The following is a 105409-nucleotide window of genomic DNA, read 5'->3' on the forward strand; positions in this document are numbered from 1 at the left end:
GGGGGCCGGTCCGACCGAACGGACCGGCCCCCGCCGTGCGTTGTGCCCGCCGATCCACCGGCCACGGCGATATCGTCGCCGGGTGACGAGTCTTCCCGGAGGCAGCGACAAAGGCGGCTCCGCCCCGGAACCCCACCCCATCGTCTGCGCCCGCTGCGGCACCCAGGCCCGCGCTCCCCAGCCGACCTGGACCTGCTCCGTGGAAAACGGCAAGCGCCGCTACTTCTGCGAGGCCTGCTCTCGGGAGAACTTGAGGGCTATTGAGGGGCGACTGGATTCGGCGTGGTGGTGAGGCCGGCTTCTCCGGGGGCCTCCCCTCCCCCTCCCCCTCCCACCCCGCCCCGCCCCGCCGCCCCCCGAAAACCGGCAGCCCAGTAGCCCGGCTCACGCCTCGGCCGCCGCCGTGTCTCCCTCCTCCACAACCTCCTCCAGCACGAACCCGGGCAGCCACTCCTCCAGTTCCTCGCGCAGGCGGACCGTGGCGTTCAGTTGGCATAGGACGCCGATTGTGCTGAGGGTCACTCGGTGTATCAGGAGGTACGCCGGGGGGAGGTTGAGCTGCTTGCCGAGTTGGTATGCGGGGGAGCGGATGTCGGCCACGCGGGCCGCCTGGCTGCGCATCCAGCCGCGGGTGAAGGTGAACTCGTCGACTCGGGCCGGTTCGATGATCGGCAGGAGGTAGTCGAGGACTGCGTCGGGGTCGAGTTCGATGGACTCCTTGATGAAGCCTTCGGCGCAGAGCAAGTCGTAGACGGCCTGGGCTTCGCCGTCCAGCGTCATGCGCAGGGAGTCGCCGATGGGGGTCGGCAGGCCGCCCGGTAGGCGGTCGACCGTGCCGAAGTCCAGGACGCCCAGGCGCCAGTCGTCCTCCCCGGCCGGACCGCCGGGCAGGAGGCGGAAGTTGCCGGGGTGCGGGTCGGCGTGCAGCAGGCCCGTGCGGGCGGGGCCGGAGAAGAGGAAACGGGCGAGGAGCTGGCCGGCCCGGTCGCGCTGCTCCTGGGTGCCGTCCGCGATGATCTCCGACAGCGGGATGCCCTCGATCCACTCGGTGATCAGGACCTCGTCGCACTGGTGGACCACGGCGGGCACCACGACGTCCGGGTCGCCGGCGAACTCCTCGGCGTGCGCCTGCTGGGCCTGGGCCTCCAGGCCGTAGTCCAGCTCCTCCGAGACGCGGTCCTTCAGCTCCGCGATCAGCGGCTTGATGTCCATGCCGGGGATCAGCGGCCCCAACAGCCGTGCGAATCGGCTCAGTTGGTTGAGGTCGGACAGCAGGGCCTCGCCGGCTCCCGGGTACTGCACCTTGATCGCTACCTCGCGGCCGTCGTGCCACACCCCGCGGTGCACCTGGCCGATCGAGGCCGCCGCGGACGGCTTGTCCTCGAACTCCAGGAACAGCTCCCGCCAGTCCTCGCCGAGCCGCTCCGCGAGCACCCCGTGCACAGTGCGCGTCGGCATCGGCGGCGCCGCGTCCTGGAGCTTGGTCAGGGCCGCCCGATAGGGCCCGGCGATCTCCTCGGGCAGCGCCGATTCGAAGACGGACAGGGCCTGCCCGAACTTCATCGCGCCACCCTTGAGCTCGCCGAGCACCTTGAAGAGCTGCTCCGCGGTGCGCTGCTGCAACTCGCGGCCGACGAGCTCCGCGGACTCGCCGACGATCCGCTTGCCCAGGCCCCAGGTCGCCCGGCCGGCGAAGCCGAGCGGCAGCGCGGCGAGCTTGGCGGTCCGGGTGACCGCCTTGCGGGGAAGATCAGACATGCGCCCTCCAAGTCCCAGCCGGCCGCGCCGCGCCTGCCCGACGGCGTACGTCCGTTGACGACCGTTCCACCGCCATTGTCTCTTGTGCTTCCCCGTCCTTTGAGGCGCGTTCCCCCTTGGGTTTCTCCGTACCCTTCTCGGCGGCCCCGCACGGGCATGCCGGATGCGCCCAAACCGGTCGTGCGTGCCAGTGGAGGGCTGGGACGGAGATCTCCCAACGGGCTCCCGCGCTGGTGGGACGGCGGCCGTCGAGGAAGGCGAGGGCATGTGCGGCCGTCAGGCCGGCGACCGTGGTGGCCAAGGTCACGTCGCAGGGGCGGACGTGGCGCTGCCGGCCCGAGCGCCACTGGGCGATCAGGCGGGGCCAGGTCGGGTCCCGGTCTGTCCGGTGTTCGTGGAGGCAGCGGGCGCAGCCTGTCTCGCCCGGCAGGACGAAGGGGCCGACCACGCCGGTGCCCTCGACGACCCCGGCGTAAAGGTGGGGCGTGCCGGAGGCGATCATAGGCTCGGCGGTGTCCGGGGTGAGGGCGTGTACGGCGACGTCGTCGCGTGGGGTGAGGATCACCAGGGAGAAGCCCGGTTCGGCCGGTTCCGTCGGTGTGCGGTGGTCGCGGCGGGGCTGGCGGTCGGGTGCGGCCCTGCGGACGACGCGGCGGGCGGCCTCGTCGCGGCGTTCGCCGATGGACTCGGCGGGCAGCCCGCCCGGTGCCACGTCCCAGGGTTCGACGCAGCCGCCGTCGCGCACGTCCACCTCGCCGACGCCCGCGCTCGACAGCAGCGCGGCCACCGTGGCGCCCACGCGGCCGGCGCCCCGTACCTGCACCCGCAGGGAGCGGCGGGCGGCGAGGTGTCGGATCGCGTCGCCCGGTTCGGCGGTGGTCAGGGACAGCGTGGCCAGGTCCGGGCGCAGCCGGTCGAGGACGGCCTGTCTGCCGCGCAGGGCGTCGGCGGCGGGTCCGCCGCCCCTGGCGTCGTCGAGGAGTCCGGATCGGGCGAGCCGCCGGATCAGTTCGTCGACGTGGCCGTCGGGCAGGTCCATCCGCCGGCCCTCCTCGCGCAGGAGCGGCAGCCCGCGTGTGCCGTTGAGCAGTTCCAGGAAGCTGCCCGTCGCGGTGTCCATCGGACCCAGCGTCATCGCGTGAGCCGGCGTCATGCCGAACTGCACGGTGTTGAGGTCGCGCCAGCCGCGCCGCAGCGCGGGTTTCACCATCGGATGCATGACAGGCCCCCGTAGTCATGAATGTCCCTGAAAGTCACTGTTTGTCGGACGAGGTGGCCGGGCTGTTCCGGGCCGGCCGGGTCGTTGCCGACGAGTGCCAGCATGCCCGGACCGGCGGTGCGGCGCCGAAAGTTATCCACAGGTGGGGGATGTTTGTCGTACAAATCAAACGCATGGTGGGGGATCGGAATCGAACCGTCCCGGACTCGGGACTTCCCCCGTGTGCAGCGGGTAACGTCGGGGCGTGTCCGCCGACCCACTGCACCGCGCCGGAAAGCCGCACCGCAGCACGACGAGCCCGCCGCCGAGCGGTTCGAAGGCGAGCGTGATCGAGGTGCGCCGGAGTTCCCGTCGACGCCGGACGGTCTCCGCGTACCGTGAGGGCGATCGCACCGTCGTGCTCATTCCAGCCCGGATGTCCGAGGCGGAGGAGCAGCGCTGGGTGAGCGTCATGCTGGACAAGCTGGCCGCCCAGGAGAGCAAGCGTGTGCTGGGCGACTCCGAACTGACCGAGCGAGCCGAGCGGCTGTCCGCCCAGTACTTCGACGGCCGCGCGCGGCCCACGTCGGTGCGCTGGGTCACCAACCAGAACACACGCTGGGGTTCGTGTACCCCTTCGGAGGGCAGCATCCGCCTGTCGCACCGGCTGCAGGGCATGCCCGAGTACGTCGTCGACTACGTGCTCCTCCACGAGCTGGCGCATCTGCTGGTGCCCGGGCACGGGCCCCGCTTCTGGCGGCTGCTGGAGGCGTATCCGCGGACCGAGCGGGCCCGGGGCTACCTCGAAGGGGTGGTCGCCGCCGACCGGTTGCCGCATCTGCCCGCCGCGCGCGGGGAGTGATCCGCTCTCGCCGCACCTGCTTCGGGCGTGGCTGAGAACGAGGTTGTGTACCGGGTCTGTACCGACTTCGGCCGGTGTCCGAGTTTGCCGTTAGCCTGGCGCGACGCACTAGCACTTCGGGATGGGGGACGGTCGTTACGCATGGCCAGGGAATTCCAACGCGGCCACAAGGCCCGGATCAGTGACCTCACCGCGGGCACGGATCTGTACGTAGGTGTGCAGATTTCGGGCCCCGGACTGACCTTCGACATCAGCTGCTTCGGTCTGGACGCCGACGAACGGCTTTCGGACGACCGGTACTTCGTGTTCTTCAACCAGCCGAAGTCTCCCGAGGAGGCCGTCCAGCTCCTGGGTGCCCAGGCGGGCGACACCGAGTCCTTCCGGGTCACGCTCGACAAGATCCCGGCACAGATCCAGAAGCTGTCGTTCACGGCGACGATCGACGGCGCCGGGCAGATGTCGCAGATCAGTCCCGGCTACATCCGCATCGTCGCGGGCGGCGAGGAGGTGGCCCGGTACTCGTTCAACGGCTCGGAGTTCTCCACCGAACGGGCCGTGATGCTGGGCGACTTCTACCTGAAGGACGTGTGGCGGTTCGCGGCCGTCGGACAGGGTTTCGACGGTGGCCTGGACGCGCTGCTGAAGAACTTCGGCGGCGAGGTGCTCGAAGAGGAGACACCGGCCGAGCCGCAGCCGCAGACCGGTGGCGCTCCCGGTTTCGCGCCGCCCGGACAGGCCTCCGCGCCGCCCGCGTTCGGCGTCCCGACCGGACCGGCCCCGACACCCGCTCCGACACCGGCCCCTGCTCCGGCGCCCGCACCCGCTCCGGCGCCCGCGCCACAGCCCGCCGCGCAGGGCTTCGCGCCGCCCGCCGGAACCACCCCGCCCCCGGCACCCGCCCCGGCGCCCGCGCCCCAAGTGCACACCGCGCCCACCGTCGTCGCGCCCATGACCCCGCCCGGCGGCGCTCCCGTACCGCCGCCCGCCCCGGCGCCCGCGCCGCCCTACGGCGGCCAGCCGCAGCCCCCGTACGGGCAGCCGCCCCAACAGCAGCCCCCGTACGGCCAGGCCGCCCCGGGCCAGACCGCCCCGCTGCCCCCGGGGTACGCCCAGCCGCCCGCACCGCAGGCCCCCACGCCGCCCCCTGGCTACGGACAGCCCACCCCGCCCCCGGGCTACGGCCAACAGGCCCTCTACGGGTCGCCACAGGGCGCGCCCCAGGGCGCCCCTCAGGCACCCGGTGTCGCCGGTGCGCTCCAGAAGTTCAAGGAGACGCCCACCGGGCAGCGCTGGACGCAGCAGAACAAGAAGCTCGTCCGTGTGGACCTGGGCATCGGCGGCCAGCCCGTGCTGGCCCGGCAGGGCAGCATGGTGCTCTACCAGGGCAAGGTCGACTTCAGCTACAAGGGCGCCGGGTTCGCCGGCCGGATCGTCGGCAACGCGACCGGCCAGGAGATGCAGCTGATGCGCTGCACGGGCCAGGGGCAGGTGTTCCTCGCCGAGAACTCCACGATGCTGCACCCCATCGAACTCCAGGGTGACGGCATCTGCGTCTCCGCCGAAAACGTCCTCGCGTTCGACGAGAGCCTCCAGTACGAGGTCCGCCGCATCGAGGGACACGGCATCCCCGGCGGTGCGCTGTTCACCATGCAGTTCACCGGCACCGGCACCATCGTCGTCAAGACGCACGGCACGCCCGTGGTGCTGCCGGTCACGCCGACGACGTTCGCCGACTGCAACGCCGTGGTCGCCTGGTCGGCCGCCTCCCAGGTGGTCGTCTCCAGCCAGGTACGGATGCGCCGCAACGCGTACCCCGGCGACACCGGGGAGAGCGTCAACCTCCAGTTCCGGGGCGCGCCCGGCAACTTCATCGTCGTCCAGCCGTACGAGATCTAAAGGGAGAGCCCGTCATGAACCAGCCGCTCGCGGGCTACGCCCCCGCACCCGTCACCGCCCGCATGGAAAACCACGGCAACCACATGCTGAAGGTCGCCATGCAGACCGGAAACGACCTCCTCGCGCGCGTGGGGTCGATGGTCGCCTACGAGGGCTTCATCCAGTACGAGCCGAACCCGCCGGCCGTGCGCCAGGTCGCCCGCGACTGGATGACCGGCGAGGGCGCACCCCTGATGAAGTGCTCCGGTGACGGACTGCTCTATCTCGCCGACTACGGCGCCAACGTCGTCGTGATCAACCTCAACGGCGACGGCATCTCCGTCAACGCCACCAACCTGCTCGCCTTCGACGCGCATCTGACGTGGGGCGTCGAACGGGTGAAGGGCCTGGCGAAGTTCGCCGGGCAGGGGCTGTGGAACACCAAGATCTCCGGGCAGGGATGGGTCGCGCTGACCTCCCGGGGCAAGCCGATCGTCGTCGACTGCGGCGGTGGCGAGGACGAGACGTACGTCGACCCGGACGCGCTCGTCGCCTGGTCCCCGAACCTCAAGGTGAAGGGCAAGCGCAGCTTCAAGGCGCAGTCACTGATCGGCCGGGGCAGCGGCGAGGCCTACCAGATGGCCTTCTCCGGCCAGGGCATCGTCGTCGTCCAGCCCAGCGAGGACAGCACCGACCATCTCCGGGTCCGGGGCTGAGGGGGAGCACCACACCATGCAGAGTCCGCTTTTCGCCCACAACGACCAGCAGAGCCAGGAGCGCTGGAGCCTGCAGAACAAGCAGATGCTGCGCGTCACTCTGGAGGGTCACGACGACATCCTGGCCCGCAAGGGCACCATGGTCGCCTACCAGGGGCTCGTCGAGTTCGACGCCGAGTTCCAGAGCAACCGGCAGGCACGCGCGCGTGCCCGCACCGGTGAGGGCCTGGACCTGATGCGCTGCCACGGGCAGGGCACGGTCTACTTCGCCAACCTCGCCCAGCACATTCACGTCGTCGACGTGGACCAGGACGGACTCACCGTCGACAGCAGCTATGTGCTGGCGATGGACTCCGGGCTGCACCACGAGGTCATCGCCGTCGACAGCTTGTACGGCATCTCCGGGTCCGGGAAGTACCAGCTCAACATCACCGGCCGCGGCCGGGTCGCCCTGATGACCTCGGGCGCGCCGCTGATGATGCAGGTCACGCCGGACAAGTACGTCAACTGCGACGCCGACGCGATCGTCGCCTGGTCCACCGCGCTGCGTGTGCAGATGCAGGCCCAGACGCACTCCTCCGGGGTGTGGCGGCGCCGGGGCAACACCGGTGAGGGCTGGGAGCTCAGCTTCATGGGCACCGGCTACGTGCTGGTCCAGCCCAGCGAGCTGCTGCCGCCGCAGAACGCCCAGATCGGCTCGGGTCTCGCTGCGCAGTACGGCATGGGGCAGCAGGGGGCTCGGGGGCAGAACCAGGGCAACGTCTGGAGCTGACCGTCCGGAAAGCAAACGTAAGGGGCGCCTGCCTGTGCGGGCGCCCCTTACACGTTCAGAGCCTGGCGCGGGTCGCCTCCACCAGGCGCACGACCGAGTCGTCGGCGACGTCCGCGACCTCGTCGTAGGGGAACCAGCGCAGGTCGAGGGACTCGTCGCTGATCGCCTCCACGGCTCCGGCCGGAGCGAGCGCCGCGTACTGGACGTCGAGGTGCCAGGCGCACGGCGTGTGATGCCGGTCCAGGCGGACCGGACCGCCCGGCAGCAGCGTCAGACCTCCGATCCCCGACTCCTCGGTGCCCTCGCGTAGGGCGGCGGCCGCCAGGGAGACGTCCCCCGGCTCGCAGTGGCCGCCCATCTGCAGCCACATGCGCAGCTTCCGGTGCAGCGTCAGCAGCACCCGGCTGCGCTCCGGGTCGATCACCAGGGCGCTCGCCGTGATGTGGCCGTCCGCGAATGACTTCCACATGCCGTCCGAGTGGGCCGCCAGGTGATCGAGGTAGACGTCGCGCAACTCTTGCTGGTCCTCGTAGCTCTTGAGTACAAGGACCGCGTCGTCATACAGGCTCACTCGGCGTCGTCGCCCTTGTCGTCGCCCTCGTCCTTCTTCAGGTTCGGCTTACCGGCGGAGCCGTCCGCCGCCTCGCCGAGCATCTTGTCCAGCTCGGAGAAGTCCAGCTGCTCGCGGTGCACGAAGCCGTCCGGATCGTCCAGGTCGTTCGCGGTCGGCAGCATGTCCGGGTGGGCCCACAGGGCGTCCCGGCCGTCGACACCGCGCGCGTCCGTCAGGGACGCCCACAGGCGGGAGGCGTCGCGCAGCCGGCGCGGGCGCAGCTCCAGGCCGATCAGCGTGGCGAAGGTCTGCTCGGCCGGGCCGCCGGTCGCGCGACGGCGGCGCAGGGTCTCACGCAGCGCGTCGGCGGACGACAGGCGCGGCTTCGCGGCCGCGTGCACCACCGCGTCCACCCAGCCCTCGACGAGCGCGAGCGCCGTCTCCAGACGGGCCAGCGCCGCCTTCTGCTCCGGCGTGTCCTCCGGCTGGAACATGCCCTGCTGGAGCGCGTCCTGCAGCTGCTCGGGGTTCTGCGGGTCGAACTGGCCGACCACGTCCTCCAGCTTGGCCGTGTCGACCTTGATCCCGCGCGCGTACCCGTCGACCGCGCCGAACAGGTGCGAGCGCAGCCACGGCACGTGCGCGAACAGCCGCTGGTGGGCGGCCTCGCGCAGGGCGAGATACAGCCGCACCTCCTCCTTGGGCACGCCCAGGTCCTTGCCGAACGCCTCGATGTTCACCGGCAGCAGCGCGGCCTTGCCGGCCGGGCCGAGCGGCAGGCCGATGTCGGTCGAGCCGACGACCTCGCCCGCGAGCACGCCCACGGCCTGCCCGATCTGCGTACCGAACATCGCGCCGCCCATCGAGCGCATCATGCCGATCAGCGGGCCGGCCATGGCCTGCATCTCCTCCGGCAGGACGTCGCCCATGGCGGCGCCGACGCGCTCGGCGACCGGGTCGACGAGCTCCTGCCACGCGGGCAGGGTCGCCTCGACCCACTCCGCGCGGCTCCAGGCCACCGCGGAGGCGGCGCCGGACGGCAGGGACGTCGCGTCGTCCAGCCACAGGTCGGCCAGGCGGACGGCGTCCTGGACCGCGGTGCGCTCGGCGGGGCCGACGCTCGCGTCCTTCGTGCCGTCCGACGTGCCCTGGGAGACCGTCTGGCGGGCGATCTGCTTGGCCATGTCCCAGTTCACCGGGCCGCCCTCATAGGAGAGCATCTGGCCCAGCTGCTGGAACGCGGCGCCCAGGTCGGTGGGGTTCAGCGAACCGAACATGGCAGCGAGCGGATTGTCCGCGCCGGGGCCACCAAAGCCTCCGGCACCGGGCAGCCCGCCGAAACCGAACGGGTTGGCCGGTCCCTGACCACCACCGCTCTGCTGGTCCTTCTTCTTGCCCTCGTCGCCGTCTTCCGGCTCCTCCGGCGGAAGGCCGAATCCGAATGGGGTGTCACTCACGGGATTCCTCGGCTGTTAAGGCCGCCGGTCTTCCCCGACGGCACGACTGCCCGACAACACCACCCAGCCTAGACACCCCGGGCGGTTCGGGCCTCGGTGCTTCGCCGACTCGCGGCCTGCGGCAGGATGGATGCCACCTGGTACGTACGCCTCACTCGCGCTCGTATGTGAAGACAACCGCTGGAGACACCCGGTGAGTTCCCCAGATCCGCAGGTTCGCGCAGCGCGAAACCTGTCAACCACTCCCGCCCTGCGCGGGCCCGTCGTCGCGGTCACCGGCGCCGCGTCCGGCGTGGGCGCGCTGCTCACCGCGCGGCTGGCCGCGTCGGACGAGATCAAGCAGGTCATCGCCATCGACGAGCGGCGCGGCGAGTGCGCGGCGGCCCAGTGGCACATCCTCGACGTGCGGGATCCGGCGATCGCGGAGAAGCTGCGGGGCGCGGACGTGGTGGTGCACCTGGCGCTCGACCTGGACCTGGAGACGGACGCGGCCGCCCGTACGGCCTACAACGTGCGCGGGACACAGACCGTGCTGACCGCCGCCGCGGCGGCCGGGGTGCACCGAGTGGTGCTGTGCACGTCGGCGATGGTCTACGGGGCGTTGCCGGACAACGAGCTGCCGCTGTCGGAGGACGCCGAGCTGCGGGCGACGGCGGAGGCCACCGGGGTGGGGGACCTGCTGGAGATCGAGCGGCTGGCGCGGCGTGCGCCGCGGGCGCACCCGGGGCTCAATGTCACCGTGGTGCGGCCCGCTGTCCTGGTGGGAGGCACGGACACCGCGCTGACCAGGTACTTCGAGTCGCCCCGTCTGCTTGTCGTCGCCGGGTCGCGGCCGGCCTGGCAGTTCTGTCACGTCGAAGATCTGTGCAGTGCTCTGGAGTACGCCGTCCTGGAGAAGGTCGAGGGGGAGCTCGCCGTGGGGTGCGACGGGTGGCTGGAGCAGGAGGAGGTCGAGGAGCTGAGCGGGATCCGGCGGATGGAGCTGCCGTCGGCGGTGGCGCTGGGGGCGGCGGCGCGGCTGCACCGGATCGGGCTGACGCCGTCGCCGGCTGGGGACCTGGCGTACACGATGTACCCCTGGGTGGTCAGTGGGAGCCGGCTGCATGACGCCGGGTGGCGGGCCCGGTGGACCAATGAGGAGGTGCTCGCCGAGCTGCTGGAGGAGGTGTCTGGGCGGCATACGGTGGCCGGGCGGCGGCTGGGGCGGAAGGACGCGACGGCTGCGGGGGCCGCGGGGGCGACGGTGGCTCTGCTGGGTGCGGCGGCCGTGGTGCGCAGGGCTCGGAAGGCTCGGCGGCGACTCTGAGGGGCCGCGGGCTGCGGCGGACGTCGGGGTTTCTCGCCCCCGCCGCCCCTACCCGTCCCATCCCGGGGGCTGCGCCCCCAGACCCCCGCTTCGGCCTGAACGGCCTCGTCCTCAAGCGCCGGACGGGCTGAGAAGATGCAGCCCGCGCCGAAAAGCAGGCGTCTCCCTGTATGAGGCTCCAACGGCCACGCACGCGTGCCTGGTGAATGCGCCATTCCCGCGTGTCACGCGCGTGCGGCACGATGGACGCATGGCAGCCACCAATGATCACCCTGGCGAGCAGGGCGCACAGCAGCCCATCAAACTGATCGCCATCCGCGAGTCGGCCCTCTCCCTCGACGAGGTCTTCCGGGCCGTCGGGGACGACGCCGCCGGGGGCACCGCCCTGTTCGTCGGCACCGTGCGCAATCACGACGGGGGTGCCGACGTCGACGCGCTCGGGTACTCCTGTCATCCGAGCGCCGAGGCCGAGATGCGGCGGATCGCCGAGAAGGTCGTCGCCGAGTTCCCGGTGCGGGCGCTGGCCGCCGTACACCGTGTGGGGGATCTGAAGGTCGGGGATCTGGCCGTCGTGGTCGCCGTGTCCTGTCCGCACCGCGGGGAGGCCTTCGAGGCCTGCCGGAAGCTGATCGACGACCTCAAGCACGAGGTGCCGATCTGGAAGCACCAGAAGTTCTCCGACGGTACCGAGGAGTGGGTGGGGGCCTGCTGACCCTCCAGGCGGGCGACTCCGGTTGCGTAACCGCACCCCCGGCATGAGCGTTGTCAGTGCGGATGGTTAATCTGTTGATCATTCAGTTCGCGGACGCTCATGGGGTTGGAGGTCGGCATGGCGGCGCTCGCCTGGTTGCTGATTCCGCTTGGGGCTGCTGTCGGCGCGGGCCTGTGGGGCAGTTGGGCCAACAGAACCCGCAAGGCCCGCAGCGACGGCCCCGAGCTGGACGGCTACGCCCGCTTCCGCGCGGCCATGGAGAAGTCCCACACCGGCCCGTGACCCCGTCAGGCGGCCCTGACAGTGCGCTGACAGAGCCGTCCCGTAGTGTCGTGCCATGCCACGCCGCACCGCGACGATGCTCGCCTCCACCCTCATGCTGATCGCGCTCCTGTGCGCGGGAGTGCTCATCCCCGTGCCGTACTCGGAGATGTCCCCGGGGCCGACGGTGAACACGCTGGGGGACCACGACGGGGAGCCGGTGCTGCGGATCTCCGGACGCAAGACCTACCCGACGGACGGTCACCTCAACATGACCACCGTCCGCGTCACCAGCGCCGACTACCGGATGAACCTCGTCGAGGCGGTCTACGGCTGGCTGGCACACGACAACAAGGTCGTCCCGCACGACACCCTCTACCCGGACGGCAAGACAGAGGAGGAGTCCACACAGGAGAACGCCGAGGAGTTCAGCCAGTCCCAGGAGAGCGCCAAGGTCGCCGCCCTGAAGGAACTCGGCGTCAAGGTGGAGTCCTGGGTGATCGTCTCCACCGTCGTGAAGGACTCCCCGGCGGAGGGCAGGCTGCACGCCGGTGACGTGATCAAGGCCGTCGACGGTACGGCGGTGAAGGCGCCCGGCGACGTGGCCGAGCTGGTGACCAAGCACAAGCCGGGCGAGGACGTCGTCTTCACGATCGTGCCCGCCAAGGAGCAGGCCGCCGCCGAGAAGGAGAACCGCGAGCCGCTGAAGACGGAGAAGGTCACGATCACCACGACGACCTCCGACGACGCCGGTGAGAAGCGCGCCATCGTCGGGATCTCGGCCGGAACCGACCACACCTTCCCGTTCACCATCGACATCAAGCTCGCCGACGTCGGCGGCCCGAGCGCCGGCCTGATGTTCGCGCTCGGCATCTACGACAAGCTCACCCCGGGCTCGCTCACCGGCGGCTCGTTCGTCGCCGGCACCGGCACCATAGACGACGGCGGCAGGGTCGGCCCGATCGGCGGCGTCGAGATGAAGACCGTCGGCGCGCGCAGCATGGGCGCCCAGTACTTCCTGACGCCCGCCGACAACTGCGCGGCCGCCGCCAAGGACACCCCCAAGGGCCTCACCCTCGTCAAGGTCAACACCATCGACGACGCCCTCGGCGCCCTGAAGGACATCCGCGACGGCAACACCGCCGACCTGCCGAAGTGCACGGCCAAGGGTTGATCAGGAGGCGTATCGGTACGGCGCTGGGGGCGCCCCCATGATCGGAGGGCGCCCCCAGCGCCGTATACCGAGCACGCGCGCGCGTACCCGGCGTCGTACCGAAACCCCTCAGTCAGCGAACGTCGCCGCCAGCGCCTCCGCGAGGCCCGGAACCAGCTCGGAGCCGGTAAGGACCTCCGTCGGGGAGTCCTTCTCGCGCAGCCGCAGGGCCGACTCGCGTGCGCCGTCGCGCAGCACGGCGACCGTCATGCGGACCTCCTGGCGCTCGGGGTGCCGGGCGACCCACTTGGCGAGCGCGGCCTCGTCCAGATCGTCCGGGACCTGGGCCTCGGCGGACGGCGGCAGCATCAGCCGCTCCACCGTGAGCGCGCAGCCGACCACCGCCTCGGGCCAGGCGATGGTGCCGAGGAACTCGTCGAGCGGCTTGTCCGTTGGGATTTCGTCCTGCTCGATCGGGGTGAGACCGGCGGCGTCCGGCTCGTCACCCAGGCCGAGCTGCGCCGCCAGCGCGGGTTCCTGGGCCCGCAGCTGAGCGGTGTCTACGAGGGCGAAGAGGCGTGCGGGCTGGTCCCAGCCGAGGCCGGAGGCGTACTCGTCGATCTCGAGTACGGCCCGGGTGAGCGGGCTCGCCGCCATGGGTGTGTTGGACATGGTCACAATCCTGCCTCGTTCCCGCCCGGAATCGGGAACCGAGTAAAGCGTGAGTAAGTTGCATAGGTGAGGGCCTACGATCACGGGGCCCATCGACGGCCCGCGAAAACGGGGGCCTGACAGACCAACAGCGATTTTCGAGGTGCCACCTTGGCTTTCCAGATGCCGGACCGCGGCGGAGGCCCGACGGGGCCACGGATCAGAGTGGGCCGCCCGTCCCGGCGTGTCCGGACCCTGCTCATGACACTGGGCGTCCTTGCCGTGCTCGGCATGGCGTTCACCATGTTCGCGGGCTTCTGGACTGACTGGCTGTGGTACCGGTCGGTGGACTACTCGTCCGTCTTCACCACCACCCTGTGGACCAAGATCGGGCTCTTCGTCGTCTTCGGCCTGCTCATGGCCGTCGCCGTCGGGTTCAACATCTGGCTGGCCCACCGGCTGCGCCCGCCGCTGAGCGCGATGTCGATGGAGCAGCAGAGCCTCGACCGCTACCGGATGGGCATCGCGCCGTACAAGAAGTGGCTGCTGTTCGGGATCACCGCCCTGGTGGGCCTGATCGCCGGCGCGTCCGCGTCCGGGCAGTGGCGGACCTGGCTGATGTGGGTCAACGGCGTGCCGTTCGGGCAGAAGGACCCGCAGTTCCAGCTGGACGTCGCGTTCTACGCCTTCGACCTGCCCTGGTACCGGTTCCTGCTCGGCTTCGGCTTCGCCGCCGCGATCCTCTCCCTGATCGCCGCCGCGCTCACCCACTACCTGTACGGCGGGCTGCGCGTCACCAGCCCGGGCGCGCGCGCCACGGCCGCCGCGACCGGCCATCTGTCGGTGCTCATCGGCTTCTTCGTCGCGCTGAAGGCGGTCGCCTACTGGCTCGACCGGTACGGCCTGGCAGTCAAGTCCAGCGACTTCAAGGCGACGGACAACTGGACGGGCCTGAGGTACGTCGACGCCAACGCCTACCTGCCGGCCAAGACGATCCTGTTCTGCATCGCCGTCATCTGCGCCCTGCTGTTCTTCTCCACGATCTGGCGCCGCACCTGGCAGCTGCCGCTGATCGGCTTCGGCCTGATGGTGCTGTCGGCGATCCTGATCGGCGGGCTGTACCCGGCGATCGTGCAGAAGTTCCAGGTCCAGCCGAACGAGCAGGCCAAGGAAGCCCCGTACGTCAACAAGAACCTCAAGGCGACGCGTGAGGCGTACGGCATCGACGGCACGCAGGTCACCGAGTACTCGGGCACGGCCAACACCAAGGACGCCACCAAGCTGCGGGACGACGTCGACGCCACGGCGAGCATCCGCATCATGGACCCGAACATCGTCTCGCCGACCTTCCAGCAGCTCCAGCAGATGCGGAAGTACTACGCGTTCCCGACCAACCTGGACGTCGACCGCTACGGCTCGGCCGGCAAGGAGCAGGACACGGTCATCGGTCTGCGCGAGCTGAACTACGCGGGCATCGACAAGAAGAACTGGATCAACAACCACTTCCGCTACACCCACGGCTACGGCGTGGTCGCCGCGGAGGGCACCTCCGTGGACTCCGAGGGCCGTCCGGTCTTCACCGAGTCCGACCTGCCGTCCAAGGGCCAGCTCGGCACGTACGAGCAGCGGATCTACTACGGCGAGAAGACCAACACGTACTCGATCGTCGGCGGTCCCCAGAAGGAGATCGACTACTCCGACGACAGCGGTGAGAAGACCTACAGCTACGAGGGCAACAGCGGCATCAACCTCGAGAACCCGATAAACCGGGCCGCTTACGCGGTGGCGCTCAACGAGCCGCAGATCCTCTACTCCGGCGCCATCGGCGAGGGTTCGCGGATCCTGTACAACCGCACGCCCAAGGAGCGCGTCGAGGCGGTCGCCCCGTGGCTGACCATCGACGGCGACGCCTACCCGGCGGTCGTCAACCACCGGATCCAGTGGATCGTCGACGCGTACACGACCACGAACGGATACCCGTACGCCTCGCGTACGACCCTCGGCGACACCACCGCCGACTCGCTGACCGCGACCAACGACCAGCGCACGGTGGTGGCCCAGCAGAACCAGGTCAACTACATCCGCAACTCGGTGAAGGCGACCGTCGACGCCTACACCGGCGAGGTCAAGCTCTACCAGTGGGACACCCAGGACCCGGTCCTGAAGACCTGGATGAAGGCCTTCCCCGGCACGGTGGAGCCCAAGTCGAAGATCTCCGACGCGCTCATGGCTCATCTGCGCTACCCGCAGGACCTGTTCAAGGTCCAGCGCGAGCTGCTGACGCGCTACCACGTGAAGGACGCCGACACCTTCCTCAGCGGCAGCGAGGTGTGGCAGGTGCCGGACGACCCGACCAACAAGTCGGGCGACGCGGTGCCGCCGTACTACCTCAGCATGAAGATGCCCGACCAGAGGGAACAGGCGTTCTCGCTGACGACGACCTTCACTCCCAACGGCCGGGACAACCTCAGCGCGTTCATGGCGGTCGACGCCGAGGCGGGCAAGAGTGACTACGGCAAGATCAGAATCCTGAAACTGCCGACGAGTACGACGGTCAACGGACCCAAGCAGGTACAGAGCCAGTTCAACTCCGAACAGGACATCGCCGAATCCATCCGGCTGCTGAGAGGCGGCGACTCGGAGGTGGAGTACGGCAACCTGCTGACCGTGCCACTGGACGGCGGTCTGCTCTACGTCGAGCCGGTCTACGTACGCGGTGGTGGACTCCAGTACCCGTTGCTGCGCAAGGTGTTGGTGAGCTACGGCGGCAACACCGCGTTCGAGGACACCCTCGACGAGGCCCTCAACAAGGTGTTCGGGGTGGAGGGTTCAACCCCGCCGCCGGAGGAGGACACGGGCGAGGGCGAGACCACTACACCGCCGCCGACGAGCGACAACCCGACGGTCCAGGAGGCGCTCAACGACGCCCAGAAGGCCTTCACGGCCGGCCAGGAAGCGCTGAAGAAGGGCGACTGGGAGGCGTACGGACGGGCGCAGGACGACCTGGAGGCGGCGCTGCGGCGGGCCGAGGAGGCACAGTCGCGGGCCGCGGGCACCGGCGGTGCCACCAGCAGTCCGAATCCCACCGGGAGCCCGAATCCCACGGGGAGCCCGAGCCCTACCCCCAGTCCGCAGAGCGGCTGATCGAAAAGCTCCTCCCGCGTCGTGATACGGTTGCCAAACAACGACGCGGGGTGGAGCAGCTCGGTAGCTCGCTGGGCTCATAACCCAGAGGTCGCAGGTTCAAATCCTGTCCCCGCTACTGAAGTCGACGCGCTGTCGGCCCAGGCGAAGGCCCGGATCCTCCAAGGGATCCGGGCCTTCGTGGTGTGCGAACGCATGTGCCGACGCCCGGTATCGCCGTGCCGCCATGGGGAGTTGGGAGATCTGTGTTTGACTTGTCTCTCTGTGGGCATGTCGACAAAACGCTGAAGTGACCTCACTGGCTGCGGTATACCAGGTGTACCCAGGTTGCAGGTGGTGCGACGATGGACGTTATGGGGGACAAGGCAACTCTGTTCGAGACAGGGCGATTTGTGACGCCTTCCGGCCAGGAGGAGACCCGGGACGACGAGACCGGCGAGGCGGCCGAGGAGGCGCGTCAGCGGCTCGCCGCCGAGGCCGGTGACGTCGAGGCGATGAGCGTCCTCGGGGCCATGCTGCTGCGCCGTGGCGACCTCGACGGAGCCGAACCCCATCTGCGCGCCGCGACCGCCGAGGGCGACCGCGCCGCCGCGAACAACCTGGGCGTCCTGCTGCACCAGCGGGGATACGCCGACGAGGCCGCCGGATGGTGGCGGATCGCCGCCGTCGCCGGCAGCGCGGCCGCCGCGCACGCGCTCGGGCGGCACCACCGGGAGCGGGGCGACGAGCCGGCCGCCGAGTACTGGCTGCGGCAGTCCGCCGAGCAGGGGCACGTCCTGGGGGCCTACGCGCTGGCCGATCTGCTGGAGCACCGGGGGGACGACGCCGCCGAGCAGTGGATGCGGGTCGCCGCCGAGCGGGGGCACCGGGAGGCGGCGTACCGGCTGGCGCGGACGCTTGATCGCAGAGCGGCGCGCGAGGGCGGGGCCGGAGCTGACAACGGTGTCGGGGCCGCGGGCGATGCCGCTCCGGGTGCTTCTCCGCAGGAGGAGGCCGAGCAGTGGTACCGGCAGGCCGCCGCGCGCGGGCATCGGCGGGCCGCGCTGCATCTCGGGGCGATCCTGGAGAAGCGCGGGGAGCTGAAGGAGGCCGGGCGCTGGTATCTGACCTCCGCCAAGGACGGGGAGCCGCGGGCCGCCTGTGCGCTCGGGTTCCTGCTGCGGGACGCGGGGGACGAGGAGAGCGCCGCCGTGTGGTGGCTGCGCGCCGCGCAGGACGGCGACGGCAACGCGGCGAACGCGCTGGGCGCGCTGCACGCCGAGCGGGGGCAGACGCAGACCGCCGAGCGGTGGTACCGGGCGGCCATGGACGCCGGGGACATCAACGGGGCGTACAACCTCGGGCTGCTCTGCGCCGAGCAGGGGCGGATCGGGCAGGCCGAGCAGTGGTACCGGCGTGCGGCGTACGCCGGGCACCGGGAGGCGGCGAACGCGCTGGCGATTCTGCTGCTCCAGGGGGGCGACGAGACCGGGGCGGAGCCGTGGTTCTCCAAGGCCGCGGAGGCCGGGAGTGTTGATGCCGCCTTCAACCTGGGGATTCTGTACGCCAAGCGGGGCGAGGACGTGGCCGCCCTGCGCTGGTACGAGCGGGCGGCGGCCGCCGGGCATACCGAGGCGGCGTTGCAGGTCGGGATCGCGCGGCTGCGGGATGGGGACGAGTTGGCGGCGGAGCGGCATCTGCGGTGTGCGGCGGGGGGTGGCAGCGCGGAGGCGGCGTACCGGCTGGCGGCCGTGCTCGACGCGCGGCGGCCGCCGGTGTCGCCGCATGAGCTGGGGGAGCCGTCGCACGAGAAGTCCGAGTGCGAGGAGTGGTACGAGCGGGCGGCGATGCAGGGGCATCGGCGGGCGCAGGTGCGGGTGGGGATGCTCGCGGCCGCGCGGGGGGACGTGGTCGAGGCGGCTCGGTGGTACCGGGAGGCGGCCGAGGCGGGGTCGCGGAACGGTGCGTTCAATCTGGGACTGCTGCTGGCTCGGGAGGGCAGTGAGCCGGAGGCGGCGGTGTGGTGGACGCGGGCGGCCGATGCGGGGCATGGGCGGGCGGCGTTGCGGCTCGCCCTCGTCTACGCGCGTCGGGGGGAGCTGGCGGAGGGGCAGCGGTGGGCCGACCGGGCGGTGTCGCTGGGGCCGGGGGAGGTGGCTGAGCGGGCGGCGCGGTTGCGGGATGCGTTGCGGGAGGAGATGTCTGCGTGACGCGTTAGGGGCGGGCGACTGGCGCTCGGCGCTGGTGTGGGCGGGGTTGGCTGGTTACCGGGCGCTGGTGCTGGGGTGGAGTCGCTCACCCGCGCTGGCGGGGTGCCGCTGCGCCCACCCGTGCTGGCGGGGTGCCGCTGCGCCCACCCGTGCCGCCCCAGCGGCACGACTGCCCGCAGCTACGCGGGGCTACGCGGCTACACAGCTGCGCGGGGGTACCCAGCTACGCGGCTGCCGGGCTACGCGGCTTCGCGGCGCCACGGCCACGCGGCGCCATGGCCAAGCGGGGTTGCGCGGCTGCGTGGCGACGCGGCTGCACGCCCCCAGCGGCACGACTGCCCGCAGCTGCGCGCGGCTACGCGGCTACGCGGCTGCCGGGGCTATGCGGCTGCCGGGGCTATGCGGCTGTGCGGAGCCACGGCCACGCGGGGGCTACGCGGCTGCGCGGCGCGACAGCCACGCTGCGCCACAGCTGCTCGGCGACGCGGCTGCACAGCTATGCGGTTGCACAGCCACACGGCTACATAGCTACACCCCTACACATCCACGCGGCTAAACGGCCGCCCACGCTGCCGCGCCGCAGCCGCCGCGCCATTACGTGCCGCGTCGTTAGGCGCCTGAGCAGGGGTTCTTAAGTGATTTGCTTCTGTTGGCGTCCTTGACGTAACGTTGCATTCACCGACGCGGGGTGGAGCAGCTCGGTAGCTCGCTGGGCTCATAACCCAGAGGTCGCAGGTTCAAATCCTGTCCCCGCTACTAATGGCCGAGGGCCGGAATCCAGTCACTGGATTCCGGCCCTCGGTTTTTGTGCCCTGCCACCAAGGGCAGCCGCTGCTTACGCCGACGCGCAGTTCGGGCACAGGCCCCGGTACGTCACCTCGACGTCCGAGACCGTGAAGCCGAAGCGCTCCGAGTCGGGGAGGTCGGCCAGCGGATTGCCCGTGGGGTGGACGTCGCGGATCGCGCCGCACCGGGCGCACACCAGGTGGTGGTGCGGGCTGCGCGCGTTCGGGTCGTACCGCTTGGCGCGCTTGTCCGTGCTGACCTCGAGCACCTCGCCGAGGGAGACCAGCTCGCCCAGCGTGTTGTAGACGGTCGCCCGGGAGATCTCGGGCAGCTTGGCGACAGCCCGGGCGTGCACCTCGTCGGCCGTCAGGTGGACGTGTTCGCCGTCGAGGACCTCGGCCACGACGCGCCGCTGCGCGGTCATCCGCCATCCGCGTCCGCGCAGCCGTTCCAGAAGGTCACTCATGAGGACCAGCCTAGCAGCAGGAGGAACAATTCCCGAACAGGTGTGATTTTGGAGCTTGAATTGACTTAGACAAAGTCCATTGTAGGATCGAGTACGGCTCTGGTCGAGGGACAGGAAACCGGCCGAGGAGCAGGAACACGCAAGGCATGACACAGGAGGCGCACGTGACCCAGGGACCGCTCACGACGGAGGCCGGTGCTCCGGTCGCCGACAACCAGAACAGCGAGACCGCGGGCGTCGGCGGCCCGGTGCTCGTCCAGGACCAGCTCCTGCTGGAGAAGCTGGCCCACTTCAACCGTGAGCGCGTCCCGGAGCGTGTCGTGCACGCCCGTGGCGCCGGTGCCTACGGCACCTTCACGGTGACCGCCGATGTCACGCAGTACACGCGGGCCGCGTTCCTCTCCGAGGTCGGCAAGCAGACCGAGGTCTTCCTGCGCTTCTCGACGGTGGCCGGCAACCTCGGCGCGGCGGACGCCGTCCGTGACCCGCGTGGCTTCGCGCTGAAGTTCTACACCGAGGAGGGCAACTACGACCTCGTCGGCAACAACACCCCGGTGTTCTTCATCAAGGACGCCATCAAGTTCCCGGACTTCATCCACACCCAGAAGCGCGACCCGTACACCGGCTCGCAGGAGGCGGACAACGTCTGGGACTTCTGGAGCCTGTCTCCCGAGTCCACGCACCAGGTGACCTGGCTGTTCGGCGACCGCGGCATCCCGGCGTCGTACCGCCACATGAACGGCTACGGCTCGCACACCTTCCAGTGGAACAACGAGGCGGGAGAGGTCTTCTGGGTCAAGTACCACTTCAAGACCGACCAGGGGATCAAGAACCTCACCGCCGAGGAGGCCGAGATCCTCGCGGGCAAGGACCCCGACTCGCACCAGCGCGACCTGCGCGAGGCCATCGAGCGCGGCGAGTTCCCGACCTGGACCGTGCAGGTCCAGATCATGCCGGCGGCCGACGCGGCGACGTACCGCTTCAACCCCTTCGACCTCACCAAGGTGTGGCCGCACGAGGACTACCCGCCGATCGAGATCGGCAAGCTGGAGCTCAACCGCAACCCGCGGAGCGTCTTCGCCGAGGTCGAGCAGTCGATCTTCAGCCCCGCCCACTTCGTGCCGGGCATCGGCCCGTCCCCGGACAAGATGCTCCAGGGCCGCCTCTTCGCGTACGGCGACGCCCACCGCTACCGCGTCGGCATCAACGCCGACCAGCTGCCGGTGAACCGTCCGCACGCCACCGAGGCGCGCACCAACTCCCGTGACGGCTTCCTGTACGACGGCCGGCACGGCGGCGCGAAGAACTACGAGCCGAACAGCTTCGGGGGACCGGCGCAGACCGGCCGTGCGCTGTGGCAGCCGTTCGACGGCTTCACCGCCGGCACCGGCAACCACCCGGCGCCGGTGCACGCCGAGGACAACGACTTCGTCCAGGCGGGCAACCTCTACCGGCTGATGTCCGAGGACGAGCGGGAGCGCCTGATCAACAACCTTGCGGGCGCCCTCTCCCAGGTCTCGCGCGAGGAGATCGTCGAGCGCGCGATCGACAACTTCCGTCAGGCGGACGCCGACTTCGGCAAGCGGCTGGAGGCCGCGGTCCAGGCCCTGCGCGGCTGACACCACCAGCACTGGACCGCTTGCCGAGTGGACGGGCCGGATCTCCTGTACGAGGGGATCCGGCCCGTCCGTATGCCTACGAGCATGTCTGCTCAGGCCGGCACCTGCTGCCGTACCGGTGCCCAGCAGCGGATGATGTCGCGGACCGAGACGATCCCGGCGGGTTCGCCGCCGTCGAGCACGATGAGGTGCCGGAAGCCGCCGTGTGCCATCGCGCCGGCCGCCTCCTCCAGGGTCCACGACGGGGCCGCGAACACGACGTCGGTGGTGGTGTGGTCGTGGGCGTGTTCGGTGTCGGGGTTCTGGCCGAGGCCGACGGAGTTCAGGATGTCGCGCTCGGTGAGGATGCCGATGCCGCCGGCGTCGGGGTCGTGGACCACGGCCGCGCCGACCCGACGGGCGGACATCAGCGCGGCGGCCTGCCGCAGGGTGTGAGTGGGGCCGATGGTGAGGACGACTGTGCTCATGGCGTCACGTACGAGCATGGATGGAGCCACCTCCTGGAGTGTCCCCGCCCTGTGTTCCGTTTGTTCACCGTTTCACAAGTTCACAAGTGGGGGGACTTTCAGGGTGGCAGGTAAAGCGGGGGTCAACAAGTGGGCGTTCAGTAACGCTGGTTGAGGTACGCCAGCAGCTCGTCGTGCAACAGGCCGTTCGACGCCGCCGCGTTGCCGCTGTGCGGGCCGTGGCGGCCGTCGAGGCCGGTGAAGGTGCCGCCGGCCTCCGTGACGATGATGGCGTTCGCGGCCATGTCCCACAGCGACAGCTCGGGTTCGGCGCACATGTCGACCGAGCCCTCGGCGACCATCATGTACGGCCAGAAGTCGCCGTACGCGCGCGTGCGCCACACCTCGCGGGTCAGGTCCAGGAAGCCGTTCAGGCGGCCCTGCTCCTCCCAGCCGGAGAGGGAGGAGTATGCGAAGGAGGCGTCCGGCAGCTTGGAGACGCGCGAGACGTGCAGCCGGCTCGCGGAGGTGAGGCTGCGGCCGCTGAAGGCGCCGTGGCCCTTCGCCGCCCACCAGCGACGGCCGAGAGCGGGGGCGGAGACGACGCCGACGACGGGCTGATAGCCGCCCTCCGACGCCTCCATCAGAGAGATCAGGGTCGCCCAGACGGGGACGCCGCGTACGTAGTTCTTGGTGCCGTCGATGGGGTCGATGACCCAGCGGCGAGGGCCCGTGCCCTCGACGCCGTACTCCTCGCCGAGGATCGCGTCGCGCGGGCGGGCGCGCTGGAGGTGGTTGCGGATGAGTTCCTCGGCGGCCCGGTCGGCCTCGGAGACCGGCGTCATGTCGGGCTTGGTTTCGACCTTCAGGTCGAGGGCCTTGAAGCGGTCCGTCGTCGCGGCGTCGGCGGCGTCCGCGAGGACGTGGGCAAGACGCAGGTCGTCGAGATAGTCGGGCATGTGACGAACGGTATCTGTCGTGGTCGGTACGGGGCTACAGGGGGCGGTGGTGGGCGCGTTGCGCACCCGCCCCCTCAAATACCCTCAAGCTCCCACCTCCGACGATCTGCACGAACCCTTGACAGTGCCCCCACAGCCGTCAAATCTGGGCGCAAAGTCCGTCCCTCCAGGGAGGCGATGATGCCTGCTGCCCGGGAGTCCCTGCTGGACGCCGCCTATACGGCGCTCGCGCGGCGGCCGTGGGCCGCGGTGCGGATGGTGGACGTGGCCGCGGCGGCCGGGGTGTCCCGGCAGACGCTGTACAACGAGTTCGGAAGCAAGGAGGGGCTCGCCCGGGCGCTGGTGCGCAGGGAGGCCGACGGGTACCTCGTCGGTGTCGACCGGGCCCTCAGCACACACAGCGACCCGCGCGAGCGGCTCATGGCGGCCGCCGAGTGGACCATCGTGGCCGCCCGCCAGAACCAGCTCGTCCGCGCCATGCTCACCGGCTGCTGGAGCGAGCGGCTGCCCTCGCCGACCCTGGAAGCGGTGCCGTCCTCCTCCGCCGTCCCCGCGCAGCGCCGGGCCGACGGCCCGTTGCCCTCGCCCGGCGACTTCGTGGCGCTGGTCCGCGACCGGGCCGTCGCGGTGCTGGCCGGGCCCGGCGTGCCCAGGGCGGACACCGCCGACCTGGCGCGCTCCTGCGAACTGGTCGTCCGTCTCGCGCTGTCCTGCGTGGCCGCACCGCCCGGGGACGGCGGCGTCACGGACCTGATGCGCGGCGCCCTGCACCGGCAGCCGGTGTAAGCCCTTAGGTCTCAGCCCTTAGATCTCAGCCCTTAGATCTCAGTGCGCCGAGCCGGACAGCTGCAGCCCGATGATGCCGATGATGACCAGGCTGATCGAGACGATCTTCAGCGTGGAGACGATGTCGCCGAGGAAGATCATGCCGTAGATGGCGGTACCGGCCGCGCCGATGCCGGTCCACACCGCGTACGCGGGACCGACGTCGAGTTTCTTCAGGGAGAGTGTCAGCAGGCCGAAGCTGCCGATCGCGAAGACGCAGAACGCGATGGTCGGCCAGAGCCTGGTGAAGCCGTTCGACAACTTCAGACAGATCGCAAAGCCGGTTTCGAGCAACCCGGCCACGATGACCAGCAGCCACGCCATGTGCTGTCCTCCCCGTTTCTCCACGAACTGTGACCGCGTGTCAGGCGTTTGTCAGGGTTGGCATCCGGCTTTTGCGATTATGCCCTTACCGAACCCGCCGCAAGACAAACCCCGCGTGAAGAGAAACAACGCGACCCTCGGTCCCCTTCCTTCCGGTTCCTTCCGGCGGTCAGTCGCCTTCCTTCCGCTCGCGCGTGGCCAGCAGCCGCCGCAGCGAGTACAGCCGGGCGGGATCGGCGTGCCCCCCGGCCACCCACTCGTCCAGCGCGCAGTCCTGCTCGTCGTGACTGCACGCGCGCGGGCAGCCCTCCGTGCCCGGCTTCAGGTCGGGGAAGGCGTGGATGACCCGGGACGGATCGATGTGCGCGATTCCGAACGACCGTACGCCCGGCGTGTCGATCACCCAGCCGTCCGTGCCGGTCAGCGGCAGGGCGAGCGCCGACGTGGTGGTGTGCCGACCGCGTCCGGTCACCGCGTTCACCCGCCCCGTCAACCGCCGCCGCTCCTTCGGCACCAGCGCGTTGACCAGGGTCGTCTTGCCGACGCCCGAATGCCCGACGAACGCCGTGACCTTGCCCTCCAGCTGCTCGAACACCCGCTCCGCCGCATCGCCGCTGTCCAGCTCCTCGCGGCTGGTGACGACGTACGGGATGTCCAGGTCGCCGTACAGCTCCAGGAGCGTGTCGGGCGGGGCGAGGTCCGACTTGGTCAGCACCAGGAGCGGGTCCAGGCCGCCGTCGTACGCCGCCACCAGGCAGCGGTCGATCAGGCGCGGGCGTGGCTCGGGGTCGGCGAGGGCGGTGACAATGGCGAGCTGGTCGGCGTTGGCGACGACGACGCGCTCGTACGGGTCGTCGTCGTCCGCGGTGCGGCGCAGCACCGATGTGCGCTCCTCGATGCGCACGATCCGCGCGAGCGTGTCCTTCTTGCCGGACAGATCGCCGACGAGGGCGACCCGGTCGCCGACCACCGCCGCCTTGCGGCCCAGCTCGCGGGCCTTCATGGCCATGACCACGCGGTCCTCGACCAGACACGTCAGGCGGCCCCGGTCGACGGTGAGGACCATGCCCTCGGCCGCCTCCTCGTGCTTTGGGCGGATGTTCGTACGCGGCCGGGTGCCCTTGCGGTTGGGGCGGGAGCGGATGTCGTCCTCGTCGGTGTGCTTGCCGTAGCGGCGCATGGCGTGTCCCCTACGCCCCGAGCATCCCGGTCCACAGTTCGGGGAAGTCCGGCAGGGTCTTCGCCGTCGTCGCCACGTTCTCGATCTGTACGCCCTCCACCGCGAGGCCGATGATCGCGCCGGCGGTGGCCATGCGATGGTCCTCGTACGTGTGGAAGATCCCGCCGTGCAGGGGGCGCGGGCGGATGTGCAGACCGTCGGCGGTCTCGATGACGTCACCGCCGAGTTCGTTGATCTCCTTGGTGAGCGCGGCCAGGCGGTCGGTCTCGTGCAGCCGCAGATGCGCCACCCCGCGCAGTGTGGAGGGGGAGTCGGCGAGGGCGGCGACCGCCGCGATGCCGGGGGTCAGTTCGCCGACGTCGCCGAGGTCGACATCGATGCCGTGGATCGTGCCCGAGCCGGTGAACACCAGGCCGTAGTCGGTCAGTTCGCAGGAACCGCCCATTTCGGTGAAGATCTCGCGCAGCCGGTCGCCGGGCTGGGTGGTGCGGGACGGCCAGTCCGGGATCAGCACCTTGCCGCCGGTGACCAGGGCCGCCGCCAGGAACGGCTGGGCGTTCGACAGGTCCGGCTCGATCGTCAGGTCCCGGCCGAGCAGGGCACCGGGCGTGACCCGCCAGACGTTGCGCTCGCCGCCCGACTCGGGGGTGTCGACCTGGGCGCCGACCGCGCGCAGCATGTCGACGGTCATCCGGATGTGCGGCATGGACGGCAGCGTGGAGCCGATGTGGCGGACCTCCACGCCCTGGTTGAAGCGCGGGCCGGACAGCAGCAGGGCGCTGACGAACTGGGACGACGACGAGGCGTCGATCTCGACCGGACCGCCGTCCAGCGCGCCCCCGCCGTGCACGGTCAGCGGCAGCGCGCCACGGCCGTCGTCGTCGATCCGGGCACCGAGCACGCGCAGCGCGTCGATCACGCCGTTCAGGGGACGCTCGTACGACCTCGGGTCGCCGTCGAAGCGGATGGGACCGTCGGCGAGCGCGGCGACCGGCGGCAGGAAGCGCATCACCGTGCCGGCGTTGCCGACGTCGACCGTGGCCGGGCCGCGCAGCCCCGCGGGGAGCACGCGCCACGCCTCGCCGGTGCCGTCCGGGCCCACGCCCTCCTCGATACCGACGCCCATCTCCCGCAGGGCACCGGCCATCAGCAGCGTGTCGCGGGAGCGCAGCGGGCGGCGCAGCCAGCCCGGCTCCGAGGCGAGGGCGGCGAGCACCAGGGCACGGTTGGTCACCGACTTGGATCCGGGCACATGGACCGTCGCGTCGACGGCTCCGCTCGCGTGCGGGGCGGGCCAGAGGGCGGTGTCTGCGGGGTTCTGCGCCATGGGCCCCACTCTAGTAGGCGGCGGTGGTTCGGGTACGAGTGCGTTGTGGCTGGTCGGGCAGTCACCGGCGCGCCACCGCGAGCGGCTCACACCTCCAGGAGCCAGCGCCCGCCGCCGATCAGGGAGCTCAGCGACACCACGTGGAAGAGGAACAGCCACAGCCCCGCCGGTACGTTCGTCAGCCGCGACAACTGGTCCGCGTCCGAGTCGCCCGCGCCGCCCCGGCGCCGCTTCGACTGGAGTTCGAACGCCGGGCGCACCCCGCCGAGCAGCAGGAACCACACCACCACGTACGCGAACACCGCCTGCACCTGGGGCCCGGCAAGCCAGGAGACCAGGACGAACGCGCCGCCGGTCAGGAAGACGGTCAGGACGCCGTAGGCGTTGCGGATCATCACCAGCATCGCGAGCAGCAGGGCGGTCGCCACCCACAGCAGCAGGGTGATGTGCCCGGTGGCGAGCAGCGCGGCGCCGCCGAGGCCCAGCAGTGGGGGAGCGGTGTATCCGGCGGCCGCGGTGAGGATCATGCCGATGCCGTAGGGCTTGCCCCGGCTGACCGTGAGGCCGCTGGTGTCGGAGTGCAGGCGTATGCCGGTCAGGGTGCGGCCGGTGAGCAGCGCGATCAGGCCGTGGCCGCCTTCGTGGGCGATGGTGATGGCGTTGCGGGCGACGCGCCACAGCCCGTGCGGGACGATCACGGCGAGGGCGGCGGCCAGGGTGGCGAATACGACCCACAGGTCGGGGTCGGGCTGGGTGCCGACGAGCTCGTCCCAGAGGGAGGTGGCTGTAGTGCTGTCCATGTTCCGGCGGCGCTCCCTCTGATCGGCGGGGTCTGGCAGTGTGGCACGTACGTGCGGACGGTATCTGAGACGCCGACGTGGCAGCGATCGTTCCTGGCGGCAAACGTGCAGGTCACAGCGTTGGAGTCGGGGAGTGATCCGGGAGGCGGGTCATGCGGGACCGGTCCCGGCGCGGCGCCACTACCGTGCCGACATGCCGCGACTCGACCGTGATCAGCGTCCCCGGGGCGGGCGCTCCCGCCGCAAAGCCGGACTTGTGCTCGCCGCTGCCGTGAGCCTGCTCAGCGCCGGGTGTTCGAGCGAGCAGCCCGCGCCGCGGCAGTCGTCCCCCAGTCCAACACCCTCGTCCTCCGCCTCCGCCTCCGCCTCGGCCCCCACCTCCGCACCGGCGCAGCCGATCAAGTACACCCAGAAGCAGCTCGCGGCGCGGCCGTGCCTCGCCCTCGACGAGCGCGACCGCGCCGCCCTCGGAATCAGCGGCCCGGGGGAACAGTCGTCCGGCAAGCACGGGGCGCAGTGCGCGTGGAAGCTGGGCGGCCAGTACGTCAGCCTCGCACTGGATCTGCCGCTGTCCTACGCGAAGACCATGACCAAGAACGGACGCGTCTCGCAGGTGCCGGTGGGGCAGCACAAGGCCATCCAGTCCGAATTTCAACGGATCTGCTTCATCTTCGTCGCGGTGGACGATGTCAACCGCTTGATCGGCACCACGACCATTCCGGACCGCGGGGTGTCGCAGGACGGAACATGCCCCGCGGGCGCGTCGGTCGCCGCCGCTGCCCTGACCCACATCCGATGACGAGGTCTGCCACTCTTGGACGTGTGAGGCGGCATGATCCAGCGGTCTCGCAGGTTGGAGGGGCGGTCAGATATGTGCGGACGGTATGCGGCGAGTCGTAGGCCCGAGGATCTCGCAGGGATCTTCGAGATCGAGAAGTGGGAGCCGGAGGAGACCCTGGAGCCCGACTACAACGTCGCTCCCACCAAGGAGGTCTACGCCGTCCTCGACCGGCCTCTGAAAGACGTGGCCGACCCGCGCCCCGTTCGGCAGCTGCGCAAGCTCAAGTGGGGGCTCGTCCCGTCCTGGGCCAAGACGCCCGAGGGCGGCGCCCGGATGATCAACGCCCGCGCCGAGAGCGTCCACGAGAAGCCCGCCTTCCGCCGCGCCTTCGCCGCCCGGCGCTGCATCGTGCCCGCCGACGGCTACTACGAGTGGGTCACCGGCAAGCAGGAGCGGGACCTGGAGGTCGAGGGCAAGAAGAAGCGGCCGCGCAAGCAGCCGTACTTCGTGCTGCCCGCCGACGGGTCCGTCTTCGCGATGGCCGGGCTGTACGAGTTCTGGCGCGACCGGACCCTGCCCGACGACCACCCCCAGGCCTGGTGGGTCACCTGCTCGGTGATCACCACCGAGGCCGAGAGCAGCCCGCTGGCGGTGGCCCCCGCCGAGGGCCCGTACGCGCTCGCCGACATCCACCCCCGGATGCCGCTGATGCTCACCCCCGACCGCTGGGACGCCTGGCTCGACCCGTCCCGCACCGACCCCGACGATCTGCGCGAGCTGCTCGCCCCGCCCCCGCCCGGCCTGATGCGCGCCTACCCGGTGACCACCGCCGTCTCCAACGTCCGCAACAACGGCCCGGAGCTGCTGAAGGAGCTGGAGGGACCGGTGGAGGGCACACTCTTTTGATGTGAGCGAGATCATCGAGACCGAGGCCGGGGCCGCGCGCATCACCTGGCACCGGGCGAAGCGACCCAAGTTCGTCCTGGCCGTCAGTCATGGCGCGGGCGGCGGCATCGAGGCGCGGGACCTGACGGCGCTGGCCGAGGTGCTGCCCGGACATGGCGTGACCGTGGCGCGGGTCGAGCAGCCCTGGCGGGTGGCCGGCAAGAAGATGGCGCCCGCGCCGAAGACGCTGGACGTGGGCTGGCGCGGCATCTGGGCCGCGGTGTCCGAGCCGGGGCTGCCGGTGATCTCCGGCGGCCGCAGCGCGGGTGCCCGGGTGGCCTGCCGTACGGCGACGGAGCTCGGCGCCGCGGCCGTTCTCGCCCTGGCCTTCCCGCTCCACCCGCCCGGCAAGCCGGAGAAGTCACGTGCCGAGGAACTGCTCGGAGCGGGGGTGCCCACCCTCGTCGTGCAGGGCGGGAACGACCCCTGGGGAAAGCCCCAGGAGTTCCCCGCGGGGGAGTACGAGCTGGTCGAGGTGCCGTACGGCGATCATGGCTTCGCTGTGCCGAAACGGGCGGAGATCGGTCAGGATCAGGCTGTCGCGATCATCACGGACGCGGTGGTGAAGTGGACCGGGTCACTGGAGTAAAGATTCGGGAATGCTCCGGCCCCGACCACTGTTGAGGCGGACAGAAGTGCTGATGACCAGCACCGACGTCGTAGGAGAGGAAGTCCGCCGCATGGGTTCGACCTTCTGCCCGGCCCGCAGCAGCCGTACTGACCTGGACTGGACGGTGCTGCACGCGGCCAAGACCGCCCCTGTTCGGGCGGCGGCGGGTGCGGATCGTCGTCTATCCTCCGATTCTGGTGGGATCGGCTTCGGTCCTGCCCAGATCGCTGAGGAGGTGGGTCCGGTCACCGGTACCGACGCAGGGACCGACAACGGCCAGGCGGAGCTGCCCGAGGGCCAGGGCAACAGCGCGGAGACGACCGCGGAGCGCAGTGCGCGCTTCGAACGGGACGCGCTCGAATTCCTCGACCAGATGTACTCGGCCGCGCTGCGCATGACACGCAACCCGGCCGATGCCGAGGACCTGGTGCAGGAGACGTACGCCAAGGCGTACGCGTCCTTCCACCAGTTCCGCGAGGGCACAAACCTCAAGGCGTGGCTGTATCGGATCCTCACCAACACGTTCATCAACTCGTACCGCAAGAAGCAGCGCGAGCCCCAGCGCAGTGCGGCCGAGGAGATCGAGGACTGGCAGCTCGCCCGCGCCGAGTCGCACATGTCGACGGGCCTGCGCTCCGCCGAGTCGCAGGCGCTCGACCACCTGCCCGACTCGGACGTGAAGGAAGCGCTGCAGGCGATCCCCGAGGAATTCCGCATCGCCGTCTATCTCGCGGACGTAGAGGGCTTTGCGTACAAGGAGATCGCGGACATCATGGGGACACCCATCGGTACGGTGATGTCCCGGCTGCACCGGGGCCGCCGTCAGCTGCGCGGCATGCTCGAGGACTACGCCCGTGAGCGCGGGCTGGTCCCGGCCGGCGCCGGAGAGTCGAACGAAGCGAAAGGCTCGGGCTCATGAGCTGCGGAGAGCCGCACGAGACGGACTGCAGTGAGGTCCTCGACCACCTGTACGAGTTCCTCGACAGTGAGATGCCGGACGTCGATCGCGAGAAGTTCCAGCACCACTTCGAGGAATGCTCGCCGTGCCTGGAGAAGTACGGCCTGGAGCAGGCCGTGAAGAAGCTGGTCAAGCGGTGCTGCGGGCATGACGACGTGCCCACCGACCTGCGGGCCAAGGTGATGGGGCGGATCGACCTGATCCGCTCCGGGCAGGCCGTGCCCGAGCACGACGTGACGGCCACGGCGCAGGAGTCCTGACTCCGCGCACTTCAACGCACCCGGTGCCTGTCACCCGAATGCGTTAATCGGCCGTCCGTCGGCCCGCGTTCCCTCCGTACCGCCCTAGGCTCCGGAGCCTGAAACAGGCATGGACCGGGGGAGGGCGTCGTTCATGGAGGCGGTTCCGGCGATGACGCTGCTCGCCGTCCTGTACGCCGGCGGGGAGTGGCTCGCCCGCAGGAGGTTTCCCGGCACCTTCTACCCCGTCCTGCTCGCCGCGGTGTTCCTGCTGCCGGCGCCCGCCGCCGCGCTGGTCGCGCTGCCGGGTGCGCTGCTGTCGCCCGTCGAGCAGCGCCCCGCCTGGCTACGACGGGTCTGGCGGGCCGCCGAGCTGGTGGTGGCCGTGTGGGCGGCCGGGCGGGTGTTCCGGGCGCTGGGCGGGCGGGACGCCGTGGAGGCGTCCGACGTTCCGTACGCGCTCGGCCCGGCGGCGGGTGCGGTGCTGGCGTTCTGCGCGGTGCTGACGGTGCTCGACGGGGGGATTCTCGTCGTCGCCGAACGCGTGCCGGTACGGCGGGCCTGGCGAGGCCTGCTGCTGAGGTCGCTGGCGCCGGTCGGCGTGCACGGGCTCGCCGGACTGATGATGGCCGTACTGTGGCGCAGCCCGTACGGCCCCCTGGCCGCGCTGCTCGTGCTGCTGCCGATGGGCGTGTCCTGGTGGGCGTTCGCGCAGTACCACCGGGAGCGGGGCGCCCACCAGGCGACCATCCGGGCGCTGGTGCAGGCCGTCGACATCAAGGACGAGTACACCCGCGGGCACAGCGAACGGGTCGGGCAGGCATCGATGATGATCGCGCGCGAGCTGGGCATGGACGACGAGCGGGTCGAGGTACTGCGGTTCGCCGGGATCCTGCACGACGTGGGCAAGCTGGGCGTGCCCACACGGCTGCTGCGCAAGGACGGGCCGCTGACGCCCGAGGAGCGGCGGGTGATCGAGCTGCACCCGGAGTACGGGCACGAGATGGTGCGGGGCATCTCGTTTCTGGGCGAGGCCCGGGCCGCCGTACTGCATCATCACGAGCGGCTGGACGGGAGCGGGTATCCGTACGGGCTCGTCGGGAGTCAGATTCCCGAGTCCGCGCGGGTGGTCGCCGTTGCCGATGCGTTCGACGCGATGACGTCCACCCGGTCCTACAGCAGGGCTCGGCCTGTCGCTGTCGCGTTGGAGGAACTGGAGCGGTGTGCGGGGCGGCAGTTCGATCCGGTGATGGTGGCTGCGCTGGTGCGGGTGGTACGACGGTCCGGGTGGGACCCCGTTGTCACCGCTGACGGCGTGCCGTCCCGTCGCGTTCCCTCACCCGCACCTGTTTCCGGTCGGGCAGGAGCGCACCGTTGAAACGCGGTCGAGCTCTCCCTCTGATCCACGGCTCCGCCGCCCTCCTCGCCCTTTTCTCCCTCGGCGCCACCCTCTGGACCGGCGTCGAGCAACGCGGCATCGCGCTCGCCTTCGGTGCGCTCGTCGCCCTCGGTGAACTCACCCGCTGGCACGGACCGCAGGTCAGGGAGGCCGCGCCGCTCGGGGCCGCCGGGGCGTTGTCGTACGCCCTGCTCGGGGAGGACGCCGGGCGGGCCACCACCCACGGAGTCGCCCAGGTGATCAGCGTCGTGCTCGCCGCCTCGCTCGTCGGGTGTGTGCCGCACATCGCGCGGGGGCGTGGAGGCGTCTTCGACCATCTGGCGCGGCGGGTGCTCACCGTCGGGTTCGCCGCCGTGTGCTTTCAACCGCTGTACAACCACGGCACATTCGCGGACTGGAGCGGACCCGCCTACGCCCTGCTGCTCATCGCGCTGCTCGCCCTCACCGCGCTGTGCGACGCCGTGCTCGCCGCCGCGCTGGCGCACTCCCGCACCGGGTGGCCGTTCGGGCCGCTGCTGCGGGACGAGCTGCGGGGCATGCCGGGGATCGGGTCGGCCGTGGGTGCGACCGGGGCTGTGATGGCGCTGGGTGTCGCGGTCGTCGGGCTGTGGGCGCTGCCCGTGTTCTGTCTGCCGCTGCTGCTCACTCAGGTGTCCCTGCGCCGCTACGCCGCCGTGCGGACGACGTACCGGCAGACCATCGCCTCCCTGGCCCGGGCCACCGAGATCGCGGGGTACACCCCGGCCGGGCACGCTCGCCGGGTCGCCGCGCTGAGCCGGGCCGTCGGGCGGGACCTGGGGCTGAGCGAGCCGGAGCTCACCGTGCTGGAGTACGCGGCGCTGATGCACGACATCGGGCAGCTGAGCCTGGTCGACCCGGTGCCGGCCGGGGCCACGGCCGGGCTGCCCGGCGCCGAGCAGCGGCGGATCGCGCTGCTGGGCGGGGCGGTCGTACGGCAGACCGGGGTGGACGCCGAGGTCGCCGTGGTGGTGGAGCGGCAGGCCGATCCGTACCCCGAGCAGCCACCGGCCGCGCGGATCGTGCGGGCGGTGAACGCCTACGACGAGAAAGTGCGCGACGCGGGCCCCGGCGGGCCGCTGACCGCGCTGGAGGAGCTGCGGCTGGGGACCGCGGGGGACTACGCTCCCGAAGTCGTCGAGGCGCTGGCCCGGGTGCTGTCGAGGGAGGGTCTGACCCTGCCCTCGGCTGGGTAACCCATGGGTAATGAGCGCCCTTCCAGCCGCACGTGGTTGGATGCGAAGGAGAGGGTGTCCGGGGGCACAGGCCAGCCCACTGAACGGAACTGGCAGGCGGGAATCGTGAGGATCTTCGGCAAGGGACGGCACCGGCCCTCCGCCTCCTGGCGGCAGGCCACCGACCGGGCGTTCACGCTCATCGGGGACGGCCGGTACGAGGACGCGGGCGCGCTGCTGACGCGGGCCGCCGACCTGGAGCCCTGGCTGTCGGAGTCCTGGTTCAACCTCGCCCTGCTGCACAAGTTCCGGCACGACTGGGAGCAGGCCCGCGCGGCCGGTCTGCGGGCCGTCGCCCTGCTCGACCGGGAGACCGGCGCACCCGACTGGTGGAACGTCGGCATCGCCGCCACCGCCCTGCAGGACTGGCCGCTGGCCCGCCGCGCCTGGCAGGCCTACGGACTGCACGTGCCCGGCGGCGCCACGGACTCCGGCGAGCCCACCGGTATGGACCTGGGCAGCGCGGCCGTACGGCTGTCGCCCGAGGGTGAGGCCGAGGTCGTGTGGGGGCGGCGGCTGGATCCGGCGCGGATCGAGGTGCTGTCCATCCCGCTGCCGTCGTCGGGGCGGCGCTGGGGCGAGGTCGTCCTGCACGACGGGGTGCCGCACGGGGAGCGGACCACGGCTGCCGGGCACTCGTATCCCGTGTTCGACGAGATCGAGCTGTGGGCGCCCTCGCCCGTGCCCACCTGGGTGGTCCTCCTCGAGGCAGCCACCGAGGCCGACCGGGACGCGCTGGAGCAGCTCGCCGCCGACGCCGGGTTCGCCGCGGAGGACTGGTCGTCGTCCGTGCGGCTGCTGTGCCGGCTGTGCTCCGAGTCACGGATGCCGGCCGACGAGGGCGACGGGGAGCATCTGGACCCGCACGACCACAGCGAGCCCGGGCATCCGGGGCCGCTGGGGCATCGGACCGACGGGCAGCTGTGGGTGCCGGAGCGGGAGTGCGGGGTGGCTGCGCCGGCTTCACTGGTTCGGGGGTTGTTGGACGGGTGGGTCGCGGACTCACCCGATTCGAGGGACTGGCGGGATCTGGAAGAGGTCTGCTGACCGGCCGCCGTACCCTGTATCAGCATCACACCCCAGTTTTCCCAGGAAGGCGTACGTCGGTCATGGCGCAGCAGGACACCGATCAGCAGCACGCGGGCGTGCTCCCCGTGGACGACGATGGCTTCGTCATCGACACCGAGGAGTGCGAGGAGCGCGAGGCGGCCTGGCGTGAGCGGGGCACCTCGCGGCCGATCACCGTGGTCGGGAACCCGGTGCTGCACAAGGAGTGCAAGGACGTCACCGACTTCGGCGAGGAGTTCCAGCAGCTGGTCGCGGACATGTTCGCCAGCCAGCGCACCGCCGAGGGCGTGGGCCTGGCCGCCAACCAGATCGGCGTCGACCTGAAGGTGTTCGTCTACGACTGCCCGGACGACGAGGGCGTCCGGCACGTCGGCGTGGTCTGCAACCCCAAGCTCGTCGAACTGCCCGCCGAAAAGCGCCGGTTGGACGACAGCAACGAGGGCTGTCTGTCGGTGCCGACGGCGTACATGCCGCTGGCCCGCCCGGACTACGCGGAGGTGACCGGGCAGGACGAGCGGGGCAACCCGATCAAGGTGCGGGGCACCGGTTACTTCGCTCGGTGTTTGCAGCACGAGACCGACCACCTCTACGGCTACCTCTACATCGACCGGCTCTCCAAGCGGGAACGCAAGGACGCGCTGCGGCAGATGGCCGAGAACGAGCCCCGCTACCCCGTGGTCGCGAACGACTGACACCTCACCCGTCCCCCGCGTACGGCGTCTGATCAGGCTGCTCAGCCCGACCAGGCGCCGTTCGTCTGTCCGTCGCACGTTCGATCGGATGTGTGCCGCGAGTGATCCAGAACCAGTCATGAGGCGGGAGAATCTCGGCACTGTGGGGTAGTGAATGAAGCAAATCCGTTCCCAGAACGGTCAGTTGTGGTGCTGAATGGGATGTGCGGGATACGCAACGGCGCACGCCCGGCACAGCGGCAGGGTGTGCGCAACTGGCGGCTGAGAGGGGTTTGTTCGTGCCTGCTTTCCCACACAGCACCACAGCGACCGCAACCGCGGTCGCGATCCCACCTTCGCTGTCTCTCCCGGTGATCGAGGCGGCGTTTCCCAGGCAATTGCACCCGTATTGGCCCAGGCTCCAGGAGAAGACCCGTACATGGCTCCTGGAAAAGCGGCTCATGCCGGCGGACAAGGTTGAGGAATATGCCGACGGCCTGTGCTACACCGATCTCATGGCGGGGTACTACATTGGCGCCCCCGATGACGTCCTGCAGGCGATAGCGGACTACAGCGCGTGGTTCTTCGTCTGGGACGACCGGCACGACCGCGACATCGTCCACCACCGCCCCGTGGCCTGGCGCCGACTGCGGGCCCGGCTGCACGAGGCGCTCGATTCCCCCCAGGATCACCAGCACCACGCGGATCCGCTGGTCGCGGGGTTCGCGGACAGTGTGCTGCGGCTGTACTCGTTCCTGCCCCGTACCTGGAACGAGCGGTTCGCCCGGCATTTCCACGCGGTGATCGAGGCGTACGACAGGGAATTCCACAACCGTACCGAGGGAATTGTCCCGACGGTCGAGGAATACCTGGCGCTGCGCCGGCTCACGTTCGCGCACTGGATATGGACCGATCTGCTGGAGCCGAGCGCCGGGCAGGAACTCCCGGACGCCGTGCGAAAGCACCCGGTCTATCGGAAGGCGGCGCTGCTGAGTCAGGAATTCGCCGCCTGGTACAACGACCTCTGTTCCCTGCCCAAGGAAATCGCGGGCGAGGAGGTGCACAATCTCGGAATCAGTCTCATCACCCATGAGGGACTGACTCTCGAAGAGGCAGTCGTCGAAGTGCGGCGGCGCGTCGAGGAATGCATAGCGGAATTCCTCGTCGCCGAACGGGAGGGCTTACGCTTTGCGGACGCCCTCGACGACGGCACCGTTCGCGGAAAGGAACTGGGTGCTGCCGTACGCGCCTGCCTCGGGAATATGCGGAACTGGTTCAGTTCCGTCTACTGGTTCCACCACGAGTCCGGCCGCTACATGGTCGACAGCTGGGACGACCGGTCCACGCCCCCGTACGTCAACAACGAAACGGCAGGTGAGAAATGACCGTCGAGTCAGTCAAGCCCGAAGCCGAAGTGCGCCCGGCTGCGGAACTGCGTGAACCGCCCCTCGCGGGCGGTGGTGTCCCGCTCCTCGGCCACGGCTTAAAGCTGGCGCGCGATCCGCTGGCCTTCATGGCCCAGCTGCGCGACCACGGTGACGTGGTCCGGCTGCGGCTCGGCCCCAAGACGGTGTACGCCGTCACCACCCCGGCGCTCACCGGCGCCCTGGCGCTGAGCCCCGACTACAAGATCGACGGCCCGCTGTGGGAGTCCCTGGAGGGCCTGCTCGGCAAGGAGGGCGTGGCCACCGCCAACGGGCCCCGTCACCGGCGCCAACGCCGCACCATCCAGCCCGCGTTCCGGCTCGACGCGATCCCCGCCTACGGGCCGATCATGGAGGAGGAGGCGCACGGCCTCACCACCCGCTGGCAGCCCGGCGAGACCATCGACTGCACCTCCGAGTCCTTCCGGGTGGCCGTGCGCATCGCGGCCCGCTGTCTGCTGCGCGGCGAGTACATGGACGAGCGCGCCGAGCGGCTGTGCCTCGCCCTCGCCACCGTGTTCCGCGGTATGTACCAGCGGATGGTGATCCCGCTCGGGCCGCTGTACCGGCTGCCGCTGCCCGCCAACCGGGAATTCAACCGGGCGCTGGCCGATTTGCATCTCCTCGTCGACGAGATCGTGGCCGAGCGGAGGGCATCCGGTCAAAAGCCGGACGATTTGCTGACGGCATTGCTGTCCGCGAAGGACGAGAATGGCGAGCCCATCGGGGAACAGGAGATCCACGACCAGGTGGTCGCGATACTCACCCCGGGGAGCGAAACCGTGGCCTCCACGATCATGTGGCTGCTCCAGGTGCTCGCCGAGCATCCGGAACACGCGGACCGGATCCGGGACGAAGTTGAATCCGTGACCGGTGGCCGGCCCGTCGGATTCGCGGACGTCCGCAACCTCACGCACACGAACAATGTCGTCGTGGAGGCGATGCGTTTGCGCCCCGCCGTATGGATACTGACCCGGCGGGCGGTCACCGACACGGAACTCGGCGGCTATCGCATTCCGGCCGGGGCGGACATCATCTACAGTCCGTACGCGATACAGCGCGATCCGCGATCGTATGCGGACAACCTGGAGTTCGACCCCGACCGGTGGCTTCCGGAACGCGTCAAGGACGTGCCGAAATATGCCATGAGTCCGTTCAGCGTGGGTAATCGCAAGTGCCCGAGCGACCACTTCTCGATGGCCCAGCTGACGCTCATCACGGCGGCGGTGGCGACGAAGTACCGCTTCGAGCAGGTGCCCGGATCGAACGACGCGACCCGGGTGGGCATCACGCTGCGTCCGCACCGGCTGCTGCTCACGCCGGTGCCCCGGTGACGGTCAGGCGGCCTCCGGGCCCCTGAACGTGCGCCGGTAGGCGTTGGGGGTGGTCCCCAGCGCCCGCACGAACTGATGGCGCAGCGCGGCCGCGTTGCCGAACCCCGTTCGACCGGCGATCGCGTCCACCGTCTCGTCCGTCGCTTCCAGCAACCGCTGGGCCAGCAGCACGCGTTGGCGCAGGATCCAGCGGTACGGAGTGGTTCCCGTCTCCTGCTGGAAGCGGCGGGCGAAGGTGCGCGGGGACATCATGGCGCGGGCGGCGAGCTGCTCGACCGTCACCTCCTGGTCGAGGTTGCGTTCCATCCACACCAGCACCTCGGCGACCGTGTCGCACTCGGAGCGGGGCAGTGGCCGCTCGATGAACTGCGCCTGACCGCCGTCGCGGTGCGGGGGCACCACCATCCGCCGTGCGATCTTGTTGGCGACCTCCGGCCCCTGCTCCTTGCGCACGATGTGCAGGGCGGCGTCGATGCCCGCTGCCGTACCGGCCGACGTGATCACCGGGTCCTCGTCGACGTACAGCACGTCCGGCTCGACGACGGCCCGCGGATACTGCCGTCCCAGCTCCTCGGCGTGCCGCCAGTGGACCGCGCACCGCCGTCCGTCCAGCAGCCCCGCGGCGCCCAGCACGAAGACCCCGGAGCACACGCTGAGCACCCGCGCACCCCGCTCGACGCCCCGGCGCAGGGCGTCGAGCAGCTCGGGCGGAAACGTCCGCGAGTCGTAGGACGAGCCCGCCGGTACGGCGATCAGGTCGGCGCTCTCCAGGCGCTCCAGCCCGTGCTCGACCTGCATGGAGAAGCCGGCGTTCGACCGCAGCACCGGCCCTTCCGCCGAGGCGACCGCGAAGTCGTACACCGGCAGCCCGTCGTCGCTCCGGTCGATGCCGAAGACCTCACAGATCACACCCAGCTCAAAGGGGTTCACACCGTCGACGAGGACGGCCGCCACGTTCTGAAGCATGCCCCCAGTGTGCCTCGGCGGTGGCAGTAAATCGAGGGTCCACGACAGTCCTGCCACTGTTGGTAAGGAGCATCAAGCGCGACAGTGGTGTCCATGAACGCGAACCAGATCGAAGCACTCATCGGAATGCTGGCCGTCGCCGGACTCTTCGTGATCATGTTCCTCCCCGCACTGATCGGCATGGCGCACGAGCGCCGCGTCGACCGAGAGATCAGGGAGGCCCAGGACCACGCCAAGGAAAAGGAGGATCAGAAGTCCTCGTCCAGGTCGACCGTGCCCTCCACGGCGACCTGGTACGCCGAAGGACGCCGCTCGAAGAAGTTGGTCAGCTCCTGAACCCCCTGGAGCTCCATGAAGGAGAAGGGGTTCTCGGAGCCGTACACCGGGGCAAAGCCGAGGCGCGTCAGGCGCTGATCGGCGACACACTCCAGGTACTGCCGCATCGAGTCGGTGTTCATACCCGGGAGGCCGTCACCGCACAGGTCGCGCGCGAACTGCAGCTCGGCCTCGACGGCCTCCCTCAGCATGTCGGTGACCTGCTGCTGGAGCTGGTCGTCGAAGAGCTCCGGCTCCTCCTTGCGGACGGTGTCGACCACGTCGAACGCGAAGCTCATGTGCATGGTCTCGTCGCGGAACACCCAGTTGGTGCCGGTCGCGAGGCCGTGCAGCAGACCCCGGCTGCGGAACCAGTAGACGTACGCGAAGGCGCCGTAGAAGAACAGGCCCTCGATGCACGCGGCGAAGCAGATCAGGTTGAGCAGGAAGCGGCGCCGGTCGGCCTTGGTCTGCAGGCGCTCCAGCTTCTCCACCTCGTTGATCCACTTGAAGCAGAACTCGGCCTTCTCGCGGATGGAGGGGATGTTCTCGACGGCGTCGAAGGCCGCCGCCCGGTCGTCCGGGTCGGGGAGGTAGGTGTCCAGCAGGGTCAAGTAGAACTGGACGTGGACCGCCTCCTCGAAGAGCTGCCTGGAGAGATACAGCCGCGCCTCGGGGGAGTTGATGTGCTTGTACAGCGTCAGCACCAGGTTGTTCGCGACGATCGAGTCCCCCGTCGCGAAGAACGCGACCAGACGGCCGATCAGATGCTGCTCACCCGGCGTGAGCTTCGCGAGGTCGGCGACGTCCGAGTGGAGGTCGACCTCCTCGACGGTCCAGGTGTTCTTGATGGCGTCCCGGTAGCGCTCGTAGAAGTCGGGGTAGCGCATCGGGCGGAGGGTGAGCTCGAAGCCGGGGTCGAGAAGGTTCTGGTTGTTGCTGGGCATTACTGGCAGGCCTCGCAGGACTCGGGGTTCTCAAGGGAGCAGGCGACGGCGTCTTCAGGTGCCGTCTGCTGCACGGGGACAGTTGCTCGGGCGGCGCGGGCGATGCGGGTCGCCGGGCGGGAGCGCAGGTAGTACGTCGTCTTCAGGCCCGACTTCCAGGCATACGCGTACATCGAGGAGAGCTTGCCGATGGTCGGCGTCTCCAGGAAGAGATTCAGCGACTGGGCCTGGTCGAGGAACGGGGTCCGGGCGGCCGCCATGTCGATGAGGCCGCGCTGCGGGATCTCCCACGCCGTGCGGTACAGCCGTCGTACGTCCTCGGGGATCCAGGCGAAGTCCTGCACCGAACCGTTCGCCTCGCGCAGCGCCTCACGGGTGCGGGCGTCCCAGACGCCGAGCGCCTTCAGGTCCTGCACCAGGTAGGAGTTGACCTGGAGGAACTCGCCGGACAGGGTCTCGCGCTTGAAGAGGTTCGACACCTGCGGCTCGATGCACTCGTAGACACCGGCGATCGAGGCGATGGTCGCGGTGGGCGCGATCGCCAGCAGCAGCGAGTTGCGCATGCCGACGGAGGCGATCCGCTCGCGCAGCGCCGCCCAGCGCTCCGGCCAGGTCAGCTCGACGTCGAAATGGTCCGGGTGCAACACGCCCCGCGCGGTACGGGTCTTGTCCCACGCGGGCAACGGCCCGTTGCGCTCGGCGAGGTCGGCGGACGCCTCGTACGCGGCGAGCATGATGCGCTCGGCGATGCGGGTGGAGAGCTTGTGAGCCTCGGGCGAGTCGAAGGGCAGCCGCAGATTGAAGAAGACGTCCTGCAGACCCATCGCGCCGAGGCCGACGGGGCGCCAGCGGGCGTTGGAGCGGCCCGCCTGCTCGGTCGGGTAGAAGTTGATGTCGACCACGCGGTCGAGGAAGGTGACGGCGGTGCGGACGGTGGCGTCCAGGCGCTCCCAGTCGATGCTCTGAGTCGCCGTATCGACAAAGGCACCCAGGTTCACCGACCCCAGGTTGCAGACCGCCGTCTCCCCGTCGCTCGTGACCTCCAGGATCTCCGTGCAGAGGTTCGAGGAGTGGATCACCTGGCCCGGCTCGGCGGTCTGGTTGGCGGTCCGGTTGGCGGCGTCCTTGAAGGTCATCCAGCCGTTGCCGGTCTGCGCGAGGGTGCGCATCATCCGGCCGTACAGCTCGCGGGCGGGGAGGGTCTTCTTGGCGAGGCCTTTTCGTTCGGCCGCCCGGTACGCCGCGTCGAACTCCTCGCCCCACAGGTCGACCAGCTCGGGCACGTCCGAAGGCGAGAACAGCGACCACCGCGCGTCCGCGTTCACCCGGCGCATGAACTCGTCCGGGATCCAGTGCGCCAGGTTGAGGTTGTGCGTACGGCGGGCGTCCTCACCGGTGTTGTCCCGCAGCTCCAGGAACTCCTCGATGTCGGAGTGCCAGGTCTCCAGGTAGACCGCCGCCGCGCCCTTGCGCCGGCCGCCCTGGTTCACGGCGGCGACCGAGGCGTCCAGCGTCTTCAGGAACGGCACGATGCCGTTGGAGTGGCCGTTGGTGCCGCGGATCAGGGAGCCGCGGGAACGGATGCGGGAGTACGCGATGCCGATGCCGCCCGCGTGCTTCGAGAGACGGGCCACCTGGTGGTAGCGGTCGTAGATGGAGTCCAGCTCGTCCTTGGGGGAGTCCAGCAGGTAGCAGGACGACATCTGGGGGTGCCGGGTGCCGGAGTTGAAGAGGGTGGGGGAGGAGGGGAGGTAGTCGAGGCGGCTCATGAGCCCGTAGAGCGCGGCGACTTCATCGACCGACCGGGGGGTGTCGTCCTCGGCGAGACCGGCGGCGACGCGCAGCATGAAGTGCTGGGGCGTCTCGATGACCCTCCGGGTGATCGGGTGCCGGAGCAGATAGCGGCTGTGCAGGGTGCGCAGGCCGAAGTAGCCGAAGCGGTCGTCGGCTTCCGGATCGATCAGGGCGTTCAGGCGGTCGGCGTGCAGGCGTACGAAGTCGGCCGTACGGTCGGCGATGAGCCCTTCCCGGTGCCCCACCGCGACGGACTCGGTGAAGGACGTGACGCCTTGTGAGGCGGCCTCGGCGGCGATGGAGATGGTCAGCAGCCGGGCGGCCAGCCGGGAGTAGGCGGGGTCCTCGGAGATGAGACCGGCGGCGGCCTCCGTGGCCAGCTCGCGCAGCTCCGCCTCGTCCGCTCGGGCGGAGCGGCCGCGCAGCGCGGCGGCGGCGACCCGGCCGGGGTCGGCGTCGGGGAGGTCGGCGGTCAGCTCGGTCAGGGTCCGCAACAACGCGGTTCCGGGGCCGTCGGACTCGGGGGTCGCTGAGGCCGGTTCGGCTGGCGCGATGGTCACGTGGGGCTCTCCCTCGCTCGGCACGGGGGCCTTGCGGAGGGCAGGGGGCAGCACACGAGCGCACGCGGCGTCGCGTCCACCGGCCCATTCCACGAGGCCCGGACGTCAGGGCACCCGGACCGGTTGGCCGGGCGCACTGTCGGCAGGTCCTCGGACTGACTCTCGTACCACGACATGCGGGCATACGTGTACGAGTACACCGTTGCGGGACAGTTCCGGATTCGCACCGGATTCCCCTGCGGCGACAGCGAGCATGAGCATACATCTTGTGCCGGGTGCGGAAGCCACCCCCATATGTTGTGTCGCCGATGACTTCAGAGCGTCAACTCGTAGGTGATTAGCGTGATGTCGTCGAGGTGGGGGATCGGGTTCCAGTCGCGGTCCGGTGTGCGGGTGAAGCCCAGGCGTTCGTAGATGCGGTGGGCCGAGTGCATGGTGCGCTGGGTCGACAGGACGATGCGCGTGCAGCGGGGCGTGGTGCGTGCGCGGTCGATGCAGGCGCGAACGAGGGCTTCGCCGATACCTCGGCCGCGGGCCTCGTGGGCGACGGCGAGCATGCGGATCTCCGCCTCTCCGGGGCGCGCTATGTCGGCCATGGGGCCGCCGGACGGGACGAAGGTCACGCCGCCGAGGATCCGGTCGCTCTGTGCGGCCACCAGGACCTCGGCTGCGGCGGCTCGTTTGGCGACGTTGCGGAGTTCGTCGAGGTATTCGTCGCTCTCGCCGAAGTCGAGGAGGCCGTCCTGGAGGTAGGCCTGGGCCGTGATGTCGCCGAGGGTTTGGTAGTCGGTGGGGTGGGCGGGGCGGATGGCTATGTCCATGGGGGTGAGTGTGTACGACAGCGGGCCGCCGTGGTGCTTGGTGTTGGCGGCCCGCTGCGGGTTGTGTGGGGTTGAGCGCGCAGTTCCCCGCGCCCCTTTGGGGCGTTGTTCTCGCGTTCCTTAGTGGCTGGACCCCGCAGTCGCCGGGGGGAGTTCCACCTGTACGCCGGGGTCGCCTGCGTCTGCCGTGTAGTCCGAGGGCTTGGTTTCGTCCACGCCCTCGGGGGCCTTCGCCGCCTTCAGGACGAAGGTGAGGACCACCGTCACCACCAGGTTCAGGATGAACGCCGTCAGGCCGATGTAGCCGATCTCGCCGATGCCGGGGATCTCCGCCGACGAGCCGCCGAAGTGCTTCTGTGTCGGCGAGGCGACGCCGTACGCCGCGACCGTGCCGTAGATCATGCCGACCGCCCAGCCGGCCAGCAGCGCCCAGCGGTGGAACCAGCGGGTGAACAGGCCGCCGACCAGGGCGGGCATGGTCTGGAGGATCCAGATGCCGCCGAGGAGCTGGAAGTTGATCGCGACCGTCTTGTCCATGCCGAGGACGAAGACCAGCGCACCGACCTTCACCAGCAGGGACACCAGCTTGGAGACCTTGGTCTCCTGAGCGGGCGTGGCGTCCGGCTTGATGAAGTCCTTGTAGATGTTGCGGGTGAAGAGGTTCGCCGCCGCAATCGACATGATGGCCGCCGGGACCAGCGCGCCGATGCCGATCGCCGCGAACGCGATGCCCGTGAACCAGTCCGGGAACATGTTCTCGAACAGCTGCGGGATGGCCAGCTGGCCGTTCTCCACCTTGATACCGGCCGCGATGGCCATGAAGCCGAGCAGGCCCAGCATGCCCAGCATCAGCGAGTACAGCGGCAGGATCGTGGAGTTGCGGCGGATCACGTCCCGGCTGCGGCTGGACAGCACAGCCGTCACGCTGTGCGGGTACATGAACAGCGCGAGCGCCGAGCCCAGCGCCAGCGTGGCGTACGTCCACTGCGAGGCGGCGGTCGGTACTAGTCCGCCGGCACCCGCCGCCGTGTACTTCTCGCTCGCCGCGCTGAAGATGTCGTCGAAGCCGCCCAGCTTGATCGGGATGTAGATGATCGCGACGGCGATGACGATGTAGATCAGAGTGTCCTTCACGAATGCGATCAGGGCCGGCGCCCGCAGACCCGACGAGTACGTGTACGCGGCCAGCACACCGAAGGCGATGAGCAGCGGAAGGTCCTTGATGAACCAGTTGGTGTCCTCACCGCCGCCGATGCCCATCACGTCCAGCACGGCCTGGATGCCGACCAGTTGGAGCGCGATGTACGGCATCGTGGCGAGGATGCCGGTGACCGCCACCGCCAGGGACAGACCCTTCGAGCCGAAGCGGCCGCGGACGAAGTCCGAGGTGGTGACGTACCCGTGCTTGTGGGAGACCGACCACAGCCGCGGCAGGAAGACGAACATCAGCGGGTAGATGAGGATCGTGTACGGCACCGCGAAGAAGCCCGCCGCGCCCGCCGCGTAGATCGCCGCCGGTACGGCGACGAAGGTGTACGCCGTGTAGAGGTCGCCGCCGAGCAGGAACCAGGTGATCCAGGTGCCGAACGACCGGCCGCCCAGGCCCCACTCGTCGAGGCTGTGCTCGTTCTCCGCCTTGCGCCAGCGCGCGGCGAGGAAGCCCATCACCGTGACGGCGACGAAGAAGAGGATGAAGACGGCGAGCGCGACGCCGTTCACGCCGTCGTTCATGCTCCCGCACCCCCCTGCGCCTTACGGGCACGCTGGTCGCGCTGCCACAGCCGGTAGGCGATCATGGTGAGCGCGGTGGAGATCACGACCCAGGCCATCTGGTACCAGTAGAAGAACGGGATGCCGATGAACGTCGGCTCCGCCTTCGCGTACGAGCTCACCCAGAGCATGGCCACGAAGGGCGCTATCAGGCAGAGGGCGACGACGACGCGCACGGGCGTCACCACCGGCCCTCTGTTCACATCTGGGGCATCTGACATGTGACGGCTCCGTCCCCTCACTGATCACCTGGTGTAATGCGCAGGCAATCTAGGTCACGGTGTCCCGCCACCGGAAGCCCTTGTTCACATATCGGTATCTCAGCCCGGTATCTCAGCAGCAGCGGAAACCCTGCCGCGGGTCCTTTTCCTGCCGGTCTGTCCGCATTCGCTCGAACTCTCGCCGGGACGGCACCTCCGCCTCCGGGTGGTCCTTGCGAACATGCGCGACATAGCGGTCGTACGCCGACTCGTCGGTCAGCTCACGGACGTACCAGCGCGACGCCCCTAAGCACGCGTGTCAGCGGTGACGGCATGGCGCGCCTCCTCCTTCTCCTGCGGTGTAGGGAAGAGCCCGGCCGGTGCCACGAGCTTCGACTCGACGTACGGCACCTCGCTGAGCGTGGTCAGCGCGGGCCGTCGCAGGTGCCGGACGCAGATCCGGGCCGCGTCCACCAGCACGACGACGATCAGCAGGGCGAGGACGGCGGACAGGACGCCGTCCACCGTGGAGTTGGTGACGACGGTGTGCATGAGAAGACCTTCTGCCAGCTGGCGGTCAGTGTGACGACGGCGTCCCAGGCGAGCGGAACGCCGGTGATCCACGCCCACTTGAGGCGGCCGGACTTCACCAGGAGGGTGGTGCAGACGGCGAGGGCGACGGCCGCCAGCAGCTGGTTCCGCAGACGATCGCGCTGGCCGTCGTATGCGATGACGGGAAGACCGTAAGGCGGGTGATGTGACCTGCGCTACACCGAGGCGGGGTGATGCCTCGGGCTTTATGCCTCGGGCCGCTTCAGCCGTGCGACGAACTTGTAGCGGTCGCCGCGGTACACCGAGCGCACCCATTCCACCGGCTTGCCGTCGCGGTCCAGGGAGTGCCGGGACAGCATCAGCATCGGCAGGCCGACGTCGGTGCCGAGGAGTCCGGCCTCCCTGGGGGTGGCCAGTGAGGTCTCGATGGTCTCCTCGGCCTCCGCGAGGTGGACGTCGTACACCTCGGCGAGGGCGGTGTAGAGGGACGTGTACTTGACGAGCGACCTGCGCAGGGCCGGGAAGCGCTTGGCGCTCAGGTGGGTGGTCTCTATGGCCATCGGCTCACCGTTGGCCATGCGCAGCCGCTCGATGCGCAGGACGCGGCCGCCGGCGGTGATGTCGAGCAGCTCGGCGAGCCGGTCGTCGGCCGTGATGTAGCCGATGTCCAGCAGCTGCGAGGTGGGTTCCAGGCCCTGGGCGCGCATGTCCTCGGTGTACGAGGTGAGCTGCAGCGCCTGCGAGACCTTCGGCTTCGCGACGAACGTGCCCTTGCCCTGGATCCGCTCCAGCCGCCCCTCGACCACCAGCTCCTGCAGGGCCTGGCGGACGGTGGTGCGCGAGGTGTCGAACTCCGCGGCCAGCGTGCGCTCGGGCGGGACCGGTGTGCCGGGCGGCAACGTCTCCGTCATGTCGAGCAGATGCTTCTTCAGGCGGTAGTACTTGGGCACGCGCGCGGTACGGACGGCCGTCCCGTTCTCGTTCTCCGCACTGCTGACCTCAGTGCTCATGCTCCGCCTTCCCGGGCTGCGTATGCGGCTCACATCGTGGCACGGCAGCGTACTGGCATGTCCTCCGTACGTTGCGTGATCCCTCTGTATACCGTCGCCTTCTGTTTTGGTCTAGTCCACAGCTTGAGTGGTCTAGTGGCAGTGTGCCTCGCTCGGCCGGTGTTTTCGAGGGCTTCTTACTTAAAGGTTCCTGCATATGTAGGTCCCATAACGGCTGGTCAAGGCCCTTCGAGCGCCCTTGACACCCTCCATGGTCTGGTCCAAGCTCCCCCTACTGGTCTACACCATTGGTCCAGGTCCCGGCCCATGGGCAGGGGGGTGTGGCATCCCTGAGGAGGGTGGCGTGAAGCGCAAGCTGATATCCGCGATCGGTGTCGCGGCAATGATGGTCTCCATCGCGGCGTGCGGGGGCGACAAGGGCGACGAGGGCAAGGCCGGGGCGGACGGCTACGCGGGCCAGACGCTCACGGTGTGGGTGATGGACGGCTCCTCGCCGGACCAGTGGCAGAAGGACGTCGCCGCCGCCTTCGAGAAGAAGACCAAGGCGAAGGTCAAGTTCGAGATCCAGCAGTGGAACGGCATCCAGCAGAAGCTGACCACCGCCCTGTCCGAGGAGAACCCGCCGGACGTCTTCGAGATCGGCAACACCCAGACCCCGGCCTACGCCAAGACCGGCGGCCTCGCCGACCTCGCGGACCTGAAGTCCGAGATCGGCGGCGAGTGGACCGAGTCGCTGAACAACTCCTCGGTCTTCGAGGGCAAGCAGTACGCGGTGCCGTGGTACTTCGCCAACCGCGTCGTCATGTACAACAAGAAGGTCTGGGCCGACGCCGGCATCAAGGACACGCCCAAGACCCGCGACGAGTTCTACGACGCCCTGAAGACCATCGGCGAGAAGACCGACGCCGAGCCGATCTACCTGCCCGGCCAGAACTGGTACCACTTCGTCGGCCTGGTGGTCGGCGAGGGCGGCGAACTGGTCAAGAAGGAGGGCGACAAGTACGTCTCCAACCTCGACGACCCGAAGGTCGCCGCCGCCATGGAGACGTACAAGAAGTTCCAGGCCCTGTCCAAGGCGCCCAAGGACAAGGACGAGGCCACCCCGCAGCAGGGCGAGGTCTTCGCCAAGGGCAACGTCGGCGCCATCATCGCGATGGGCTGGGAGTCCGGCATCGCGATCGAGGCCAACCCCAAGATCGAGGAGCAGATCGGCTACTTCACGATCCCCGGTGCCACGGCCGACAAGCCCGAGGGCGTCTTCCTCGGCGGCTCCAACCTCGCGGTCGCCGCGGGCAGCCAGAAGCAGGAGCTCGCCAAGGAGTTCCTGAAGATCGCCCTGTCCGACGAGCACGAGGGTCAGCTGGCCAAGCTCAACGGCGTCATCCCGAACAAGGAGTCGCTGCAGACCAACCTGAAGGGCAACGTCGTCGCCGAGGCGGCCGCGCCGGCCGCCGCGGGCGGTGGCACCACGCCGCTGATCCCGGAGTGGGCCGCCGTCGAGAACGCGCCCAACCCGATCAAGACCTACATGACCGCCGTGCTGAACGGCAAGACCCCGGCCGAGGCCGCCCAGCAGGTCGAGGACGAGTTCAACAAGCGGCTGTCACAGGAGAGCTGAGCGCATCGGGGGTGGGAGCCGTCATGCGGTTGCCACCCCCGTGCTCCACGTAGGTCGAGAGAGAGATCGCGAGCATGACCGTGCAGACCGAACGGCCGCCCTCCGGTCCGGTGGATGTGGTGAAACCCGGCGGCCCGGACTCCGGCGGGCCCGGGCCGCGCGCCGCGGCACGCCTCGGGGCGTTCGCCCCGTACCTGTTGCTGCTGCCCGCCTGCGCGGCCACCGTGCTGCTGCTCGGCTGGCCGCTGCTGAAGGACGTCCTGCTGTCCTTCCAGAACCTCAACATGGCGCAGCTGATCCAGCACGTCACCGAGTGGAACGGCGTCGACAACTACAAGGAGGTCCTCACCGGCGAGGACTTCTGGCGGGTCACCCTCCGCTCGATCCTGTTCACGGCGGCCAACGTCGTCCTGATCATGGTCCTGGGCACGCTGGTCGGCCTGCTGCTGGCCCGCCTCGGCAGGCGGATGCGGGTGACGCTGATGATCGGGCTGGTGCTGGCCTGGGCTATGCCGGTGGTGGCCGCGACCACCGTCTACCAGTGGCTGTTCGCCCAGCGCTTCGGCGTCGTCAACTGGGTGCTGGACAAGCTCGGCTGGCACTCGATGGCCGACTACAGCTGGACCAGCAGCCAGATGTCGACGTTCTTCGTCGTGACCGTGCTGATCGTGTGGATGTCCATCCCGTTCGTGGCGATCAACCTGTACGCGGCGACCACGACGATCCCGGGCGAGCTGTACGAGGCCGCCGCGCTGGACGGCGCCGGCGCGTGGCGGAGCTTCACCACGGTGACGCTGCCGTTCCTGCGGCCGTTCCTCTACGCGACGACCTTCCTGGAGATCATCTGGGTCTTCAAGGCGTTCGTGCAGGTCTTCACCATCAACGGCGGCGGCCCCGACCGGCTCACCGAGATCCTGCCCGTCTACGCCTACATCGAGGGCGTCGGCAACCAGCACTACGGCATGGGCGCGGCGATCGCGGTCCTGACCATCCTGATCCTGCTCGCCCTCACCGCCTATTACTTGCGGATCGTGCTCAAGCAAGAGGAGGACGAGCTGTGAAGCGCTCGCTCTTCGGCCGCCTGTGGCCCAACGTCACGGCCGTCGTCCTGTTCATCGGCTGCGTCTTCCCCGTCTACTGGATGTTCGCGACGGCCTTCAAACCGACCGGCGACATCATCTCGGAGGACCCGGTCTGGTTCCCGACCGACGTGACCCTTGAGCACTTCCGGACGGCGACCGACGCCGACCACTTCTGGACGTTCGTCACCAACTCGCTGACCGTCACCGTCCTCGCCGTCGTCTTCTCGCTGATCATCGCGCTGGCAGGCTCGTTCGCCCTGGCGCGGATGCGGTTCAAGGGGCGGCGCGGCTTCGTCGTGGGCTTCATGGTCGCCCAGATGGCGCCCTGGGAAGTCATGATCATCGCGATGTACATGATCGTGCGGGACGCCTCGATGCTGAACAGCCTCGTCCCGCTGACGGCCTTCTACATGATGATGATCCTGCCCTTCACCATCCTCACACTGCGCGGCTTCGTCGCCGCCGTGCCGAGGGAGCTGGAGGAGGCCGCGATGGTCGACGGCTGCACCCGGGTCCAGGCCTTCCGCCGGGTCATCCTGCCGCTGCTCGCGCCGGGCCTGATGTCCACCTCGATGTTCGGCTTCATCACCGCCTGGAACGAGTTGCCCCTCGTCCTGGTGCTGAACAAGGACATCGAGGCCCAGACGCTGCCGCTGTGGCTGACCAGCTTCCAGAGCGTCTTCGGCAACGACTGGGGCGCGACCATGGCGGCGTCCTCGCTGTTCGCGATCCCGATCCTCATACTCTTCGTCTTCCTGCAGCGCAGGGCCGTCAGTGGTCTGACCGCCGGCGCGGTGAAGGGATAACGCCCTCGATGACCACATTCGCCAGCGACACCGACACACTGACACGTGACGCGCTGACGGTCCTCCAGCCCGGCTTCACCGGCACCGCGGCCCCCGACTGGCTGCTGCGCCGCCTCGGCGAGGGCCTCGCCTCCGTCGGCCTGTTCGGCCGCAACATCTCCTCATCCGAGCAACTCGCCGCCCTGACCGCCCAGTTGCGTGCGGAACGGGACGACGTCCTGGTCGCCATCGACGAGGAGGGCGGTGACGTCACGCGCCTGGAGGTGCGGACGGGCTCCTCCTTCCCCGGCAACCACGCCCTCGGCGCGGTGGACGACGTGGAACTGACGAGGGAGGTGGCCGCGGAGTTGGGCCGCCGCCTCGCGGCCTGCGGGGTGAACTTCAACTGGGCCCCGTCGGCGGACGTCAACTCCAACCCGGGGAACCCGGTCATCGGCGTACGGTCGTTCGGCGCCGACCCGGCACTGGTCGCCCGGCACGCCGCCGCCTACGTCACCGGCCTGCAGTCGGTGGGAGTGGCGGCCTGCACCAAGCACTTCCCCGGCCACGGCGACACGAACGTCGACTCCCACCACGCCGTGCCCCGCATCGACGCGGACCCGACCGTGCTCGGGGACCGGGAACTGGCCCCGTTCCGCGCGGCGATCGCGGCGGGCACACGGGCGGTGATGAGCGCCCACATCCTCGTCCCCGCACTGGACCCGGACCGCCCGGCGACGCTGTCGGGCAAGGTGCTCACGGAACTGCTGCGCGGCGACCTCGGCTACGACGGCCTGATCGTCACCGACGGCATGGAGATGCAGGCCATCGCGGCCACTTACGGCATCGAACGCGGCAGCGTCCTCGCCGTCGCGGCCGGCGCCGACGCGATCTGTGTGGGCGGCGGCCTGGCCGACGACGAGACGGTACGGCGCCTGCGCGACGCCCTCGTGGCGGCGGTGCGCGCCGGTGAACTCGCCGAGGAGCGGCTGGCGGACGCGGCGGCACGGGTCCGCAGGCTGGCGGCCTGGACGGCCTCCGCGGCGAAGGCTGCCGACCTGGGCGGCGCCGACAGCGAGGTGGGTCTGCGGGCGGCCCGACGGGCGTTGCGGGTGACGGCGGCGGACACCTTCACGCCGCTCACCGAGGCGCCTTACGTCGCCGCGCTCACCCCGGTCGCCAACATCGCCGTCGGTGAGGAGACGCCCTGGGGCGTGGCGGCGGAGCTGACCGCCCTGCTCCCCGGCACGCAGGCGGGCACGTTCATGGGGGACGACGCGGGCGGCGCGGCCCTGGCGGCGGCGGGGGAGTGCCGCATCGTGGCGGTTGTCCGCGACGAACACCGGCACCCGTGGATGGCGACGGCCCTCGACACGCTCCTGTGTGCCCGCCCGGACACGATCGTGGTCGAGATGGGCGTCCCCCAGGCCGCTCCCCGGGGCGCGCTGCACATCGCGACATACGGCGCTGCGCGGGTGTGCGGGCGGGCGGCGGCGGAGGTCATCGCCGGGGTGTGAGAGCTGCGGGGTCCTCTCCTTTGGACGTCCTCTCCCGGGGAGAGGAGGATCGGAAGGGTGAGACCGCACCGAGGGCTCTGCCCGGAGGTGATGCCGCGATGACACCCCCCACTGAACGATCAAGCCGGTCCTCCGCGGCCGTCGGCATGAGACCGCCGCCGCGAGCGGTGGGCGCCGCCGACGTGGGACTGCTTCTCCTCCGACTGGCAGTGGGCGTGATCCTGGCGGGTCACGGCGCGCAGAAGCTGTTCGGCTGGTTCGGCGGGCCGGGTCTCGACGCCACGGGGAAGGCCTTCGCCGAGCAGGGGTACGAGCCGGGCGCCTTCTTCGCCGGGCTGGCGGGAGCCTCCGAGGTCCTCGGTGGCCTGGGCCTGGCCGTCGGGCTGCTCACCCCGCTCGCCGCGGCGGCCACGGTCGGGGTAATGATCAACGCCATGGCGTCGGCACCCGAGTACAGCCTGTGGCCTGCCGGGCCCCCGTCGTTCGCATACCCCCTGCTCCTCTGCGTCGCCGCCCTCACCATCGCCGCAGCGGGCCCCGGCCGCCTCTCCCTCGACACCTTCTTCCCTTGGCGGGACGGCGGCTGGATCCCGTTCCTCGTGGCACTGGGCTTGGGTGTGCTGGCGGGGGTGCTGGTGTTGGTTTTGTGAGGCGTATGTGGCTGGGGGCGGCTGGTGCGGGGGCCGGGCGCGGCGGAACGGTCCTGGGGGCGGCTGGGCGGTCCGCGGCGGGGTGACGGGTGCCGGGCGTGGCAGGCAGGTCCGGGGCGCGCGGTGACTGGTCCCGGTGGCGGCTGACCGGTCCGGGGCGTCGCGGCCCGTGCCGGTGACGGCAGGTCGGTCCGGGGCGCGGTGACGGGTCCCGGGGCTGGTCCCGGTGGCGGCTGAGCGGTCCCGGCCGCGGCTGAGCAGTCCCGGCGGTGGCAGGCCGGTCCGGGGCGCGGCGGTTGGTTCCGGTGGTGGCAAGCCGGTCTGGGGCGTGGTGACTGGTCCCGGCGGCTGGTCCCAGCGGCGGCTGACTGGTCCCGGCGGTGGCAGGCCGGTCCGGGGCGCGGCGGTTGGTTCCGGTGGCGGCTGGCCGGTCTGGGGCGTGGTGACTGGTCCCGGCGGTGCGGCAGATTGGTCCCGGCGGCGGCACCCGTCCGGGACGCGGCGGCTCGTCCCGGCGACGGAAGGCCGGTCCCGGGCACGGCAGACCGGCCCAGCCAGCTCGCGGCCCCGGCCACGGCAGACCGGTCCGGTCGCGACAGACGGGCCCAGCAATAGACCGCCCGGCCAAGGACAGACCGGCCCCGGTCACCACCAGGACCCACCAGTCCGGCGCCCGCCACGCCCCGTCGGCTAAATCCCCTGCCACTCCGGCTTATTGGCGTACGTGTGCCGGAAGTAGTCCGCCAGCTTCAGCTCGGACGCGGCGGCCTCGTCGACCACCACGGTGGCGTGCGGATGCAACTGCAGTGCCGACGCCGGGCACACCGCCGCGACCGGCCCCTCCACCGTCGCCGCGACCGCGTCCGCTTTCCCCTCACCCGTCGCCAGCAGCACCAGGTGCCGCGCCTCCAGGATCGTCCCGATGCCCTGCGTGATGACGTGGTGCGGGACCTGGTCGATGTCGCCGTCGAAGAACCGCGCGTTGTCGATCCGGGTCTGCTCGGTCAGCGTCTTGATCCGGGTCCGTGAGGCGAGCGAGGAGCAAGGCTCGTTGAACCCGATGTGCCCGTCCGTCCCGATCCCGAGCAACTGCAGATCCACGCCACCGGCCTCGGCCAGCGCCCTGTCATACGCCTCGCACGCACCGGGAATGTCCTCGGCCGTACCGTCCGGCCCCATGAACGCGTCCATCCCGATCCCGAGCGGCTCCAGCACCTCCCGCCGCAGCACCGACCGGTACGACTCCGGATGCTCGGCCGGCAGCCCCACGTACTCGTCGAGCTGCGCTATCCGCGCCCGCGAGGCGTCCACCGCGCCGGACCGCACCTTGGCCGCCAGCGCCTGGTAGATGGGCAGCGGCGTCGAGCCGGTGGCCACGCCGAGCAGTGCGTCGGGCTTGCGTCTGAGCAGCTGCGCCATGGCCTCGGCGATCAGCTCGCCGCCCGCCTTGGCGTCGGGAACGATGACAACTTCCACGCTGGGCCTGCCGATCTGAAGAGGGGACTCGAAGGGCACCCGGAAGGGGCCATGTGGTTTAGACCAATCTAACAGAGCGGCCCTCTCGGACCCAGGTGAAGACAAGCCGAAGGCTGCATGCTTGCGGAGGCGGGAGCCGGGGCGGGGGAGTGGAATGGTGCTGTCAGGAGACAGGGCCGAGACGCAGAGGAACCCACATGACCGCCACGACCCCGTACCCTCACGACCCCCACGCCCCCCACAGCGAGGTCCCCGGCCGGATCATGGCGCGGGAGATGGCCGAGCAGCCGGCGGTACTGCGCCGGATCCTGGACAAGGGCGCCCCCGCCATCCGCCAGGTGGCCCAGGACATCGCCGCCCGCACACCCCGCTTCGTCCTGCTGACCGCCCGCGGCACCTCCGACAACGCCGCTCTCTACGCCAAGTACCTCCTCGAAGTCCGAGTCGGCTTCCCCTGCGGCCTCACCTCCATGTCCACCACGACGGCCTACGGCGCCCGCCCCGACCTCACCGACGTCCTCGTCATCACCGTCAGCCAGTCCGGCGGCTCCCCGGACCTGGTCGCCTCCACTCGGGCCGCCCGCGAGGCCGGTGCGATCACCCTTGCCGTCACCAACAACCCGGACTCCGCGCTGGCCGGCGTCTCCGAGTACCACATCGACATCCTGGCCGGACCGGAGAAGGCGCTCCCCGCGACCAAGACCTACACGGCCTCGCTCCTCGCGCTCTACCTCTTCGTCGAGGGCCTGCGCGGCGGCGACGGCGCCCCGGCCAAGGTGCTGCCCGGCCTCGCCGAGCGCCTGCTCGCCCGGCACGACGAGGTCCGCGCCCTCGCCGCCCGCTATCGCTTCGCCGAGCGCATGGTGATCACCTCACGCGGCTACGGCTACCCAACGGCCAAGGAAGCCGCCCTCAAGCTCATGGAGACCAGCTACATCCCCGCCCTGTCCTACTCCGGCGCCGACCTCCTGCACGGTCCCCTCGCCATGGTCGACAACGTCTCCCCGGTCATCGCGGTCGTCACCGACGGCAAGGGAGGCGAGGCGCTCGAGCCCGTACTCGACCGGCTGCGCGGCCGGGGCGCCGACCTGGTCGTCATCGGACCCAGGAGCGAGGTCGAGCGCGCCTCCGCCGGTTTCGTCCTGCCCACCGAGGACGTCGCCGAGGAGGTCCAGCCCATCCTGGAGATCATCCCGCTCCAGCTCCTGGCCTACGAGGTCACCATCGCCCGCGGCCAGGACCCGGACGCCCCTCGCGCGCTGGCGAAGGTGACGGAGACGCGCTGAGAGATCACGACGGGCGCGAGCGCATGCAGGGGGGCGAGTGCATGCAAGGGGGCGAGTGCATGCAAGGGGAACACCTACGTCAGCGAACCCCCGGTCGCGTCCACCCAGCTCCCTGTCACCCACCGCGCCCCACCCGAGGCCAGGAAAGCCACCACATCCGCGACGTCGGCGGTCTCGCCCACCCGGCCGAGCGCCGATATCGCGGCGGCTTGCGCCCACCCGCCCTCGGTTCCGTACAGCAGCCCCGCCGTGTTGTCGGTGTCGATGATCCCGGGCGCCACCGAGTTCACCGTGATGGCCCGGGGGCCGAGCACCTTGGAAAGGTCCCGGGAGAAGACGTCCAGCGCGCCCTTCGTCATCGCGTACGCCATGTTGTCCGGCATCACTGCGGTCCGGGCGAGCCCCGACGAGACGTTGATGACCCGGCCGCCGTCCCGCAGTCGCGCCATGCCGTGCCGGACGATGAAGAACGGCGCTTTCACGTTCACCGCGAAGACCCTGTCGAACTCCTGCTCCGTGATCTCGTCGATCGGGCGTGTGTTCCCGATCCCGGCGTTGTTCACGAGGATGTCCAGTCCGTCGGCGTGCCGGTCGAACTCCGCCCACAGTGCCTCGACGTCCCCCGGCAGCCCCAGCTCCACGCCGATCGTGAACGCCGCGCCGCCCGCCGCCTCGATCGCGGCCACCGTCTCCTTCGCCGCCGTCTCGTTCCTGCCGTAATGGACCGCGACCCGCGCGCCGTCCCGCGCCAGCCGCTCGGCGATTCCTCGCCCGATGCCCCTGCTCGCGCCCGTGACCAGCGCCGTCCTGCCCGTGAGCACGCCCATGCCGCCGCCCCCTTCGTATTTTCCTAGCGGTCGCTACAGAAAGACCGTACAACACCCCGCCGACATTTCTCTAGTGCCCGCTATAAAATGCCCTCCATGGTGAACAGTCCGAAGACCGGGAACGCCGGGGAGAGCAAGGCGAAGGGCAGGCCACGTGGTCGCCCCCGCTCCTTCGACCGCGCGACCGCGCTGGAGAAGGCCCTGATGGCCTTCTGGGAACACGGCTACGAGGCCACCTCCGTCTCCGATCTCACCCGTGTCATGGACATCGGCGCCCCCAGCCTCTACGCGGCCTTCGGCGACAAGCGCTCCCTCTTCGAGGAGGTCGTCCAGGAGTACGGCACGAGATACGGCTTCTTCACCGAGCGCGCCCTCGCCGAGGAGCCCACCGCCCGGGCCGCCGTTGAACGGACCCTGCGTGAAGCCGCCGTCCAGTACACGGAACCCGGGCATCCGCACGGCTGCCTCGTCATCCACGCCGCAGCCAACTGCACCACCCCAGAGGTCGAACAGTCCCTGCGAGCCCGGCGCAACGCCAATATCGCGGCCTTCGAAAACCGCATAAAAACGGACATCGCCACAGGCGAGCTCCCACCCGACACCAACGCCGCCGCCCTGGCCCGTCACGCCGGCGCCATGATCCAGGGCATGTCCCAACAGGCGCGCGACGGCGCGAGCCGCGCAGAACTGGAGGCTCTCGCGGAAATTGCCATGGCCATCTGGCCCCGTACGTGAGCCAGGCGGGTTAGGCTGCGAAGCGCCAACTCCACACAGTCTTCAACAACAAACCGCCCCCAACGCATGGACACGGGTAGTGGTCTAGTCCACAATGCGTGCAGGGCGACGTAGAAACGAAGAGCCTCCGTCTTCCCCGCACAGGAAGGCGGATCGAGGAACCGGTGCTCTCTGCCCTGACTGCCCCGGCTCCTCATCCTTCGGCCGACCGGGACCGCACACCCCACGGCCGATGTTGCTCCGGGCTGCGGTGCCGGGAGGGTTGAGGGTCCCTCCCAGGCGCCGCGGCCCGCGGGTGTTTTCGGCCCCGTCCAGACACTTTTAGGACCTGCACAAACCCCCAGGTACGCTCGCAGACGTGCCCTCCATGAACGAACTGGTCCGCCAGCACACCGCCCTCGACGACTCCGATCTCGAGTGGCTCCATCTGCTGGTCTCGGAGTGGCAGCTGCTCTCCGACCTCTCCTTCGCCGACCTGGTCCTGTGGGTCCCCACCCGCGACGGCACCCGCTATGTCTCCGTCGCCCAGATGCGGCCCAACACCGGCCCCACCTCCTACCAGGACGACATGGTCGGCCACCTCGTCCCGCGCGGCCGCCGCCCCATGCTGGACGCGGCGCTGGACGAGGGCCGGATCGTGCGCGAGGGCGACCCGGAGTGGCGCGAGGAGGTCCCGGTCCGCGTCGAGTCGATTCCGGTACGACGGGAAGGCCGCGTCCTCGGTGTCATCGCCCGCAACACCAACCTCCTCACCGTGCGCACCCCGAGCCGCCTGGAGCTGACGTACCTCCAGAGCGCCTCGGACCTGGCGCAGATGATCGCGGCCGGTGCCTTCCCCTTCGCGAACCAGCAGCTCGACATGGACGCCTCGCCCCGCGTCGGCGACGGCCTGATCCGGCTCGACGCGGACGGCATCGTCCAGTACGCCTCCCCGAACGCGCTGTCCGCCTACCACCGCATGGGCCTCGCCGCCGACCTCGTCGGCCACCATCTCGGCCGTACGACCGCCGAACTCGCCCCGACCCGGGGCCCGGTGGACGAGGCGCTGGCCAAGGTGGCGAGCGGCTGGGCGCCACGCGAGTTCGAGATCGAGGCCAACGACGGGGTCATCCAGTTCCGGGCCATTCCGCTCAAGCCCAAGGGCACCCGCATCGGTTCCCTCGTCCTGCTGAGGGACGTCACCGAACTGCGCCGCCGCGAGCGCGAGTTGATCACCAAGGACGCCACCATCCGGGAGATCCACCACCGGGTGAAGAACAACCTCCAGACCGTGGCCGCGCTGCTGCGCCTCCAGGCCCGGCGCATCGAGTCCGAGCGCGGCCGCGCGGCCCTCGAAGAGGCGGTACGCCGGGTCGGCTCGATCGCGATCGTGCACGAGACGCTCTCTCAGAACCTGGACGAGCGCGTGGAGTTCGACGAGATCGCCGACCGGGTGCTGGCGATGGTCGCCGAGATCTCCCCGGGCAAGGTCACCGGCCGGCGCAGCGGCCGCTTCGGCATCCTGGACGCCGAGGTCGCCACCCCGCTGTCGATGGTGCTCACCGAGGTGCTGCAGAACGCCCTGGAGCACGGCTTCCGCGAAGGCGACACCGGCACGGTGGAGGTGTCGGCCGTGCGGGGCGGTACGACGAAGGAGGCCCGCCTGCTGGTCACGGTCCAGGACGACGGAGTCGGCCTGCCCGAGGGCTTCGACCCGCGCACCTCAGGAAACCTCGGCCTGCAGATCGTACGGACGCTGGTGGAGGGCGAGTTGGGCGGTACGTTCGACATGGTCCCGGCACCGGAGCGCGGCACGCGGGTCATCCTCGACATCCCGGTGCGCGCACAGAAGTGACGCACGCGCACAGCAAAGAACCCCGGACCGTAGGAACGGTCCGGGGTCAGTGCGCATCGGGGGTACTGCGCGCTGCGGCTCGGGGGCGGGAGATGCGTACTCGCTGTACGCGCCGCCAAGCTCAGGCTGTCACGCGGGGTGGGTAGATCAGGCGGAGGCCTGACGGGCCCGGTTGCGGGCGGCGCGGCGCTTCATGGCGCGGCGCTCGTCCTCGCTGAGACCACCCCAGACGCCGGAGTCCTGGCCGGACTCGAGCGCCCACTGCAGACACTGCTCAATCACCGGGCAGCGACGGCAGACGGCCTTGGCTTCCTCGATCTGCAGCAGCGCAGGACCGGTGTTGCCGATGGGGAAGAAGAGCTCGGGGTCTTCCTCGCGGCAAACGGCGTTGTGACGCCAGTCCATGGCTGCTACCTCTCCTTGGTATTACGTGAAGATTGCTTGTGAATGTGAACGCTTTCACGAATCCCTCAACAAGTGAAGGGCCGACCGCCGAGTCTTCCCCGGCGTGGTCCTTGGTGTGAAGAGGGGTTCCGGTGATCTGTGGAGGCCGGTGTTGCGGGCCGTCCCGATCGCCATGTAGAGACTCGCAAACCTCGGCGGCGGATACAACCCCTTCCGGAAAGTTTTTTTTGATTCCTCGGTGTCGACTAGGTCACAGCCGTACTTCCATGGGGTGGATCCTGGCCTAAACGTTCGAGTGAAAGGACTTTAGCCCCTTCTGCTCACACAATCACACGCAGTGCACGGCGTACGCCTGTGAACGTCACGCTGGTACGCAGCCCGAGGTGGTCACCGTCCATCTGAAGGGGCAGTGGCGCCTTCGAATGCAAGGTGAACTCACTCAGGTCGTGCAGGGAGACGGCGTGCTTGCCATGGGGTCCGCGCTCGGGGGACGAAGTGAGCAACTGGGTGCCATACCGGGCAACCGCGGCCGTCGACATCCGGCTGAGGGCGAACACATCGAGTCCGGTGTCGAACGACGCCTTGGGCGAGGCGTACATCGGGCGATTGCCGAGAAACGTCCAGGGGGCGGTGTTCGACGCTATGCACAGGAGCAGATCCGTCACCGGGTCCTCGCCCGCCCGCTCCAGGGTGATCAGGCCGTGCCGGCGGCTCGGCTCGCCCAGCAGCTGGCGCAGCACCTGACGGACGTAGAGCGCGTGCGTCGACTTCCGGCCGCGTTCGCGCTGCTGCTCGACCCGGCCCACGACGCCGGCGTCGAAGCCGAGTCCCGCGTTGAAGGTGAACCAGCGGGACGGCACCGCCTCGTCCTCGGTGCCCTTCGTGCCCGAGGTCAGACCCAGTCCGACGGTCCGCTCGCTGCCCTCGCGCAGCGCGTCCAGCAGGGCGCCGGTGGCCTCGACGGCGTCGTTGGGCAGGCCCAGGGCGCGGGCGAAGACGTTGGTGGAGCCGCCGGGGACCACGGCGAGGCCGGGGAGGTGGTCGGGGTCGGGGCCGTTGTGCAGGAGGCCGTTGACGACCTCGTTGACCGTGCCGTCGCCGCCGAGGGCGACCACGAGGTCGATGTCGTCGCTCTCCGCGGCCTGCCGGCCCAGGTCGCGCGCGTGCCCGCGGTACCCGGTGGTGACCGCCTCCAGCTTCATCTCACTGGCGAGCGCATGAATCAGGACATCGCGCGTACGTGCGCTTGTGGTGGTTGCCGCCGGATTGACCACGAGAAGTGCACGCATGACTGGCAGGGTACCTACTGGGTGGTACCGGGCACAGGCCGGACCGGGATCCGGCGGGAGATCGAGGCGTGAGCCTGGACACGGGTGACCGGAGCCGTGCGCGGGGCCTTCCACGGGGCCTTCCGGGGCTTCGGGAACCCGAGGGCTACCCTTCTGGGGTGAGCTCTCAGCAGAACCCCACCCCCGCTTCCGAGGCCGCCGCAGAGGCCGGCCCCCGTCCCGTCCGGCTGACCGTGGCGGCGGCGCTGGCCGCGCTGGAGGGGCTCGCGCTGGTGGTCGGCGGCATCTGGATCCTCGTACTCGGACTGACCGGGCACCCGGACGACCGGCAGCAGGCCGTGACGGGCGGCGTCACGCTGATTGTGCTCGCGCTGCTGCCGCTGCTCGCCGCGCGCGGGCTGCTCGGCCGGCGCAGCTGGAGCCGCGGCCCGGCCGTCATCACGCAGATCATCTCGCTGCCGGTGGCCTACAACCTGCTCCAGGCCGACAGCATGGCCATCCCGGGCGGCATCGCCCTGGCGGCCGTCGCGGTCGCGTCCCTGGTCCTGCTGCTCAACCCCGAGACGACCCGGGCCCTCGGAATCCGGGGACCCGGCAACGCGGAGAAGTAGCGCCGACTACTCCTCGACCAGCAGCTTCTCCCGCAGCTGCGCCAGCGTCCGGGCCAGGAGCCGGGAGACGTGCATCTGCGAGATGCCGACCTCCTGCGCGATCTGCGACTGGGTCATGTTGCCGAAGAAGCGCAGCAGCAGGATCCGCTTCTCGCGCGGCGGGAGGTCCTCCAGCAGCGGCTTGAGCGACTCGCGGTACTCCACGCCCTCCAGCGCCTCGTCCTCCGCGCCGAGGGTGTCGGCGACGGCCGGGGACTCGTCGTCGGTGTCGGGGACGTCCAGGGACAGCGTGGAGTACGCGTTGGCGGACTCCAGGCCCTCCAGGACCTCCTCCTCCGAGATCGCCAGCTTCTCGGCGAGCTCGTGGACCGTGGGGGAGCGGCCGTGCAACTGCGACAGCTCCGCGGTCGCCGTGGTCAGCGACAGGCGCAGCTCCTGCAGCCGGCGCGGCACGCGCACCGCCCAGCCCTTGTCACGGAAGTGCCGCTTGATCTCGCCGACGACCGTCGGGGTCGCGTACGTCGAGAACTCCACGCCGCGGTCCGGGTCGAAGCGGTCGACCGACTTGATCAGGCCGATGGTGGCGACCTGGGTGAGGTCGTCCAGCGGCTCGCCGCGGTTGCGGAAGCGGCGCGCGAGGTGCTCGACGAGCGGCAGGTGCATCCGGACCAGCTGGTTGCGCAGCTCCGCGTACTCCGGGCTGCCCTCCTTCAGCTTGCGCAGCTCCACGAACAGGGCGCGCGCACCGCTGCGGTCCTGCGGATCGTGCTGCGTGGGCTGTGCGCCGCGCGCGGCCGCCGTGTCAGGCGTGCCGGGCGTGTCGTGCTGCGCGTCGGGCACCTCCTGCACGTCCTGCTCCGCGTATCGCTCGTGCTCGCTCATCGTCCCGCCCGTCGCCCTTCCCCGAGCCCTCGTCTCCTCCCCCACTCTCGACTTCGCTCGAGCGGGAGGACCCCCATGGACAGGGGACACCCCCATCCGCAGCTCCAGAGGCGCACTCTGCACGGCACCCTCCTGATCCCGCTGCCCATCGTCCAGGAAGCCGGCCTCCGACGCGTCGGAGCCGTCCTCCGGGTGCGGCCGTGCCTGCTCGGGGATGCCGTCGATGCCGTCCGTCATGCGACGGGCACCGCTCGGACCGTCCCCCAAGCTCTCGGCTCCGCTCGCGCCGGGGGCGCCTCCGGGCACCCCCGGCGGCAGCTCCCGTGTGCCGCGCTCTTCGTCCCGCACCGGCCCGTCCCCGTTCCTCACGCCGGCCCGGGTCCCGCGCCGCGCTGTTTGTAGAGGCTGATCGAAACGGTTTTGTCGTCGTCCACGGCGGAGGAGACCTTGCCTGCGAGGGCGGACAGCACGGTCCAGGCGAAGGTGTCCCGCGAAGGGGCGTGACCGTCGGTCGTGGGCGCCGAGACGGTGACCTCCAGCGAGTCGTCGACGAGCCGGAAGACACAGCTGAGCACCGAGCCGGGCACGGCCTGCTGGAGCAGGATCGCGCAGGCCTCGTCCACCGCGATGCGCAGGTCCTCGATCTCGTCGAGGGTGAAGTCCAAACGGGCCGCGAGGCCGGCCGTGGCCGTCCGCAGCACCGACAGGTAGGCACCCGCAGCCGGCAGCCGGACTTCCACGAAGTCCTGGGTCGCGGGCTCGCCTGCGATCTGGGACACCCTCACCTCCAAGGTGGTACAAGCTCTACGGGGCCGAGGGTCGCCCCTCGGGGTAACGCGATGTGTGTTCAGCGGTGACGCTACCGCGCTCGGAACCTACCTGTCCCCGGGACCCCAACCCCTTGCTGTCACTCATAGTAAACACATGAATACGCACAGTGGCTAGAGGGTGGGCGCCCCCAATTGGGAAGAGCGCGCGCCGGGTTGACGTACCCACACGTCAGACGCTCGAACCGTCGGGCCGGGAGGTCACGAGCCGGTCACACGAGCACGTGGTCCACGAAACACCATCGCCAATTCTCCCCCGGTTCGAACGTCCTCATCACCGGATGACCGGACTCCTTGAAATGCTCCGTCGCGTGCCGGCCCGGCGAGGAGTCGCAGCAGCCGACATGACCGCAGCTGAGGCACAGTCGCAGCTGCACCGGATGCGAGCCGTCCGCCAGGCACTCGGGGCAGGTGTCCGTGAGGGCACCGGGCTCCGGGTGCGGCAGCGCGTCGGCATGCGTGCACTGTTTCATGATTGCCAGGTTACGACGGGCGTGCGGAAGGCCGCGCGGAAAAACGAGGCGGGCGAGAACCATGGACGTGATGCCACTGCTGATGCTGGTGGCGGGCAGTGCCGCGATCGCGGCGGCCGGCCGGCGCACCCCCGTGCCGGCGCCGCTGCTGCTGGTCGCGGTCGGCCTCGCGGTGTCGTACGTGCCCGGAGTGCCGGACTACCACCTCGACCCGCACATCGTGCTGCCGCTGATCCTGCCGCCGCTGCTGCACACCGCGGCCACCGAGAGCTCCTACCTCGACCTGCGCGCACAGCTGCGGCCGGTCGCGCTGCTGTCGGTCGGGTACGTGCTCTTCGCGACCTTCGTCGTCGGCTGGGCCGCCTATGTGATCGTCCCGGGGCTGCCGCTGACCGCGGCGCTGGTGCTGGGTGCGGTGGTGGCGCCGCCGGACGCGGTCGCGGCGACCGCGATCGCCCGCCGGGTCGGACTGCCGTCCCGGCTCACCACGATCCTGCAGGGCGAGTCCCTGGTGAACGACGCCACCGCGATCACCGCCTACCGCGTCGCCGTCGCGGCCGCCGTCGGCGAGAGCGCCACGTGGGCCGGCGGGATCGGCGAGTTCCTGCTCGCGGCGATCGGCGGCATCGGCGTCGGACTCGTCCTCATGGTGCCGATCCACTGGCTGCGCACCCACCTCAAGGAGCCCCTCCTCCAGAACACCCTCTCCCTGCTGATCCCGTTCGTCGCCTATGCCGTCGCCGAGGAGGTGCACGCCTCCGGTGTCCTCGCGGTCGTCGTGGTCGCCCTGTACCTCGGACACCGCGCGTGGGAGGTCGATTTCGCGACCCGCCTCCAGGAGGGCGCGGTCTGGAAGATGGTCGCCTTCGTCCTGGAGTCGGCGGTGTTCGCCCTCATCGGCCTCCAACTGCCCGTGGTACTCGAAGGACTGGGGGAGTACGAGGGGCTGGAGACCGCCTGGTACGCGCTCGCCGTCTTCCTGGTGGTCGTCGCGGCCCGGTTCGTGTGGGTGTACCCGTCGGTCCTCCTGCCGGGGATGCTGTCGGAGCGGATCCGGGAACGGGAGGCGAACCTCACCTGGAAGGGCGCGTTCATCGTCTCCTGGGCCGGGATGCGGGGCGTGGTCTCGCTGGCCATCGCGTTCTCGATCCCGCAGGTCGTGGAGGGCGGCGAGCCCTTCCCCGGCCGCAACCTGATCCTCTTTTTGACCTTCACGACGGTCATCGGCACCCTCGTCGTCCAGGGCCTCACCCTGCCCCCGCTGATCCGGCTGCTCAAACTGCCCGGCCGGGACGCCCAGGCCGAGACGCTCGCCGAGGCCAACGCCCAGGCCCAGGCGTCCCTCGCCGCCGAGCGACGCCTCGACGAACTCCTCGCCGACGAGCGCAACGCCCTGCCCGAGCCGCTCGCCGACCGGCTGCGCGCGGTCCTGGAGCGCCGCCGCAACGCCGTCTGGGAACGCCTTGGCCAGCCCAACCCCATCACCGGCGAAACCGCCGACGACACCTACCGCCGCCTCGCCCGGGAGGCGATCAGCGCCGAGCGCGAGGTGTTCGTGAAGCTGCGCGACGGTCGCTATATCGACGACGAGATGTTGCGGACGTTGTTGCGCCGGTTGGACCTGGAGGAGGCGGCGGCGTATCGGGAGGCGACGTAGGCGGGTTCACATAAAGGGCCGGCCGGTCACGACGGCCGCCACCGTGCTCCCGCGCGCGAAGGCGCCTTCCTCGGCCAGGGTCATAAGTCCGTACAGCATTTTGGCGACATACAGACGCTCGACGGGCAGCCCGTGCCGGTCCTCGAAGTCCGCGGCGAAGGAGTCGAGTTCGGGGGTGGTGCGGGCGTAGCCGCCGAAGTGGAAGCGGTCGTCGAGGTGCCAGTCGCCGCGCGGCCCACCGAAGGCGGCCTCCTGGAGGTGCCGTATGCCGGCGGTCAGGAAGCCGCCCTTGAGCACCGGTATGCCCAACGCGCGCTGCCCGGGGCCCAGCCCCGCCGCCAGCCCCGCCAGCGTCCCGCCCGTTCCGCAGGCGATCGCCACGACGTCCGCCTGCCCGCGCAACTCCTGGCCGAGCGCCTGGCAGCCGCGTACGGCCAGCGAGTTGCTGCCGCCTTCGGGGACCACGTACGCGTCCTCGGCGCCGATCGTGCGTAGCAGGGCGGCGAGGGTGTCCGGCTCGGTCTTGCGTCGGTACGTCGATCTGTCGACGAAGTGCAGGCGCATGCCGTCGGCCACGCAGCGGGCGAGGGAGGGGTTTAGGGGCCGGTCGGCGAGTTCCTGGCCGCGGACCACGCCGACGGTGGCGAGGCCGAGGAGGCGGCCCGCGGCGGCGGTGGCGCGCAGATGGTTGGAGTACGCGCCGCCGAAGGTGAGGACCGTGTGGCCATGGGCCGCGGTGAGGTTGGGCGCGAGCTTGCGCCACTTGTTGCCGATGAGGTCGGGGTGGATCAGGTCGTCGCGCTTGAGGAGGAGCCGTACGCCCCGCCGCGCGAAGCGGTCGTCGTGCGCCTCCCGCACCGGGGAGGGAAGCCGCGGGTGCAGGGTCGCCAGGGCGTCGGGGCTGGTCACCAGGCCATTGTCGCCCGCGGGCTACTTCAGTCGCTCGGCGATCCGCTGTCGCATCGCGGCCATCGTGAACCCACGCGGGTCCACCTTCCCCGGCTGCCACTCCAGATGGCCGATGACCGACCGGTGCGTCCAGCCGTGCTGCCGGCACACCGCGGCGGCCGCCCGCTCGATGGCCTCCAGCTGGGCCTCGGGCCAGGGGTCCTCGCCGTCGCCGAGGTTCTCGCACTCGAAGCCGTAGAAGTGGCGGTTGCCGTCGGTGTTCTTCTCGTTGTCCGGGGGCAGCGCCTTCTCCGCGATCACCGCGCGCAGGACGTCGTCGTCGCCGAGGCCCGCGTGGTTGGCGCGGCCGTAGCCGACGAGGTGGACCCTGCCGTCCTTGGTGATGACGCCGTGGCACAGCGGTCCGGGCAGGCCGTCGTAGCCGTTCCGGCAGAGGTCCACGGTGTACTCGCTGCCCTGGGTCACGGTGTGGTGGATCATCACGCCGTGCACGGGACCCCACGGGCCCACGTGGTTGCGGTTGTGCTCTCTCCAGTCGCCCACCTCGACAACGGTGAGGCCTTCGTCCTGCAGGCAGTCGAGGAAACGGTTCGCGGGCAGGGGTGAGGCCATGTGTGCCTCCTTCGTGCGGCGCGACGACCGCCCGTCGCGGCCGCCTCGTACATGCTGCTTGTACCGAATCGCGAGGAACCGGAACCGCCCGTTCGTACAGTGAGCGAGCGGATTCGGTCAGGCTGGTGGTCGCACAGCGGCCACACACCGTTCGAAGTGGAACCCATGTGTGCCCAGCGGGAGTTGATCCAATCCCGCTCGTTCGGGTAATAGCACGAACGCGGTGTGTGATGGAAGGCTTGCTCGCGGAGATCGGTGCCCGGCGCACACCGCTGCCAGGGCATGACCGGGAGGGCAATTCCTTATGTCGGTAGGCGAAGAGGTCCGCACGGAGCAGACCAAGCCGCAGCAGAGTCTCGGCACGGCGGCCGCGCGGAACCTGGCCACCACGACCAAGTCCGTACCCCAGATGCAGGAGATCAGCTCGCGCTGGCTGCTGCGCATGCTGCCGTGGGTGGACGTGCAGGGCGGCACGTACCGAGTGAACAGGCGGCTCAGTTACGCCGTGGGTGACGGACGCATCACCTTCGTGAAGACCGGCGACCGTGTCGAGGTCATCCCCGCGGAGCTGGGCGAGCTGCCGGCGCTGCGGTCGTACGAGGACGCGGAGGTGCTGACCGAGCTCGCCCAGCGCTGTGAGCAGCGCGAGATCCCCGCGGGCGAGGTGATCGCCGACTTCGGCAACCAGACCGATGAGGTGTACCTGCTGGCGCACGGCAGGGTGGAGAAGATCGGCCCCGGTCCGTACGGCGACGACGAGAGCCTCGGCGTACTCGCCGACGGGGCGTACCTCGGCGAGCAGGCGCTGCTCGACCCGGACGCCATCTGGGAGTTCACGGCCCGCGCGATCACCCCCTGCACGGTCCTCGTCCTGTCCCGCCAGGACGTCGAGCAGCTCGCCGAGCGCGCGGACTCGCTGCGTGAGCACCTGGAGCAGCGGCGGTCCATTCCGCGGCAGCGCACCAACAAGTACGGCGAGAAGGAGATCGACCTCGCGGCCGGTCACGAGGGCGAGCCGGACATCCCGCACACCTTCGTGGACTACGAGGCGCGGCCCCGCGAGTACGAACTGAGCATCGCCCAGACCGTGCTGCGCATCCACACGCGCGTGGCCGACCTGTACAACCAGCCGATGAACCAGACCGAGCAGCAACTCCGGCTGACCGTCGAGGCGTTGAAGGAACGCCAGGAACACGAGCTGATCAACAACCGTGAGTTCGGCCTGCTGAACAACTGCGAGTACGACCAGCGGATCCAGCCGCACGACGGTGTGCCCGGCCCGGACGACATGGACGAGCTGCTCAGCCGCCGGCGCGGCACCAAGATGTTCCTGGCCCACCCGCGCGCGATCGCCGCGTTCGGCCGTGAGCTCAACAAGCGGGGCCTGGTGCCGGAGACGATCGACGTCGCCGGGAACCGCATCCCGACCTGGCGCGGTGTCCCGATCTACCCGTGCAACAAGATCCCGGTCACCGAGGCCCGGACCAGCTCGATCATCGCCTTGCGTCTCGGCGAGGCGGACCAGGGTGTGATCGGTCTGCGCCAGTCCGGTATCCCGGACGAGATCGAGCCCAGTCTGTCGGTGCGGTTCATGGGCATCAACGAACAGGCCATCATCAAGTACCTCGTGACGGCCTATTACTCGGCGGCGGTTCTGGTGCCGGACGCGCTCGGCGTGCTGGAGAACGTCGAGATCGGCCGCTGGCGGTGACCTTCCCGGTCCGTGTGTCGTGTCCCCGCCCGTCAGGGCGGGTACACCTCGGGGTATGCGCCCGGCCGGAGCGGAAGCGCCACTGCCCGCAGACTCTCCCAGGGGGGACCTCGATCCCATGACCGAGTCCATGACCGAGTCGACGACCCAGCCCACGCACCAGTCCACCACCCAGGCCGTGACCACCCAGACCCTGACCACCCACTCCCTGGCCAGAGAGGAAAGGCGGAGTTCCATCGCGACCCAGACGGACAGCGGTCCGGGACCGGTCGACGGCCCCGAGGCGGCGGTGATCCTGGAGGGTGCGCGGGCGATGGTGGATCCCGAGCTGCGCTCGGCGGTCGACTCGCTGCCCGGGGCAATGCGCCGGATCGCGCGCTACCACTTCGGCTGGGAGCACGCCGACGGATCCCCGGCGGCGGGTAACGCGGGCAAGGCGATCCGGCCGGCGCTCGTCCTAGCCGCGGCCGCCGCGCTCGGCGGCCCCCGGGCACAAGCGAGTGCCGTACGGGCGGCCGCCGCGGTGGAGCTGGTGCACAACTTCACGCTGCTGCACGACGACGTGATGGACCGGGACACCACCCGCCGGCACCGTCCCACCGCGTGGACGGTGTTCGGCGACACCGACGCGATCCTCGCCGGCGACGCCCTCCAGGCGCTCGCCCTGCGCCTGCTCGCGGAGGACCCGCACCCGGCGTCCGCGACCGCCGCCGCCCGGCTCGCGGCCTGCGTCGTCGAGCTGTGCGAGGGCCAGCAGGCCGACACGGCGATGGAGCGGCGCGGGCCCTGCGAGGTCAGCCTCGACGAGGTCCTCGCCATGGCCGAGGCCAAGACCGGGGCGCTGCTCGGGTGCGCGTGCGCGCTCGGCGCGCTGTACGCCGGGGCCGCCGCGGCCGATGTCGAGGCGTTGGACGCGTTCGGCCGGGAGTCCGGGCTCGCCTTCCAGCTCATCGACGACGTCATCGGCATATGGGGCGACCCGAGCCGCACCGGCAAGCCGGCCGGGGCTGACCTCGCCGCCCGCAAGAAGTCCCTGCCCGTGGTCGCCGCGCTGGCCTCCGGGACACCGGCGGCCGTCGAACTCGCCGAGCTGTACGAGGTGCCGTACGCGGGCGGTGACCTGGAGCCCACGGTGCTGGCCGTGGAGCGGGCCGGCGGGCGGGACTGGGCGCAGGTCCAGGCGTCCGAGCGGATGGCGCGGGCCATGCACGAGCTGTCCCGTGCGATTCCCGACCCGGAGGCGGCGGGCGGGCTGCTCGCCCTCGCCGAGTTCGTGACGCGCCGCAGCACCTGAGCGGCGACGCGCGGCAGCACCTCAGCGCCGACGCGCCCCGAGAAAGACCCCGGGACCGGCGGGGCGTGCGGTTCCTGACCCCGTACGCACTCCGCCGGTTCCGGCTCCGGCGGATCCCGCACATCCCCACGGTGTGCGGGACCCGCCGTTACGCGCTGACGCCGCCCGCCGCGCTCATGTCTCCGGCAGTACGGTCGCCACGATCCGCTCCACGAGCCCCTCCGGCACATCGACCCCGGGCAGCACGCCGTCCAGGACGTCCGGCAGCGTCAGGTGCTCAAGGATCAGCCCGAGCATCGCGAGGTAGAGCACGGTGACGGTCTCGTCGCCGCCGGGCAGTCCGGCGGTGCGGTGGAACTCGATGCCTTCCTCCAGATCGGCGCGCACCGACCGCGTGTAGGAGGCGCGCAGTTCGGGGCGGCGCGTGGCCTCCAGGCGCAGCTCCAGCAGCGCCAGATAGCCCGTGCGGTCGCGGGTCGCGCGCCCCATCAGGTCGTGCATGAAGGCGGTGACCAGCGAGCGGTCCCTCGGCCGGGTCATCAGTTCGGCGATCACCGCGGGGTCCGGTGCGAGCCGTACGTGCACACGGGCGTCGATCTGGCGGAGCAGTTCGTCGCGCCCGCTGAAGTAGTTGGAGGCGGTGCCCACCGGCACCCCGGCCGCCGCGTCCACCGCGCGGAAGGTCAGCCCCCGCGCTCCCTCACGGGCGAGCACCTCGACCCCGGCGTCGACGAGCGCGGCCCGGCGCTCAGGGTTGCTGGCCATGCGGAATTCCCTCTCCCACTTTCCCGGTCCCGGAAATTTGGCTTGCGACCACTACAGTCGAAGTACTACAACTGGAGTCGTTGCAGCGACGGCCGACAGCCTACGAAAAGAGACCGGCTTGCGAAAGCTCACCTACTTCATCGCCTGTTCCATCGACGGCTTCATCGGGGACCCGGACGGCGACGCGTCGGCCATGCTCCCCTTCGTGGACGCGGAGTACTTCGAGTTCCTCAAGGCGGAATACCCGGAGACCATGCCCACCCACGGCAGGCGCCCGCTCGGCATCGACGACCTGCCGAACAAGCGCTTCGACACGATCATCCAGGGCCGCGCCAGCTACGACCTGGCGCTGAAGGAAGGCGTCACCAGCCCGTACGCCCATATGCGCCAGTACGTCGCCTCGCGCACCCTGGCCGAGTCGCCCGACCCCGAGGTCGAGATCATCGCCGAGGATCTGGTCGGCAGGGTCCGCGAGCTGAAGGCCGAGGACAGCGCGTTCGACGTGTACCTCTGCGGCGGATCCCGGCTCGCGGGCGAGCTGATCGACGAGATCGACGAACTCGTCATCAAGTCGTACCCGATCGTGCTGGGCAGCGGCATGCCGATGTTCGGCTCCGGCTTCGCGGTCGGCGAGTTCACGCTGGGGTCGGTGCGCACGTTCGGCAACGGCGCCGTCGTGAGGACGTACAGCAGGAAGCGCTGAGCCGCCGTCCGCCCTACGCTTGGGGGCATGGACAGCACAGAACATGTCTGTCCCGAATGCGGACAGCCCGTCGATACGGTGATCCGGCGCCACAAGACGCTGGGCGCGTGGGTTCCGGTGTGGGTGGCAGGACCGTGCCGGAACCCCAAGTGCGAGGCGTACGCCGCGGAAGGTGCCCTGCCCGAGCACAAGCTGCCGGCGACGCCCGCCCCCACGAAGAAGACCGAAACCGAAACCGTGGCGAAGAAGTCCTGAGAAAAGAACTCCGACCGCGTGTCGAGAATCCCCGGCCGGCTCCGACGTCCCCTGTGAGAGCCGCCCACGCCGGGCGGCCGATCAGAGGGAGACGACGATGAAGTACCTGGTCATGGTGCAGGGCACGCAGGCGGACTACGAGGCGATGCGGGGCAACGCCTCCGCGCACTCCCCGGCCTGGAAGGAGCAGGACCTGCAGGCCATGTACGCGTACATGAGCGCGATCAACGACGACCTCGCCGAGACCGGTGAACTCGTCGACGGACAGGGGCTGGCCGAGCCCGCCAAGACCCGGCTCGTCGGACTGGACGCCGACGGCAAGCCGGTGATCACCGACGGCCCGTACGGCGAGACCAAGGAACTGCTGGCCGGCTACTGGGTCCTGGACTGCGCGAGCCTGGAGCGGGTCACGGAGATCGCCGAGCGGGTGGCCCGCTGCCCGCAGCCCGCGGGCGCCCCGGAGTACCCGGTGGTGATCCGGCCCATCATGGAAGGCGCCGGCGACATCGGCTGAGCGGCACCGATGCACCGCACCGACGAGGTCGAGGACCTGCTGCGCCGCCACGCGCCGCAGGTCCTCGGCGCGCTGGTGCGCCGGTACGGCCATTTCGACGCCGCCGAGGACGCCGTACAGGAGGCCCTGCTCGCGGCGGCCGGGCAGTGGCCCTCGGCCGGGGTTCCGGACAATCCGCGGGGCTGGCTGATCAAGGTCGCCGCGCGGCGGCTGACCGACACGCTGCGCAGTGAGGCGGCGCGGCGGCAACGGGAGGAGCGAGCGGCGGCGCTCACCCCGCGCGACGCGTTCACAGCGCCGCCGCCCGGCCCGGACCGGGCGCCGCGCGAGGACGACACCCTCACGCTCCTCTTCCTGTGCTGCCACCCCGACCTGACCCCGCCCGCCCAGATCGCCCTCACCCTGCGCGCGGTCGGCGGCCTGACGACGGCGGAGATCGCCCGCGCCCACCTGGTGCCCGAGCCGACGATGGCCCAGAGGATCAGCCGGGCCAAGCAGAAAGTGCGGGGCGTGCGCTTCGGCCGCCCGGACAACTGGGCGGAGCGGCTGCCCGCTGTCCTGCACACCCTCTACCTGATCTTCAACGAGGGCTACACGGCCACCTCCGGCGCCGCCCTCCAGCGCCGCGAACTGGCCGGTGAGGCGATCCGGCTCACCCGTGCGGTGCACCGGCTGCTCCCCGACGACGGCGAGGTGGCCGGTCTGCTGGCCCTGATGCTGCTCACCGACGCCCGCCGCGAGGCGCGCACGGGGCCGCACGGGGAGCTGATCCCGCTCGACGAGCAGGACCGGGCCCGCTGGGACAAGGCGGCGATCGAGGAGGGCGTCGCCCTGGTCACCCGGGCGCTATCCGGGGGCCGCCCGGGCCCGTACCAGCTGCGTGCCGCCATCGCCGCCGTGCACGACGAGGCCCCGTCGGCCCGGGCGGCCGACTGGCGGGAGATCCTCGGCCTGTACGACATCCTCGTCCGCCTGGTGCCCGGCCCCGTCGAGCGCCTCAACCGTGCCGTCGCCGTCGCCATGGTCCACGGCCCGCACGCCGGCCTCGCCGAACTGGACGCGCTGGAGGGCGAGCTGAGCGGCGGCCACCGTCTGGACGCGGTGCGGGGGCATCTGCTGGAGCGGACCGGGGAGTACGAGGCGGCCCGCGCCGCCTACGAGTCGGCGGCCGGAAAGACACTGAGCCTGCCGGAGCAGCGGTACCTGCAGGCGCGGGCGGCGCGGCTGAGGCGTTAGCGTGACCCCAAGTGCCGGGATTGCGGGGAGGGTTGCGTGACGACGGAGGCCGGGGGCGGGCGGCGTAGGGCATGGCGGTGGGCCGTGCTGGTGTGGGCCGTGACCGTGGCCATCGGGGGCGGGCTGACGCTGTGGTTGCAGGAGCCGGCCGAGCCGCCGGGGCCGTACCGCTGGGAGGAGGCGACGCCGTCGCCGATGCTTCACCAGGACAGCGCATGTTCCCCGCCGACGCCCCTGCCCACCGAAGACGGCATCTTCGCCTACGCCTGCATCGTCACGAACGACTAGGCAGCCCGCCCGTCTCCGGGTCCCGGCCGGTCAGGCAGTAGGTGCCGCCCGCCGGGTCGCGCATCACCGTCCAGTGCGTGCCGGCGGCGACGAACGTGGCCCCGAGTCGCTCGTGTTCGGCGCGGGTCGCTGCGATGTCGGCGCAGGCCAGGTCGAGGTGGGCGGAGAGCGGCTGATCCGTGCCGAGACGCTGGAGCAGCACCCGCACCGGCAGTCCGGCGGGCGGCGAGACAACATGAAACTCCGGGAGAGAGCCCGGCACGGACGCCCAGCCGACCAGCACCTCACTCCAGAACGCGACCTCGGCGTCGTACGAGGAAGGCGGGACGTCGACGCACACCTGATCGAGCCGGCTGCCGCGCACGACGGGCGGCCGCACCGACTCCCCGTGCCAAGGCACGGCACAGAACAGCTGGCCCGCGGGCGACCGCAGTACGGCCCACCCCTCGTGCTCGGCGACCATCCCGGCCCCCGCCCGCACCGCCGCTGCGGCGAACTCCCCTACGTCGTCGACGGCGAAGTCCAGATGCGCGCCGCCGGGCCCGGAGTCGACCCCCTGCACCTTCACACACGCGTCCGTCCCCTCGACGGGCAGCAGGGTGATGAACTCACCCCGGCGTGCGGAGAGCCGGGTGTCCGTGACGGCGGTCCAGAACTCCTCGGTGGCAGAGAGGACTTCGGTGGGGCGGTCGATGAAGGCGTACGTCCAGTGGATCGTCATGGCGGTGATCGTAGGCGGCGAGCCGAAGCCACAAGGAGCCCGAACACCGAAGGGACCCGACCGGCAGTCCGGTCGGGCCCCTTCACCTGCCCCTGACAGACGGTGATGCACCAACCGCCGGCCATGTACGAGGCGTCAGGCCTTCTTGGTCTCCCAGAAGATCTTGTCGATCTGGGCGATGTAGTCCAGAGCCTTCTGGCCGGTGGCCGGGTCGGTGGACGCCTTGGCGGCCGAGAGGGCCTTCAGGGTGTCGTTGACCAGCTGGTGCAGCTCCGGGTACTTCTCGAAGTGCGGGGGCTTGAAGTAGTCGCTCCAGAGCACCGAGACGTGGTGCTTGGCCAGCTCGGCGCGCTGCTCCTTGATGGTGGTGGCACGAGCCTGGAAGTGCGGGTCGTCGTTGCCGGCCATCTTTTCCTGGATGGCCTTCACCGACTCCGCCTCGATGCGGGCCTGGGCCGGGTCGTACACACCGCAGGGCAGGTCGCAGTGCGCGCTGACCTTGACCTTGGGGGCAAACAGGCGGGAAAGCATGAAGCATTCCTTCCTCGTGATCGTCTTCTCAGGGGGGACATTACTCCCTGAGCGACTGGATTTCGCGAGTGCCCCCATGGGCTTAGGACAAAAGTCCGGGGTGAGACTGAGACTGGTGGAGGATCGAACCGGGGAGGTGCCGGGGATGCCGGAGCTGTCGCAGGAGACCGAGCGCGAAAGGGGCGTCCCGCCCTTCGGACTGGCCGAGGTGACCGGGCCGTCCATGGTGCCGACGCTGTACCACGGGGACCGGCTCCTGCTGCGCTACGGCGGTCGTGTCAGGCCGGGGGACGTCGTCGTCCTGCGTCATCCCTTCCAGCAGGACCTGCTCGTCGTCAAGCGGGTGGCGGAGCGCCGCGAGGGCGGCTGGTGGGTGCTCGGCGACAACGCGTACGCCGGCGGGGACAGCACCGACTACGGGGTCGTACCCGACGAGCTGATCCTGGGTCGGGTCCGGTTCCGCTACCGGCCGCGTCGGCCCGATCAGCGCTCGCCGCTGGCGCTGCTGCGCTGGGCGCTGTCGGCGGCCAGGCCCGTCTTCTCCGACCGGTCGGCCTCCAGGCGTTTGCGGGCCCGGTAGGCGGCCACGTTGGCGCGGGTGGCGCAGCGGTCGGAGCAGTAGCGCCGGGAGCGGTTGGTGGATGTGTCGAGGTAGGCGTTGCGGCACGGGGCCGCCTCGCACAGGCCCAGGCGGTCCACGCCGTACTCCGTGAGGTGGAAGGCGAGGCCCATCGCCGCGATGGCCGCGTAGCCCGCGGTCGCGTTCGACGGGTGGTCGGCGAGGTGCATGTGCCACAGGGGGCGGCCGTCGTCGTCGCGGAAGTCGTGGCCGGAGATCTGCGGGCTCACCGGGAACTCCAGCAGCAGCGAGTTCAGCAGGTCCACGGCCAGGGTCTCGTCGCCGCCGTCGGCCGCCTCGAAGACTGCGCGCAGCCGGGCCCGGACCGAGCGGAACCGCGTCACGTCCGCGTCGGTGGCGCGGCGGGCCGCCGACTGGTTGCCGCCGAAGAGCTCCCGGACGGCCTCGACCGAGGTCAGCGAGTCCTTGCCCCGGGCCGGCTCCTCGCTGTTGACGAGTCGTACGGCGTAGTCCGAGTAATAGGCCAGTTCCACTTGTAGTCCTTACGGATGGGCTCTATGGTCGTGTCTGCGGTCGCGTAACAGCCGATCGTGCTTCCAGGGTATTACGCAGGTGAGTCAAGAGGGGGTTTTCCATGACCACGAGCATCGGCACCGACTGGAACGCCTGGCAGGAGAGCTGGGACCGGCAGCAGGAGTGGTACATGCCGGACCGCGAGGAGCGCTTCCGGGTCATGCTGGACTTGGTCGAGGCCTTCGCCGGCACCGCGCCGCGGGTGCTGGACCTCGCCTGTGGCACCGGCACCATCACCGCCCGTCTGCTCGCCCGCTTCCCCGACGCCACCAGCACCGGCATCGACCTGGACCCCGCCCTGCTCACCATCGCCCGCGGCACGTTCGACGGCGACGACCGCGTCACCCTCGTCGAGGCCGACCTGAAGGACCCCGACTGGCCCACACGGCTGCCCTACGACACGTACGACGCCGTCCTGACCGCCACGGCCCTGCACTGGTTCCACGCCGAACCCCTTCAGGCGCTGTACGGCCGGATCGCCGGGCTCGTCCGGCACGGTGGCGTGTTCATGAACGCCGACCACATGATCGACGACACCACGCCCCGCATCAACGCCGCCGAGCGCACCCTGCGGCACGCGCGGATGGACCGGGCGCAGAAGGACGGTGCCCTCGACTGGGCCGACTGGTGGCAGCTCGCCGCCAAGGACCCCGTCCTCGCCGAGCCCACCGCCCGCCGCTTCGAGATCTACGGCGACCATGCGGACGGCGAGATGCCGTCGGCGGCGTGGCACGCGCGCGTGCTGCGGGAGCAGGGGTTCGCGGAGGCGCGGCCGGTGTGGTGCTCGCCGTCCGACGCCTTGGTGCTCGCGCTCAAGTAGCGGGGCATGGAGAAGGGGGCGGTACGGGTTCTCCGTACCGCCCCCTTTTCAGAGGCGGTACGGAAAGTCCGTAGCGCCCCCTTGCTCAGCGCAGCGTCACAGCACCTTCGACAGGAACGCCTGCGTCCGCTCGTGCTGCGGGTCGGTCAGGACGTCCCTCGGGTTGCCGGACTCGACCACCACGCCGCCGTCCATGAAGACCAGGCTGTCGCCGACCTCGCGGGCGAAGCCCATCTCATGGGTGACGACGATCATCGTCATGCCGGACTCGGCGAGGTCGCGCATGACGTCGAGGACGTCACCGACCAGCTCCGGGTCGAGGGCCGACGTCGGCTCGTCGAACAGCATCAGCTTCGGGTCCATCGCCAGGGCCCGGGCGATCGCGACGCGCTGCTGCTGGCCGCCGGAGAGCTGCGAGGGGTAGTTCCCGGCTTTGTCGGCGAGGCCGACGCGCTCCAGGAGCTGCATCGCCCGCTCCCTGGCCTGGGCCCTGCTGGTGCCCTTGACCTGGATGGGCGCCTCGATGACGTTCTCCAGCGCCGTCATGTGCGGGAACAGGTTGAAGCGCTGGAAGACCATGCCGATGTCCCGGCGCTTCAGCGCGACCTCGCTGTCCTTCAGCTCGTACAGCTTGTCGCCCTTCTGGCGGTAGCCGACCAGCTCGCCGTCGACGTACAGCCGCCCGGCGTTGATCTTCTCCAGGTGGTTGATGCACCGCAGGAAGGTCGACTTGCCGGAGCCGGAGGGGCCGATCAGGCAGAAGACCTCGCCGGTCTTCACCTCCAGGTCGATGCCCTTGAGGACCTCGACATGGCCGAAGGACTTGTGGACGCCCTCCGCCTTGACCATGGGGACGGTGGTGTGCTTCACGGTCTTCTCGGTCTCTTCGGACTTCTCGACCTTCTCGACCTTTTCGACGTTCTCGCTCTTCTCGGTCATGCCATGCCTCCCTTCGGGCGGCCGAGGGACAACATGTTGGCCTTGATCTTCTGGAACGGCGTCGGCGGCAGCGAGCGGCTCGAACCGCGGGCGTAGTACCTCTCAAGGTAGTACTGGCCGACGCTGAAGACCGAGGTCAGCAGCAGGTACCAGGCGGCGGCGAGGAACAGCATCTCGGCCGGGGCGCCGGAGGTCTGGCCGATGTCCTGGGCCACGCGGAACAGCTCGGAGTACTGGACCACGGACACCAGCGAGGTCGTCTTCAGCATGTTGATGACCTCGTTGCCCGTCGGCGGCACGATCACGCGCATCGCCTGCGGGATCACGATCCGGCGCAACGTCTTGGCGTGGCTCATGCCCAGCGCGTGCGCCGCCTCGGTCTGGCCCTCGTCGACCGCGAGCAGACCGGCGCGGCAGATCTCGGCCATGTACGCGGCCTCGTTGAGCCCCAGGCCGAGGAGCACGGTCAGGAACGGGGTCATGAAGTCGGACCACTCGTCCCGGTAGATCGGCCCGAGGTTGATGTACTCGAAGACCAGGCCCAGGTTGAACCAGACGATGAGCTGGACCAGCACCGGTGTGCCGCGGAAGAACCAGATGTAGAACCACGCGATCGACGAGGTCACCGGGTTCTTCGACAGGCGCATCACCGCCAGCAGGATGCCGCCGACGATACCGATCAGCATGGACAGCACGGTCAGGAGCAGCGTGTTGCCCACACCGCCGAGGATGCGGTCGTTGAAGAAGTAGTCCGGGATCGCCCCCCAGTTGATCCTGCCCTGGGAGAACGCGTAGATGACGCCGCCCAGCAGGGCGAGCGCGACGACGGCGGAGACGTACCGCCCGTAGTGCCGGACCGGGATGGCCTTGATGGCCTCCGGTCCGGCCGGGGGCGTGTCGGCCGGACCCGTCGTCTTGTCGATGTCAACAGTCACGGGTGTTGCCTTTCAGTGCCGCTGGTCGCTGACCGCGCGGTCACTTGCCGCCGTTGATGACGGCCTTGTCGACGGCGCCGTCCTCGACGCCCCACTTCTTTATGATCTTGTCGTACTCGCCGTTGGCGATGATCGCATCCAGGGCGGCCTGGAGGGCGTCCCGCAGCTGCGTGTTGTTCTTGGCCACCGCGATGCCGTACGGAGCGGCCTCGACCTGCTCGCCGACCAGCTGGAAGTCGTTGCCGCCGCCGGAGGTCTTCACGGCGTACGCGGCGACCGGGAAGTCGGAGGAACCGGCGTCGGCGCCGCCCGCGCGCAGGCGGGTCTGGGCCTGCTGGTCGTTGTCGAAGGCCTCGATGCTCAGCTTCTTGTTCTTCGGGCACTTCGCGGCCTCGGCCTTGGCGAGGTCCTCGGAGACCGTGCCGCGCTGCAGCACGATCTTCTTGCCGCACAGGTCGGACCAGGTCTTGATGCCCTGGTCGTCGCCCTTCTTGGTGTAGATGGAGACACCGGCCGTGAAGTAGTCCACGAAGTCGACGCCCTCACCGACCTTCTTGCCGGTGTCGGAGTCGATGCCCTCCTGGCGGTCCTTGGTGTCGGTCATCGCCGACATGGCGATGTCGTAGCGCTTGGAGCGCAGACCGGTGATGAGGGTGTCGAAGGTGCCGTTCTCGAACTGGAACGTCACGCCGAGCTGCTTGCCCATGGCCGCGGCGAGGTCCGGGTCGATGCCGACCGTCTTGCCGGAGCTGTCCTTGAACTCGACCGGCGCGTACGCGATGTCCGAGCCGACCTTGATGACGCCCTTGTCGCGGATCTCCTTGGGCAGCTTGTCGGCCAGCGGGGCCGCGACCGGCGTGGCGGTGTCCGCGTTGCCCGAGCCGCTCTCCGTCTGGTCACCGCAGCCGGTGAGAAGCAGGGCGCCTGCGACCGCGATCGCACCGACCGCGGCTAGCCGGGAACGCGCGGCGGTCGTACGACGGGTGGAGCTTGCGGTCATTGTGGGTTCCTCCGGCGGATGGGTGAAGTGCCGATGGGCGGCAGTTGCCGACGGGTCGACGAGAACACACAGCTTCGGGTGTCGCGACCTCGTGTGATTACGGGCATCTTGCCATTCGGACTGGAGCATTCAGGTGACCCGCCATGTCAAAATCGGATAACGGGTGACCCCCGAACCAGACCACTCCGGTACATCACGACCGGACCTTCTACGGGAATGTGCGGTTCCGGCCGCAAGATCTTCGGCGCGTCTCAGGATGTGGATGTACGGAAGTCGTTGTTTGGCGGCTATTGCGTCCTTGTCAAGAGTTTGCCGGGCTCTTGTCCCCATATTCAGGCATGAGTCATGTCACCGGCATGTGATCTTCCCGTTATGGACTCGTCGGCGACGCCCATCGTCCGGTAAGAAGGTTCTTTACACCCCTCATCCGGGGCTCAGGGCGCGTGTGCGGCGCGCCCGTCGCGTATGTGCCCGTACGCATCACTCACTGGGCCGTACGCGGTGCCCGCCCACTCCTCACCAGGAGTGGAACCCACCCTCAAACCATGAACACTTAAGGGGTCAGACAAAGTGGCAGCGGAGATCGTCAATCCTCGCAGCGACAGCAGTACGGAGCAGGAGGGAGGGGCCGAGCCCCTCGATTCCTTCGATCCGGCGTTCGCGCTGCACCGCGGCGGCAAGATGGCTGTGCAGGCCACCGTGCCGGTCCGTGACAAGGACGACCTGTCCCTGGCGTACACGCCCGGCGTCGCGAAGGTGTGCACCGCGATCGCCGAGCAGCCGGAACTCGTCCACGACTACACGTGGAAATCGTCCGTCGTCGCCGTCGTGACCGACGGTACGGCGGTGCTCGGACTCGGGGACATCGGGCCCGAGGCCTCCCTCCCGGTGATGGAGGGCAAGGCGATCCTGTTCAAGCAGTTCGGCGGGGTGGACGCGGTGCCGATCGCGCTCGCCTGCACGGACGTGGACGAGATCGTGGAGACCGTGGTCCGCCTCGCGCCCTCCTTCGGCGGGGTGAACCTGGAGGACATCTCGGCGCCGCGGTGCTTCGAGATCGAGCGCAAGCTCCAGGAGCGGCTGGACATCCCGGTCTTCCACGACGACCAGCACGGCACGGCGGTCGTGACGCTGGCGGCCCTGCGGAACGCCGCGCGGCTGACCGGGAAGACGCTCGGCGATCTGCGGGCGGTCATCTCGGGCGCGGGCGCGGCCGGGGTCGCGATCGCGAAGATGCTGGTCGAGGCCGGGATCGGGGACGTCGCGGTCGCCGACCGCAAGGGTGTCGTCTCCGCCGACCGGGAGGACCTGACGCCGGTCAAGCGGGAGCTCGCCGGGTTCACCAACAAGGCCGGGCTGTCCGGGTCGCTGGAGGCGGCTCTGGAGGGAGCGGACGTCTTCATCGGCGTCTCCGGCGGTACGGTGCCGGAGGCGGCCGTCGCCTCCATGGCCGAGGGCGCGTTCGTGTTCGCGATGGCCAACCCGAATCCTGAGGTGCACCCCGATGTGGCGCACAAGTACGCGGCGGTCGTCGCGACGGGGCGGTCGGACTTCCCGAACCAGATCAACAATGTGCTGGCGTTTCCGGGGATCTTCGCGGGGGCGCTGCAGGTGCGGGCGTCGCGGATCACCGAGGGCATGAAGATCGCGGCGGCGGAGGCGTTGGCGGGTGTCGTCGGGGACGACCTTGCCGCGGACTACGTTATTCCGTCGCCGTTCGATGAGCGGGTGGCGCCTGCGGTGACTGCGGCTGTTGCGGCGGCGGCGCGGGCTGAGGGGGTTGCTCGCCGCTGACGCCTGTTTTGGGTGGCCCCGTCCGGTTTGGGCGGGGCCATTGCTTTGCCCACCCGCCCGTCCGTTCGGGTGGTTTGGGGGGTGGGCGTCGCAGGTGGGGGTGGGGCGGTGTTGGCGGGTGCGGGTTTGGGGGTGTGGTGGGTGCGTGGGTGGTGGGGGCTGTGGTTCGGTGCGGGTTGTCGTGGGCTGGTCGCGCAGTTCCCCGCGCCCCTGGGGGGTTGCAGTTGCCGTGTCCTTGTGGCAAGAGGGTGTGTCTCACAGGCTTCCGGCGTTCCGTTGGTGGCTGCTGGAATCTATCGTCGGCTGCATGTTCGCTGTCTACGCCGCCCGCATCGATCGTGACCAGCCGTTGAGTGGCCTGGAGTTGGGGGAGCGTCCCGCCCCCGAGGCCAGGGCCGGCTGGAGTGTCGTCGACGTCAAGGCCGCCTCCCTCAACCACCACGACCTCTGGTCCCTGCGCGGCGTGGGCCTCGCAGAGGACAAGCTGCCGATGATCCTCGGCTGTGACGCCGCCGGCGTCGACGAGGACGGCAACGAGGTCGTCCTGCACTCGGTCATCGGCCAGACGGGGCACGGGGTCGGGCCGGAGGAACCCCGTTCCATCCTCACCGAGCGCTACCAGGGGACGTTCGCCGACCAGGTCGCCGTACCGACCTGGAACATTCTGCCCAAGCCGAAGGAACTCTCCTTCGCGGAGGCCGCCTGCCTGCCGACCGCCTGGCTGACGGCGTACCGCATGCTCTTCACCAACGCCGGGGTGCGCCCCGGCGACTCGGTGCTCGTGCAGGGCGCCGGGGGCGGTGTCGCCACGGCCGCGATCGTGCTCGGCAAGGCCGCCGGGCTGCGTGTCTTCGCCACCAGCCGGGACGAGGCCAAGCGCAAGCGCGCCCTGGAGCTGGGGGCCGTGGAGGCGGTGGAGTCCGGGGCGCGGCTGCCGCAGCGCGTCGACGCCGTCATCGAGACCGTCGGCGCCGCGACCTGGTCGCACTCGGTGAAGTCGCTGCGGCCCGGCGGCACGCTGGTCATCTCCGGCGCCACGAGCGGTGACCGGCCGTCCCATGCCGAACTGACCCGGATCTTCTTCCTGGAGCTGAAGGTCGTCGGTTCGACGATGGGCACGAAGGACGAACTGGAGGACCTGCTGTCCTTCTGCGCCGCCACCGGCGTACGTCCCGTCATCGACGAGGTGCTGCCGATGGACCGGGCCCGGGAGGGCTTCGAACGGCTGGAGTCGGGCGAGCAGTTCGGGAAGATCGTGCTCAGTAACGGCTGACGGTTTGTGGTGGTCTCGTCGGAGGCCTGTATTGCGGCCGGTCCGGTTTCGGATCGGCCGCTTTTGGTCTGCCTGCGCGGCTCCTCATCCTGTCAACTGGGGTTGACGGGAGGCGCTCTGTCAATCTAGGTTGACGTCATGACCGAAGCTACCGAACTCGCCGAGCGGGCCGGTGACCGCGATCCACGGGTCGGGCTGCGTGCCGTCGCCGCGTTGCGGCGGCTGCTGGAGCAGTTGGAGGCCGTGCAGGTGCGCAGTGCGCGCAATCAGGGCTGGTCGTGGCAGGAGATCGCCGCGGAACTCGGTGTGAGCAGGCAGGCCGTGCACAAGAAGTACGGGAGGCGATGATGTTCGAACGGTTTACGAAGGATGCCCGGGCGGTGGTGAAGGGCGCCGTCGAGCAGTGCGAGGAGGCGGGGGCGCAGACCGTCGACGCGGAGCATCTGCTGCTCGCGCTGCTCGACCATGGGGCCGGCCGGGGTTCGTTCGCGCTGGCCGCGCTCGGGCTGGCCGAGCGGCGGGAGTCGGTGGCGCGGGCGCTGGACGAGGCCCGGCGGCGAGCGGGGCTGTCACAGGCCGAGGCCGACGCGCTGGCCGGGCTGGGGATCGACGTCTCGGAGATCGTGTCCCGGGTGGAGGAGGCGCACGGTGTGGGTGCGATGGCCGGTGACCGGAAGGACAATGGGTGGTGGGGCGGGCACCGTTCCTTCAGTCGGGGTGCCAAGGACGTACTGGAGAAGTCGCTGCGCATCGCCGTCGCCCGCCGCGAACGGTCCATCGGCGACGAACACCTCCTCCTCGCCCTGACCGCCCGCCCGGGCGTCCCCGCGGAAGTACTCGCCGACCACGGCGTGACGTACGAGTCGGTGACGCGTGTACTGGGCGGCGGGGGAGAGGTGAAGGCGGGCTGAGGCGGGGACTGGTGGTGCCGGGCCCACCACCGAGCCCGCCAAGCCGCACCCTGCGGAAGAGGTTGCCGCCCTCGGCTCAACCCCGCTTCCCGGACGCGGGGTTGCCGCACCTACCCCTTCGGCGCCCGCAGCAACGCCCCGATGTGCGCCGCCGCCGTCGACAGATGGCGGCGGGCGTCCCGGAGTTGGTCCTGCGTCACCCCGTGGTCGCGGGCCGCGTCGCGGATGTCGTCGCGGAAGCGGTCGAGGAGGCGGTCCAGGTCGCGGGCCGGGTCGCCGGTGGAGGTGTCTTCGTGGGACCAGGCCGGCTCGTAGTCGGCCGGGAAGTCCTCCGGGGTTGTCGAGTGCTCCGGTGCCGGGGTCGGCCCGGCCGCTCCGCCTCGGCCGAAACCGAAGTCCTTGCCGAAGTCCCTGCCGTAGTCCTTTCCGAACTCGCCGAACTCCTTGGCGAGTTCCGTCAGGCCCTCGCGCAGCCCCGTAGGCCAGTCGCCTCGCGCGAAGTGGTCCTGCACCTGCTCCTGAACCCGCTGGGCGATGCGCTGCATCTGCTCCTGTGCCTGCGCCCGGGCCCGGTCCTGTGCCTCCTTGGCCTGGCGCCGCGCCCGCTGGGCCTCCTCGCGGGCCCGACGGCTCTCGTCCTTGGCGCGCCGGGCCTGTTCCTTCCACTCCTGCTTGGCCCGCCGCATCTCCTCCTTCGCGGCACGCCAGGCCTCCTTGTCGGTGTACTCGGTGAAGTCCCCGGTGTCGCCGTTGACGGCGCCGCCCTTGCGGGCCTCACTCATCGCCGCCCGCATCTCGCGCCGCAGATCGCCCGCGGCGCCTCGCACATCGGCGCGGATCTCGGCGGCCAGCTCCGCCACAGACTCGCGGATCTCCAGCTCCAGGTCGGCCAGTTCACCGCTGCGGTCGGCCAACTCGGCGCGGCCGGCGTCCGTGATGGCGTACACCTTGCGGCCGCCCTCGGTGGTGTGGGTGACCAGGCCCTCGGCCTCCAGCTTGGCCAGGCGGGGGTAGACGGTGCCGGCCGAGGGCGCGTACAGCCCCTGGAAGCGTTCCTCCAGGAGGCGGATCACCTCGTAGCCGTGTCGCGGGGCCTCGTCGAGCAGCTTCAGCAGGTAGAGGCGGAGGCGGCCGTGAGCGAAGACGGGGGGCATGTCAGAGCACCTTCTTGTCGGTCGTGCCATCGGCCGGGGCGCTGGTCGGCGTCGTACCCTCGCCCGGGCCGGAATCCGAATTGTCCCCCGAGGCATCGCGCGGTTCGTCCGCCGGGTCGGCCCACGGTCCGTCGTCCTCCACGGGCGGGCGGCGCAGCAGGGCGATCGAGCCGGAGACGGTCGTGGCCTTCAGCCGGCCGTTGCCCGCGCCGAGGCGGCCGGTGATGCGCTTGGCGCCCCACTGGCCGGTGACGCGGAGATCCTCGAACGCGTTGGAGACGGCCCCGCTCGCCGTGTTGGCCTCCACCTCCGCGTCCGCCGGATGCGGCAGCCGGATGGCGATCTCGCCCGAGACGCTGGTCAGGCTGACGTCGGTGGGCCTCGCGGTCGGGTCGAGGTCGACGATCATCGAGCCGCTGACCGAGTCGGCCTTGACGGCGGAGCCCGCGCCCTCGACCACGGTCAGGTCGCCCGAGACGGAGTTGAAGCGCAGGTCGCCGCTGAGGGCCTGGGCCTCCACGCTCCCGGAGACGGTGTCCGCGCGGACCGGTCCCACGAGCCCGACGAGTGTGGTGTCCCCGGAGACGCCCTTGACCTCCGTGCCCCCCTCGATCCCGGAGACCACGGCGGCGGCGCTGACGACGCCCACCTCCACGCGCGTACGCACCGGAACGGCCAGCGACACCTCGGCACTGCGGCGCCAGCCCTTGCGGTCGAGCCACTTGAGGAAGCCCTTCCAGGGAAGGTCCTCGTACGCCACCGTGAGCGTGCCGCCCTCCTGGGTGACGAGCAGGGGCGGTCCCTCGATCTCGCCGACCTGCAGGCGGGCGGAACCTTCGTCGGTGCCCACCACGTTCACCGTGCCATTGACGATGCGTACATGCAGCTCGCTCACGGGCTCGTCGAAGGTGAGCTTGCTCGGCTCGGCGACGGACCATTCGGACATGATGGGGACCTCCTCGACACGCCATATCGCGTCTTACGTGATTCACGATATATCGTGGCCGCGGGAAGTCAAGACACTCTTTTCGGTGGCCGGCGCCCCAGTGGTCGGCACCCGACGACGACACACACAGACGACGACGCACAAAGGGCGCCCGAAGGCGCCCTCGACCGCACACCCGGGCGCCGACACGCGCCCGGCGTGGCCCTACTCCTCGTCCTCGTCGTCCAACCGCGCCAGCCATGTCGCCAGCCGCTCCACCGGCACCTCGAAATCCGGGTTCAGATCGACGAACGTGCGCAGTTGCTCGGCGAGCCACTCGAAGGTGACCTCCTCCTCGCCGCGCCGCTTCTCCAGCTCTTCGATGCCTCGGTCGGTGAAGTACATGCCTTCAGAATATGCGCCACTTGGCGCGTTAGCGGCCTCCCCCGGGAGGCGTACGGAAGGCTAGCCTCGTCACGGTTTCAAGTGTGAACCGGCTGTGGCCGGTTGGACGGAACGCGAGTTCGACGGGGGAGCGGCATGAGTCACATTCAGGACATCGAACTGCCCAACGGCATGGTCGTCACCGCCCGGATCGGGAGCGCGGACGCCTACGGAGACCAGGAGGACGTCGGCTTCACCGAGGCCGCGCGGGCCAAGGTCGAGCAGCTTCAGGAACTGATCAGCGGCGTGGGCAGCACGGTGCTCGACGCCGCCCGTGCCGCCAGACCCACCGAGGCCGCCATCACCTTCGGAGTGGAGCTGACCGCCAAAGAGGGCCTGGCCGTCGCCGTCCTCGCCCGGGGAGAGGCCAAGGCCTCGCTCCAGGTGACCCTGACCTGGCAGCTCGACCGGCAGGCCGACCCCCGGCCGGGATCCACCGGCGTATGACCGAGCCCAACGAACGCCTGCACGCCCTGGCCAAGGCCGCCACCGTGCACCTGCTCCCGGCCGACGGGGAGGACAAGCCCCTGTGGGGCAGCGGCTTCTTCGTGGCCCCGGGCTGGGTGCTCACCGCGGCCCATGTGCTGCGCCAGCACCTGAGGGCGGACCGGGAGCTGACCTTCCGGGTGCGGGGCGAGGGTGTCGACGCCGAGGCGCGGCTGGCGGAGTGGCTCCTCACCGACCCCGACCGGCCCGTCGTACCCCTGGACGAGGACATGGCCTTGGTGCGCCTGCTGGGTGAGGCCGAGGAGTATCCGCACGAGTGTGTGTGGCTCGCCGACCGGGCGGTACGGCACTCCGGTCCCGTCAAGGTGTACGGCTACTATCCCGAGCCGCCGCACACCCACGCCCGGGCCGTGGACGCCGACATCAACGGCCAGGAGGACGGGTACGGGCTGATCATCAAGCCCGACATCGACTTTCCGGCCGGGGTCTCGGGCGGCCCGCTGCTCGACCCGGTCACCGGGGCCGTCGTGGGACTGGTGAAGTCGCGGCGGAAGCAGCAGGACGGCGGGAAGGCGGTCGCGATCGCGGCGATGCGCCGGTTCGGCGAGACGTACCGCGCCGTCATCGCCGCGCACGACCGGTGGCACGGCACGGAGCCGGTCTCCGAGAGCGGCGACAACTGGATCGAACAGCAGGCCGGTCCCGCGGCCGACGGCGGTGCCGGGTGGACGCCGGCGGACCGGCGGGAGGCGCTGAACCTGCTGGCCGCGCTGCCCGCGCCACCCGACGCGCCCACCGTCGAGATCCTCGCGACGCGGGCCCGCAGCGGCAGCAAGTGGCCGAGCCCGACGCCCGACCTGCGGACCTGGCGCGACGGCTACGGGCTGCTCTACGAGGGCGCGCACCCGCTCGGTCCGCTCACCTTCCTGCGTTACCTCAAGTTCGTCGAGGCCTACGCACGCTCCCGGGGCGAGGCGTGCCCCGCGCTCGGCGCCTGGATCGAGCGGCGGCTGCGCCGGGACCCGCGCCGTGAGATGCATGCCTTCGTCCGTGACGTACGGCTCCCGGACGAGTTGCGTCCCGCCCCGGCGGAGCGGACCGGCCGCATCGTGATCCCGTATCCCGGCCCCGGCGAGGGTCCCACGGTGGCGGTGCTCCTCGACCCGGTGATCGGCTCGCAGCCCACCCGCTTCTTCTGGCAGATCTGGCTCGACGGCGGCGACGGCACGAGTGAGCCGGAGCTGTACCAGACCGACGACTCCGTCCACGGCAGGCTCCCCGGGGAACTGATCCAGGCGCTGCGCAGACCGCTGGGCGACCTGCTGCGGGCCAAGGACCGCCAGGACCGGCCGGTGCCGCTCGAAGTGGCCCTGCCCGCCGAGTACTTCGACACCGCGGTGCACCGCTGGCGCTTCGACGACATCGCCCAGCTCGACGACGCGGGACACCTCGGCGCACGCCGTCGGGTGGTGCTGCGCTCCCTCGCGCGCCGGGGAGATCCGGACAAACTGTGGGCCGACCGCTGGCAGGCCATGACCGCACAGCGGCGCTTCGTCGGCTGGCGCACCCCGCAGCGCGGTGTCGTGACCACCGGCCGCGGCTACCGGGACGCGGCCTTCGACCGCATCCCCGTGATGTGCCGCCCGGCCGGCCGTGGTCCGGGGCGGACGGCGATGAAGCTCGCGCTGGAGAACGGGCACGGCGTCGCCCTGTGGCACATCGAGGGGCACGTCACCCGCACCTGCGCCGACGACTGCGACACCCTCTACGCCAAGGCGCAGGAACTGCTCGGCACCCTCGACTCGCTGGCCGAACTCCCGGACCGGCTGCGGCAGCTGCGGCAGGACATCAGCGAGCGGCGTGCCGACCACAGCTGGGCCGAACCGCTGGCGCTGCTGTACGACGACCCGCGGCGGCCCCTCCCCGCGGAGGAGACCGAGACCCTGGACGCGCCGCTGTGAGCACCCCGCGCGCCCGGCGCCACCGGCCGAAGAGCACCCGTGGCGGCTGGCCGAAAAGATCTGTGCCGCAGGCCGGAGATGGGTACATTTCCAGGGGCCCGTTGTGGGCGCGCAACGCCCCCGTCGGCCAGGACGTGGACCACCACCGACCGTCGACGAGGAGCGCAGCATGAGCGAGTGGTTCGTCTACCAGGGCAGTGGGCGTCCGGATCCGGCCAGGATCGACCGGCTGCCCGACCCGCCGCCGTGGCGCGCCTTCGACGCCCCGGTCGTGCCGTACGACGTCCCGGTCCTCGGCTCCGCCACCCGGCGCAGGCTCGGCACCGGCACCGCTCCGCTGCCGATCCAGGACCCGGACACCCTCGAACTCGTCAACGCCGCCCTGTATCTGAGGCGCCCGCTGCTCGTGACCGGCGAACCGGGCGTCGGCAAGTCGACGCTCGCGCACTCCGTCGCCTACGAACTCGGACTGGGCCGGGTGCTGGAGTGGCCCATCGTGTCCCGCAGTGAACTGCGGGACGGCCTCTACACGTACGACGCCATCGGCCGGCTGCAGGACGCCCAGCTCAGGCGGGCGGCCGAGGCACGCACGCCGGCGTCCGGACCGGAGTCCGAGGACATCGGCCGGTACATCAAGCTCGGCCCGCTCGGCACCGCGCTGCTCGCCGCCGAGCGGCCCCGCGTGCTGCTCATCGACGAGCTGGACAAGAGCGACATCGACCTGCCGAACGACCTGCTGAACGTCCTGGAGGAGGGCAGGTTCGCGATCCCCGAGCTGGAGCGGATCGCCGACCGGACGCCGGTGGTGCGGGTGCTCACCGACGACGGACGCAAGGTCGAGGTGACGGAGGGACAGGTGCGCTGCCGCGCGTTCCCGTTCGTCGTGATGACCAGCAACCGGGAGCGCGAGTTCCCCGCCCCGCTGCTGCGCCGCTGTATCCCGCTGGACCTCAAGGCGCCCCGCGACGAACGCCTCGCCGCGCTGGTCCAGGCGCACTTCGGCCAGGACGCCTACGAGGCCAACCACGACATCGTCGACCACTTCACGGAGGCCGAGACGGACGGCGCGCTGCGCCCCACCGACCAGCTCCTCAACGCCATCTTCCTGGCACGCCGCCCGGGACGCGGCACGGCGCGAGGAGATCTCCGAGCTGCTGATGCAGCCCCTGGACCGCGGGCCCAGGTAGCCGATGTCCACGGGGGCTCCCGGCATCCCGGCCGGCGCCATGAGCGATGCGCTCGCGGCGCTGGTCGCACGCATGCGCGACGCGGGCATCGTCCCCGGCGTCGAGGAGCTCGCGGACGCCCTGTGGCTGGCCCGCCACCTGCCCGCCCCCGACCGCCGGCCGGACGTCACCTCCCCCAGCACGCCCAGCCGCACGCCCGCACCGGCGGACGGCACCGATCCGCTGTCCTTACGGGCGGCCGCGGACGGCCCGGTCACGGCGGACAGCGAGGACCGGCAGCCCGACGGCGCAAGGCTGTTCGCCCCCGGCCCCGGAGGCGACGACACCGGCACCCGGATGGCGCCCGTGAGCGTCCCCGCCGCACCGGTGCTGCCCGAACCCCTCGCCCTGCAACGCGGCATGCGCCCCCTCCAGCGCTACCGCGCACCCGTACGTCCCGTGCCGCGCACCCTCGACGAGCGGGCCACCGCCGAACGGGCCGCCGAGTCCGGGATCGTACTGCCCGTGCTGCGTACCGAGCGGCGCCGCGAGGCACGGCTGCTGCTCCTGATGGACGTCTCCACCTCCACCGTGGTCTGGCAGCAGATGCTCGACGAGCTGCGCCAGGTCTGCGAACGCGCCGGCGCCTTCCGGGAAGTACGGGTGCAGTACCTGCACGAGGCACCCGGCGGTCTCCCCGGCTATGCCGCCACACCCGAGCACATCCGCCCGCTGCACGCTCCCGAACAGCTCAGCGACCCGACCGGGCGACGCCTGACCCTCGTCCTCAGCGACTGTGCGGGCCCCATGTGGCGCAGCGGCCGGATACAGCGGCTGCTGTACCGCTGGGCGTCGACCGCGCCCGTCGCCGTGGTCCAGCCGCTGCCGCAACGGATGTGGCTGCGCACCCATCTGCCCGCCCGGCGCGGCATGCTGCGCCGTCGCGAAGGCCCGGCCGGGACGCTGGAGTTCCAGCCGGACAACGGACGGGTCGAACAGGGCGCGCTGCCCGTCCCCGTGCTGGCGCTGCGCCGTGGCTCGGTGGAGGGCTGGGCCCGGCTGGTGTCGGGCACCACGGGGCAGTCGCTGGCCACGGCGGCCGGCTGGGTGCACGCCGACCACGCCGGGTCCAGCGCGCCGGTGCGGGCCGCGGCGGACCTCAGCGGCGCCGAGCGCGTCCGGGTCTTCTGGCGGGCCGCCTCACCGGAGGCCCGCCGCCTCGCCGTGTACCTGTCGGCGGTGCCGCTGTACCTGCCGGTCATGCAGCTCGTCCAGCACGCCATGCTGGCCGGCAGCGGCCCCGAGGCGCTGTCCGAGGTGCTCCTCGGCGGACTGCTCAGGCGCCGGGAGGACGCGGACGACCCGCGGGCCGTGCGCTACGACTTCCTGCCCGGGGTGGCGAGCGAGCTACGGTCGCGGCTCGCCCTGGAGGAGGCCCAGCTCCTGTTCAAGCACTGCTCCGAGTACGTGGACCGGAAGTTCGGCCGCAGCGTGCGCAACTTCCCGGCCCTGGCAGGGGCGTTCCTGCGGGGAGCGGTGGATCCGGACGTACCGGGGCCGCCCGTCGGCCCGGTGGAGGACGAACCGGCCGGGCTGCGGGCGTTCGCCGAGGTGTCGGCGGACGTGCTGCGGGACCTCGGTGCGCGGATCCCGGCGGCCCCGAAGCGACCGGAGCTCACCGCCGGGGAGCTGCTCGGCAAGGGCAGGGAAGCCATAGGGCGGTTCGAGGGAGAAGGCCTCACCCGCGAACTCGACGCCGCCGTGCGGTACTTGCAGCAGGCGCTGGAGATGTCGGCACCGGATCGGGAGCGGCTGTCCGCGGCCGAGGAACTGGCCAACGCCCTGCTGGTGCGCTGGCGGGTGCGACGGGTCGGGGACGATCTGCGGGACGCCTGGGAGGCGATCAGGGACCCGGATCGGCACGGGGCGCCCGGAAGCCTCACACGCGGGCTGGTCTGCTGGGCGCTGGCCGGTGAGGTGAGTGGCCGCGGCCTCGACTTCGAGGGCGTCCCCGGCAGCCTGCGGGACTGGGCCCGCGACGCGGCACACGGCCCGTACCGGGCGGAGGAGTTCGCCCGCGCCGTGCTGCTGTACCTGGCCGACCGGGACCTGTCCCTGGCGATGCGGGGTGCGGGCTCCTGCCCGGAAGGCCTGAACGGTCCGCGGACCGCCGCTGCGACCCTGCCGTACGTGCGGCGGGCCATCGCGGAGGCGGGCGTGGACCACCCCGGGGCGAACGGGCCCTATCCCGCGCACGACCCCGAGGAGTGGTACCTCACCCACCTCCAGCTGGCCGTCGACGCGGCCGATGTGCGGCTGACCTTCGCCGGGCGGGAGCGCGCACAGATCGTACGGGGGCAGTTGCTGCTGGATCTGGCGCGGCAGTACGCCGGACAAGGGCGGACGAGGACGGCCCGGCCGCTGCCGGAGCGGGCCTCCGAGCTGGCGCTGCGCGCCATGGACGACTTCCGGGCAGCGGCCCGCGGCAAGCGCGTCCTGTCGGAAGAGGAGCGCTGCCGCGCCTGGCTGGCGGTGGCGTCGGCCATCGAGCTCGCCTGGGCGCCGGACGACGAGGGCCGGGACCGCCAGCTGCTGTACGCCGTGGATCAGGCGCTTCGGGCCGCGAGTGGGGACGTGGCGCTGCGGCGGGAGTGCTATGCGCGGTCGGCGCGCGTCTATCAGGCGGCCCACGACCGGACCGGTGATCCCGACCAGTTGGACCGCGCCGTCGAAGCGTGGGCGCAGGCCGAACGGCTGCTGGGCGAGGACGATCCGGGCCGGGCCGACCTGCTCTACGACTACGGCACGGCTCTGATGGACAGGGGCGTGGCGCACGCGTCGGCCGACGACGCCACCCGGGCCGTCTCCCTGTTGCGCACCGCCCTGCAGGACACCCCGCCGGGTCATCCCGGCATCCCGTTTCGCTGGGCCGGCCTGGGCCAGGCGCACGTAAGGCGCTACGACCTCCAGCAGGTGCTGTCCGACCTGTACGAGGCGGAATGGACGATGGGCGAGGCCATCCGCAGCTCCGAGGAGCCCGAGTTCCTCGTGCGCTGCTGGATGATCCGGGCCTCCATGCTCGAACTCCTTCACTACGAAGCGCACAGTCTCACCCATCTGCACCGGGCGATCGAGGCCTACGGACACGCCATCGAGCTCGCGCAGGAGGCGGGCCTGGACGACGTACTGGCCGAAGCCCGCCGGGAGCGCGCCCGCCTCCGCGAGCGAGAAACGGGCCGCGAGTGACCGCCCCGCCGGACGACACCCACATACCGCTGCCCGTCATCCCCCGACCGGACCGGACCGACCACCCGGTTCTGGCGGCGATCCTCGCCGAACTGGGCAGCAGGGACGGGGAGCCCACGGTCGTCGCCCACTACGAAGACGCCCCGTGACCACGCATCCGCGGTGGCCGTACGCCGCCCTGGACACGACGGCTCACCGCCCCACGCCGCTGCGGCAGTTCGTGCTGAAGGTGCACAGCCGCTGCAACCTCGACTGCTCCTACTGCTACCTCTACCGGGGCAGGGACGACGGCTGGCGCGACCGTCCGCCGCGCACGCCCGAGCCGACCATGCGGCGCACCGCGGCCCGGATCGCCGAGCACGTACGGGCACACGGTCTCGACCGCATCCGCGTCGAACTGCACGGCGGTGAGCCCCTCCTCGCAGGACCGGAGCCCGTCCTCGCCTACACCCGGGCCGTCCGCGAGGCCGTCCCGGCCGGCTGCCGGGTCACCGCCACCGTCCAGACCAATGGCACCCGTCTCACCGACACCGCCCTCGACGCCCTGGCCGGGGCAGGGGTCCGCGTCGGCCTCAGCCTCGACGGCGGGCGCGCCGCCCACAACGCCCGCCGCGTCGACCACGCCGGCCGCCCCGCTTGGCCCGCCGCCCGCGCGGCCGCCCGCAGACTGGCCGCGCGCCCGGAGTCGTACGCCGGGATCCTCTGCACGATCGACCTGGACGCCGACCCGCACGACGTCTACAGGTCGCTGCTCGACCTCGCCCCGCCCAGTGTGGACTTCCTGCTCCCGCACGCCAACTGGGCGCACCCGCCGCCGGGACAGCCGCCGGGCCGCCCCGGCCGGCATCGCCCCCGCCCCACCCCCTACGGCGACTGGCTCGCCGTCGTCTTCGACGACTGGTGGGACGGCGGACGGCAGCGCACCCGGGTTCGGCTGTTCCAGGAGATCGCCGCCCTGCTGCTCGGCGCGCCCAGCCGCGCCGAGGCCGTGGGGCTGTCCCCGATGGCCGCCGTCGTCGTGGAGACGGACGGCGCCATCGAACAGGTCGACTCGCTCAGGTCGGCGTACCCGGGCGCGGCGGAGACCGGCCTGGACGTCTTCCGGAACTCGTTCGACCAGGCCCTGCGCCATCCCGGGATCGCCGCCCGGCAGCTCGGCGAGCGGGCACTGGCCCCGGAATGCCTCGGCTGCCCGGTCGGCCGGGTGTGCGGAGGCGGCAACTACGTGCACCGTTACGCTCCCGGCACCGGCTTCCGGCATCCCAGCGTCTACTGCGCCGACCTGGAACGGCTCGTGCGGCACGTCGCCGACCGGCTGGAGCGGACCGTGCGCGGGTCGACGTAAGCCTCGAAGCCGGACCAACTTGGCCCCCATGCAAGCAATCTGACGCACAATTGACACATCGGCGCACGGACGTGACAGGTCGCACGAGGGGATTGCGGGATGACGGCGGAGCTCGGACACGTCACGGTGGTCTTCGCCGGGCAGAGCGAGTCCTGGGCCAAATGGATCGACCACCAGATCCGGGCCGCCGGGCCGGCCACGACGCTGGTGCGCTGGAACCCGCTGCGGCGACCGGCCACCGGCGAGGCGCTGAAGGAGCTGCTGAGCGCCCCGGGCCGGATCCTGCTCGTCATCGACGACTGGCACGAGCAACTGGACCGCGACCGCATCGACGCCTGGGCCGGCGTGCTCAAGCAGCTGCTGACGGAGCACCCGGACCGGGTCGCCGCCGTGAGCGTCACCGCCCGGCCGATGCCCGACGCCGTCATAGCCCTGGCCCCCGTCGAACTGCGCGGGCTCAGGCCCGAGGCGGCCCGCCACCGCGTACTGCGACTCGCCGGGATCCCGGCCCCCGACGCCCTGGACCTGCGCCGCGGCCCGCGCTTCCCGGACGACCCGCCGGCGGTGTGGGGCGGGGTGCCGCGCCGCAACAGCCGCTTCGTCGGCCGCTTAGAGCTGCTGGAGCAGGTGTACGGAGCGCTCTCGGCGGCCGGAAGCGACGGCGCCGCCGTGGCGCTGCGCGGGCCCAGCGGGCACGGCAAGACGCAGCTGGCGATGGAGTACGTCCACCGGTTCGCGGGCGAGTACGACATCGTCTGGTGGGTCAGCGCCGCCCAGCGCGTCACCGCCCGCCAGCAGTTCGCCGAGCTCGCCCCCGCGATGGGCGTCGCGGCCACCGGCGACCTGTCCGCCACCATCAAGGCCGTCCAGCGCGAGCTCGACGGCACCGCACGCCCCTGGCTGCTCGTCCTGGACGGGGCCGCCGACCCCGAGCGGCTCAGCGGGCTCGTCCCCGAGGGACGCGGCCACGTCCTGATCACCACCCATCGCGGCGAGTGGTCGGCCCATGCCGAGGTCATCGAGGTGCCGGCCTTCGAACGCCGGGAGAGCATCGCTTTCGCCCGGCGGCGCGCGGACCGGCTCAGCGACGACGAGGCGGAGCGGCTCGCCGAGGTCGTGGAGGACATGCCGCTGCTGCTCGACCAGACGGCCGCCTGGCTCCAACTCAACCGCGGCGTGCCCGTCAACGACTACATACGCGACATCCGGGACGGCAAGCCGGACCGTTTCGGGGTCATGGCCTCCGGCCACCACCCGAAGTACGAGGTCGCCTGGGCCAAGCTGATCAACACCCTGCGGGAGAGCCACGAACCCGCCTGGCAGCTGCTCAACCTGCTGGTCTGCTTCGCCCACGACGTGGTCCCGGTACGCCTGCTGCAGACGGCCCGGCCCACCGAACTGCCGCCCGAACTGGCCGAGCTGGTCGCGGAGCCCAGCAGCTGGAACACCGCGCTGCGCAGACTCTCCGAGATCACCTCCATGCGCATCGAGTACGAGCAGGGCCCCCGCCTGGACACGCAGACCGTCGGCACGGTCCGAATGCACCGCCTCTTCCACCGCTTCGTACGGTCCGTCCAGTCGCCCGCGGACGCCGCACGCTACTCCGCCGCCGCCCGCAGGGTCCTGGTCTCCGCCGACCCGCGCGACTCCGCGTCCGCCGGCAACTGGGCCCGGTACTCCGCGATCATCCCGCACCTGGAACCGTCCGGTGCGCTGGAGTCACCCGACGGCGAGGTGCGCGACCTCGTGCTGAACTGCGTCGAGTACCTGCGGATGCGCGGCGAGTACCACGACGGCTGGTTGCTGAGCCGGCTCGCGGTGGACAGCTGGCGGCCCAAGTTCGGCGACACCGACCGGTCGGTGCTCGTGGCCGTCCACCAGCTCGGCAACATGCTGCGCAGACTCGGCCGGTACGCCGACGCGGAGGACGTGGGCCGGGAGAACCTGCGGCGACTGCGCGAGGCCGGAGGGGTCCGGCCCATCGAGCTGATCCGCGCCAAGGACGGCCTCGGCGGCACGCTGATGGCGCTCGGCCGCTACACCGAGGCCCGCATCCTGTTCGAGGAGGCCGCCGAGAGCGCCGCGGAGGAGCTCGGCGGCGAGAACGTGCCGCGCACCCTCAGCATCCGCAGCAACCTCGCCGTCGCCATAGGCCTGCAGGGCCACTACGCCGAGGCGCTCGCCCTGCACCGCGGCGTCTTCGAGGCCCGGGTCCAGCTGCTCGGCGGCAAGGACGCCGCCACGCTCAACTCGGCGCTGCGCAGCGCCTGGATGCTGCGGCTGCTCGGCCGGTACCGGGAGGCCCTGACGATCCAGGGCCACAACTCCCGCGTCCACAGCCAGGTCCTGGACCGCAACCACAGCCAGACGCTGCAGGCCGAGCACAATCTCGCGCTGTGCGCCCGCCGGGACGGCGACCTGCAGTTCGCGCTCGCCATGATGCGCGGGGTGCGGGAGAAGCTGCTGCGCCGGCGCGGCGCCCTGCACCCCGAGACGCTGATGGTCTCCTGCGACTACGCGATGCTGCTGCGGGACATGGAGCGCACAGCCGAGGCCAGGGAACTCGCCGAGCTCACCGCCGGGCAGTACGCCGCCCAGCTCGGCGAGCAGCACCCGTATTCCGTCGGAGCACGGGACAACGTGGCCACGGTCATGCGGGACATGGGCGACCGACGCGCCGCCCTGGAGCTGTCGCTCACCACCATCCGGGAGATGGAGCAGGCCGTCGGACGGGACCATCCGTGGGCCATCGGCTGCGCAAAGAACGGCGTCGCCGCCCTCGCCGCCAACGGTGACACGGACGCCGCGGCGGCGCTCGGCCGGGACGCCGCCGAACGCTCCGCCCGCGTGCTCGGCGAGGACCACATCCTCACGATCAGCCTCCGGGCCGGCCTCGCTCTCGATCTGGCCGAACTGGGCGAGCGCGCCGAGGCCGAGACGCTCCACGCCGATGTCGCCGACCGGCTCACCGCCCTTCTGGGCCCCGACCATCCGCACACGCAGTACATCCTCTAACGCCACCGCCCCTACTGGGACTTCGAGCCGCAGCCGATCTAGTCCTCGGAACGGCGAAGGGCCCGGTTCCGGAAGCTTCCGGAACCGGGCCCTGTCAGGCGTACGTCAGAGGCTCACGCCTCGAACACCTCACGCACCAGCTGCTCCTGCTCGGCCTGGTGGCGCTTGGCCGAACCCACCGCCGGCGACGAGCCGTGCGGGCGGGAGATGCGGCGCAGGCGCTCGCCGTGCGGGACCTCCGCGCCGACCGCCAGGTCCAGGTGGTCGATCAGGTTGAGGGCGATGAACGGCCAGGCGCCCTGGTTCGCCGGCTCCTCCTGGGCCCACAGGTACTTCTCGGCGTTCGGGTACTTCTTGATCTCCGCCTGGAGCTCCGCACCCGGCAGCGGGTACAGCCGCTCGATGCGGATGATCGCCGTGTCCGTGACGCCGCGCTTGACCCGCTCGGCCTCCAGGTCGTAGTAGACCTTGCCGGCGCAGAAGACGACCTTCTTCACCGCCGCCGGGTCCACCGACGCGTCGCCGATGACCGGGCGGAAGCCGCCCGTGGTGAACTCGTCCGCCTTCGACGCGGCGGCCTTCAGACGCAGCATCGACTTCGGCGTGAAGACGACCAGCGGCTTGTGGTGCGGGTTGTGCACCTGCCAGCGCAGAAGGTGGAAGTAGTTCGACGGGGAGGTCGGCATGGCGACCGTCATGTTGTTCTGGGCGCAGAGCTGCAGGAAGCGCTCCGGGCGCGCGGACGAGTGGTCCGGGCCCTGGCCCTCGTAGCCGTGCGGGAGGAGCAGGGTGACGCCGGACGTCTGGCCCCACTTCTGCTCCGCCGAGGAGATGAACTCGTCCACGACCGTCTGCGCGCCGTTGACGAAGTCGCCGAACTGCGCCTCCCACAGCACGAGCGCGTCGGGGCGGGCCAGCGAGTAGCCGTACTCGAAGCCCATCGCCGCGTACTCGGACAGCAGGGAGTTGTAGACGTTCAGGCGTGCCTGGTCCTCCGACAGGTACTGCAGCGGCGTGTACTCCTCGCCGGTGCTGCGGTCGATGATGACCGCGTGCCGCTGGCCGAAGGTGCCGCGCTGGGAGTCCTGGCCCGCCAGACGGACCGGGACGCCCTCCAGGAGCAGCGAGCCGAAGGCGAGGGTCTCGCCCATGCCCCAGTCGATCGTGCCGTCCTCGACCATTGACGCCCGGCGCTGCAGCTGGGGCAGCAGACGCGGGTGGACGGTGATGTGGTCGGGGACGTTGACCTGGGACTCGGCGATCCGCTTGACGATCTCCGAGGTCACGGCGGTGTTCACGGCGACCGGGAACTCGGCCTGCGCTTCCGGCGTGTGGACCGTCGCCGGCTGCGAGGTGGCCTCGCGGACCTCGGTGAAGACCTTCTCCAGCTGGCCCTGGTAGTCCTGCAGCGCCTGCTCGGCCTCTTCCAGGGTGATGTCGCCGCGACCGATCAGGGACTCGGTGTACAGCTTGCGCACCGAGCGCTTCTTGTCGATCAGGTCGTACATCAGCGGCTGGGTGAAGGCCGGGTTGTCCGACTCGTTGTGACCGCGGCGGCGGTAGCAGATGAGGTCGATCACCACGTCCTTGTTGAACGCCTGGCGGAACTCGAAGGCCAGGCGGGCAACGCGGACGACCGCCTCCGGGTCGTCGCCGTTCACGTGGAAGATCGGGGCCTCGATCATCCTCGCCACGTCCGTCGCGTACATCGACGAGCGGGAGGACTCGGGCGCGGCCGTGAAGCCGACCTGGTTGTTGATCACGATGTGGACCGTGCCACCCGTGCGGTAGCCGCGCAGCTGCGACATGTTCAGGGTCTCGGCCACCACGCCCTGGCCCGCGAAGGCCGCGTCGCCGTGGATCGCCACCGGCAGGACCGTGAAGTCCGTGCCGCCCTTGTTGATGATGTCCTGCTTGGCGCGCGCGACGCCCTCCAGGACCGGGTCGACGGCTTCGAGGTGCGACGGGTTCGCGACCAGCGACACCTTGATCTGCTCGCCGTCCAGGCCGGTGAAGGTGCCCTCGGCGCCCAGGTGGTACTTCACGTCGCCGGAGCCGTGCATCGACTTCGGGTCGAGGTTGCCCTCGAACTCGCGGAAGATCTGCGCGTACGACTTGCCGACGATGTTGGCCAGGACGTTCAGGCGGCCGCGGTGGGCCATGCCGATGACGACCTCGTCCAGGCGGGACTCGGCGGCCGAGTCCAGCACCGCGTCCAGCAGCGGGATGACGGACTCGCCGCCCTCCAGCGAGAAGCGCTTCTGGCCGACGTACTTCGTCTGCAGGAAGGTCTCGAAGGCCTCCGCCGCGTTCAGCCGGCGCAGGACGCGCAGCTGCTCCTCGCGCTCCGGCTTGGCGTGCGGGCGCTCCACGCGGTCCTGGATCCACTTGCGCTGCTTGGGGTCCTGGATGTGCATGAACTCGATGCCGGTGGTGCGGCAGTACGAGTCGCGCAGCACGCCGAGGATGTCGCGCAGCTTCATCATCGACTTGCCGGCGAAGCCGCCGACGGCGAACTCGCGCTCCAGGTCCCACAGGGTGAGGCCGTGCTCGACGATGTCGAGGTCGGGGTGCTTGCGCTGGCGGTACTCCAGCGGGTCGGTGTCGGCCATGACGTGGCCGCGGACCCGGTAGGAGTGGATCAGCTCGAAGACGCGGGCGGCCTTGGTGACGTCGTCGTCGTGGCTGGCGTCGATGTCCTTGAGCCAGCGGACCGGCTCGTAGGGGATGCGCAGGGCCTCGAAGATCTCGTCGTAGAAGCCGCTCTCGCCGAGGAGCAGGTTCGCGACCTGGCGCAGGAACTCGCCGGAGGCGGCGCCCTGGATCACCCGGTGGTCGTAGGTCGACGTGAGCGTCATGACCTTGGAGATGCCGAGCTTGTTCAGGGTGTCCTGGGAGGTGCCCTGGAACTCCGCCGGGTAGTCCATGGAGCCGACGCCCATGATCACCGACTGGCCGGGCATCAGACGCGGCACCGAGTGGACGGTGCCGAGGCCGCCGGGGTTGGTCAGGGAGACCGTGACGCCGGTGAAGTCGTCCATCGTCAGCTTGCCGTCGCGGGCGCGGCGGACGATGTCCTCGTAGGCCTGCCAGAACTCGAAGAAGTTCAGCGTCTCGGCCTTCTTGATCGCCGCGACGACCAGCTGGCGGTCGCCGTTCGGCTTGACCAGGTCGATGGCGAGGCCGAGGTTGACGTGCGGCGGCTTGACGAGGGTCGGCTTGCCGTCCTTCTCGCCGAACGACCAGTTCATCGACGGCATGGCCTTGATGGCCTGCACCATCGCGTAGCCGATCAGGTGCGTGAAGGAGATCTTCCCGCCCCGGGCGCGCTTGAGGTGGTTGTTGATGACGATGCGGTTGTCGAAGAGCAGCTTCACCGGAACCGCGCGGACCGAGGTGGCGGTCGGCAGCTCCAGGGAGGCGTTCATGTTCTTCGCGACGGCGGCGGCCGGGCCGCGCAGCGTGATCAGCTCCGGGCCGTCGGGGGCCGCGGCGGCCGGCTCGGCGGCGGCCTTGGGCTTCGGCTGCGGCTTGGCGGCGGCCGGGGCGGGAGCCGGGGCCGGGGCCTTGGGCTGCGCAGGGGCCTGGGCCGGGGCAGGAGCGGCCGCGGCGGGCTTCGGGGCCGCGGGTGCGGCCGGGGCCGCCGCAGCGGCCTGGGCGGGCGCCTGAGCGATGCTGGTGGTCTCCGCGGCCCCCGCAGCCGCGGTACCCGCCGGCGCCGGGGTGGCAGCCGCCCCCGGCTTGTAGTCGGCGAAGAAGTCCCACCAGGCGCGGTCTACCGAATTCGGGTCCTGGAGGTACTGCTGATAGATCTCGTCGACGAGCCACTCGTTCGGACCGAACGCGGCCGCGGGATTCTTGCCCGCTTGGTCTGCGTCGGTCGAGACACTCGATGCGTTACTGGGGGACTGTGGCGACACGGCGGCAACCGCCCTCTTCCGCTTCACAAGGTGATGGACAGCGGGAATAAAGGCTACGCCTCCACGACCGAGAAGGTGAGGTCGGGCCCGTTCATCGTCGCGTAAGTCACATCAGAAGGCGTGTTTCGGGGCTTGAAATGGCGGGAAACAAGCGTGGTTCCGCTGCAAAAGGGATGCGCGAGCACGGCCCGGCGCGCTGAAGACGCGGGCCTCGACCTGATCACACGTGTCCGGCAGCGCGGACGCCCGTGGATCTTGTGGCTCCGCTTCGAACTTTACGTCAACTTGGCACAGAAGGCAGGCCCGGAAGGGTGACAAGGATCCGGCAACCCCGCTCGGATTCGGCCACCCCGATCCTGCCGCCGTGCAGATCCACCGCCCAGCGGGCGATCGCCAGACCGAGGCCGGTGCCGCCGTCGCTGCCGGGGCCGTGTGGCCGGCTGACCGCACCCCGGTTGAACCGCTCGAAGACCCGGTGCCACTCCGAGCGCGGAATGCCGGGGCCCTCGTCCAGGACCTCCAGCTCCAGCGACTCCGGCAGCGCCCCGCGCCGCGCCCTGACCGTCACCCGGCCGTGCGGCGGGCTGTGCTTGACCGCGTTGTCGATCAGATTGGCGACGACCTGGTGGATCCGCTCCGGGTCGGCGTGCGCGGTCAGCTCCGGCGGAGACACGTCGAGGTGCAGATGGACGTCCGTACGGGTGTGACTGCCGGAGCCGGAGGCGATGCCCGCGCGCGCGGAGGCCACCATGTTGGCCTCCTTCAGCACCCCGGACAGATACGGCCACACCTCGAACCGCCGCTGCTTCAGCGGTACGACGCCGTTGTCCAGGCGGGACAGGTCCAGCAGCGTCTCCACCAGCCGCCCCAGCCGTTCCGTCTGCTTCAGGGCCGTACGCATGGTCTCGGGGTCGGCCTGCGTGACGCCGTCCACGATGTTCTCCAGCACGGCGCGCAGGCCCGCGATCGGCGTCCGCAGCTCGTGCGAGACGTTCGCGACCAGCTCCTTGCGCTGGCGCTCCTGGGCCTCCAGGTCGTCGGCCATGCGGTTGATGGTGACGGCCAGGTCGCCCAGCTCGTCCCAGCGGTTCTCCCGCACCCGGCGGGTGTAGTCGCCGTGCGAGATGGAGCGGGCCACCGCGTTCATCTCGTCCAGCGGCGCGGTGAGCGAATGCGCCACGAACTGCGTGATCAGCAGGGTGGCGATCATCGAGAAGACCGTGATGAAGCGCAGCTCGGTCTCGGTGCGCATGGCGATCATCATCAGACCGGTGGTGATCAGCACCGAGATCACGACCAGCGCGCCCAGCTTGGTCTTGATCGAGAACGGGCGTACGCCGCCCCAGGGCTCCCCGGGGCTCCTCCGTGCGGCCGGCCGCCCCTCGCTCATGGCGTCGGTGTCTCCAGCGCGTAGCCCACACCGTGCACGGTGCGGATCCGCTCGGCGCCGATCTTCCGGCGCAGCGCCTTGATGTGGCTGTCGACGGTCCGGGTGCCGGAGGCGTCCGCCCAGTCCCACACCTCGGCCAGCAGCTGCTCACGGGAGAGCACCGCGCGCGGGGTGTTCGCCAGGCAGACCAGGAGGTCGAACTCGGTGGGGGTGAGGTGGACGTCCTCGCTGCGCACCCGCACCCGGCGCTGCGCGTGGTCGATCTCCAGCTCGCCGAGCCGCAGGATGCCGCTGCGCGGCGTCGCGGCGGCCAGCGCGGCCCGCTCCACCCTGCGCAGCAGTACGTGCACGCGTGCGGCCAGCTCACGCATGGAGAACGGCTTCGTCATGTAGTCGTCGGCGCCGACGCCGAGTCCCACCAGCATGTCGGTCTCGTCGTCGCGCGCGGTGAGCATCAGCACCGGCACCGGCCGCTGGGCCTGCACGCGCCGGCAGACCTCCAGACCGTCGAAGCCCGGCAGCATGATGTCCAGGATCAGCAGATCGGGCTGCCAGGCCTCGGCGGTGTCGACGGCGGCCGGACCGTCGGTGGCCGTCTGAACGAGAAATCCCTCGGCGCGCAGACGGGCCGCGATGGCGTCGACGATCGTCGGGTCGTCCTCGACCACCAGAACCCGGCGCTGTGCGCCCGGGGTGGCCGCCGCGGTGCCGTTGTGGGAGGTGTGTGTCTGCTCCATCGCCCGCCCCTGAAGTGTGCTTTCCGGAATCCGTGGGGTGATCCCATGACTGCGCTTGACGCTTGAATGATCGGCGTCAGGGGAGCAGCGTACGGGGAGTCACCGCAGCTCGGCTATCCAGGTCGGACGCCGAGATGCACGACGTCGGGAACGCCCCGGGCAACGGGGATCTCTTCGGTACGCACATGCCGGAAACCGGCATTCCGCAAGCTTCCTTCAAATTCCGGGGAGGGTTTCGCCGACCATACGGCGAGCACCCCGCCGGGCCTCAACACCCTTGCGCAGCCTGCGAGTCCGGCCTTCGAGTACAGCCCCGCGTTGGCTTCCGTGACGGTCCAGTCGGGCCCGTTGTCGATGTCCAGGCACAGCGCGTCGAACGTGGCGGAAGTCTCATTGACGTAATCGACCAGATCCGTTTCGACGATCTCCGTACGGGGGTCGGCGAGGGCATTGCCGGACACTTCGGAAAGGGGCCCCGCGCGGTGCCAGTCAATGACGGCGCGCTCCCGTTCGACCACGGTGATCCGGCCCCAGCGCGGGTTGCCGCAGGCATGTGCGAGCGAGAATCCGACACCGAGCCCGCCGATCAGTACATGTGGGTCGGGGCGCCCGTCGAGGGCGCCGAGCGCCGCGTCGACCAGCAGCCGTTCCGAGCGTCCGTCGGAGGTGTCCATCAGGAAGCAGCCGTTGGCGATGATCTGCAGCAACGCCCCGTGCCGCCGCAGCACGACTTCGCCGTGCGGGCCCTCACGACGGTCCAGGACTTCGGGGATGTCGTAGGTGGTGGGCATCAGCCCATCCTGGCACTTCTCTGACGGAATGTTGACGCAATTACGGAGACGGCGTTGACGGGAGGTGAAGGGTGGGGCGCCGGATCTTGGGTACGGGTTCGTGGCGCCGGTCATAGACAGCGGGCCGGGGTGGGCGAAGGGTGGGGGTGACGGAAGGAGCGCCTCACTGTGGAACGCACCGCTGCGGCCGATACGACGGACTGCGCCGCGCCTTCCGATACGACGTCCGCTGTGGCTTCCGATACGGCGACGTCCGCCGCGGCTTCGGGCATGACGACGCCCGTGGCCCTTCCCGGCAAGCGCCGTGTGCTCGACGGGATCCCGCGCCAGCGCGGCCGAAGCGTCGCCGCGACACCTGAGCCCTCGCTGCCCTCCCGCCGCCCCTGGCGGCTGCTGCCCACCCCGACCGGAACACCGTTCACCTTCGCCTACGGCTCCGTGCTGGCCGGTACGTCGCTGGTGGCGGCCTACGCCGACCCCGAGTTGGTGCACCGCCTGCTTCAGGGCTCCAGTACCGATGTGGCGCACCTCGTGCGGGCGCCCGTGCTGGTGCTGGTGGCCAGCGCGTTGTGGATCGCGGGCGGGATCGTGTCGCCGTTCGCGATCGGCTTCCTGCTGGTGCTCACCGCGCTGGAACGGCGCATTGGCGGGGTGCGGACGGCCGGTGTCTTCCTGCTGGGGCATGTGCTGGCCACGCTGGCGACCGAGGTGCCGGTAGGGCTGGCGGTGCTCGCGGGTCGGCTGCCCGAGAGTTCGCTGCATCGCCTCGACTACGGCGTCAGCTTCGGTGTCGCGGCGGGGTGCGGGGCGCTGGCGGGGCTGTTCGGTCCGTGGGTGCGGTGGCCGGTGCTGGCCGGGCTCGGCGCGGTGCTGCTCAGTGAACTGCTCGCCTTCACGGACCCGTTGACCGACTGGGGGCACCTGATCGCGCTGGCGGTCGGGATCGCCACCTGGCCGGTGATCCGGCGTCGGGCGCGGGGCGACTCCGGTGCGTCCGATGATTCCGAAGTGCCTTCCTCACACCGCACGGCCGCCCTACGCTCGTGACGTGGACGTGCCGATGCTCATCCTGCTGGGAGCGGTGGGGGGTGCGCTGCGCGGGGCCCTCGACCTCTACATCCAGTTCGTGAACTGGCGTTCGGCGCGGAGCCGACATCGGCAGCCGGGGCAGGGACAGCCGCCGGAGCAGGGGCAGGAGTTGCCCGCTCCCCGGTTTCTCGACTACTTCGACCCCGCCGTCGATCTGACCGCCGCTGTGGTGCACAGCGCGATGGGGGCCGCCCTCGCGGTGCTCTTCGGCATGACCGGGCAGATCAGCGGGCCCTACGCGGCCATCGTGGTGGGTATCTCGGCGCCGGTGATCCTGACGCAGCTCGCGCGGATCCAGTCGGTGAGTGAGGCGGTGGGGCCGGGTCCCGTCGAGTCGTCCGCGCAGCCGGTGCCTGCGGTGGCGCCGGTGGAGGGCGGTGATGCCCCGGCCGCGCCCGCCGTCGCGGGCGGCGGCGTGTCCGTGCCCGCCCAGCCTTCGCAGCCCTCCCAGTACGTCCGGCCCGCCGCCGTCCAGCCGGACGCCGAGAGCGCCGGGCCGCAGCCG

Annotated in this window: 99 protein-coding genes, 2 tRNA genes, 2 pseudogenes and 1 riboswitch; of the genes and pseudogenes, 59 read left to right on the top strand and 44 right to left on the bottom strand. The window is 70.5% G+C overall.

The features are described 5' to 3' along the window. The first annotated feature begins 82 nt into the window (after positions 1–82). Entirely contained in the window at positions 83–292 is a 210-nt protein-coding gene (locus SSP24_RS25150; RefSeq protein WP_141311972.1) for a hypothetical protein, read from the top strand. 92 nt (positions 293–384) lie between these two features. On the opposite strand, the gene SSP24_RS25155 is transcribed toward SSP24_RS25150, so the two are convergent. Both SSP24_RS25155 and SSP24_RS25160 read right to left on the bottom strand, forming a co-directional pair. Beyond that, positions 385–1758, bottom strand: a complete 1374-nt coding sequence (locus SSP24_RS25155) for an ABC1 kinase family protein (protein WP_141311973.1) — start codon at positions 1756–1758, stop codon at positions 385–387. Next, positions 1751–2977 carry a TOMM precursor leader peptide-binding protein gene (locus SSP24_RS25160; protein WP_141311974.1) on the bottom strand — a complete coding sequence of 409 codons (1227 nt, stop codon included), beginning with the start codon at positions 2975–2977 and terminating at the stop codon, positions 1751–1753. The genes SSP24_RS25155 and SSP24_RS25160 overlap by 8 nt, the downstream gene beginning before the upstream one ends. A gap of 244 nt (positions 2978–3221) precedes the next feature. Here SSP24_RS25160 and SSP24_RS25165 point away from each other — a divergent pair, with 244 nt between their 5' ends. The 4 genes from SSP24_RS25165 (at position 3222) to SSP24_RS25180 (ending at position 7181) form a co-directional block, all read left to right on the top strand. Continuing rightward, entirely contained in the window at positions 3222–3818 is a 597-nt protein-coding gene (locus tag SSP24_RS25165) for a M48 metallopeptidase family protein (protein WP_141311975.1), read from the top strand. Between the two features lie 141 nt (positions 3819–3959). Further along, positions 3960–5714 carry a TerD family protein gene (locus tag SSP24_RS25170; protein WP_141311976.1) on the top strand — a complete coding sequence of 585 codons (1755 nt, stop codon included), beginning with the start codon at positions 3960–3962 and terminating at the stop codon, positions 5712–5714. A gap of 14 nt (positions 5715–5728) precedes the next feature. Continuing rightward, the gene (locus tag SSP24_RS25175) at positions 5729–6409 is read left to right on the top strand and encodes an AIM24 family protein (RefSeq protein WP_141311977.1); all 681 of its coding nucleotides are present in this window, start codon (positions 5729–5731) and stop codon (positions 6407–6409) included. 16 nt (positions 6410–6425) lie between these two features. Beyond that, positions 6426–7181 (top strand): AIM24 family protein, encoded by a 756-nt coding sequence (locus SSP24_RS25180; protein ID WP_141311978.1) that lies wholly within the window; start codon positions 6426–6428, stop codon positions 7179–7181. 55 nt (positions 7182–7236) lie between these two features. Here the strand turns inward: SSP24_RS25180 and SSP24_RS25185 are convergent, their stop codons facing one another. Beyond that, positions 7237–7752 carry an NUDIX hydrolase gene (locus SSP24_RS25185; protein ID WP_141311979.1) on the bottom strand — a complete coding sequence of 172 codons (516 nt, stop codon included), beginning with the start codon at positions 7750–7752 and terminating at the stop codon, positions 7237–7239. Next, positions 7749–9191 (bottom strand): zinc-dependent metalloprotease, encoded by a 1443-nt coding sequence (locus tag SSP24_RS25190; protein ID WP_141311980.1) that lies wholly within the window; start codon positions 9189–9191, stop codon positions 7749–7751. The genes SSP24_RS25185 and SSP24_RS25190 overlap by 4 nt, the downstream gene beginning before the upstream one ends. Positions 9192–9384: 193 nt before the next feature. Here SSP24_RS25190 and SSP24_RS25195 point away from each other — a divergent pair, with 193 nt between their 5' ends. The 4 genes from SSP24_RS25195 (at position 9385) to SSP24_RS25210 (ending at position 12644) form a co-directional block, all read left to right on the top strand. Continuing rightward, positions 9385–10497: an SDR family oxidoreductase gene (locus tag SSP24_RS25195; RefSeq protein ID WP_141311981.1), complete on the top strand. Its 1113-nt coding sequence runs from the start codon at positions 9385–9387 to the stop codon at positions 10495–10497. A gap of 250 nt (positions 10498–10747) precedes the next feature. After that, positions 10748–11209 (top strand): molybdenum cofactor biosynthesis protein MoaE, encoded by a 462-nt coding sequence (locus tag SSP24_RS25200; RefSeq protein WP_141311982.1) that lies wholly within the window; start codon positions 10748–10750, stop codon positions 11207–11209. Between the two features lie 99 nt (positions 11210–11308). Further along, positions 11309–11491, top strand: a complete 183-nt coding sequence (locus SSP24_RS25205; RefSeq protein WP_141311983.1) for a hypothetical protein — start codon at positions 11309–11311, stop codon at positions 11489–11491. Between the two features lie 55 nt (positions 11492–11546). Next, positions 11547–12644, top strand: coding sequence for a YlbL family protein (locus SSP24_RS25210; RefSeq protein ID WP_141311984.1), 1098 nt, complete (start codon positions 11547–11549; stop codon positions 12642–12644). 108 nt (positions 12645–12752) lie between these two features. Here the strand turns inward: SSP24_RS25210 and SSP24_RS25215 are convergent, their stop codons facing one another. Further along, the gene (locus SSP24_RS25215; RefSeq protein ID WP_167529697.1) at positions 12753–13295 is read right to left on the bottom strand and encodes a PPA1309 family protein; all 543 of its coding nucleotides are present in this window, start codon (positions 13293–13295) and stop codon (positions 12753–12755) included. A 162-nt stretch (positions 13296–13457) separates the two neighbouring features. Here SSP24_RS25215 and SSP24_RS25220 point away from each other — a divergent pair, with 162 nt between their 5' ends. The 4 genes from SSP24_RS25220 to SSP24_RS25235 all read left to right on the top strand — a co-directional run bounded on the left by SSP24_RS25220 (position 13458) and on the right by SSP24_RS25235 (position 19363). Then, entirely contained in the window at positions 13458–16418 is a 2961-nt protein-coding gene (locus SSP24_RS25220; RefSeq protein WP_141312054.1) for a UPF0182 family membrane protein, read from the top strand. Between the two features lie 44 nt (positions 16419–16462). Then, positions 16463–16536: transfer RNA gene (locus SSP24_RS25225), tRNA-Met, on the top strand. Between the two features lie 226 nt (positions 16537–16762). Beyond that, positions 16763–18607 (top strand): tetratricopeptide repeat protein, encoded by a 1845-nt coding sequence (locus SSP24_RS25230; protein WP_141311986.1) that lies wholly within the window; start codon positions 16763–16765, stop codon positions 18605–18607. Positions 18608–19289: 682 nt separating this feature from the next. Continuing rightward, positions 19290–19363, top strand: a tRNA-Met gene (locus SSP24_RS25235). A gap of 79 nt (positions 19364–19442) precedes the next feature. Here SSP24_RS25235 and SSP24_RS25240 read toward each other — a convergent pair. Then, positions 19443–19859 carry a Fur family transcriptional regulator gene (locus SSP24_RS25240; protein ID WP_141311987.1) on the bottom strand — a complete coding sequence of 139 codons (417 nt, stop codon included), beginning with the start codon at positions 19857–19859 and terminating at the stop codon, positions 19443–19445. A gap of 164 nt (positions 19860–20023) precedes the next feature. Between SSP24_RS25240 and SSP24_RS25245 the strand changes: the two genes are divergently transcribed. After that, a complete protein-coding gene (locus SSP24_RS25245) occupies positions 20024–21478 on the top strand; it encodes a catalase (protein WP_218037104.1) in 1455 nt (484 codons plus the stop codon). Positions 21479–21570: 92 nt separating this feature from the next. On the opposite strand, the gene SSP24_RS25250 is transcribed toward SSP24_RS25245, so the two are convergent. Both SSP24_RS25250 and hisN read right to left on the bottom strand, forming a co-directional pair. Beyond that, complete coding sequence (locus SSP24_RS25250; protein WP_141311989.1) at positions 21571–21963, bottom strand: CBS domain-containing protein; 393 nt, start codon at positions 21961–21963, stop codon at positions 21571–21573. Positions 21964–22082: 119 nt separating this feature from the next. Then, a complete protein-coding gene (gene hisN, locus SSP24_RS25255; RefSeq protein WP_141311990.1) occupies positions 22083–22883 on the bottom strand; it encodes a histidinol-phosphatase in 801 nt (266 codons plus the stop codon). Between the two features lie 177 nt (positions 22884–23060). Between hisN and SSP24_RS25260 the strand changes: the two genes are divergently transcribed. Then, the gene (locus tag SSP24_RS25260; RefSeq protein ID WP_141311991.1) at positions 23061–23669 is read left to right on the top strand and encodes a TetR/AcrR family transcriptional regulator; all 609 of its coding nucleotides are present in this window, start codon (positions 23061–23063) and stop codon (positions 23667–23669) included. Between the two features lie 39 nt (positions 23670–23708). On the opposite strand, the gene SSP24_RS25265 is transcribed toward SSP24_RS25260, so the two are convergent. The 4 genes from SSP24_RS25265 to SSP24_RS25280 all read right to left on the bottom strand — a co-directional run bounded on the left by SSP24_RS25265 (position 23709) and on the right by SSP24_RS25280 (position 27339). Further along, positions 23709–24032, bottom strand: coding sequence for a DMT family transporter (locus SSP24_RS25265; protein WP_141311992.1), 324 nt, complete (start codon positions 24030–24032; stop codon positions 23709–23711). Between the two features lie 169 nt (positions 24033–24201). Beyond that, positions 24202–25212 (bottom strand): ribosome small subunit-dependent GTPase A, encoded by a 1011-nt coding sequence (gene rsgA, locus SSP24_RS25270; protein ID WP_141311993.1) that lies wholly within the window; start codon positions 25210–25212, stop codon positions 24202–24204. Between the two features lie 10 nt (positions 25213–25222). Then, entirely contained in the window at positions 25223–26539 is a 1317-nt protein-coding gene (aroA, locus tag SSP24_RS25275; protein ID WP_141311994.1) for a 3-phosphoshikimate 1-carboxyvinyltransferase, read from the bottom strand. Between the two features lie 86 nt (positions 26540–26625). After that, positions 26626–27339, bottom strand: coding sequence for a M50 family metallopeptidase (locus SSP24_RS25280; protein ID WP_141311995.1), 714 nt, complete (start codon positions 27337–27339; stop codon positions 26626–26628). A gap of 193 nt (positions 27340–27532) precedes the next feature. Between SSP24_RS25280 and SSP24_RS25285 the strand changes: the two genes are divergently transcribed. From SSP24_RS25285 to SSP24_RS25335, 11 genes are all read left to right on the top strand, one after another. Further along, a complete protein-coding gene (locus tag SSP24_RS25285) occupies positions 27533–28138 on the top strand; it encodes a DUF3558 family protein (protein WP_141311996.1) in 606 nt (201 codons plus the stop codon). Positions 28139–28210: 72 nt separating this feature from the next. After that, positions 28211–29026 carry an SOS response-associated peptidase gene (locus tag SSP24_RS25290; RefSeq protein ID WP_141311997.1) on the top strand — a complete coding sequence of 272 codons (816 nt, stop codon included), beginning with the start codon at positions 28211–28213 and terminating at the stop codon, positions 29024–29026. A 1-nt stretch (position 29027) separates the two neighbouring features. Beyond that, the gene (locus SSP24_RS25295; RefSeq protein ID WP_141311998.1) at positions 29028–29654 is read left to right on the top strand and encodes an alpha/beta hydrolase family protein; all 627 of its coding nucleotides are present in this window, start codon (positions 29028–29030) and stop codon (positions 29652–29654) included. A 256-nt stretch (positions 29655–29910) separates the two neighbouring features. After that, positions 29911–30594, top strand: coding sequence for an RNA polymerase sigma factor SigR (gene sigR, locus SSP24_RS25300; protein WP_189986292.1), 684 nt, complete (start codon positions 29911–29913; stop codon positions 30592–30594). Further along, a complete protein-coding gene (gene rsrA / locus SSP24_RS25305; protein WP_141311999.1) occupies positions 30591–30893 on the top strand; it encodes a mycothiol system anti-sigma-R factor in 303 nt (100 codons plus the stop codon). The genes sigR and rsrA overlap by 4 nt, the downstream gene beginning before the upstream one ends. Before the next feature lie 133 nt (positions 30894–31026). After that, positions 31027–32250, top strand: a complete 1224-nt coding sequence (locus SSP24_RS25310; protein WP_229865182.1) for an HD-GYP domain-containing protein — start codon at positions 31027–31029, stop codon at positions 32248–32250. Then, a complete protein-coding gene (locus tag SSP24_RS25315; protein WP_141312001.1) occupies positions 32247–33485 on the top strand; it encodes an HD-GYP domain-containing protein in 1239 nt (412 codons plus the stop codon). The genes SSP24_RS25310 and SSP24_RS25315 overlap by 4 nt, the downstream gene beginning before the upstream one ends. 105 nt (positions 33486–33590) lie before the next feature. Further along, positions 33591–34571 carry a tetratricopeptide repeat protein gene (locus SSP24_RS25320; RefSeq protein ID WP_141312002.1) on the top strand — a complete coding sequence of 327 codons (981 nt, stop codon included), beginning with the start codon at positions 33591–33593 and terminating at the stop codon, positions 34569–34571. 62 nt (positions 34572–34633) lie between these two features. After that, positions 34634–35284 (top strand): peptide deformylase, encoded by a 651-nt coding sequence (gene def, locus SSP24_RS25325; RefSeq protein ID WP_141312003.1) that lies wholly within the window; start codon positions 34634–34636, stop codon positions 35282–35284. Between the two features lie 278 nt (positions 35285–35562). Beyond that, positions 35563–36648, top strand: coding sequence for an epi-isozizaene synthase (cyc1, locus tag SSP24_RS25330; RefSeq protein WP_141312004.1), 1086 nt, complete (start codon positions 35563–35565; stop codon positions 36646–36648). Continuing rightward, the gene (locus tag SSP24_RS25335) at positions 36645–38021 is read left to right on the top strand and encodes a bifunctional albaflavenone monooxygenase/terpene synthase (protein ID WP_141312005.1); all 1377 of its coding nucleotides are present in this window, start codon (positions 36645–36647) and stop codon (positions 38019–38021) included. Before cyc1 ends, SSP24_RS25335 begins: the two co-directional genes overlap by 4 nt. A gap of 3 nt (positions 38022–38024) precedes the next feature. Here the strand turns inward: SSP24_RS25335 and SSP24_RS25340 are convergent, their stop codons facing one another. Beyond that, a complete protein-coding gene (locus SSP24_RS25340) occupies positions 38025–38987 on the bottom strand; it encodes a GlxA family transcriptional regulator (protein ID WP_141312006.1) in 963 nt (320 codons plus the stop codon). Positions 38988–39080: 93 nt separating this feature from the next. Between SSP24_RS25340 and SSP24_RS25345 the strand changes: the two genes are divergently transcribed. Next, positions 39081–39323 carry a hypothetical protein gene (locus SSP24_RS25345; protein ID WP_141312007.1) on the top strand — a complete coding sequence of 81 codons (243 nt, stop codon included), beginning with the start codon at positions 39081–39083 and terminating at the stop codon, positions 39321–39323. On the opposite strand, the gene SSP24_RS25350 is transcribed toward SSP24_RS25345, so the two are convergent. The 8 genes and pseudogenes from SSP24_RS25350 to SSP24_RS25385 form a co-directional block, all read right to left on the bottom strand. Continuing rightward, on the bottom strand, positions 39236–40249 hold the full coding sequence (locus SSP24_RS25350; RefSeq protein ID WP_141312008.1) for a ribonucleotide-diphosphate reductase subunit beta: 1014 nt from the start codon (positions 40247–40249) through the stop codon (positions 39236–39238). The two genes, SSP24_RS25345 and SSP24_RS25350, sit on opposite strands and share 88 nt — an antisense overlap. After that, positions 40249–42603, bottom strand: coding sequence for a ribonucleoside-diphosphate reductase subunit alpha (locus SSP24_RS25355; protein ID WP_141312009.1), 2355 nt, complete (start codon positions 42601–42603; stop codon positions 40249–40251). Before SSP24_RS25355 ends, SSP24_RS25350 begins: the two co-directional genes overlap by 1 nt. A gap of 124 nt (positions 42604–42727) precedes the next feature. Next, positions 42728–42864, bottom strand: a riboswitch (cobalamin riboswitch). A 53-nt stretch (positions 42865–42917) separates the two neighbouring features. Then, a complete protein-coding gene (locus SSP24_RS25360; protein ID WP_141312010.1) occupies positions 42918–43424 on the bottom strand; it encodes a GNAT family N-acetyltransferase in 507 nt (168 codons plus the stop codon). 120 nt (positions 43425–43544) lie between these two features. Beyond that, the gene (mctP, locus tag SSP24_RS25365; RefSeq protein ID WP_141312011.1) at positions 43545–45155 is read right to left on the bottom strand and encodes a monocarboxylate uptake permease MctP; all 1611 of its coding nucleotides are present in this window, start codon (positions 45153–45155) and stop codon (positions 43545–43547) included. Continuing rightward, positions 45152–45415 (bottom strand): DUF3311 domain-containing protein, encoded by a 264-nt coding sequence (locus SSP24_RS25370; RefSeq protein ID WP_141312012.1) that lies wholly within the window; start codon positions 45413–45415, stop codon positions 45152–45154. The genes mctP and SSP24_RS25370 overlap by 4 nt, the downstream gene beginning before the upstream one ends. Before the next feature lie 112 nt (positions 45416–45527). Continuing rightward, a complete protein-coding gene (locus tag SSP24_RS25375) occupies positions 45528–45674 on the bottom strand; it encodes a YbdD/YjiX family protein (protein ID WP_141312056.1) in 147 nt (48 codons plus the stop codon). Positions 45675–45700: 26 nt separating this feature from the next. Further along, positions 45701–46098 (bottom strand): annotated as a pseudogene (locus SSP24_RS25380) (carbon starvation CstA family protein); the annotation flags it as partial. A gap of 93 nt (positions 46099–46191) precedes the next feature. Next, positions 46192–46956: a GntR family transcriptional regulator gene (locus SSP24_RS25385; protein ID WP_141312013.1), complete on the bottom strand. Its 765-nt coding sequence runs from the start codon at positions 46954–46956 to the stop codon at positions 46192–46194. A gap of 343 nt (positions 46957–47299) precedes the next feature. Between SSP24_RS25385 and SSP24_RS25390 the strand changes: the two genes are divergently transcribed. The 5 genes from SSP24_RS25390 (at position 47300) to SSP24_RS25410 (ending at position 52608) form a co-directional block, all read left to right on the top strand. Continuing rightward, complete coding sequence (locus SSP24_RS25390) at positions 47300–48574, top strand: extracellular solute-binding protein (RefSeq protein ID WP_141312014.1); 1275 nt, start codon at positions 47300–47302, stop codon at positions 48572–48574. A gap of 74 nt (positions 48575–48648) precedes the next feature. Continuing rightward, positions 48649–49635 carry a carbohydrate ABC transporter permease gene (locus SSP24_RS25395; protein WP_141312015.1) on the top strand — a complete coding sequence of 329 codons (987 nt, stop codon included), beginning with the start codon at positions 48649–48651 and terminating at the stop codon, positions 49633–49635. Further along, on the top strand, positions 49632–50462 hold the full coding sequence (locus SSP24_RS25400; RefSeq protein ID WP_141312016.1) for a carbohydrate ABC transporter permease: 831 nt from the start codon (positions 49632–49634) through the stop codon (positions 50460–50462). The genes SSP24_RS25395 and SSP24_RS25400 overlap by 4 nt, the downstream gene beginning before the upstream one ends. An 8-nt stretch (positions 50463–50470) precedes the next feature. Then, positions 50471–51958 carry a glycoside hydrolase family 3 protein gene (locus tag SSP24_RS25405; RefSeq protein WP_141312017.1) on the top strand — a complete coding sequence of 496 codons (1488 nt, stop codon included), beginning with the start codon at positions 50471–50473 and terminating at the stop codon, positions 51956–51958. A gap of 98 nt (positions 51959–52056) precedes the next feature. Continuing rightward, a complete protein-coding gene (locus SSP24_RS25410; protein ID WP_141312018.1) occupies positions 52057–52608 on the top strand; it encodes a DoxX family protein in 552 nt (183 codons plus the stop codon). Positions 52609–53298: 690 nt separating this feature from the next. On the opposite strand, the gene nagB is transcribed toward SSP24_RS25410, so the two are convergent. Continuing rightward, positions 53299–54084, bottom strand: a complete 786-nt coding sequence (nagB, locus tag SSP24_RS25415; RefSeq protein WP_141312019.1) for a glucosamine-6-phosphate deaminase — start codon at positions 54082–54084, stop codon at positions 53299–53301. A gap of 197 nt (positions 54085–54281) precedes the next feature. Between nagB and SSP24_RS25420 the strand changes: the two genes are divergently transcribed. Next, entirely contained in the window at positions 54282–55370 is a 1089-nt protein-coding gene (locus SSP24_RS25420; protein ID WP_141312020.1) for an SIS domain-containing protein, read from the top strand. Positions 55371–55444: 74 nt separating this feature from the next. On the opposite strand, the gene SSP24_RS25425 is transcribed toward SSP24_RS25420, so the two are convergent. After that, positions 55445–56197: an SDR family oxidoreductase gene (locus tag SSP24_RS25425; RefSeq protein ID WP_141312021.1), complete on the bottom strand. Its 753-nt coding sequence runs from the start codon at positions 56195–56197 to the stop codon at positions 55445–55447. A 96-nt stretch (positions 56198–56293) separates the two neighbouring features. On the opposite strand from SSP24_RS25425, the gene SSP24_RS25430 reads away from it, so the two are divergent. Together SSP24_RS25430 and SSP24_RS25435 are read left to right on the top strand one after the other, a co-directional pair. Continuing rightward, the gene (locus SSP24_RS25430) at positions 56294–56932 is read left to right on the top strand and encodes a TetR/AcrR family transcriptional regulator (protein ID WP_141312022.1); all 639 of its coding nucleotides are present in this window, start codon (positions 56294–56296) and stop codon (positions 56930–56932) included. Positions 56933–57290: 358 nt separating this feature from the next. Then, entirely contained in the window at positions 57291–58766 is a 1476-nt protein-coding gene (locus SSP24_RS25435; RefSeq protein WP_229865184.1) for a sensor histidine kinase, read from the top strand. A 147-nt stretch (positions 58767–58913) separates the two neighbouring features. On the opposite strand, the gene SSP24_RS25440 is transcribed toward SSP24_RS25435, so the two are convergent. After that, on the bottom strand, positions 58914–59171 hold the full coding sequence (locus SSP24_RS25440) for a WhiB family transcriptional regulator (protein ID WP_003992873.1): 258 nt from the start codon (positions 59169–59171) through the stop codon (positions 58914–58916). Positions 59172–59491: 320 nt separating this feature from the next. Continuing rightward, positions 59492–60460, bottom strand: a complete 969-nt coding sequence (locus SSP24_RS25445; protein ID WP_141312023.1) for a diacylglycerol/lipid kinase family protein — start codon at positions 60458–60460, stop codon at positions 59492–59494. A gap of 158 nt (positions 60461–60618) precedes the next feature. On the opposite strand from SSP24_RS25445, the gene SSP24_RS25450 reads away from it, so the two are divergent. Next, positions 60619–61071, top strand: a complete 453-nt coding sequence (locus SSP24_RS25450; protein WP_141312024.1) for a hypothetical protein — start codon at positions 60619–60621, stop codon at positions 61069–61071. A 6-nt stretch (positions 61072–61077) separates the two neighbouring features. Here SSP24_RS25450 and SSP24_RS25455 read toward each other — a convergent pair whose 3' ends face one another. From SSP24_RS25455 to SSP24_RS25465, 3 genes are all read right to left on the bottom strand, one after another. Continuing rightward, positions 61078–62301: an RNA polymerase sigma factor SigF gene (locus tag SSP24_RS25455; RefSeq protein ID WP_141312058.1), complete on the bottom strand. Its 1224-nt coding sequence runs from the start codon at positions 62299–62301 to the stop codon at positions 61078–61080. Positions 62302–62318: 17 nt separating this feature from the next. Next, a complete protein-coding gene (locus SSP24_RS25460) occupies positions 62319–62732 on the bottom strand; it encodes an ATP-binding protein (RefSeq protein ID WP_015657891.1) in 414 nt (137 codons plus the stop codon). A gap of 260 nt (positions 62733–62992) precedes the next feature. Further along, complete coding sequence (locus SSP24_RS25465; RefSeq protein ID WP_141312025.1) at positions 62993–63253, bottom strand: UBP-type zinc finger domain-containing protein; 261 nt, start codon at positions 63251–63253, stop codon at positions 62993–62995. A gap of 61 nt (positions 63254–63314) precedes the next feature. On the opposite strand from SSP24_RS25465, the gene SSP24_RS25470 reads away from it, so the two are divergent. Then, positions 63315–64910, top strand: coding sequence for a Na+/H+ antiporter (locus SSP24_RS25470; protein ID WP_141312026.1), 1596 nt, complete (start codon positions 63315–63317; stop codon positions 64908–64910). A 6-nt stretch (positions 64911–64916) separates the two neighbouring features. On the opposite strand, the gene SSP24_RS25475 is transcribed toward SSP24_RS25470, so the two are convergent. Together SSP24_RS25475 and SSP24_RS25480 are read right to left on the bottom strand one after the other, a co-directional pair. Further along, a complete protein-coding gene (locus SSP24_RS25475) occupies positions 64917–65819 on the bottom strand; it encodes a 1-aminocyclopropane-1-carboxylate deaminase/D-cysteine desulfhydrase (protein ID WP_141312027.1) in 903 nt (300 codons plus the stop codon). Between the two features lie 21 nt (positions 65820–65840). After that, a complete protein-coding gene (locus SSP24_RS25480; RefSeq protein WP_174864706.1) occupies positions 65841–66431 on the bottom strand; it encodes an N-acetylmuramoyl-L-alanine amidase in 591 nt (196 codons plus the stop codon). 304 nt (positions 66432–66735) lie between these two features. Between SSP24_RS25480 and SSP24_RS25485 the strand changes: the two genes are divergently transcribed. Next, on the top strand, positions 66736–68142 hold the full coding sequence (locus SSP24_RS25485) for a family 2B encapsulin nanocompartment shell protein (protein WP_141312028.1): 1407 nt from the start codon (positions 66736–66738) through the stop codon (positions 68140–68142). Positions 68143–68260: 118 nt separating this feature from the next. Continuing rightward, entirely contained in the window at positions 68261–69436 is a 1176-nt protein-coding gene (locus SSP24_RS25490) for a family 2 encapsulin nanocompartment cargo protein polyprenyl transferase (RefSeq protein ID WP_167529699.1), read from the top strand. Positions 69437–69610: 174 nt separating this feature from the next. Here SSP24_RS25490 and SSP24_RS25495 read toward each other — a convergent pair whose 3' ends face one another. Then, positions 69611–70201: a TetR/AcrR family transcriptional regulator gene (locus SSP24_RS25495; protein ID WP_141312029.1), complete on the bottom strand. Its 591-nt coding sequence runs from the start codon at positions 70199–70201 to the stop codon at positions 69611–69613. Positions 70202–70319: 118 nt separating this feature from the next. On the opposite strand from SSP24_RS25495, the gene SSP24_RS25500 reads away from it, so the two are divergent. The 5 genes from SSP24_RS25500 to SSP24_RS25520 all read left to right on the top strand — a co-directional run bounded on the left by SSP24_RS25500 (position 70320) and on the right by SSP24_RS25520 (position 73197). Further along, positions 70320–70904 carry a dihydrofolate reductase family protein gene (locus SSP24_RS25500; protein WP_141312030.1) on the top strand — a complete coding sequence of 195 codons (585 nt, stop codon included), beginning with the start codon at positions 70320–70322 and terminating at the stop codon, positions 70902–70904. A gap of 27 nt (positions 70905–70931) precedes the next feature. After that, a complete protein-coding gene (locus tag SSP24_RS44285) occupies positions 70932–71159 on the top strand; it encodes a hypothetical protein (RefSeq protein WP_141312031.1) in 228 nt (75 codons plus the stop codon). A 97-nt stretch (positions 71160–71256) separates the two neighbouring features. Further along, positions 71257–71673: a YciI family protein gene (locus SSP24_RS25510; RefSeq protein ID WP_141312032.1), complete on the top strand. Its 417-nt coding sequence runs from the start codon at positions 71257–71259 to the stop codon at positions 71671–71673. Positions 71674–71682: 9 nt separating this feature from the next. Beyond that, complete coding sequence (locus SSP24_RS25515) at positions 71683–72909, top strand: RNA polymerase sigma factor (RefSeq protein WP_141312033.1); 1227 nt, start codon at positions 71683–71685, stop codon at positions 72907–72909. A gap of 36 nt (positions 72910–72945) precedes the next feature. Further along, on the top strand, positions 72946–73197 hold the full coding sequence (locus tag SSP24_RS25520; RefSeq protein WP_229865186.1) for a hypothetical protein: 252 nt from the start codon (positions 72946–72948) through the stop codon (positions 73195–73197). Here SSP24_RS25520 and SSP24_RS25525 read toward each other — a convergent pair. Both SSP24_RS25525 and sodN read right to left on the bottom strand, forming a co-directional pair. Next, positions 73184–73918: a VOC family protein gene (locus tag SSP24_RS25525; RefSeq protein WP_141312034.1), complete on the bottom strand. Its 735-nt coding sequence runs from the start codon at positions 73916–73918 to the stop codon at positions 73184–73186. The genes SSP24_RS25520 and SSP24_RS25525 overlap by 14 nt on opposite strands. Before the next feature lie 135 nt (positions 73919–74053). Continuing rightward, positions 74054–74449, bottom strand: coding sequence for a superoxide dismutase, Ni (gene sodN / locus SSP24_RS25530; RefSeq protein WP_141312035.1), 396 nt, complete (start codon positions 74447–74449; stop codon positions 74054–74056). A gap of 145 nt (positions 74450–74594) precedes the next feature. Here sodN and sodX point away from each other — a divergent pair, with 145 nt between their 5' ends. Continuing rightward, positions 74595–75029 carry a nickel-type superoxide dismutase maturation protease gene (gene sodX / locus SSP24_RS25535; RefSeq protein ID WP_141312062.1) on the top strand — a complete coding sequence of 145 codons (435 nt, stop codon included), beginning with the start codon at positions 74595–74597 and terminating at the stop codon, positions 75027–75029. Here sodX and SSP24_RS25540 read toward each other — a convergent pair. Next, positions 74933–75562, bottom strand: coding sequence for a CGNR zinc finger domain-containing protein (locus SSP24_RS25540; RefSeq protein WP_141312036.1), 630 nt, complete (start codon positions 75560–75562; stop codon positions 74933–74935). The genes sodX and SSP24_RS25540 overlap by 97 nt on opposite strands. 101 nt (positions 75563–75663) lie before the next feature. Between SSP24_RS25540 and SSP24_RS25545 the strand changes: the two genes are divergently transcribed. After that, positions 75664–76422 carry a class I SAM-dependent methyltransferase gene (locus tag SSP24_RS25545; protein WP_141312037.1) on the top strand — a complete coding sequence of 253 codons (759 nt, stop codon included), beginning with the start codon at positions 75664–75666 and terminating at the stop codon, positions 76420–76422. Positions 76423–76518: 96 nt separating this feature from the next. Here the strand turns inward: SSP24_RS25545 and SSP24_RS25550 are convergent, their stop codons facing one another. The 3 genes from SSP24_RS25550 to SSP24_RS25560 form a co-directional block, all read right to left on the bottom strand. Then, positions 76519–77271 carry an amino acid ABC transporter ATP-binding protein gene (locus SSP24_RS25550; RefSeq protein ID WP_141312063.1) on the bottom strand — a complete coding sequence of 251 codons (753 nt, stop codon included), beginning with the start codon at positions 77269–77271 and terminating at the stop codon, positions 76519–76521. Between the two features lie 86 nt (positions 77272–77357). Next, positions 77358–78296, bottom strand: a complete 939-nt coding sequence (locus SSP24_RS25555) for an amino acid ABC transporter permease (protein ID WP_141312038.1) — start codon at positions 78294–78296, stop codon at positions 77358–77360. A 40-nt stretch (positions 78297–78336) separates the two neighbouring features. After that, positions 78337–79296, bottom strand: coding sequence for an ABC transporter substrate-binding protein (locus tag SSP24_RS25560; RefSeq protein WP_141312039.1), 960 nt, complete (start codon positions 79294–79296; stop codon positions 78337–78339). Between the two features lie 570 nt (positions 79297–79866). Here SSP24_RS25560 and SSP24_RS25570 point away from each other — a divergent pair. The 4 genes from SSP24_RS25570 to SSP24_RS25585 all read left to right on the top strand — a co-directional run bounded on the left by SSP24_RS25570 (position 79867) and on the right by SSP24_RS25585 (position 83274). Beyond that, the gene (locus SSP24_RS25570; protein WP_141312040.1) at positions 79867–81090 is read left to right on the top strand and encodes an NAD(P)-dependent malic enzyme; all 1224 of its coding nucleotides are present in this window, start codon (positions 79867–79869) and stop codon (positions 81088–81090) included. A gap of 307 nt (positions 81091–81397) precedes the next feature. Continuing rightward, complete coding sequence (locus SSP24_RS25575) at positions 81398–82363, top strand: zinc-binding dehydrogenase (RefSeq protein WP_141312041.1); 966 nt, start codon at positions 81398–81400, stop codon at positions 82361–82363. Between the two features lie 138 nt (positions 82364–82501). Further along, on the top strand, positions 82502–82711 hold the full coding sequence (locus SSP24_RS25580; protein ID WP_129802197.1) for a helix-turn-helix domain-containing protein: 210 nt from the start codon (positions 82502–82504) through the stop codon (positions 82709–82711). Next, on the top strand, positions 82711–83274 hold the full coding sequence (locus SSP24_RS25585) for a Clp protease N-terminal domain-containing protein (protein WP_141312064.1): 564 nt from the start codon (positions 82711–82713) through the stop codon (positions 83272–83274). The genes SSP24_RS25580 and SSP24_RS25585 overlap by 1 nt, the downstream gene beginning before the upstream one ends. Positions 83275–83384: 110 nt before the next feature. Here SSP24_RS25585 and SSP24_RS25590 read toward each other — a convergent pair whose 3' ends face one another. The 3 genes from SSP24_RS25590 to SSP24_RS25600 form a co-directional block, all read right to left on the bottom strand. Continuing rightward, positions 83385–84428, bottom strand: a complete 1044-nt coding sequence (locus SSP24_RS25590; RefSeq protein WP_141312042.1) for a PadR family transcriptional regulator — start codon at positions 84426–84428, stop codon at positions 83385–83387. Between the two features lies 1 nt (position 84429). After that, complete coding sequence (locus tag SSP24_RS25595; RefSeq protein ID WP_141312043.1) at positions 84430–85374, bottom strand: DUF4097 family beta strand repeat-containing protein; 945 nt, start codon at positions 85372–85374, stop codon at positions 84430–84432. Positions 85375–85578: 204 nt separating this feature from the next. Continuing rightward, positions 85579–85758, bottom strand: a complete 180-nt coding sequence (locus SSP24_RS25600; protein WP_023586593.1) for a DUF6104 family protein — start codon at positions 85756–85758, stop codon at positions 85579–85581. A 135-nt stretch (positions 85759–85893) separates the two neighbouring features. Between SSP24_RS25600 and SSP24_RS25605 the strand changes: the two genes are divergently transcribed. The 7 genes and pseudogenes from SSP24_RS25605 (at position 85894) to fxsT (ending at position 96977) form a co-directional block, all read left to right on the top strand. Further along, on the top strand, positions 85894–86244 hold the full coding sequence (locus tag SSP24_RS25605) for a CU044_2847 family protein (protein WP_141312044.1): 351 nt from the start codon (positions 85894–85896) through the stop codon (positions 86242–86244). Then, positions 86241–88205, top strand: coding sequence for a VMAP-C domain-containing protein (locus tag SSP24_RS25610; protein WP_141312045.1), 1965 nt, complete (start codon positions 86241–86243; stop codon positions 88203–88205). The genes SSP24_RS25605 and SSP24_RS25610 overlap by 4 nt, the downstream gene beginning before the upstream one ends. Before the next feature lie 169 nt (positions 88206–88374). Continuing rightward, positions 88375–89392 (top strand): annotated as a pseudogene (locus SSP24_RS25615) (AAA family ATPase). Positions 89393–89395: 3 nt separating this feature from the next. Further along, positions 89396–92617, top strand: coding sequence for an SAV_2336 N-terminal domain-related protein (locus tag SSP24_RS25620; RefSeq protein WP_141312046.1), 3222 nt, complete (start codon positions 89396–89398; stop codon positions 92615–92617). Beyond that, on the top strand, positions 92614–92766 hold the full coding sequence (locus SSP24_RS43010) for a hypothetical protein (protein ID WP_167529700.1): 153 nt from the start codon (positions 92614–92616) through the stop codon (positions 92764–92766). Before SSP24_RS25620 ends, SSP24_RS43010 begins: the two co-directional genes overlap by 4 nt. Further along, positions 92763–93962: an FxsB family cyclophane-forming radical SAM/SPASM peptide maturase gene (locus SSP24_RS25625; protein ID WP_141312047.1), complete on the top strand. Its 1200-nt coding sequence runs from the start codon at positions 92763–92765 to the stop codon at positions 93960–93962. Before SSP24_RS43010 ends, SSP24_RS25625 begins: the two co-directional genes overlap by 4 nt. Before the next feature lie 99 nt (positions 93963–94061). Beyond that, positions 94062–96977, top strand: coding sequence for an FxSxx-COOH system tetratricopeptide repeat protein (gene fxsT, locus SSP24_RS25630; protein ID WP_141312048.1), 2916 nt, complete (start codon positions 94062–94064; stop codon positions 96975–96977). A 113-nt stretch (positions 96978–97090) separates the two neighbouring features. Here fxsT and SSP24_RS25635 read toward each other — a convergent pair whose 3' ends face one another. From SSP24_RS25635 to SSP24_RS25650, 4 genes are all read right to left on the bottom strand, one after another. Beyond that, on the bottom strand, positions 97091–100897 hold the full coding sequence (locus SSP24_RS25635; protein ID WP_141312049.1) for a multifunctional oxoglutarate decarboxylase/oxoglutarate dehydrogenase thiamine pyrophosphate-binding subunit/dihydrolipoyllysine-residue succinyltransferase subunit: 3807 nt from the start codon (positions 100895–100897) through the stop codon (positions 97091–97093). Between the two features lie 280 nt (positions 100898–101177). Next, entirely contained in the window at positions 101178–102287 is a 1110-nt protein-coding gene (locus tag SSP24_RS25640; protein ID WP_141312050.1) for a sensor histidine kinase, read from the bottom strand. After that, positions 102284–103024 carry a response regulator transcription factor gene (locus SSP24_RS25645; RefSeq protein ID WP_141312051.1) on the bottom strand — a complete coding sequence of 247 codons (741 nt, stop codon included), beginning with the start codon at positions 103022–103024 and terminating at the stop codon, positions 102284–102286. Before SSP24_RS25645 ends, SSP24_RS25640 begins: the two co-directional genes overlap by 4 nt. Before the next feature lie 113 nt (positions 103025–103137). Beyond that, on the bottom strand, positions 103138–103815 hold the full coding sequence (locus tag SSP24_RS25650) for a spermine/spermidine synthase domain-containing protein (protein ID WP_141312052.1): 678 nt from the start codon (positions 103813–103815) through the stop codon (positions 103138–103140). 270 nt (positions 103816–104085) lie between these two features. Between SSP24_RS25650 and SSP24_RS25655 the strand changes: the two genes are divergently transcribed. Further along, the gene (locus SSP24_RS25655) at positions 104086–104862 is read left to right on the top strand and encodes a rhomboid-like protein (protein ID WP_229865189.1); all 777 of its coding nucleotides are present in this window, start codon (positions 104086–104088) and stop codon (positions 104860–104862) included. A 1-nt stretch (position 104863) separates the two neighbouring features. Beyond that, positions 104864–105409, top strand: a 546-nt coding sequence (locus SSP24_RS25660) for a hypothetical protein (RefSeq protein ID WP_174864707.1), incomplete at its 3' end; no start/stop codon positions are given.

This window comes from Streptomyces spinoverrucosus (assembly GCF_006539505.1).
Lineage (GTDB): Bacteria > Actinomycetota > Actinomycetes > Streptomycetales > Streptomycetaceae > Streptomyces > Streptomyces spinoverrucosus.

Excerpts from the sequence above, each read along its gene's own strand:
- SSP24_RS25440 (WP_003992873.1), bottom strand. The coding sequence starts at position 59,171 with ATGGACTGGCGTCACAACGCCGTTTGCCGCGAGGAAGACCCCGAGCTC.
- SSP24_RS25645 (WP_141312051.1), bottom strand. The coding sequence starts at position 103,024 with ATGGAGCAGACACACACCTCCCACAACGGCACCGCGGCGGCCACCCCG.
- SSP24_RS25260 (WP_141311991.1), top strand. The coding sequence starts at position 23,061 with ATGATGCCTGCTGCCCGGGAGTCCCTGCTGGACGCCGCCTATACGGCG.
- SSP24_RS25360 (WP_141312010.1), bottom strand. The coding sequence starts at position 43,424 with ATGGACATAGCCATCCGCCCCGCCCACCCCACCGACTACCAAACCCTC.
- SSP24_RS25385 (WP_141312013.1), bottom strand. The coding sequence starts at position 46,956 with ATGAGCACTGAGGTCAGCAGTGCGGAGAACGAGAACGGGACGGCCGTC.
- SSP24_RS25410 (WP_141312018.1), top strand. The coding sequence starts at position 52,057 with ATGACACCCCCCACTGAACGATCAAGCCGGTCCTCCGCGGCCGTCGGC.
- SSP24_RS25310 (WP_229865182.1), top strand. The coding sequence starts at position 31,027 with ATGGAGGCGGTTCCGGCGATGACGCTGCTCGCCGTCCTGTACGCCGGC.
- SSP24_RS25545 (WP_141312037.1), top strand. The coding sequence starts at position 75,664 with ATGACCACGAGCATCGGCACCGACTGGAACGCCTGGCAGGAGAGCTGG.
- rsrA (WP_141311999.1), top strand. The coding sequence starts at position 30,591 with ATGAGCTGCGGAGAGCCGCACGAGACGGACTGCAGTGAGGTCCTCGAC.
- SSP24_RS25285 (WP_141311996.1), top strand. The coding sequence starts at position 27,533 with ATGCCGCGACTCGACCGTGATCAGCGTCCCCGGGGCGGGCGCTCCCGC.
- SSP24_RS25240 (WP_141311987.1), bottom strand. The coding sequence starts at position 19,859 with ATGAGTGACCTTCTGGAACGGCTGCGCGGACGCGGATGGCGGATGACC.
- sodN (WP_141312035.1), bottom strand. The coding sequence starts at position 74,449 with ATGCTTTCCCGCCTGTTTGCCCCCAAGGTCAAGGTCAGCGCGCACTGC.
- hisN (WP_141311990.1), bottom strand. The coding sequence starts at position 22,883 with ATGCCCGACTATCTCGACGACCTGCGTCTTGCCCACGTCCTCGCGGAC.
- SSP24_RS25620 (WP_141312046.1), top strand. The coding sequence starts at position 89,396 with ATGTCCACGGGGGCTCCCGGCATCCCGGCCGGCGCCATGAGCGATGCG.
- SSP24_RS44285 (WP_141312031.1), top strand. The coding sequence starts at position 70,932 with ATGGACAGCACAGAACATGTCTGTCCCGAATGCGGACAGCCCGTCGAT.
- SSP24_RS25405 (WP_141312017.1), top strand. The coding sequence starts at position 50,471 with ATGACCACATTCGCCAGCGACACCGACACACTGACACGTGACGCGCTG.
- SSP24_RS25335 (WP_141312005.1), top strand. The coding sequence starts at position 36,645 with ATGACCGTCGAGTCAGTCAAGCCCGAAGCCGAAGTGCGCCCGGCTGCG.
- SSP24_RS25395 (WP_141312015.1), top strand. The coding sequence starts at position 48,649 with ATGACCGTGCAGACCGAACGGCCGCCCTCCGGTCCGGTGGATGTGGTG.
- SSP24_RS25470 (WP_141312026.1), top strand. The coding sequence starts at position 63,315 with ATGGACGTGATGCCACTGCTGATGCTGGTGGCGGGCAGTGCCGCGATC.
- SSP24_RS25495 (WP_141312029.1), bottom strand. The coding sequence starts at position 70,201 with ATGGCCAGCAACCCTGAGCGCCGGGCCGCGCTCGTCGACGCCGGGGTC.
- SSP24_RS25425 (WP_141312021.1), bottom strand. The coding sequence starts at position 56,197 with ATGGGCGTGCTCACGGGCAGGACGGCGCTGGTCACGGGCGCGAGCAGG.
- fxsT (WP_141312048.1), top strand. The coding sequence starts at position 94,062 with ATGACGGCGGAGCTCGGACACGTCACGGTGGTCTTCGCCGGGCAGAGC.
- rsgA (WP_141311993.1), bottom strand. The coding sequence starts at position 25,212 with ATGCGCCGCTACGGCAAGCACACCGACGAGGACGACATCCGCTCCCGC.
- SSP24_RS25650 (WP_141312052.1), bottom strand. The coding sequence starts at position 103,815 with ATGCCCACCACCTACGACATCCCCGAAGTCCTGGACCGTCGTGAGGGC.
- SSP24_RS25590 (WP_141312042.1), bottom strand. The coding sequence starts at position 84,428 with ATGCCCCCCGTCTTCGCTCACGGCCGCCTCCGCCTCTACCTGCTGAAG.
- SSP24_RS25160 (WP_141311974.1), bottom strand. The coding sequence starts at position 2,977 with ATGCATCCGATGGTGAAACCCGCGCTGCGGCGCGGCTGGCGCGACCTC.
- SSP24_RS25290 (WP_141311997.1), top strand. The coding sequence starts at position 28,211 with ATGTGCGGACGGTATGCGGCGAGTCGTAGGCCCGAGGATCTCGCAGGG.
- SSP24_RS25560 (WP_141312039.1), bottom strand. The coding sequence starts at position 79,296 with ATGACCGCAAGCTCCACCCGTCGTACGACCGCCGCGCGTTCCCGGCTA.
- SSP24_RS25250 (WP_141311989.1), bottom strand. The coding sequence starts at position 21,963 with ATGCTCGTACGTGACGCCATGAGCACAGTCGTCCTCACCATCGGCCCC.
- SSP24_RS25230 (WP_141311986.1), top strand. The coding sequence starts at position 16,763 with ATGGACGTTATGGGGGACAAGGCAACTCTGTTCGAGACAGGGCGATTT.
- SSP24_RS25640 (WP_141312050.1), bottom strand. The coding sequence starts at position 102,287 with ATGAGCGAGGGGCGGCCGGCCGCACGGAGGAGCCCCGGGGAGCCCTGG.
- SSP24_RS25445 (WP_141312023.1), bottom strand. The coding sequence starts at position 60,460 with ATGCGTGCACTTCTCGTGGTCAATCCGGCGGCAACCACCACAAGCGCA.
- SSP24_RS25350 (WP_141312008.1), bottom strand. The coding sequence starts at position 40,249 with ATGCCCAGCAACAACCAGAACCTTCTCGACCCCGGCTTCGAGCTCACC.
- def (WP_141312003.1), top strand. The coding sequence starts at position 34,634 with ATGGCGCAGCAGGACACCGATCAGCAGCACGCGGGCGTGCTCCCCGTG.
- SSP24_RS25200 (WP_141311982.1), top strand. The coding sequence starts at position 10,748 with ATGGCAGCCACCAATGATCACCCTGGCGAGCAGGGCGCACAGCAGCCC.
- SSP24_RS25210 (WP_141311984.1), top strand. The coding sequence starts at position 11,547 with ATGCCACGCCGCACCGCGACGATGCTCGCCTCCACCCTCATGCTGATC.
- SSP24_RS25550 (WP_141312063.1), bottom strand. The coding sequence starts at position 77,271 with ATGGTCAAGGCGGAGGGCGTCCACAAGTCCTTCGGCCATGTCGAGGTC.
- SSP24_RS25605 (WP_141312044.1), top strand. The coding sequence starts at position 85,894 with ATGAGTCACATTCAGGACATCGAACTGCCCAACGGCATGGTCGTCACC.
- SSP24_RS25205 (WP_141311983.1), top strand. The coding sequence starts at position 11,309 with ATGGGGTTGGAGGTCGGCATGGCGGCGCTCGCCTGGTTGCTGATTCCG.
- SSP24_RS25155 (WP_141311973.1), bottom strand. The coding sequence starts at position 1,758 with ATGTCTGATCTTCCCCGCAAGGCGGTCACCCGGACCGCCAAGCTCGCC.
- SSP24_RS25370 (WP_141312012.1), bottom strand. The coding sequence starts at position 45,415 with ATGTCAGATGCCCCAGATGTGAACAGAGGGCCGGTGGTGACGCCCGTG.
- sodX (WP_141312062.1), top strand. The coding sequence starts at position 74,595 with ATGCCGGAGCTGTCGCAGGAGACCGAGCGCGAAAGGGGCGTCCCGCCC.
- SSP24_RS25585 (WP_141312064.1), top strand. The coding sequence starts at position 82,711 with ATGTTCGAACGGTTTACGAAGGATGCCCGGGCGGTGGTGAAGGGCGCC.
- SSP24_RS25430 (WP_141312022.1), top strand. The coding sequence starts at position 56,294 with ATGGTGAACAGTCCGAAGACCGGGAACGCCGGGGAGAGCAAGGCGAAG.
- SSP24_RS25180 (WP_141311978.1), top strand. The coding sequence starts at position 6,426 with ATGCAGAGTCCGCTTTTCGCCCACAACGACCAGCAGAGCCAGGAGCGC.
- aroA (WP_141311994.1), bottom strand. The coding sequence starts at position 26,539 with ATGGCGCAGAACCCCGCAGACACCGCCCTCTGGCCCGCCCCGCACGCG.
- SSP24_RS25220 (WP_141312054.1), top strand. The coding sequence starts at position 13,458 with ATGCCGGACCGCGGCGGAGGCCCGACGGGGCCACGGATCAGAGTGGGC.
- SSP24_RS25575 (WP_141312041.1), top strand. The coding sequence starts at position 81,398 with ATGTTCGCTGTCTACGCCGCCCGCATCGATCGTGACCAGCCGTTGAGT.
- SSP24_RS25280 (WP_141311995.1), bottom strand. The coding sequence starts at position 27,339 with ATGGACAGCACTACAGCCACCTCCCTCTGGGACGAGCTCGTCGGCACC.
- SSP24_RS25265 (WP_141311992.1), bottom strand. The coding sequence starts at position 24,032 with ATGGCGTGGCTGCTGGTCATCGTGGCCGGGTTGCTCGAAACCGGCTTT.
- SSP24_RS25340 (WP_141312006.1), bottom strand. The coding sequence starts at position 38,987 with ATGCTTCAGAACGTGGCGGCCGTCCTCGTCGACGGTGTGAACCCCTTT.
- SSP24_RS25610 (WP_141312045.1), top strand. The coding sequence starts at position 86,241 with ATGACCGAGCCCAACGAACGCCTGCACGCCCTGGCCAAGGCCGCCACC.
- SSP24_RS25465 (WP_141312025.1), bottom strand. The coding sequence starts at position 63,253 with ATGAAACAGTGCACGCATGCCGACGCGCTGCCGCACCCGGAGCCCGGT.
- SSP24_RS25215 (WP_167529697.1), bottom strand. The coding sequence starts at position 13,295 with ATGTCCAACACACCCATGGCGGCGAGCCCGCTCACCCGGGCCGTACTC.
- SSP24_RS25345 (WP_141312007.1), top strand. The coding sequence starts at position 39,081 with ATGAACGCGAACCAGATCGAAGCACTCATCGGAATGCTGGCCGTCGCC.
- SSP24_RS25175 (WP_141311977.1), top strand. The coding sequence starts at position 5,729 with ATGAACCAGCCGCTCGCGGGCTACGCCCCCGCACCCGTCACCGCCCGC.
- SSP24_RS25420 (WP_141312020.1), top strand. The coding sequence starts at position 54,282 with ATGACCGCCACGACCCCGTACCCTCACGACCCCCACGCCCCCCACAGC.
- SSP24_RS25595 (WP_141312043.1), bottom strand. The coding sequence starts at position 85,374 with ATGTCCGAATGGTCCGTCGCCGAGCCGAGCAAGCTCACCTTCGACGAG.
- SSP24_RS25510 (WP_141312032.1), top strand. The coding sequence starts at position 71,257 with ATGAAGTACCTGGTCATGGTGCAGGGCACGCAGGCGGACTACGAGGCG.
- SSP24_RS25600 (WP_023586593.1), bottom strand. The coding sequence starts at position 85,758 with ATGTACTTCACCGACCGAGGCATCGAAGAGCTGGAGAAGCGGCGCGGC.
- SSP24_RS25525 (WP_141312034.1), bottom strand. The coding sequence starts at position 73,918 with ATGACGATCCACTGGACGTACGCCTTCATCGACCGCCCCACCGAAGTC.
- SSP24_RS25515 (WP_141312033.1), top strand. The coding sequence starts at position 71,683 with ATGCACCGCACCGACGAGGTCGAGGACCTGCTGCGCCGCCACGCGCCG.
- SSP24_RS25490 (WP_167529699.1), top strand. The coding sequence starts at position 68,261 with ATGACCGAGTCCATGACCGAGTCGACGACCCAGCCCACGCACCAGTCC.
- SSP24_RS25655 (WP_229865189.1), top strand. The coding sequence starts at position 104,086 with ATGACGACGCCCGTGGCCCTTCCCGGCAAGCGCCGTGTGCTCGACGGG.
- SSP24_RS25580 (WP_129802197.1), top strand. The coding sequence starts at position 82,502 with ATGACCGAAGCTACCGAACTCGCCGAGCGGGCCGGTGACCGCGATCCA.
- SSP24_RS25170 (WP_141311976.1), top strand. The coding sequence starts at position 3,960 with ATGGCCAGGGAATTCCAACGCGGCCACAAGGCCCGGATCAGTGACCTC.
- SSP24_RS25485 (WP_141312028.1), top strand. The coding sequence starts at position 66,736 with ATGTCGGTAGGCGAAGAGGTCCGCACGGAGCAGACCAAGCCGCAGCAG.
- mctP (WP_141312011.1), bottom strand. The coding sequence starts at position 45,155 with ATGAACGACGGCGTGAACGGCGTCGCGCTCGCCGTCTTCATCCTCTTC.
- SSP24_RS25480 (WP_174864706.1), bottom strand. The coding sequence starts at position 66,431 with ATGGCCTCACCCCTGCCCGCGAACCGTTTCCTCGACTGCCTGCAGGAC.